General features: G+C 73.8%; 101 protein-coding genes, 4 tRNA genes and 1 pseudogene (2 of these 106 cut by a window edge). 54 read left to right on the forward strand and 52 right to left on the reverse strand.

The features are described from left to right. The 4 genes from ACW14Y_RS20225 to cydC all read left to right on the forward strand — a co-directional run. On the forward strand, window positions 1–340 hold the final stretch of the coding sequence (locus tag ACW14Y_RS20225; RefSeq protein ID WP_456987970.1) for a cytochrome ubiquinol oxidase subunit I. 956 nt of this gene lie to the left of the window's left edge; the window shows 340 of its 1,296 coding nt (coding positions 957–1,296); its start codon lies off the left edge, out of view; the stop codon is at window positions 338–340. Between the two features lie 60 nt (window positions 341–400). Further along, window positions 401–1,471: a cytochrome d ubiquinol oxidase subunit II gene (locus tag ACW14Y_RS20230; RefSeq protein WP_380305793.1), complete on the forward strand. Its 1,071-nt coding sequence runs from the start codon at window positions 401–403 to the stop codon at window positions 1,469–1,471. Window positions 1,472–1,553: 82 nt separating this feature from the next. Further along, window positions 1,554–3,323: a thiol reductant ABC exporter subunit CydD gene (gene cydD, locus ACW14Y_RS20235; protein ID WP_456987973.1), complete on the forward strand. Its 1,770-nt coding sequence runs from the start codon at window positions 1,554–1,556 to the stop codon at window positions 3,321–3,323. An 89-nt stretch (window positions 3,324–3,412) separates the two neighbouring features. Beyond that, window positions 3,413–5,122, forward strand: coding sequence for a thiol reductant ABC exporter subunit CydC (gene cydC, locus ACW14Y_RS20240; RefSeq protein ID WP_456987975.1), 1,710 nt, complete (start codon window positions 3,413–3,415; stop codon window positions 5,120–5,122). 110 nt (window positions 5,123–5,232) lie between these two features. On the opposite strand, the gene ACW14Y_RS20245 is transcribed toward cydC, so the two are convergent. Further along, a complete protein-coding gene (locus ACW14Y_RS20245) occupies window positions 5,233–5,892 on the reverse strand; it encodes a DUF4097 family beta strand repeat-containing protein (protein WP_380388109.1) in 660 nt (219 codons plus the stop codon). Window positions 5,893–6,131: 239 nt separating this feature from the next. Between ACW14Y_RS20245 and ACW14Y_RS20250 the strand changes: the two genes are divergently transcribed. Both ACW14Y_RS20250 and ACW14Y_RS20255 read left to right on the forward strand, forming a co-directional pair. Next, a complete protein-coding gene (locus tag ACW14Y_RS20250) occupies window positions 6,132–6,908 on the forward strand; it encodes a GbsR/MarR family transcriptional regulator (RefSeq protein WP_402723053.1) in 777 nt (258 codons plus the stop codon). 82 nt (window positions 6,909–6,990) lie between these two features. After that, window positions 6,991–10,701: an SdrD B-like domain-containing protein gene (locus ACW14Y_RS20255; protein WP_456987978.1), complete on the forward strand. Its 3,711-nt coding sequence runs from the start codon at window positions 6,991–6,993 to the stop codon at window positions 10,699–10,701. Between the two features lie 289 nt (window positions 10,702–10,990). On the opposite strand, the gene ACW14Y_RS20260 is transcribed toward ACW14Y_RS20255, so the two are convergent. Then, window positions 10,991–12,343, reverse strand: coding sequence for a macro domain-containing protein (locus tag ACW14Y_RS20260; protein ID WP_380305805.1), 1,353 nt, complete (start codon window positions 12,341–12,343; stop codon window positions 10,991–10,993). Window positions 12,344–12,450: 107 nt separating this feature from the next. Between ACW14Y_RS20260 and ACW14Y_RS20265 the strand changes: the two genes are divergently transcribed. After that, on the forward strand, window positions 12,451–13,338 hold the full coding sequence (locus ACW14Y_RS20265) for a macro domain-containing protein (RefSeq protein ID WP_456987980.1): 888 nt from the start codon (window positions 12,451–12,453) through the stop codon (window positions 13,336–13,338). A gap of 87 nt (window positions 13,339–13,425) precedes the next feature. On the opposite strand, the gene ACW14Y_RS20270 is transcribed toward ACW14Y_RS20265, so the two are convergent. The 4 genes from ACW14Y_RS20270 to ACW14Y_RS20285 all read right to left on the reverse strand — a co-directional run bounded on the left by ACW14Y_RS20270 (window position 13,426) and on the right by ACW14Y_RS20285 (window position 17,745). Further along, a complete protein-coding gene (locus ACW14Y_RS20270) occupies window positions 13,426–14,139 on the reverse strand; it encodes a TIR domain-containing protein (protein WP_456987982.1) in 714 nt (237 codons plus the stop codon). Window positions 14,140–14,216: 77 nt separating this feature from the next. Then, window positions 14,217–15,812, reverse strand: a complete 1,596-nt coding sequence (locus ACW14Y_RS20275; RefSeq protein WP_456987984.1) for a hypothetical protein — start codon at window positions 15,810–15,812, stop codon at window positions 14,217–14,219. Between the two features lie 89 nt (window positions 15,813–15,901). Next, entirely contained in the window at window positions 15,902–16,735 is an 834-nt protein-coding gene (locus ACW14Y_RS20280; protein ID WP_456987986.1) for a hypothetical protein, read from the reverse strand. A gap of 296 nt (window positions 16,736–17,031) precedes the next feature. Further along, entirely contained in the window at window positions 17,032–17,745 is a 714-nt protein-coding gene (locus ACW14Y_RS20285; protein ID WP_456987988.1) for a nucleotidyltransferase domain-containing protein, read from the reverse strand. A gap of 104 nt (window positions 17,746–17,849) precedes the next feature. Here ACW14Y_RS20285 and ACW14Y_RS20290 point away from each other — a divergent pair, with 104 nt between their 5' ends. The 3 genes from ACW14Y_RS20290 (at window position 17,850) to ACW14Y_RS20300 (ending at window position 20,807) form a co-directional block, all read left to right on the forward strand. Next, on the forward strand, window positions 17,850–19,154 hold the full coding sequence (locus ACW14Y_RS20290) for a DNA glycosylase AlkZ-like family protein (RefSeq protein WP_456987990.1): 1,305 nt from the start codon (window positions 17,850–17,852) through the stop codon (window positions 19,152–19,154). A 10-nt stretch (window positions 19,155–19,164) separates the two neighbouring features. Continuing rightward, window positions 19,165–19,953, forward strand: a complete 789-nt coding sequence (locus tag ACW14Y_RS20295; RefSeq protein ID WP_380388133.1) for an SDR family oxidoreductase — start codon at window positions 19,165–19,167, stop codon at window positions 19,951–19,953. 125 nt (window positions 19,954–20,078) lie between these two features. Further along, on the forward strand, window positions 20,079–20,807 hold the full coding sequence (locus ACW14Y_RS20300; protein WP_380305821.1) for a tyrosine-protein phosphatase: 729 nt from the start codon (window positions 20,079–20,081) through the stop codon (window positions 20,805–20,807). Between the two features lie 105 nt (window positions 20,808–20,912). On the opposite strand, the gene ACW14Y_RS20305 is transcribed toward ACW14Y_RS20300, so the two are convergent. The 8 genes from ACW14Y_RS20305 to crcB (ACW14Y_RS20340) all read right to left on the reverse strand — a co-directional run bounded on the left by ACW14Y_RS20305 (window position 20,913) and on the right by crcB (ACW14Y_RS20340) (window position 28,675). Further along, complete coding sequence (locus ACW14Y_RS20305; protein WP_380388137.1) at window positions 20,913–21,377, reverse strand: RICIN domain-containing protein; 465 nt, start codon at window positions 21,375–21,377, stop codon at window positions 20,913–20,915. Then, on the reverse strand, window positions 21,374–22,579 hold the full coding sequence (locus ACW14Y_RS20310) for a low temperature requirement protein A (RefSeq protein ID WP_380437446.1): 1,206 nt from the start codon (window positions 22,577–22,579) through the stop codon (window positions 21,374–21,376). The genes ACW14Y_RS20305 and ACW14Y_RS20310 overlap by 4 nt, the downstream gene beginning before the upstream one ends. 169 nt (window positions 22,580–22,748) lie before the next feature. After that, window positions 22,749–23,591, reverse strand: a complete 843-nt coding sequence (locus ACW14Y_RS20315; RefSeq protein ID WP_456987994.1) for a TIGR02452 family protein — start codon at window positions 23,589–23,591, stop codon at window positions 22,749–22,751. A 170-nt stretch (window positions 23,592–23,761) separates the two neighbouring features. Next, entirely contained in the window at window positions 23,762–26,107 is a 2,346-nt protein-coding gene (locus ACW14Y_RS20320) for a DEAD/DEAH box helicase (RefSeq protein WP_456987996.1), read from the reverse strand. A gap of 209 nt (window positions 26,108–26,316) precedes the next feature. Continuing rightward, the gene (locus ACW14Y_RS20325; RefSeq protein ID WP_456987998.1) at window positions 26,317–27,165 is read right to left on the reverse strand and encodes a hypothetical protein; all 849 of its coding nucleotides are present in this window, start codon (window positions 27,163–27,165) and stop codon (window positions 26,317–26,319) included. 228 nt (window positions 27,166–27,393) lie between these two features. Then, on the reverse strand, window positions 27,394–27,768 hold the full coding sequence (crcB, locus tag ACW14Y_RS20330) for a fluoride efflux transporter CrcB (RefSeq protein ID WP_380311591.1): 375 nt from the start codon (window positions 27,766–27,768) through the stop codon (window positions 27,394–27,396). Beyond that, window positions 27,765–28,199, reverse strand: coding sequence for a DUF190 domain-containing protein (locus tag ACW14Y_RS20335; RefSeq protein WP_456988000.1), 435 nt, complete (start codon window positions 28,197–28,199; stop codon window positions 27,765–27,767). The genes crcB (ACW14Y_RS20330) and ACW14Y_RS20335 overlap by 4 nt, the downstream gene beginning before the upstream one ends. After that, window positions 28,196–28,675: a fluoride efflux transporter CrcB gene (crcB, locus tag ACW14Y_RS20340; protein ID WP_380311587.1), complete on the reverse strand. Its 480-nt coding sequence runs from the start codon at window positions 28,673–28,675 to the stop codon at window positions 28,196–28,198. Before crcB (ACW14Y_RS20340) ends, ACW14Y_RS20335 begins: the two co-directional genes overlap by 4 nt. An 80-nt stretch (window positions 28,676–28,755) precedes the next feature. On the opposite strand from crcB (ACW14Y_RS20340), the gene ACW14Y_RS20345 reads away from it, so the two are divergent. The 4 genes from ACW14Y_RS20345 (at window position 28,756) to ACW14Y_RS20360 (ending at window position 29,552) form a co-directional block, all read left to right on the forward strand. Then, window positions 28,756–29,097 (forward strand): metallopeptidase family protein, encoded by a 342-nt coding sequence (locus tag ACW14Y_RS20345; protein WP_380311597.1) that lies wholly within the window; start codon window positions 28,756–28,758, stop codon window positions 29,095–29,097. A 142-nt stretch (window positions 29,098–29,239) separates the two neighbouring features. Then, a tRNA-Glu gene (locus tag ACW14Y_RS20350) sits at window positions 29,240–29,312 on the forward strand. A gap of 65 nt (window positions 29,313–29,377) precedes the next feature. Then, window positions 29,378–29,451, forward strand: a tRNA-Asp gene (locus ACW14Y_RS20355). 27 nt (window positions 29,452–29,478) lie between these two features. Further along, a tRNA-Phe gene (locus ACW14Y_RS20360) sits at window positions 29,479–29,552 on the forward strand. A 229-nt stretch (window positions 29,553–29,781) separates the two neighbouring features. Here ACW14Y_RS20360 and ACW14Y_RS20365 read toward each other — a convergent pair. Next, on the reverse strand, window positions 29,782–29,985 hold the full coding sequence (locus ACW14Y_RS20365; RefSeq protein ID WP_030918248.1) for a cold-shock protein: 204 nt from the start codon (window positions 29,983–29,985) through the stop codon (window positions 29,782–29,784). 375 nt (window positions 29,986–30,360) lie between these two features. Between ACW14Y_RS20365 and ACW14Y_RS20370 the strand changes: the two genes are divergently transcribed. The 3 genes from ACW14Y_RS20370 (at window position 30,361) to ACW14Y_RS20380 (ending at window position 32,081) form a co-directional block, all read left to right on the forward strand. Further along, entirely contained in the window at window positions 30,361–30,585 is a 225-nt protein-coding gene (locus ACW14Y_RS20370; RefSeq protein WP_030392229.1) for a hypothetical protein, read from the forward strand. Window positions 30,586–30,800: 215 nt separating this feature from the next. Continuing rightward, on the forward strand, window positions 30,801–31,346 hold the full coding sequence (locus ACW14Y_RS20375; protein WP_340633790.1) for a Uma2 family endonuclease: 546 nt from the start codon (window positions 30,801–30,803) through the stop codon (window positions 31,344–31,346). Between the two features lie 48 nt (window positions 31,347–31,394). Beyond that, a complete protein-coding gene (locus ACW14Y_RS20380) occupies window positions 31,395–32,081 on the forward strand; it encodes a 2-phosphosulfolactate phosphatase (RefSeq protein ID WP_402723067.1) in 687 nt (228 codons plus the stop codon). Window positions 32,082–32,151: 70 nt separating this feature from the next. Here ACW14Y_RS20380 and ACW14Y_RS20385 read toward each other — a convergent pair whose 3' ends face one another. The 4 genes from ACW14Y_RS20385 to ACW14Y_RS20400 all read right to left on the reverse strand — a co-directional run bounded on the left by ACW14Y_RS20385 (window position 32,152) and on the right by ACW14Y_RS20400 (window position 35,649). Next, window positions 32,152–33,087 carry a hypothetical protein gene (locus ACW14Y_RS20385; RefSeq protein ID WP_456988004.1) on the reverse strand — a complete coding sequence of 312 codons (936 nt, stop codon included), beginning with the start codon at window positions 33,085–33,087 and terminating at the stop codon, window positions 32,152–32,154. Next, the gene (locus ACW14Y_RS20390) at window positions 33,084–33,605 is read right to left on the reverse strand and encodes a SigE family RNA polymerase sigma factor (protein ID WP_360014385.1); all 522 of its coding nucleotides are present in this window, start codon (window positions 33,603–33,605) and stop codon (window positions 33,084–33,086) included. Before ACW14Y_RS20390 ends, ACW14Y_RS20385 begins: the two co-directional genes overlap by 4 nt. A gap of 159 nt (window positions 33,606–33,764) precedes the next feature. Beyond that, window positions 33,765–35,111 (reverse strand): FAD-binding oxidoreductase, encoded by a 1,347-nt coding sequence (locus ACW14Y_RS20395; protein WP_456988006.1) that lies wholly within the window; start codon window positions 35,109–35,111, stop codon window positions 33,765–33,767. A 154-nt stretch (window positions 35,112–35,265) separates the two neighbouring features. Beyond that, complete coding sequence (locus ACW14Y_RS20400; protein ID WP_380304844.1) at window positions 35,266–35,649, reverse strand: VOC family protein; 384 nt, start codon at window positions 35,647–35,649, stop codon at window positions 35,266–35,268. 117 nt (window positions 35,650–35,766) lie between these two features. Between ACW14Y_RS20400 and ACW14Y_RS20405 the strand changes: the two genes are divergently transcribed. The 7 genes from ACW14Y_RS20405 (at window position 35,767) to ACW14Y_RS20435 (ending at window position 44,148) form a co-directional block, all read left to right on the forward strand. After that, window positions 35,767–36,546, forward strand: a complete 780-nt coding sequence (locus tag ACW14Y_RS20405) for a TetR/AcrR family transcriptional regulator (RefSeq protein WP_456988009.1) — start codon at window positions 35,767–35,769, stop codon at window positions 36,544–36,546. Between the two features lie 22 nt (window positions 36,547–36,568). Beyond that, window positions 36,569–37,000 (forward strand): GNAT family N-acetyltransferase, encoded by a 432-nt coding sequence (locus tag ACW14Y_RS20410; RefSeq protein ID WP_380385028.1) that lies wholly within the window; start codon window positions 36,569–36,571, stop codon window positions 36,998–37,000. A 133-nt stretch (window positions 37,001–37,133) separates the two neighbouring features. Then, a complete protein-coding gene (locus tag ACW14Y_RS20415; RefSeq protein ID WP_380440984.1) occupies window positions 37,134–37,691 on the forward strand; it encodes an SRPBCC family protein in 558 nt (185 codons plus the stop codon). Between the two features lie 118 nt (window positions 37,692–37,809). Beyond that, window positions 37,810–39,390, forward strand: coding sequence for a class I adenylate-forming enzyme family protein (locus tag ACW14Y_RS20420; RefSeq protein WP_380304838.1), 1,581 nt, complete (start codon window positions 37,810–37,812; stop codon window positions 39,388–39,390). Further along, window positions 39,387–40,622, forward strand: a complete 1,236-nt coding sequence (locus ACW14Y_RS20425; RefSeq protein ID WP_380304836.1) for an FAD-dependent monooxygenase — start codon at window positions 39,387–39,389, stop codon at window positions 40,620–40,622. Before ACW14Y_RS20420 ends, ACW14Y_RS20425 begins: the two co-directional genes overlap by 4 nt. Beyond that, window positions 40,619–42,736: an FAD/NAD(P)-binding protein gene (locus ACW14Y_RS20430; protein WP_456988012.1), complete on the forward strand. Its 2,118-nt coding sequence runs from the start codon at window positions 40,619–40,621 to the stop codon at window positions 42,734–42,736. Before ACW14Y_RS20425 ends, ACW14Y_RS20430 begins: the two co-directional genes overlap by 4 nt. Beyond that, a complete protein-coding gene (locus ACW14Y_RS20435; RefSeq protein WP_456988014.1) occupies window positions 42,733–44,148 on the forward strand; it encodes a lyase family protein in 1,416 nt (471 codons plus the stop codon). Before ACW14Y_RS20430 ends, ACW14Y_RS20435 begins: the two co-directional genes overlap by 4 nt. 100 nt (window positions 44,149–44,248) lie before the next feature. Here ACW14Y_RS20435 and ACW14Y_RS20440 read toward each other — a convergent pair whose 3' ends face one another. The 8 genes from ACW14Y_RS20440 to ACW14Y_RS20475 all read right to left on the reverse strand — a co-directional run bounded on the left by ACW14Y_RS20440 (window position 44,249) and on the right by ACW14Y_RS20475 (window position 53,013). Next, window positions 44,249–45,610, reverse strand: coding sequence for an aldehyde dehydrogenase family protein (locus ACW14Y_RS20440; RefSeq protein ID WP_380440990.1), 1,362 nt, complete (start codon window positions 45,608–45,610; stop codon window positions 44,249–44,251). Between the two features lie 77 nt (window positions 45,611–45,687). Further along, complete coding sequence (locus tag ACW14Y_RS20445) at window positions 45,688–46,800, reverse strand: phenylacetate--CoA ligase family protein (protein ID WP_340633801.1); 1,113 nt, start codon at window positions 46,798–46,800, stop codon at window positions 45,688–45,690. Window positions 46,801–46,817: 17 nt separating this feature from the next. Then, window positions 46,818–47,225 carry a YybH family protein gene (locus tag ACW14Y_RS20450; RefSeq protein WP_456988017.1) on the reverse strand — a complete coding sequence of 136 codons (408 nt, stop codon included), beginning with the start codon at window positions 47,223–47,225 and terminating at the stop codon, window positions 46,818–46,820. An 8-nt stretch (window positions 47,226–47,233) separates the two neighbouring features. After that, window positions 47,234–48,037: an arylamine N-acetyltransferase family protein gene (locus tag ACW14Y_RS20455; protein WP_380304828.1), complete on the reverse strand. Its 804-nt coding sequence runs from the start codon at window positions 48,035–48,037 to the stop codon at window positions 47,234–47,236. A gap of 200 nt (window positions 48,038–48,237) precedes the next feature. After that, on the reverse strand, window positions 48,238–50,238 hold the full coding sequence (locus tag ACW14Y_RS20460) for an anthranilate synthase family protein (protein ID WP_456988019.1): 2,001 nt from the start codon (window positions 50,236–50,238) through the stop codon (window positions 48,238–48,240). Beyond that, window positions 50,231–51,004: a 2,3-dihydro-2,3-dihydroxybenzoate dehydrogenase gene (locus ACW14Y_RS20465; protein ID WP_380304824.1), complete on the reverse strand. Its 774-nt coding sequence runs from the start codon at window positions 51,002–51,004 to the stop codon at window positions 50,231–50,233. Before ACW14Y_RS20465 ends, ACW14Y_RS20460 begins: the two co-directional genes overlap by 8 nt. Window positions 51,005–51,152: 148 nt before the next feature. Then, a complete protein-coding gene (locus ACW14Y_RS20470) occupies window positions 51,153–52,328 on the reverse strand; it encodes a 3-deoxy-7-phosphoheptulonate synthase (protein WP_456988021.1) in 1,176 nt (391 codons plus the stop codon). Between the two features lie 31 nt (window positions 52,329–52,359). Continuing rightward, on the reverse strand, window positions 52,360–53,013 hold the full coding sequence (locus ACW14Y_RS20475) for a flavodoxin family protein (protein WP_380304820.1): 654 nt from the start codon (window positions 53,011–53,013) through the stop codon (window positions 52,360–52,362). A gap of 268 nt (window positions 53,014–53,281) precedes the next feature. Between ACW14Y_RS20475 and ACW14Y_RS20480 the strand changes: the two genes are divergently transcribed. Then, window positions 53,282–54,445, forward strand: a complete 1,164-nt coding sequence (locus ACW14Y_RS20480; protein WP_266311949.1) for a transaldolase family protein — start codon at window positions 53,282–53,284, stop codon at window positions 54,443–54,445. A 372-nt stretch (window positions 54,446–54,817) separates the two neighbouring features. Continuing rightward, window positions 54,818–56,857 (forward strand): helix-turn-helix domain-containing protein, encoded by a 2,040-nt coding sequence (locus tag ACW14Y_RS20485; protein WP_456988024.1) that lies wholly within the window; start codon window positions 54,818–54,820, stop codon window positions 56,855–56,857. Between the two features lie 73 nt (window positions 56,858–56,930). Here ACW14Y_RS20485 and ACW14Y_RS20490 read toward each other — a convergent pair whose 3' ends face one another. The 3 genes from ACW14Y_RS20490 to ACW14Y_RS20500 all read right to left on the reverse strand — a co-directional run bounded on the left by ACW14Y_RS20490 (window position 56,931) and on the right by ACW14Y_RS20500 (window position 60,401). Continuing rightward, window positions 56,931–58,133, reverse strand: a complete 1,203-nt coding sequence (locus ACW14Y_RS20490; RefSeq protein WP_380304815.1) for an IS701 family transposase — start codon at window positions 58,131–58,133, stop codon at window positions 56,931–56,933. 186 nt (window positions 58,134–58,319) lie between these two features. Beyond that, window positions 58,320–59,168, reverse strand: a complete 849-nt coding sequence (locus tag ACW14Y_RS20495) for an NAD(P)H-binding protein (RefSeq protein WP_380304813.1) — start codon at window positions 59,166–59,168, stop codon at window positions 58,320–58,322. Between the two features lie 42 nt (window positions 59,169–59,210). Beyond that, entirely contained in the window at window positions 59,211–60,401 is a 1,191-nt protein-coding gene (locus ACW14Y_RS20500) for an acyltransferase family protein (RefSeq protein ID WP_456988027.1), read from the reverse strand. Window positions 60,402–60,633: 232 nt separating this feature from the next. On the opposite strand from ACW14Y_RS20500, the gene ACW14Y_RS20505 reads away from it, so the two are divergent. From ACW14Y_RS20505 to ACW14Y_RS20530, 6 genes are all read left to right on the forward strand, one after another. Further along, the gene (locus ACW14Y_RS20505) at window positions 60,634–61,617 is read left to right on the forward strand and encodes an NADPH:quinone reductase (RefSeq protein WP_380304809.1); all 984 of its coding nucleotides are present in this window, start codon (window positions 60,634–60,636) and stop codon (window positions 61,615–61,617) included. A 99-nt stretch (window positions 61,618–61,716) separates the two neighbouring features. Next, complete coding sequence (locus tag ACW14Y_RS20510) at window positions 61,717–63,177, forward strand: MFS transporter (RefSeq protein WP_380304807.1); 1,461 nt, start codon at window positions 61,717–61,719, stop codon at window positions 63,175–63,177. Window positions 63,178–63,227: 50 nt separating this feature from the next. Further along, window positions 63,228–64,013, forward strand: a complete 786-nt coding sequence (locus tag ACW14Y_RS20515; protein ID WP_340633813.1) for an alpha/beta fold hydrolase — start codon at window positions 63,228–63,230, stop codon at window positions 64,011–64,013. A 157-nt stretch (window positions 64,014–64,170) separates the two neighbouring features. Next, window positions 64,171–64,737, forward strand: a complete 567-nt coding sequence (locus tag ACW14Y_RS20520) for a hypothetical protein (protein ID WP_380385054.1) — start codon at window positions 64,171–64,173, stop codon at window positions 64,735–64,737. 161 nt (window positions 64,738–64,898) lie between these two features. Further along, a complete protein-coding gene (gene hrpA / locus ACW14Y_RS20525; protein ID WP_380385057.1) occupies window positions 64,899–68,897 on the forward strand; it encodes an ATP-dependent RNA helicase HrpA in 3,999 nt (1,332 codons plus the stop codon). A gap of 145 nt (window positions 68,898–69,042) precedes the next feature. After that, a tRNA-Asp gene (locus tag ACW14Y_RS20530) sits at window positions 69,043–69,116 on the forward strand. Window positions 69,117–69,524: 408 nt separating this feature from the next. Here the strand turns inward: ACW14Y_RS20530 and bldC are convergent. Further along, on the reverse strand, window positions 69,525–69,731 hold the full coding sequence (gene bldC, locus ACW14Y_RS20535) for a developmental transcriptional regulator BldC (RefSeq protein WP_014137253.1): 207 nt from the start codon (window positions 69,729–69,731) through the stop codon (window positions 69,525–69,527). Between the two features lie 542 nt (window positions 69,732–70,273). Then, entirely contained in the window at window positions 70,274–71,185 is a 912-nt protein-coding gene (locus ACW14Y_RS20540) for a hypothetical protein (protein ID WP_380385059.1), read from the reverse strand. A 278-nt stretch (window positions 71,186–71,463) separates the two neighbouring features. Between ACW14Y_RS20540 and ACW14Y_RS20545 the strand changes: the two genes are divergently transcribed. Continuing rightward, on the forward strand, window positions 71,464–72,579 hold the full coding sequence (locus ACW14Y_RS20545) for a Glu/Leu/Phe/Val dehydrogenase dimerization domain-containing protein (RefSeq protein ID WP_266271765.1): 1,116 nt from the start codon (window positions 71,464–71,466) through the stop codon (window positions 72,577–72,579). A 373-nt stretch (window positions 72,580–72,952) separates the two neighbouring features. After that, window positions 72,953–73,216: a DUF3073 domain-containing protein gene (locus tag ACW14Y_RS20550; RefSeq protein WP_266270437.1), complete on the forward strand. Its 264-nt coding sequence runs from the start codon at window positions 72,953–72,955 to the stop codon at window positions 73,214–73,216. Between the two features lie 223 nt (window positions 73,217–73,439). On the opposite strand, the gene purM is transcribed toward ACW14Y_RS20550, so the two are convergent. The 3 genes from purM to ACW14Y_RS20565 all read right to left on the reverse strand — a co-directional run bounded on the left by purM (window position 73,440) and on the right by ACW14Y_RS20565 (window position 77,262). Then, the gene (gene purM, locus ACW14Y_RS20555) at window positions 73,440–74,525 is read right to left on the reverse strand and encodes a phosphoribosylformylglycinamidine cyclo-ligase (RefSeq protein WP_266270439.1); all 1,086 of its coding nucleotides are present in this window, start codon (window positions 74,523–74,525) and stop codon (window positions 73,440–73,442) included. 80 nt (window positions 74,526–74,605) lie between these two features. After that, on the reverse strand, window positions 74,606–76,189 hold the full coding sequence (gene purF / locus ACW14Y_RS20560) for an amidophosphoribosyltransferase (RefSeq protein ID WP_030306023.1): 1,584 nt from the start codon (window positions 76,187–76,189) through the stop codon (window positions 74,606–74,608). 314 nt (window positions 76,190–76,503) lie between these two features. Then, window positions 76,504–77,262 carry a diacylglycerol kinase gene (locus ACW14Y_RS20565; RefSeq protein ID WP_456982830.1) on the reverse strand — a complete coding sequence of 253 codons (759 nt, stop codon included), beginning with the start codon at window positions 77,260–77,262 and terminating at the stop codon, window positions 76,504–76,506. A 330-nt stretch (window positions 77,263–77,592) separates the two neighbouring features. Here ACW14Y_RS20565 and ACW14Y_RS20570 point away from each other — a divergent pair, with 330 nt between their 5' ends. Next, window positions 77,593–78,876, forward strand: coding sequence for an adenylosuccinate synthase (locus ACW14Y_RS20570; RefSeq protein WP_030392265.1), 1,284 nt, complete (start codon window positions 77,593–77,595; stop codon window positions 78,874–78,876). 123 nt (window positions 78,877–78,999) lie between these two features. After that, the gene (locus ACW14Y_RS20575; RefSeq protein ID WP_380385065.1) at window positions 79,000–79,602 is read left to right on the forward strand and encodes a GNAT family N-acetyltransferase; all 603 of its coding nucleotides are present in this window, start codon (window positions 79,000–79,002) and stop codon (window positions 79,600–79,602) included. A gap of 3 nt (window positions 79,603–79,605) precedes the next feature. Here ACW14Y_RS20575 and ACW14Y_RS20580 read toward each other — a convergent pair whose 3' ends face one another. After that, on the reverse strand, window positions 79,606–79,743 hold the full coding sequence (locus ACW14Y_RS20580) for a hypothetical protein (protein ID WP_380310966.1): 138 nt from the start codon (window positions 79,741–79,743) through the stop codon (window positions 79,606–79,608). After that, a complete protein-coding gene (locus ACW14Y_RS20585) occupies window positions 79,743–80,159 on the reverse strand; it encodes an ATP-binding protein (RefSeq protein ID WP_456982833.1) in 417 nt (138 codons plus the stop codon). The genes ACW14Y_RS20580 and ACW14Y_RS20585 overlap by 1 nt, the downstream gene beginning before the upstream one ends. A 185-nt stretch (window positions 80,160–80,344) precedes the next feature. Here ACW14Y_RS20585 and ACW14Y_RS20590 point away from each other — a divergent pair, with 185 nt between their 5' ends. The 5 genes from ACW14Y_RS20590 to metG all read left to right on the forward strand — a co-directional run bounded on the left by ACW14Y_RS20590 (window position 80,345) and on the right by metG (window position 85,136). After that, the gene (locus tag ACW14Y_RS20590) at window positions 80,345–81,241 is read left to right on the forward strand and encodes a helix-turn-helix domain-containing protein (protein WP_456982835.1); all 897 of its coding nucleotides are present in this window, start codon (window positions 80,345–80,347) and stop codon (window positions 81,239–81,241) included. A gap of 2 nt (window positions 81,242–81,243) precedes the next feature. Further along, a complete protein-coding gene (locus ACW14Y_RS20595) occupies window positions 81,244–81,444 on the forward strand; it encodes a DUF397 domain-containing protein (protein ID WP_030392269.1) in 201 nt (66 codons plus the stop codon). 33 nt (window positions 81,445–81,477) lie between these two features. Continuing rightward, window positions 81,478–81,669, forward strand: coding sequence for a DUF397 domain-containing protein (locus ACW14Y_RS20600; protein WP_030392270.1), 192 nt, complete (start codon window positions 81,478–81,480; stop codon window positions 81,667–81,669). A 91-nt stretch (window positions 81,670–81,760) separates the two neighbouring features. After that, on the forward strand, window positions 81,761–82,663 hold the full coding sequence (locus tag ACW14Y_RS20605) for a phosphotransferase (RefSeq protein WP_456982838.1): 903 nt from the start codon (window positions 81,761–81,763) through the stop codon (window positions 82,661–82,663). Window positions 82,664–83,405: 742 nt separating this feature from the next. After that, the gene (gene metG, locus ACW14Y_RS20610) at window positions 83,406–85,136 is read left to right on the forward strand and encodes a methionine--tRNA ligase (RefSeq protein ID WP_380385073.1); all 1,731 of its coding nucleotides are present in this window, start codon (window positions 83,406–83,408) and stop codon (window positions 85,134–85,136) included. Between the two features lie 126 nt (window positions 85,137–85,262). Here metG and ACW14Y_RS20615 read toward each other — a convergent pair whose 3' ends face one another. Continuing rightward, window positions 85,263–85,730, reverse strand: coding sequence for a MarR family winged helix-turn-helix transcriptional regulator (locus tag ACW14Y_RS20615; RefSeq protein WP_456982840.1), 468 nt, complete (start codon window positions 85,728–85,730; stop codon window positions 85,263–85,265). Window positions 85,731–85,847: 117 nt separating this feature from the next. On the opposite strand from ACW14Y_RS20615, the gene ACW14Y_RS20620 reads away from it, so the two are divergent. The 3 genes from ACW14Y_RS20620 to ACW14Y_RS20630 all read left to right on the forward strand — a co-directional run bounded on the left by ACW14Y_RS20620 (window position 85,848) and on the right by ACW14Y_RS20630 (window position 87,074). Then, complete coding sequence (locus ACW14Y_RS20620) at window positions 85,848–86,231, forward strand: DMT family transporter (protein ID WP_380442952.1); 384 nt, start codon at window positions 85,848–85,850, stop codon at window positions 86,229–86,231. 78 nt (window positions 86,232–86,309) lie between these two features. Then, window positions 86,310–86,630 (forward strand): DMT family transporter, encoded by a 321-nt coding sequence (locus ACW14Y_RS20625; RefSeq protein ID WP_266270456.1) that lies wholly within the window; start codon window positions 86,310–86,312, stop codon window positions 86,628–86,630. 105 nt (window positions 86,631–86,735) lie between these two features. Continuing rightward, entirely contained in the window at window positions 86,736–87,074 is a 339-nt protein-coding gene (locus ACW14Y_RS20630) for a DUF6087 family protein (protein ID WP_380310803.1), read from the forward strand. 81 nt (window positions 87,075–87,155) lie between these two features. On the opposite strand, the gene ACW14Y_RS20635 is transcribed toward ACW14Y_RS20630, so the two are convergent. The 3 genes from ACW14Y_RS20635 to ACW14Y_RS20645 form a co-directional block, all read right to left on the reverse strand. Continuing rightward, the gene (locus ACW14Y_RS20635; protein WP_402723082.1) at window positions 87,156–88,097 is read right to left on the reverse strand and encodes a class I SAM-dependent methyltransferase; all 942 of its coding nucleotides are present in this window, start codon (window positions 88,095–88,097) and stop codon (window positions 87,156–87,158) included. A 29-nt stretch (window positions 88,098–88,126) separates the two neighbouring features. Continuing rightward, on the reverse strand, window positions 88,127–89,161 hold the full coding sequence (locus tag ACW14Y_RS20640) for an NAD(P)/FAD-dependent oxidoreductase (protein ID WP_456982844.1): 1,035 nt from the start codon (window positions 89,159–89,161) through the stop codon (window positions 88,127–88,129). A gap of 90 nt (window positions 89,162–89,251) precedes the next feature. Beyond that, complete coding sequence (locus ACW14Y_RS20645) at window positions 89,252–90,268, reverse strand: hypothetical protein (RefSeq protein ID WP_456982846.1); 1,017 nt, start codon at window positions 90,266–90,268, stop codon at window positions 89,252–89,254. A gap of 189 nt (window positions 90,269–90,457) precedes the next feature. Between ACW14Y_RS20645 and ACW14Y_RS20650 the strand changes: the two genes are divergently transcribed. Then, window positions 90,458–91,516 (forward strand): aldo/keto reductase, encoded by a 1,059-nt coding sequence (locus ACW14Y_RS20650; RefSeq protein WP_456982848.1) that lies wholly within the window; start codon window positions 90,458–90,460, stop codon window positions 91,514–91,516. 53 nt (window positions 91,517–91,569) lie between these two features. Here ACW14Y_RS20650 and ACW14Y_RS20655 read toward each other — a convergent pair whose 3' ends face one another. Further along, the gene (locus ACW14Y_RS20655) at window positions 91,570–92,502 is read right to left on the reverse strand and encodes an NAD(P)-dependent oxidoreductase (RefSeq protein ID WP_456982850.1); all 933 of its coding nucleotides are present in this window, start codon (window positions 92,500–92,502) and stop codon (window positions 91,570–91,572) included. Between the two features lie 107 nt (window positions 92,503–92,609). Between ACW14Y_RS20655 and ACW14Y_RS20660 the strand changes: the two are divergent. After that, a pseudogene (locus tag ACW14Y_RS20660) lies at window positions 92,610–92,942 on the forward strand (winged helix-turn-helix transcriptional regulator); the annotation flags it as partial. A 113-nt stretch (window positions 92,943–93,055) separates the two neighbouring features. Here ACW14Y_RS20660 and ACW14Y_RS20665 read toward each other — a convergent pair. Further along, the gene (locus ACW14Y_RS20665) at window positions 93,056–93,478 is read right to left on the reverse strand and encodes a DUF350 domain-containing protein (RefSeq protein ID WP_266270462.1); all 423 of its coding nucleotides are present in this window, start codon (window positions 93,476–93,478) and stop codon (window positions 93,056–93,058) included. Window positions 93,479–93,654: 176 nt separating this feature from the next. On the opposite strand from ACW14Y_RS20665, the gene ACW14Y_RS20670 reads away from it, so the two are divergent. From ACW14Y_RS20670 to ACW14Y_RS20680, 3 genes are read left to right on the forward strand one after another with little or no spacing between them, the layout of a single operon-like run. After that, window positions 93,655–94,038, forward strand: a complete 384-nt coding sequence (locus ACW14Y_RS20670; RefSeq protein WP_380310816.1) for a hypothetical protein — start codon at window positions 93,655–93,657, stop codon at window positions 94,036–94,038. Window positions 94,039–94,044: 6 nt separating this feature from the next. Further along, a complete protein-coding gene (locus ACW14Y_RS20675; RefSeq protein ID WP_456982853.1) occupies window positions 94,045–95,274 on the forward strand; it encodes a glutathionylspermidine synthase family protein in 1,230 nt (409 codons plus the stop codon). 51 nt (window positions 95,275–95,325) lie between these two features. Continuing rightward, window positions 95,326–97,140 (forward strand): NHL domain-containing thioredoxin family protein, encoded by a 1,815-nt coding sequence (locus tag ACW14Y_RS20680; protein WP_456982855.1) that lies wholly within the window; start codon window positions 95,326–95,328, stop codon window positions 97,138–97,140. Between the two features lie 95 nt (window positions 97,141–97,235). Here the strand turns inward: ACW14Y_RS20680 and ACW14Y_RS20685 are convergent, their stop codons facing one another. Both ACW14Y_RS20685 and ACW14Y_RS20690 read right to left on the reverse strand, forming a co-directional pair. After that, on the reverse strand, window positions 97,236–98,549 hold the full coding sequence (locus tag ACW14Y_RS20685; protein WP_380385101.1) for a M18 family aminopeptidase: 1,314 nt from the start codon (window positions 98,547–98,549) through the stop codon (window positions 97,236–97,238). A 362-nt stretch (window positions 98,550–98,911) separates the two neighbouring features. Further along, entirely contained in the window at window positions 98,912–100,741 is a 1,830-nt protein-coding gene (locus ACW14Y_RS20690; protein ID WP_380310795.1) for an acyl-CoA dehydrogenase, read from the reverse strand. Between the two features lie 227 nt (window positions 100,742–100,968). Here ACW14Y_RS20690 and ACW14Y_RS20695 point away from each other — a divergent pair, with 227 nt between their 5' ends. After that, window positions 100,969–101,469: an SseB family protein gene (locus ACW14Y_RS20695; protein WP_380310793.1), complete on the forward strand. Its 501-nt coding sequence runs from the start codon at window positions 100,969–100,971 to the stop codon at window positions 101,467–101,469. A gap of 199 nt (window positions 101,470–101,668) precedes the next feature. Beyond that, window positions 101,669–102,628 carry a pirin family protein gene (locus tag ACW14Y_RS20700; RefSeq protein WP_380385104.1) on the forward strand — a complete coding sequence of 320 codons (960 nt, stop codon included), beginning with the start codon at window positions 101,669–101,671 and terminating at the stop codon, window positions 102,626–102,628. A 65-nt stretch (window positions 102,629–102,693) separates the two neighbouring features. Here the strand turns inward: ACW14Y_RS20700 and ACW14Y_RS20705 are convergent, their stop codons facing one another. The 3 genes from ACW14Y_RS20705 to ACW14Y_RS20715 all read right to left on the reverse strand — a co-directional run bounded on the left by ACW14Y_RS20705 (window position 102,694) and on the right by ACW14Y_RS20715 (window position 105,432). Beyond that, window positions 102,694–103,515 carry an integrase gene (locus ACW14Y_RS20705; protein ID WP_380310790.1) on the reverse strand — a complete coding sequence of 274 codons (822 nt, stop codon included), beginning with the start codon at window positions 103,513–103,515 and terminating at the stop codon, window positions 102,694–102,696. A gap of 346 nt (window positions 103,516–103,861) precedes the next feature. Then, on the reverse strand, window positions 103,862–104,530 hold the full coding sequence (locus tag ACW14Y_RS20710; RefSeq protein ID WP_456982859.1) for a TIGR03086 family metal-binding protein: 669 nt from the start codon (window positions 104,528–104,530) through the stop codon (window positions 103,862–103,864). Beyond that, entirely contained in the window at window positions 104,527–105,432 is a 906-nt protein-coding gene (locus tag ACW14Y_RS20715) for an alpha/beta hydrolase (protein ID WP_380310786.1), read from the reverse strand. The genes ACW14Y_RS20710 and ACW14Y_RS20715 overlap by 4 nt, the downstream gene beginning before the upstream one ends. A gap of 163 nt (window positions 105,433–105,595) precedes the next feature. Between ACW14Y_RS20715 and ACW14Y_RS20720 the strand changes: the two genes are divergently transcribed. Then, window positions 105,596–106,240 carry a TetR/AcrR family transcriptional regulator gene (locus tag ACW14Y_RS20720; protein ID WP_380310784.1) on the forward strand — a complete coding sequence of 215 codons (645 nt, stop codon included), beginning with the start codon at window positions 105,596–105,598 and terminating at the stop codon, window positions 106,238–106,240. Between the two features lie 39 nt (window positions 106,241–106,279). Here ACW14Y_RS20720 and ACW14Y_RS20725 read toward each other — a convergent pair whose 3' ends face one another. From ACW14Y_RS20725 to ACW14Y_RS20740, 4 genes are all read right to left on the reverse strand, one after another. Further along, the gene (locus ACW14Y_RS20725) at window positions 106,280–107,617 is read right to left on the reverse strand and encodes an amidase (protein WP_380310782.1); all 1,338 of its coding nucleotides are present in this window, start codon (window positions 107,615–107,617) and stop codon (window positions 106,280–106,282) included. A 49-nt stretch (window positions 107,618–107,666) separates the two neighbouring features. Next, the gene (locus ACW14Y_RS20730; RefSeq protein ID WP_380310780.1) at window positions 107,667–107,942 is read right to left on the reverse strand and encodes a hypothetical protein; all 276 of its coding nucleotides are present in this window, start codon (window positions 107,940–107,942) and stop codon (window positions 107,667–107,669) included. Between the two features lie 91 nt (window positions 107,943–108,033). Continuing rightward, window positions 108,034–109,158: an allantoicase gene (gene alc, locus ACW14Y_RS20735; protein WP_456982863.1), complete on the reverse strand. Its 1,125-nt coding sequence runs from the start codon at window positions 109,156–109,158 to the stop codon at window positions 108,034–108,036. Between the two features lie 59 nt (window positions 109,159–109,217). After that, on the reverse strand, window positions 109,218–110,126 hold the full coding sequence (locus tag ACW14Y_RS20740; RefSeq protein WP_456988218.1) for a LysR family transcriptional regulator: 909 nt from the start codon (window positions 110,124–110,126) through the stop codon (window positions 109,218–109,220). Between the two features lie 168 nt (window positions 110,127–110,294). Here ACW14Y_RS20740 and ACW14Y_RS20745 point away from each other — a divergent pair, with 168 nt between their 5' ends. Together ACW14Y_RS20745 and ACW14Y_RS20750 are read left to right on the forward strand one after the other, a co-directional pair. Beyond that, window positions 110,295–111,281, forward strand: a complete 987-nt coding sequence (locus ACW14Y_RS20745) for an LAETG motif-containing sortase-dependent surface protein (RefSeq protein WP_456982865.1) — start codon at window positions 110,295–110,297, stop codon at window positions 111,279–111,281. A 108-nt stretch (window positions 111,282–111,389) separates the two neighbouring features. Then, window positions 111,390–112,440 carry the 5' portion of a hypothetical protein gene (locus tag ACW14Y_RS20750; RefSeq protein WP_380385124.1) on the forward strand. 77 nt of this gene lie beyond the right edge of the window, so 1,051 of the gene's 1,128 nt are visible here — the first part of the coding sequence; the start codon lies at window positions 111,390–111,392; its stop codon lies beyond the right edge, outside the window.

Raw genomic sequence — 112,440 nt, forward strand, 5'->3', positions numbered from 1 at the left:
GCGCTGGCTCGCCTACCTGATGACCGCGATCATCCCGCTGCCCTTCATCGCCTCCGTCGGCGGCTGGGTGGTGCGCGAGGTCGGCCGCCAGCCCTGGCTCGTCTACGGGCAGTTGACCGTCGACGACGCCGTCTCGAACGTGAGCAAGGGCTCCCTGGTCGTGTCCTGCACGGTGTTCGTCGCCATCTTCCTCGCCCTCGCGGTGACCAACTGGACGCTGATCACCCGCTTCGCCCGCCGCGGCCCGGACGGCGCCCAGCTCGGCGCCGGCGACCCGCTGCCCGACGACCTGCCCGGCACGGGCGGCGCCGACGAGAAGCAGCCGGTCCCGGTCTTCTGAACGGGCCGACCGGTCCCGCACCGCGACGAACTCCTCTGATGTGACGGAAGGTTGGGCTAAATGAGCCTGGAGACCCTCTGGCTGGCCCTCCTCGGCCTGCTGCTCGCCGGCTACTTCGTACTGGGCGGCTACGACTACGGCGCCCAGATGCTGTCCCCGTTCCTCGGCTCCGCCGACGCGGGGCCCCGGCCGGACACCGGAGCGGGCGCCGGACCCGGCGCCGGCACGGGCACCGGACCGGACGGGCGGAACGCCGCGCTCGACGCGATCGCGCCGTTCTTCCTCGGCAACGAGGTCTGGCTGGTCGCCTTCGCGGGCGTGATGTTCGGCGCCTTCCCGCACCTGGAGGGCAGCCTGCTGTCCGGCCTCTACCCGCTGATCGTGGCGATCCTGGCCGGCCTGGTGCTCGGCAACGCCGCGATCCAGCTGCGCGGCCGCTCCCGCGGCGCGCGGGCGGTCAAGGTGTGGAACGCCCTGGTGGTGCTCGGCGGCGCGCTGCCCGCCGTGTGCTGGGGCATCGTGGTCGGCCTGCTGCTGCACGGCGTGCCCCGCCGGGCCGACGGCTCCTTCCACGTCGGCGCCGGCGAGGTGTTCGGGCCGTTCGCGCTGACCTGCGGGGTGGCCACCGCCCTGCTCTTCGCCGGGCACGGCGCGGCCTTCGTCGCGCTCCGCTCGGAGCCCGGAACCGCCGCCGCCGCCCGCCGGATCGGCGCCACCCTGCTCGCCGCGGCGGGCGCCGCCGGAGCCCTGGCGCTGCTGCTCTCGGTGTTCGGGGCCGGTGCCTCGATGACCAGGACGTGGACCTCGGTGGTCCTGTTCGCCCTGATCGTGGCGGCCCTCGCGGCCGGGTGGTGGTACCTCGGCAAGGGCCGCGACACGCTCGCCTTCACCGCCACCTGCCTGGCGACCGCGCTGCCGGTGCTGCTGATCGGGGCCGGCCAGTACCCCTACCTGCTGTCGGCCTCCGCCGGCGGCGGGATCACCGTCGACGACGCCGTCGCCGACGGGGCCACGCTGAAGGTGCTGATCGGGTTCGGCGTGGTGATCGTCCCGCTGATCCTGCTCTACCAGGGCTGGAGCTGGTGGGCGTTCCGCGGCCGCACCGGCCGCCGCCACCCCAGCTACTTCTGACCGACCGCCGTCGGCCGGCAGCCCACCGCGGCTGCCGGCCGGCGGCGTCCGACCGCCTGGCGGACCACGGAGGGACCACGGGATGAAGCCGGCCGAACGCCGTCTGCGGCGCGAGATCCCGGCGCTCCGGCGCCACTTGACCATGTCCACCGTCCTCGCCCTGGCGGGCGCCGGGCTCGTGCTCGGCCAGGCCGAGCTGCTGGCCGGCCTGCTCGCCGACGGCTTCGCCGGGCGCGGCCGGTGGACCGGCCCGCTGATCGCGCTCGGCACCGTCCTCGCCCTGCGCGCCCTGCTGGCCTGGGCCCGGGGCGCCCTCGCCCAGCGCGCCGCCGCCGCGACCAAGCGGGACCTGCGCGACCGCCTCACCGCCCACCTGCGGGACACCGGCCCCCGGCGGCTGGCCGCCGGCCGGCACGGCGAGACCGCCACCCTGCTCACCCGGGGCCTCGACGCCCTCGACCCCTACCTCACGGGCTATCTGCCCACCATGGCCGCCACCGCCGTCGTCCCGCTGGTCGTGGTCGTCCGGCTCGGCCTCGCCGACTGGACCTCCGCGCTGATCGTGGTGATCACCCTGCCGCTGATCCCGGTGTTCGGCGCGCTCGTCGGCCTGCACACCGCCCAGCGCACCGCCCGGCAGTGGCGGCTGCTGGCCCGGCTGGGCGGCCACTTCCTGGACGTCGTCGCCGGACTGCCCACCCTGCGCGCGTTCGGCCGCGAGCGGCACCAGACCCGGGTGGTGCGGGAGATGGCCGACGCCCACCGGCGGGCCACCATGCGCACCCTGCGGGTCGCCTTCCTCTCCTCCCTCGTCCTGGAGACGGTCGCCACCCTGTCGGTCGCGCTGGTCGCCGTCCCGGTCGGCCTGCGGCTGCTGGACGGCACGCTCGACCTGCGCACCGCCCTGGTCGTGCTCTTCCTCGCCCCGGAGGCCTATCTGCCGCTGCGCGCGGCGGGCGCGGCCTTCCACGACAGCGCCGAGGGCATCGCGGTGGCCGAGCGGGTCCTCACGCTCCTGGACGACACGGACGGCGCGTCCGGCGCGGACGGCACGGTCGGCCCGGACGACGCCGCCCCCGCCGCCGCACCGACCGCCCGACTCCTGGTCGAGGCCCCCGTCCCGGCCCCCGTGCCCGGGGCCCGCACCGCGCGACTGGTGCTCGACGGCGTCACCGTCCACCACCCCGACCGCGCCGAACCCGCCCTCGCCGGCGTCTCGCTCACCGTCCACCCCGGCGAGCACCTCGCCCTGGTCGGCCCGAGCGGCGCCGGCAAGTCCACCCTGCTCGCCCTCCTCCTCGGCTTCGTCACCCCCGACGCGGGCCGGGTCCTGGTCGACGGCACCGACCTCGCCGCGCTCGACCCCGACGCCTGGCTCGCCCAGGTGGCCTGGGTGCCGCAGCGCCCGCACCTGTTCGCCACCTCCGTCGCCGACAACATCCGCCTCGGCCGCCCGGACGCCACCGACGCCGAGGTCCGGGCCGCCGCCCGGGCCGCCTGCGCCGACGGCTTCATAGCGGCACTGCCGCAGGGGTACGACACCGTCCTCGGCGAGCACGGCGCCGGACTCTCCGCCGGCCAGCGCCAGCGCACCGCCCTGGCCCGCGCCTTCCTCAAGGACGCGCCCGTCCTGCTGCTCGACGAGCCCACCGCCCACCTCGACCCGGAGAGCGAGGCCGCCGTCACCGGGGCCACCGCCGAGCTGATGCGCGGACGCACCGCGATCGTGGTCGCCCACCGGACCGGCCTGCTGCCGCACGCCGACCGGATCCTCACCGTCCGCGCCGGGACCGTCGGCCCCGCCCCGTCCCGCCCGGCCGCCGCCGGGCTCGGCGGGCTGGTCCGCTCATGACCCGCCCGGCCCCCGCGGCCGCCGCACCCACCGGCACCGTCCCCCCGGCCGTCCGCCCCGCGCCCCGACCGCTCGCCCCCGGAGCTCCGATGCCCGACCCCACCGCCTCCCGCTCCCACCCCACCCTCCGTCTGCTGCGTCAGCTGCTGCCGCACTGGCGCCGGCTGCTGCCCGCCGTGCTCGCCGCCGCCGGCAGCGAACTCAGCGGCGCCGCGCTGATGGCCACCGCCGCCTGGCTGATCACCCGCGCCGCCGAACAGCCGCCGATCGCCGCCGTCGCCGTCGCGATCGTCGCCGTCCGGGCCCTCGCCCTCGGCCGCGGCACCCTGCGCTACGCCGACCGCCTGCTCGGGCACGACGGCGTGCTGCGCGCCGTGGCCGACTTCCGCGCCCGGGTGTACGAGTCGCTCGTCCCGCTCGCCCCGGCCGGCACCCCCGCCTTCCGCGGCGGCGACCTGCTGACCCGCCTGGTCGACGACGTCGACGCCGCGCAGGACCTGCTGCTGCGGGTGCTGATCCCGGTCACCGCCGCCGTCCTGGTCGCCGCGGCCGCCGCCGGCACCGCGCTGGTGCTGCTCCCGCCGGCCGGACTGCTGCTCGCCCTGCTGCTGACCCTGGCCGGGCTCGTGGTGCCCGTCCTGGTGCTCGCCCTGTCCCGCCGGGACGGCCGCGCCGAGAAGACCGCGCGCGCCGAACTCGCCGCGCTCACCGTCGACCTGACCCGGGGAGCGGCCGACCTCGCCGCGTACGGCGCCCGGGGCCGCGCCCACGCCCGGACCTCGGCGGCCACCGCCCGGATCGCCGCCCTGGAGGAGCGCCGGGCGCTCACCACCTCGCTCGCCTCCGCCGTGGTCCTGCTGCTCCAGGCGGCGGCCACGGTCGGGGTCACCTGGCTCGGCCTGCGCGCGCACGCGGACGGCCGGCTGTCCGCCGTCTGGCTCACCGTCCTCGTGGTGCTCGCCCTGGTCTCCTTCGACGCCCTCGCCGGCCTGCCCACCGCGGCCCGCCGGCTGGCCGACGTCTGGGCCTCGGCCCGCCGCCTCGCCGACCTGATGGACACCCCGGCCCCGGTCACCGACCCGGCCGACCCGGCCCCGCTCCCCCTGGACGGACCGCTCGGCGTGGAGATCACCGGCCTGCGGGTGCGTCACCGCCCGGACGGTCCGGCCGTCCTGGACGGGGTGAGCCTGCGGCTGCCGCCCGGCCACCGGGTCGCGCTGGTCGGCGCCAGCGGCTCCGGCAAGTCCACCCTGATCGCGGCGCTGATGCGGTTCCTCCCTTACGAGGGCGGCAGCATCCGCGTCGGCGGGCGGGAACTGCGGGACTGCGCGGGCGCCGACGTCCGCCGGGCGATCACCGGCATGACCCAGGACGCCCATGTCTTCCACACCAGCATCCGGGCCAATCTGCGGCTGGCCCGGCCCGACGCCACCGACGAGGAGCTCCGCGACGCGGCCCGCCGGGCCCGGCTGCTCGACTGGATCGACTCCCTCCCCGAGGGCTGGGAGACCATGCTCGGCGGGGACGGCGCCACCGTCTCCGGGGGTCAGCGCCGGCGGCTGCTGCTCGCCCGCGCCCTGCTCGCGGACCCGCCGGTGCTGGTCCTGGACGAGCCGACCGAGGGCCTCGACCCGGACACCGCCGCCGCCGTCCTCGCCGACGTGCTCGACGCGACCCGCGGCCGCACCACGCTGCTGGTCACCCACGACCACGCCGCCCTGGACGCGGTCGACGAGGTGCTGACCCTCTGCGCCGGCCGGCTCGTGCCGGGCGCCGCACCGGCCGCGGCCGCGATCTGACCCGCCCCGCCCGCCGGGGGGCGGGTGGGGCGCTGTCGGGGGTGTCCGGCTCCCGCGCGAGCCGGTGGTGTCCGGCTCCCGCGCGCCCGGGACGCTCGCACCCGGGCCGGTCACAGGCTCCGGGCGGCGATGTCGCCGTAGGAGGTGGTGGCGCGGATGTCGAGCACCGTGGCGCCGTCGTTGCGCAGGCTGTTGCTGATCCGGCCGTGGCCGGTGCCGGCGTCCAGGGCGGCGGAGGCCCCGGCCGCGGCGGCCACCTCGATGTCGCCGGACTCGGTACGGAGCACCACCGCGCCGCGCACCGCCTCGGCGATCCGGATGGCGCCCCGGGAGGTGCTGATCTCGGCCGGGCCGTTGAGCCGGCCGACCTCGACGTCGCCGTCGACGGCGGTCAGCCGCACGCTGTCGGCCTCGTCGATCTTGATCCGGCGGTAGGCGCCCTCGACGACGACGTCACCGAGGCGGCCGACGGCCCGGAGCTCGGTGCTCTCGGAGGTCACCTCGATCCGGGAGCCGACGGGCACCTGGAGGGTGACCTCCACGGCGCCGGCGCCGATCAGCCGGCCGCCGGGCACGGTGTCGATCCGCAGCACGCCGTCCTGGAAGACGACGGCGGTCTGCTCGGCGGTGCGGACGTCGCGGCCCCGGCCGGACTCGGCGGGCAGGACCTCGACGGTGGCGTCGGCGCGGTCGGCGGCGATCACCTGGACCCGGCCGGCCGGCAGGTTGACGACGGCGGTGACGGGGGTGGCGGTGGCGAACTTCTCCATGGTGCTGCTCTCCTGTGCTCTCTGGCGTCCTGCTGCTTTCTGACATCACGAACGCTACGTTGCGTTCGTGATTCCATCAATAGCCTTGTTGCGCAGAACTGCCATTTCCGCAGGCCAGAGAGTGAATATCGTTGCAACAAATCCCGTTTCAACGCAACGTCGCCAGGATGGATCGTTGCATTGATGGTGGATGAACGCTATGCTTCGGCAGGCCGGGGACCAGACGAAGGGAGACCGCCGTGCCGGGAGGCAGACTCACCCAGCAGGAACGCCAGCAGATCGCGCTCGGGGTGGCCGACGGGCTCGCCTACGCGGAGATCGCCCGGCGCCTCGACCGCCCCACCTCGACGGTCACCCGCGAGGTGATGCGCAACGGCGGCCCCGCCGCCTACCGCGCCGACGCCGCCCACCGCGCCACCGAGCGCCGCGCCCACCGCAGCCGGCAAGCCGCCCCCCGCGGGCCGCAGCCGCCCGAGCCGACCGCCCACGGGCGCGACCCGGAGGCCGTGCGCGCGTACGAGGAGGTGTTCACCACCCTGGTGATGCAGCAGGGCCTGCCCAGGATGATGGCCCGGGTGCTGACCTGCGTGTTCACCACCGACGAGGGCAGCGTCACCGCGGCCGAACTCGTCCGGCGCCTCCAGGTGAGCCCGGCGTCCGTCTCCAAGGCGGTCGCCTTCCTGGAGGCCCACGGCCTGATCCGCCGCGAACGCGACGAGCGGCGCCGCGAGCGCTACGCCGTCGACGGCGACGTCTGGTACCAGTCGATGATCTCCGCCGCCCAGGCCCACGCCCGGTTCGCCGAGACCGCCCGGGAGGGCGTCGGCGTCCTCGGCACCGGCACCCCGGCGGCCGTCCGTCTGGAGAACATCGCGCGCTTCATGGACTTCGTCGGCGAGAGCATCAGCCGCTCCGCCGAACAGGCCCGCGACGTCCTCCACACCGGCGCACTCCCGGGCCCGGCACCGGCCCCGAACCCGGCCTCCGCCCCGACCCGCCCGGGTGATGGGATTTGACGCTCGTCTGACAAGGTGAAACGCCGTCAGCTGCGCTCGCGTCGCCCGGGCGTGTGACGAACGGTCGGATCAACTGTCCGGTATGCGTATTCCCTTCCGGACCGGGCGGATCGCCTCGGTTCTCGCCCTCCTAGGAGGAACCCTCCTGGGCAGCGGCCTGATCGCCCCACCGGCGCAGGCCGCGATCTCCTTCACCAAGAGCGTGGACAAGGCGACCGCCTCCCCGGGGGAGAACGTCACCTACACCCTCCGGTACACCTGCTCCATCAACGAGTGCACCGGCGGTCGGATCCTCGACACCCTGCCCTCGAACATGCAGTTCGTCGGCTGGACCCCCGACCCCTCCTCGGTCGACCAGGCCGCCTCCACCGTGCCCGCGACGGGCGCGATGGGCGGCACGATGGACATCAAGCTGCAGAACCTCAGCCCCGGCACCACCGCCACCGTCACGGTGGTCATGAAGTACCCCAACTTCTCCACCCCCAACGGCGCCACCTCCACCAACACGGCCACCATGAGCGCCACCGGTGAGACCTCGCAGAACGCGAGCGCCGACACCAAGGCCGAGGTCCAGCCGCAGTACACGGTGACCAAGGGCATCCAGACCAGCAGCCAGGACGGGCGCACCGTCACCTACCAGTTCAGCCCCTGCGCCACCGACAACGTGCCCAACGTCGACCTGGACGCCAGCCGCCTGCTCGACACCCTGCCGCCCGGCGCGGTGGTCGACACCGGCCGCTCGCCCGGCTGGACCCAGGTCGCCCCCGGCCCCAACACCTGGGGCTACGACATCGGCCCGTTCGTCTCCGGCAACGGCCGCGGCGGCTGCCGCAACCCCGGCGCGCTGGTCGTGTACTACCCGGAGGCCGACTTCCCCAGCGGCACCACCTCCACCAACACCGTGGACCTGCTGGGCGACCCGCTCGGCGCCGACGCCGAGACCACGCTGGACTCCGCCTCCGCCACCACCGGCCAGTTCCAGCCCCCGGCCACCGGCGTGGCGGTGACCGCCAGCAAGGTGTGGCGCGACACCGTCGTCTCCGGCGACCTCAACAGCTTCAGCCTGTCGGCCACCAACACCTCGGGCCCGGCCACCAGCCTGACCATCACCGACCCGGGCGCCGGCACCACCGAGGGCCTCTACAACTGGATCTACCCCCAGTCATTGCAGCTGGAGCCGTGGAACCCCACCAGCATCCAGCTGACCTTCCAGTACCGGCTCAACGGTGACCCGACCTGGCTGACCTTCACCCCCGGCACCGCGTTCAACGGCGCCACCAACCGCCGGATCACCTTCGCGGAGGGTGCCGGCGACCCCGCCAACGACGTCCTCGGCATCCCCGCCGGCCGCTGGCTGGACGGCCTCCGGTTCGTCTGGAACGGCCCCATCCCCACCGGCTGGAGCCCCGGCAACGCGGTGCAGCTGGTCACCCAGGTCGCCACCCCCGGCCACGACGGGCGCGCCGCCCCCGTCCCGCTGACCAACTGCGTCGACACCTCCGCGACCGACGGCACCAACAACGCCGCCGCGAACTCCTGTGCCAGCACCACCATCACCCGGGCCACCAACCTCGGCGCGGCCAAGACCACCGTCGCCGGCGAGCTGTCCGCTCCCGGCGGCATGGCCACCTTCCAGGTCATCCCCTACAACCGCAGCGCCCGTGACCTGGACCGCCCGCTCGTCCTGTTCGACCTGCTGCCGCCCGGCGTCGTCTACATCGACGGCTCCGCCCGGCCGGACCCGAACTACCCGGACGCCAAGGCCCCCGAGTCGATCACCGTCACCCCCGGCCCCGACGGGCGCCAGCTGCTGAAGATGCAGTGGCCGGCCGGCGCGCCCGACTCGACCTACCTGCACGACGCGCTGGCCTACCGGATGCTCTTCGACGTCCAGGTCGCCAGCAGCATCCGCTCCGGTGAGCTGACCAACGACGTCTACGTCACCGTCGACCAGCCGACCGAACCGGTCGCCTGCATGTTCTCCGGCTCCGACAGCGGCAGCACCCCGGACGTGCTCGACCTCAACGGCAACGGCAACACCACCGAGCTGCTCTGCCACGCCTCCTCCAAGATCCAGGTGGACGTGCCGAGCGTGCTGCGCTCGTTCAAGGAGGTGAAGGGCGACCTCGACTCCGACTACGTGAGCATCGGCAGCACCACCCCCGGCGGTCGCATCTCCTACCGGATGACCGTCCGCAACGACTCGCCGGACCCGGTCACCGACTTCATCGCCTACGACCGGCTGCCCACCCCCGGCGACAACTACGTCCTCACCCAGGACGCCCAGCGCGGCAGCACCTGGGCACCGTCGCTGAGCGAGCCGATCGTCAGCAGCGACCCGACCGTGGTGGTCGAGTACACCACCGACCCCAACCCCTGTGTCGAGAGCGTGCTCGTCGACCGGACCGGCTGCAACACGAACGCGGTCTGGAGCACCACCTTCCCCGCCCCGGGGACGGCGACCTGGTTCCGCATCCACCGCGCCGGCGCCATGGCCTCGGGGGAGTCGTTCACCCTGACCTGGCCGATGGTCGCCCCGTTCGACGCGCCGGACACCGAGTACGCGTGGAACAGCTTCGCCTTCACCGCCACCGACAACGAGGGCCGGCAGCTGCTGCCCGCCGAGCCGGCCAAGGTCGGCGTCGCGGTGAAGCGGGTCACCGAGCCGAACAACGCGCTCGGTGACTTCGTCTGGGTCGACAAGGACGGCTCCGGCATCCAGAAGCCCGGCGACACCGGCGTCCCCGGCGTGAAGGTCAACCTGCTCGACGGCAACGGCCAGCCGGTGCGTGACAAGGACGGCCGGCCGGTCACCACCACGACCGACGCCAACGGCCTCTACCTCTTCGACAACCTGCCCGACGGCACCTACCAGGTCCAGTTCGACCTGACCACGCTCCCCCCGGGCGCCAAGGTCACCACCCGCGGCGCCGGGACCGACCCGACGAAGGACTCCGACGCCGACCCGACGACGGGTCTGACCCAGTCGGTCACCCTCTCCGGCGGACAGCGCTACCTCGACCTCGACATGGGCGTCGTCCTGCCCCCGCCGCCGGCCAACAACGCGCTCGGTGACTTCGTCTGGGTCGACAAGGACGGCTCCGGCATCCAGAAGCCCGGCGACACCGGCGTCCCCGGCGTGAAGGTCAACCTGCTCGACGGCAACGGCCGGCCGGTCGTCGACGCCAACGGCCGCCCCGTCACCACGACCACCGACGCCAACGGCCTCTACCTCTTCGACAACCTGCCCGACGGCACCTACCAGGTCCAGTTCGACCTGACCACGCTCCCCCCGGGCGCCAAGGTCACCACCCGCGGCGCCGGCACCGACCCGACCAAGGACTCGGACGCCGACCCCACCACCGGACTGACCCAGTCCGTCACCCTCTCCGGCGGACAGCGCTACCTCGACCTCGACATGGGCGTCGTCCTCCAGACCTCGTCCCCGTCCCCGTCCCCGTCGCCGTCGCCGTCCCCGACGTCCTCGCCCTCGCCCACCTCGTCGCCGTCCCCGACCGCCTCGCCGTCGCCCACCTCGTCGCCGAGCCCGACCGCCTCGCCGTCGCCGACCGCGTCCCCGACGTCCTCGTCCCCCTCCGCCACGACCACGACTACCGCGTCCACGGTCCCGACCCCGACCCACCGGCCGACCCACAAGCCGACCGGCGAGCCGCTGCCGAACACCGGCAGCTCGGCCGCCGACGGCCTGATCGCGGCACTCGGAGGCCTCGCCGTCCTCGGCGGACTGCTCCTGTGCCTGGTCGCCTACCGCCGCCCGGGACGGCACAGCTGATCCACCGGTGAACAACTGAAGAGCAGGGACCACCACCAGTGGCGTCGCCCCCGGGCGGCGCCACTGGCGCGTCCGCCCGGGCCCGGCACGGTGGCGGGGCACCGGTCGGAAGCGGGCCGGAAGCGGCGGCGTCTTTCCCCGGAAGCGACCGGACTGGTGTGCTGTTGTCCGGAGGCGGGGCGGACCGGGCGCACGGGGGACGGCAAGGTCCGCTCCCGCCCGCCACCGCGGCGGGAGGAGCAGCATGCGAAGGCGCGGGCCGCGGAACGCCGCCGTACCGGCCCGGTCGTCAGCCCCGCCCGTACGGGTCCCGCAGGAAGCGCTCCAGCTCCAGCAGGTCCGTGCGGCGCAGATCGTCCGGGTGCACGACGAGCCGCAGCTCGGGCGCGACCGGGGTGCCGTCCGCACAGGCCCGGACGAAGGACTCCACGATCATCCTGGCGAGCCGGCCCCGGTCCAGGTCCACGATCCGCGCCAGGCCGGAGCCGAGCATCGGCACCGCGACCGGGCGGTACCGCCCGTGCAGGGCGACCGCCTCCCAGAGCCGCTCCAGGGCCGACGCGAGGTGCTCCGGGCGCGACCGGGCCACCATGTCGTTGCCCAGCCGCGAGTACGCGGTCGCGAAGACCTGGCGGCGACCGTGCGGCACCGCCACCGTCGTCCCGATCGGATAGCGCAGCCGGCGCCCCCGGGGCTTGTCCCGGCTCCGCTCCCGCTCGACCACCGACACCGGCCGCAGCGCCCGTTCCAGCTCGGCGTCCAGCTGCTCGCTGCGGCCGCCGAACAGCCGTTCCACGAGCTGCCCCTGGATGCTCGACCGGCTGATCACGACGTCCTGGTCGATCTCGGTGTCGAAGGTGTCGGTGAAGCCCGCGACCAGGTTGGCGTCCTCCTGGTCGAAGAGGTCGCCGCAGACCACCACGACCTCGACCGCCCGGTCGGGCAGCGCGGCGCGCAGCAGTTCGTCGTCCCAGCGGCCGCGCAGCCTGGTGCGCAGCCGGCCGAGTTCGGAGGCCCAGGACGGGTCGTCCGGACGTTCCCGGACCGCCGCCTCGGCGACCGGGAGGGCGAGCTCCGGTCGGCCGAGTCTGACCCGGCAGGAGATCAGCTCCCGGCGGGCGGTGTCCTGGAGGCCGGTCAGCCGGCGGATCAGCGGTTCGGCGAACTCCTCGCCGGCGGCCTCCGCCAGCGGTCTGCCCCGGACCAGGCCCAGCGCCTCCTCCAGTCGCCAGGCCGCCATCGCCGGTCCGACCCGGAAGGACTCGTTGACCAGTTCGGTGAAGCGGGCGCAGTCGAGCTCCGCCGACGCGAGGCTGAGCCGGTAGGCGGTCTCCGAGCCTCGGGCGGTCGACAGCTGCTCGGTGTGCAGGAGCCGCGCGCCGGAGACCGGGTCGCCCCCGCCGAACGCGCGCCGCAGTTCGACCACCCGTTTGTGCACCTCGTTGCGGCCCCGGGCGCCCTGCCCCGGGAGGTCGGCCTGCCGGCCCCAGACGTCCCGGCGCAATCGGTGGACCGGTACCGCCTCGCCGTCCGCCGCCACCAGCCGGACCAGCAACCGCCTGGTCAGCGGGGTGAGCCGGACCGGCACCCCGTCGGACTCCACCCGCACCGGTCCCAGCACGCTCACCCGGACACCCGTCATCGGAACCCCCAGCTGCCTCGGCCCCGGTCGGAAGACGCCTCCCCCGGAGCACCGAGCAGGATAGCAACCGCCTTGCCGCGCAAGCCGGTTGATGATCGGTGTGTCGTATGATCCGACGGCTTCCGGGCACCGCGTGGGTGCCCCGGCGCACCACGGGCGCATTCCTGCGCCACACCGCGACCGCCTTCGGCGGGGTGGCGGTGGCGGGCCAGCTCGCCGGGCCGCTCTTCCCCCACGGCCTGCCCGCGCCCGGCTGGGTGACCGCGGGCTCGGCCGGGGTCTGCGTGCTCTGGGGCGCGTACCGGGCGCGCCCGGTCCCGGTGGTGCGCCAGGAGTTCCGGCGCCCCGACACCACCGTGGTGGTGGAGGCCGGTGACCTGTTCGCCGCTCCGGGTCACCTCGTGGTCGGCTTCTGCGACACCTTCGACACAGCTCCGGCGGACGGGCGGCTGATCCACGAGGACAGTGTGCAGGCCCAGTTGCTGCGGCGGCGCTACGGTGGGGACCTCGACCGGCTGGACGCCGAACTCGCCGCCGCGCTGGCCCCGGTCGTCCCGGAGTCCCGCGAGCTCAGGGCGGACAAGCCGCTCGGCAAGCTCGACCGCTACCCGCTCGGCACCGTGGCCGTCCTCGGCGCCCCGCCCCGGCTGGTCTTCGCCACCGCCTACAGCCGGCTCGGCCGCGACCTGGTGGCGTCCTCCGGCGTGGAGGACCTCTGGTTCGGCCTCAACCGGCTCTGGGACGCCGTCGACCGGCGGGCCCGGACCGACTCGGTGGCGATGCCGCTGGTGGGGTCCGGGCTGGCGAGGATGGACTACCTGGACCAGGACAACCTGCTGCGGCTGATCCTGATGTCGTTCGTCGCCCGGTCCCGGGAGGGCGCGATCTGCCGGGAGCTGCGGATCGTCCTGCGTCCGGCGGACCTGGCGAACGTCTCCGTGCCGGAAGTCCGGGCGTTCCTGCGGAGCATGGCCGAGGGCCTGGCCGAACGGTGACAACGCCGGCGCCGGTGGGAAGGGCGACGGGCCCGTCCGCGGTGTCGCACCGCGGCCGGGCCCGTCGCCCGTCCCTCCCCCGCCGGGTCAGCCCCGACGGCGGTAGGCCCCGAGGTCCCGGAACGGGTCGGTGTCCAGCCAGTCGTTGCCCCGGTCGTCCACGGGGCAGCCCGCCACCTGCAACCGCTGCGCCACCTTCCGCAGCGCGAAGACGGGGTTCCCGTCCGCGCTGAACCGGATCACATTGCGGCCCGCCAGGTCGGAGGCCGGCCGGACGTCCCCGAACTCGACGATCACGGTCCGCTCCGGATACGCCATCAGCACCATGCCCAGCTCGATCAGCACGTTCTGGCGCGGCTGGCCGAAGGGGCTCCGCTCGTGCGGCGGCTCGGCGGGCCCCTTCAGGTCGTCGTGGAGCACGGCGACGTCGTCCGGGGTGAGCAGGACGAGCGCGGCCCCGGCCACCGAGGGCGCGTGGGCCACCACCTCGCCGATGAACGGGGAGGCCAGGCCGGTCGCCCCGACCAGGTGCTCCCACTCCAGGGGGTTCAGTCCCAGTCTGCGCAGCAGCCCGAACATCTCACGCCGGACCTGCTCGTCGCGGCCGTGGACCACGAACACGTTGCGGCTCAGTTCGGGCGCGACCGTCGCCCGCGCACCCGTCGTCCGCGCGCCTGTCGCCCCCTCGGCCTGGCGGGCACCGCCCCGGTTGACGGTCTTGCCGGTGGAGTTGTCGATGGTCCCGTTGCCGAAGATGTTGCCGTGGACGGCCGCGTCGCGGCCTGTTCCCTGATCCGTCATGGGTCGGTTGTCCTTGTCCTCGGTGTGTTCGTGCGGCAGCCGTCGTCGCGGCCGGCCCGGTGGCGGTGGTGCGGGGATCAGTTGGGGTTGACCTGCTTGTTGCGCGAGTTGTCGATGGTCCCGTTGCCGAAGATGTTGCCGGTCAGGACGTTGGTCTGGTTGCGCCGGTGGTCCGCCAGGTCGACCTGGTGCTCGCGCAGGAAGCGCTCGACGAGGTGCAGGAAGCGGCGCTCCACGATCCGGGTGTACTTGTCGGCGTCCGACTCCTGGAAGTAGTGGTGGTAGTCGTTGCTGCAGGCCAGTTCACGGATGCTGGTGCGCGCGCCGCGGTTCACCGCGAGCGTCGCGTACCGGCCGAGGCGGAACTCGCTGCTGTCCGCTACCCCGACCAGCTCGACCTCGAAGCGGCGGCCCTCCCGGTAGTGCCGCCGCAGCCGGGCGAACCCCGAGAGCAGCGGGCCCAGGGGCAGCAGGACCTGCCAGGACCGGCCCAGCACGTGGCGCAGGGAGTCCCAGGCCGCCCGCAGCAGCAGCCGCCCGTCCAGCCGCTCCGGCAGCCGGTCGACCAGGTGGAACTCGGAGATCACCGGGGTCAGCACATGGCTGTGGAACTCGGTGTGCAGGGTGTTGCCGCGGATGTCGAACCCCACGAACAGCGAGGTGACCAACTCCTCGTCCCAGGGGCCGATCCGGGCGCAGAGGTACTCGCGGGACGCGCCGTAGCCCTCCGCCCAGTGCTCGCCCCCGGCCGCGCCGATCGCGGGCAGCGCGGTCCAGCCCTCCCCCGCGGACCGGTCGTGCACGGTGACCGCCTTCGCGTAGCTGCGGCGTTCCACGGTGAGCGTCGCGATCCGCTCGGACTCCCGTGCCTCGTCGCGCAGTTCGGCGGCGAGGTGGTGCTGGACGAAGGCGGCCAGGTCCGCGACGTCGAACGGTACGACGGGCCGGCGCCTGGTGACGACCGGAGCGAGGGGCTCCTTGGGCCCGACCGGGTCCGTCCGGCCGGCGAGCCTGGCGACCAGGTCCGCCAGGTCCTCCCCGTCCTCCGGGGCGCCGAGCAGCAACTGCGCGTTCGACCACCGGCGCAGCGGCGCACCCGCCCCGACGAACGGCCGGTAGCCACCGAAGTAGGCGAGGCCGTCCCGGGCCGACTGCTCGCGGTCGATCTTCGCGACGAGTTCGTCGTCGAGGAGGGCGGCCGACGGGCGGCCGCCCTGGAACCCGCCCGGCCCGCCGCCCGGCCCGCGCTCCTTGAGCCGGGTGACCAGGGTGTGCAGGGTGGCCACCCGCCGCAGGTAGTCGGCCGACCACCACAGCCAGAGGACGAGCAGGAGGAAGGAGAAGAAGCCGATCACGCCGGTGCCGGCGAGGACGAACAGGAACACGACCCCGACACCGAGGTACACCCAGGCGTTGCGCTGCAGCGCGCGGGCCGCCAGCGCGTGCGCGAGCACCGGAACGGCGTCGTAGCCGAACGAGGGGGCGACCGCCCTGGCCCGGTTGGTCAGCAGTTCCCGGATCACCGCGCGGCGGTAGTCCGGGGAGAGGTAGGTGCCCGCCGCGAGCAGCCGGGTGGCCCGGCTGCGGGCGTCCACCCCCGGAGGTCCGGCGGGCCCGTCCTGGCCCGGGGAGGGGGGTGGCGGCGCGGCGAGGGAGGCGCCGTGGATGGTCATCCGTCGTTCAGAGCTCCTGTCGTGGAGGGTCCGGTCCTGCCCCGGCGGTCGGGCGGCCGGGGCGTCTTCGCGCCCGTGCCGACCCACCGTCATCCCGTCCGGTTGACGGTCGCCCTGGCGATGGCACCGTCGGTGACGGTGTAGACGCCGCGGAAACGCCGGACCGTGCCGTCCGTCTGCCGGGCCTCCAGCGTCGCGGTGACGGCGGCACCGTCGACCGAGAGCACGGTCACGGTGGTGGAGGTGGTCTCGTCGAAGCCGGCGACGAAGGTGTCGTAGTCGCCGGCGAGGTTGCGCCCGCCGAGCTGCCAGGCCGTCCGGAAGGCACCGGTGTTGACCGCCGCGAAGTAGGCGGTCAGCACCGCGTCGGGCCGGGCGTCCCCGGTCGCCGTGGCGGTGGCCGTCGTTGTCGCTGTCGTTGTCGTCGTCGTAGCTGCCGTTGTCGCTGTCGCCGTCGCCGAACCGGACCGCGAGGGTGACGGCGACCCGCCGGACCAGGACGACGACGGCGAGACCGAGGCCGAAGGCGAGAAGGAGAAGGAGAAGGAGGGCGAGGGTGTGCGGGTGCGGGTGGCGGTGGGAACCGTCCGCGTGGGCGACGGCGGCGGCTCGTCCCAACCCCCGGACCCCCCGCTCAGGCCACCCCCGCTCAGGCCGCCCCCGGTCAGGCCACTGCCCAGGCCGCCGGTGAGCCGGCTCGCGTCGGTGCCGCCCCCGTCGTCCGTCCCGAACGAGATGCCGCCGCCCAGCCCGAGCAGCAGCACGAGCACCGCCAGCGAACCTCCCGCGACGGCCAGCACCCCCGTGCGGACGGTCCCGGGCGGGGGCAGCAGCGACGGCGGCGGGTGAACGGGCCGGGCCGCTCCCGGTCCCCGGATCTGTCCGTCCGCCGGGAGCGGCGGCTCCGGGATCTTGTCGTTCAACGCGGACCTCCTGTGCGGTCACCGAGGGAGCGGGTGCGGCACCCGGCACGTCCGGCCGCGCGCCCCGGTCCTGCCATCGGCCCCGGGCCCGCGGACCCGCCGGTCACCGCCCCCTGGGTCGATCCGACCAGCCCCCCTGCTTCCGCGGCCACAACCGGAGCTCTTCCGATCCGCTTCCGATGCGCTGGTGGCCCCGGTGACGGGTGCGGCGCCGGACTCCCCCGGCGGCACCCGGGCACGACGGAGGGGCCCGCGCCGGCCGGTGCCGGCCCGGGCCCCTCGGGGCCTGCGCGGTACTACGCGACGGAGGCCGGGGCGGGGCTCCAGTGGGCGGCACGGACGCGGCGGAGCCAGGCTTCGGCGGGACGCTCGTCGGGGTGGTCGGGGAGGACGCCGTGGAGGTCCAGGCGGTCGGTGGCGGCGGCGAGCAGGCGTTCGGCGTGGGCGGGGTCGTCGGCGATCCGCTCACCGAGCGCGCGGACGCGCTCCGGATCGGGCAGCCGGACCAGGTTGTGGCCGGTCTCGTGCAGGTGGACGGCCTGTTCGAGCAGCCGGACCAGGTGCCGGGCGTGCTTGGCGGCCCGGGCCCGGGTGACCGGGTCGGAGGTGTCGCGGGTCAGCAGCTTGCGGAACTGCTGGGTGGCGTAGCCGAGATAGGCGTTGCGGACACCCCGGGCGCTCAGGAAGGAGCGGCGGATCGCTATCAGCTCCTCGCCGAGCGGGCCGCGCACCTCGTAGAGCTCGTCGGGCAGCCAGACCAGCTCGGTGGCGGTCGGATTGCAGCCGAGCGCGAGGCGGCACCACTTGGCGGCCTCGTGCAGGGTGCGGTCCGGCTTGCTGGAGACGTGCGACTCGGCGGGGCGGTGCAGGCCGTGGAAGCCCTCGGTCGGCGCGGCGAACAGACCGAGCCGGTCGATGTCGGAACCGGCGTGCGCCAGGCCGTACGCGGTCGAGCCGACGATGCCGGACAGCAGGACGCTCCCAGGTGGGGAGGCGGGCACGGTGGTCATCGGGGCTCCTCTCGTCGGCCGGTCCGCAGGAGTCTGCCGGGTCGGGCCGCGCCGGGCCAGCGAATTCCGGGGCCGGGGAAGCCCTCGGGCCGATACTGGGCCGCATGGCGAGGGCGAACGGCGACGGCGGTGCGACGGCGGGGACGGGAACGGGCCCGGGGACGGGCACAGGGACGGGGACGGGAACGGGCACGGGCATCGGCACGGCGAAGCTGCGGGCCTGGTGGTCGCACCGGCAGTGGCTGGACGGCGCGAACCCGGAGGCGTCGGCCGGCGAGGTACTGGCGGCCACCGGGTGGGCCAGGTCGGTGGGCGGGGCGGCGCCCTACCTCGGCCTGTTCGCCCGGGCCGGGCTGGACCGGGCGGCCGTGGACGCGGCGGTGGCCCGGCTGGAGGTCCACGAGCTGCCCGCCGCGCGCGGCTGCACCTACATCGTCCCGGCCGAGGACTTCGCGCTCGCCCTGGCGGCCGGCGCGGCGGTGCCCGAGGGCGAGGTGGCGGCGGCCGCGAAGCACCTGGGGGTGACCTCGGGCGAGGTCGAGCGGCTCTGTCTGGCGGTGGACCGCGCGCTCGCCGGGGCACCGGGGCCGCTGGACCCGGCCGCGATCCGGGTGGCGGTCGGCGAGGCCGTCCGGTCGCTGGGCGAACCGGGGCGCAAACGCGGTCTTTCCACCACCCTGCCGCTGGCCCTCGGGCTGATGCAGTCGCGCGGACAGCTGCGCCGGGTCCCGGCCAACGGCCGCCTGGACCAGCAGCGGTACGGCTACGCGCGGTGGGACCAACCGGTCGGCGGCGGTACGGCGGACCTGGCCCGGCGCTACCTGGCCTGGGCCGGTCCGGCCTCGCTGAAGCACTTCCGGTGGTTCTCCGGTTTCGGCGCCGCCACCGCCCGACAGGCGTTCGCCGAGGCGGGCGCGGTGCCGGTGGTGCCCGGTTCGGAGCTGCTGATGCTGCCGGAACTCGTGGACGCCTTCGCCGCGTTCACGGTGCCGTCCGAACCGCACTACACGCTGCTGGCCGGGATCGACGGCATCCATCTGCTGCACCGCGAGCTGGCCCGGCTGGTCGACCCGGCCGACGCGGCGCGTCCGCTGCCGGCCGGCCGGGCCGGGCGGAGCTTCGGCTCCGAGGCCGACCCGCAGACGCACCTCGTGCTGGACCGGGGGCGGATCGTCGGCTTCTGGGAGTACGACACCGAGCGCGCCGAGATCGTCCACCTGTCCTTCGTGCCGTCGAACGCCGAGCTGCGGTCGGCGGTGGCCCGGACCGAGGAGTTCGTCCGGACGGAGCTGGGGGACGCGCGCGGCTTCGGCCTCGACTCGCCGAGGAGCCGGGCGCCCAAGATCGAGGCCTTGCGGGCGAGTTCGGGCGAACAGGCGGCCCGGCCGGACCGCCGGGGGTCGGCATAGAGTACGAACCATGTCGACTTCGAACGAGTTCGCCCAGCCGCACCGGTCCGACCCGTCCGGCGTGCTGCTGATCACCGGCGCCGGTCGCGGCATCGGCGCCGCGACCGCCCTGCTGGCCGGGCGGCGGGGCTACCGGGTCTGCGTCAACTACCGCTCGGACGAGGCCGCGGCGGCCTCGGTGGTGGACGCCGTCCGGGCCGGGGGCGGGGACGCGCTCGCCGTCCGCGCCGACGTCACCCGCAGTGCCGAGGTGGCCCGGCTGTTCGCCACCGTCGACGCCGAACTGGGGCCGCTCACCGGGCTGGTGAACAACGCCGGGACGCTGGAGCGGCAGGGCCGGCTGGAGGACATCGACGAGGAGCGGCTCAACCGGATCTGGGCCGCCAACATCACCGGGCCGTTCCTGTGCGCCGCGCAGGCCGTCCGCCGGATGTCCACCCGGCACGGCGGGCAGGGCGGCGCGATCGTCAACGTCTCCTCCGCCGCCTCCCGGCTGGGCTCGCCCAACGAGTACGTGGACTACGCGGCGGCGAAGGGGGCCGTCGACTCGATGACCCGGGGGCTGGCGCTGGAGGTCGCCGACGAGGGCATCCGGGTCAACGCCGTCCGCCCCGGCCTGATCCACACCGGCATCCACGCCCTGGGCGGGGAGCCCGGGCGGGTCGACCGGGTCGCGCCGAACCTGCCGATGAAGCGCGGCGGGCAGCCGGAGGAGGTCGCGGAGGCGATCCTCTTCCTGCTGTCGCCGGCCTCCTCGTACACCACGGGCGCTTTCCTGGACATCGCCGGCGGGCGCTGACGCGGGCGGGTCGGTGGCGCGGTCGGTGGCGCCGACGCGGGCGGGTCGGTGGCGCCGACGGTCGCGGGTCGGGCGGAATGCGGGATTCCTTCCCCTGGCGCGGCCCGCGACCTTACGGTGGGGCCATGACCGACGACCTGCCGGACCGTGAAGCCGACCTGCCGTCCTCTTTCATCGACATCCCCGGAGTGCGCAACTTCCGCGACGCCGGGGGCGTCGGCGCGCTCCGCCGGGGCGTGCTGTTCCGCTCCGGCTCCTTCCACACGCTCGCCCCGGAGGGCGCCCAGCGGCTGAAGGCCCTGGGCCTGCGCACCGTGATCGACCTGCGCAGCCCGGTCGAGATCGAGGTCTGGCCGGACCTGCGGCACGGCCTCGACCACGAGACGCTCAGCCTTCCCACCCTGCCCGCCGACCGGGAGGACACCGACCGGCCGTGGCCCGCGGGCCAGGAGGAGCTGTACCCGTTCATGGCCTCCACGGCCGGCCCGTCGCTGGTCGCCGCGATCCGCCGGCTCGGCACCCCGGGCGCCCTGCCGGCCGTCGTCCACTGCGCCGTCGGCAAGGACCGCACCGGTCTCACCATCGCCGTCGTGCAGACCCTGCTGGGCGCCTCCGAGGACGACATCACCGCCGACTACCTGCTCTCCAACGCCGGCCTGGGCCTGCTGGACGGCCCGGCCCCGTACATCGACGAGACCGGTGCCGAGCGGATCTCCCGCCCGATCTCGGAGGAACTGCTCGCCTCCTCCCTCGCCTGGATCCGGGACCACCACGGCACCGTCCCGGCCTATCTGCTCGCCCACGGCAGCACCGAGGAGGACCTCGCCGCCCTCCGGGCCAACCTCTCCGCGTAGGGCGGGACCCCCGGCCCGCTCGGCCCTCTCGGCCCCGGACGGCACGCGGCGACGCGGCCGGCCGGGGCAACGGCGAGCGGCCGGGGCAACGGCGAGCGGCGGCGCCTACTGGCGTTCCAGGCGCCACCACTGGGTCGGGGAGTCGGTGTCCTCCCACTGGTGGACGGGCTCCGGCGGGGCGGCCGGGTCGGACGGGGCCGCCGGGGCGGTGAGGGCCTTGCCGCTGACGAAGCTGGTGAGGGTGCAGGTGCCCGGGGCGTCGAGGTGGTGCTCGACCAGCCACTCCTGCGCGCCGAAGGCGTTGGCGGACCACTGCTGGACGGGCACGCCGTTGTCGGTCGCGGCGCCGGTGACGTCCAGCCGCTTGCCGCCCGCGACGTTCTCGACGTGGAACAGCGCGCCGCCCGGGTGGACGGCGGTCAGCCGCCACAGCTGGGCGTCCGAACCGTCCTCGGGGGCGAGCAGGACCTTGACGCCGCTGCGGCGGCTGCCGCCGGGGACCTCCAGCAGCAGGCCGGTCGCGACGTTCCGGATCCGGTAGTTGCCGTCGGTGATCTTGTGCTCGGTCACCCGTGGAGTGTCCCACCGGGCACCGACAGTCCCGCCCGCCGCGCCGAGGTCCGCTGCTCCCAGCCGAAGGCCGCGGCCAGGGCCAGCACCACCGCGGCGACCTCCGCCAGGGCCGAGACCGCGGTGCCGAGCAGCGTGCCGGCCGCGACCGCGGCGGCGGCCAGCAGCCGCGGCAGATTGGGCCCGAGGGCGAAGGTCCGGCGGACGGCGGTGTTGACGACCAGGAAGACCGCCACTCCGCCGGCCAGCGCGGCCGCCTGGGCGGCGGTGATCGGCGCCGCCGGGTGCGCGACCGCCGACTTCACCCCGGCGGCGAACAGCAGCACCCCGAGCAGCAGCCCGTAGTGGCCCAGGTTGTAGACGCTGACGGCGAGCCGGTTGCGGCGGTCGGAGGGCAGCGCGGCCATGTGGTGCTCGGCCCGGGCGTCGTCGTCGTGCCCGAAGTACGCCCACCAGAGCCCCACGCAGACGGCCAGGCTCAGCAGGGCGACGCCGACCAGCGGGGCGGAGGGCTCCGCGGTGCCCGCGCCGATGCCGATCGCGATCACCGACTCGCCGAACGCGATGATCACCACCAGGCCGTGCCGCTCGACGAAGTGGTCCGCGCGCAGCTGGAAGCTGGGCAGGTCGACCAGTCGGGGTATCGCGAACTGCAGGGCGAAGGCGGCCGCCCAGAAGGTCAGCTGGACCGAGCCGGTGAGGTAGCCGCCGGCCACCACCAGCCCGGTGTTGAGCAGGTTCAGCCCGCCCATCCGGAGCACCGGGCCCAGGGCCACCCCCGACATCGCGAACATGCCCGTGTGCACGGCCACCACCAGCAGGTACGCCCAGCCGAAGGCGACGCCGCTGCCCTCGAAGGCGTGCGGCACGGAGAGCGAGATCACCAGGAAGCCGGCCATCGCGAGCATCAGCAGGCCGCGTCGGCCGTGGGTGCTCGGCGGCATGGCGTTGGTCAGCCAGATGAAGGCGTCGTACATCCACCAGATCACCGCCAGCATCACCACCACCTGGGTGAAGCCGCCCGGGGTGAGGTGGTGGGCCAGACTGCCGGTCAACTGGGTGACGGTGAAGACGAAGACGAGATCGAGGAAGAGCTCCAGCGGCGCCGCCCGGAGCGAGGGCTCGGCGGCGGCGTCGAGAAGAGCGGGGGCGGGAACGGGGGCGGTTGCTCCACCGGCGGCGGAGGTACTGGTCGCGATCACCCGCGCGAGTATGGGGGACGACGGCCCCGTCCCGCCGGGGTTTCCGTCAGTCGGGCGGCGGTCCGACGCCCGGCCGACACCGGCCGGACGCGGGCCGGCCACCGGGGTGGTCACCCCCGGCCGGGGCCCGCTCCGCTCCCCTCACCCAGCCCCCCTCACCCCGCTCCGCTCACCCCGCTCCCCCGCCGCCGAACCGGGCCTCGAACGCGGCCCGGTTCGGCGAGACCGGCGTCCGGTCCCAGACCGCGAAGACCACCCGGTCGAAGGCCGCCCCGTACCGGGCCAGCGCCAGCTCGAAGGCCTCCGCGACCTCGGCCGGGTCGTTGCGGAACACCCCGCAGCCCCACGCTCCCAACACCAGCGCGCGGATCCCGTGCCGGGCCGCCGCCGCGAGCACCCGCTCGGCCCGCTCGGCGAGCACGCCCCGGACGTCCACCCCGCCGCCCTCGGCCCGCAGGGCGAGCTGGCCGGCGTTCGGCGCGGGCGAGGTCAGGAACGTCACCGGGTACGGCCGGGCCAGCAGCCCGCCGTCCTCGCCCCGGATCACCGGCACCCCGGGCGAGACGATCACCCGGTGGCTGTACCGGAGGTCGCCGGAGGCGCGGTGCGCCTCGTAGTAGTCCGGCGCCTCCACCAGGCTGGTGTAGAGGAGGGCGCTGCGGCAGAGGTCCTCCTCCTGGGCGCGGGCTCCGCGCAGATAGCCGCCGCCCGGATTCCGCGCGGACGCGAAGTTCAGCACCCCGACCGGCCCCGCCCCCGCCTCGAACAGCCGGTGGGCCGCCCGGACGCTGCCCTCGGCCGTGACCTCGACGGTGCCGGACCCCGCCGTCGGCCCCGGGCCGCCCGCCGCGACCAGCTCGTCGAGACCGGCCGGGTCGTACGACACCGTCCCGGCCCTGGCCGCCGCCAACCGCTCGGCCAGATCCACGGCCTCGCCCCCGGACGTGCGGTAGCTCCCCCGCTCGGCGATGCCCTCGTTCACCGACGCCACATCACGCAGTCTGCTGCTCATGCGACCGACCGTAGGTGACGGGGCGGGCGCCGCGCCACTGGTTATTCTCAGCAGTAGAACAACGGTCGCGGGGGGCCGCGACGCCCGGGAACGCCGAACGGCCACGGGCCCGCTCCGGTGGTGCGGAGCGGGCCCGTGGCCGTGGTGCGATGCGCGGGTACTAGCCGGCGTCAGTTCTTCCAGCGCGGCTTGCGGTCGTCGCGGTTGAAGCCGGCGTTGTAGCCACCGGAGGAGCGGCCACCGCGCTCGTCGCCGCGGTCGCGGTTGAAGCCACCGCCGGCCTGCGGGCGGCCACCGGAGCGGTGGTCGTCGCGGCGGGCGAACGGACGGTTGTTGCTGCCGCCGCGCTCGTCACGGTCACGGTTGAAGCCGCCACCCTGGCCGCGGTCACGGTCACCGAAGGAACGGGCCGGACGGTCGTCACGGTTGAAGCCACCGCCACGGTTGAAGCCGCCACCCTGACCGCGGTCGCGGTCACCGAAGGAACGGCCGCCGCGGTCGTCACGGTCGCGGTTGAAGCCGCCACCCTGGCCACGGTCGCGGTCACCGAAGGAACGGGCCGGACGGTCGTCACGGTTGAAGCCACCGCCACGGTTGAAGCCGCCACCCTGACCGCGGTCGCGGTCACCGAAGGAACGGCCGCCGCGGTCGTCACGGTCACGGTTGAAGCCGCCACCCTGGCCACGGTCACGGTCACCGAAGGAACGGCCACCACGGTCGTCACGGTCACGGTTGAAGCCGCCACCCTGACCGCGGTCACGGTCACCGAAGGAACGGCCACCGCGGTCGTCACGGTCACGGTTGAAGCCGCCACCCTGACCGCGGTCACGGTCACCGAAGGAACGGGCCGGACGCTCGGTGCGCGCCTCGCGGTACGACGGCGTGCGCTCCTCGGTCGGCTCGGCGGCGACGGCCGGCTCGGTCACGGTCGCGGCAGCGGTCTCCTCGCCCTCGGCGGCCGGGGCCTCGTCCACGATGCCCAGCTCGGCCCGCTCGCGCGCGGCCCGCGAGGCGAGCCGGTCGGCCTCCTCGCGCAGCTCGGTGGCGCGGCGCTGCGCGCGCTCCAGCTGACGGGTCATGTCCGCGATCTCGCGCTCGGCGGCGCCGGCGATGTTCGCCGCGCTCTCCGCCTGGACCTCGACCAGCGAGCGGGCACCGGTGATCCGGGCCACCTCGGGGTCGAAGGCGTGGTCGAGGATGTGGCGGCCGGCGTCGACGCCCGCGTCCTCCATCAGGCGGAAGACGCCGCGGCGCTGGTGCGGCAGCACCAGGGTGACGACGGTGCCGGAACGGCCGGCCCGGGCGGTGCGGCCGGAGCGGTGCAGGTAGTCCTTGTGGTCGCCGGCCGGGTCGACGTTCAGCACCAGGTCGATGCCGTCGACGTGGATGCCTCGGGCGGCGACGTCGGTCGCGACGACGACGTTGACGTAGCCGTCCTTGAAGTCGCCGAGCACCCGGGTACGGGCGCCCTGGGTCATGCCGCCGTGCAGCGCGTCGGCCTTCACACCGGCCTCGAGCAGCTGCTCGGCGACGCGGTCGGCGCCCATCTGGGTGCGGACGAAGATGATCGTGCGGCCCTTGCGGGCGGCGATCGCGTTGGTGATCGGCGCCTTGTCCTTGGGCTTCACCACGAGGATGTGGTGGGTCATCGTGGTCACGGCGCCGGCCGACGGGTCGACCTCGTGGGTGACCGGGTTGTTCAGGTAGCGCTTGACCAGGGTGTCGATCTCGTTCTCCAGGGTGGCGGAGAACAGCAGGCGCTGGCCGCCGGCCGGGACCTGGTCGAGGATCTCGGTGACCTCGGGCAGGAAGCCCATGTCGGCCATCTGGTCGGCCTCGTCGAGCACGGCGACCTGGACGTCGTCGAGCTTGGCGGAACCGCGGTTGATCAGGTCGCGCAGACGGCCGGGGGTGGCCACCAGGACGTCGACGCCGCGCTCCAGCGCGTAGATCTGGTTCGACATCGAGGTACCGCCGCAGACGACCTTGAGGCGCAGGCCGAGCACCGAGCCGAAGGGCTCCAGGGCGTCGGCGACCTGCATCGCCAGCTCGCGGGTCGGGACCAGGATCAGACCGCGCGGGGACTTGGCGCGGGTGCGCTCGCCGGCGGCGAGGCGGGTCAGCAGCGGCAGGCCGAAGCTGAGGGTCTTGCCGGAGCCGGTACGGCCGCGGCCCAGCACGTCCTTGCCGGCCAGGGCGTCCGGGATGGTCGCGGCCTGGATCGGGAACGGGGTGGTGACGTCGCGCTTGGCGAGGGCGCGGACGATGTCGTCCGGCAGGCCCAGGTCGCCGAAGGTGAGGGTCGGCTCGGCCGCGGCGGCCTCGTCGTCGCCCTCGGCGGCGTCGGTGGTGTCGTCGGCCTCGGCGGCGTCGTCCGCGACGGCCTCGGCGGTGGCGTCCTCGACGGCGTCGACGGCGGCGATCAGCTCGGCGTCGGCCTCGGGGGCGGTGGTGGTGACATCGGCGGCGGACTCGCTCGCGGGCATGGCGAAGCGGGCGTCGTCAACGAGAGACATGCAAAACCTTCCGGAAGTGGCACGCGCCAAAGTCCGGGGTTCTGTTTCACAACCGCCTCTATGCGGTCAGCCACGGATCGCCGGAACGCGCCAAGGGCGCCAGATGGGTGTAGGGCGCCAGACAAATGAATCAAACGAACGATCTACCACCATAGACGAGCCTGGGGATCGGAGGCAAATGCCGAGGCCAGGCTGTGATTCAAGTCCCTTCAGTGTGCGCCCGGTCCGGCGCTGGGAGCCGCCGTGGTACTGGGGGCGGCCGTGGGCTCCGGGGCCGGGGTGGCGGTCGGGGCGGGTGTGGTGTGGCCGGGCTCCGGCGTGGTCGGGTGGCCGGACGGGCTGGCCGCCGGGGCGGAGGCCGTGGCTCCGCCGGAGCGGCCGTCGCCGGTGCCGGTGCCCGTGGTGGCCCCCGTGCCACCCGTGGGGTGGCCGGTGCCGCCGGCGGCGGAACCCGTGCCGGCGCTGCCCCCGGCCGCCCCGCCCGGGGCGGCGGCACCGCCCGGACGAGGTGCGGGACTGGCGCTCGCGCCCCCGGCGGTGCCGCTCGCGCCGGGCGCGGGCTCGCCGGGGGCCGCCACCGGTACGGGGTCCGCGACGGCGGGCGCGCCGTTGACACCGCCCGCTCCGCTTCCGCCCCCGGTGCCCGCCGCGCCGTTCGCGCCGACGGCCGGCTCCCCGGGGGCCGCGTTCATGCCGCCGGCCGAGGCGCTCTGGGCCTGGGCGCCTCCGGCCCGCTCCGACCGCCCGACGGCGCCGCCCTGGTGGCCGCCGCCGCTGGGCGAGGCCGAGGCGGTCGGCCCTGGCTTGGTCGGCGTCCCGGCCTGGCCGACCGGCGCCGTGCGGTGCTTGTCCTCCGCGCCCGGCCCGACCGACATGCACCCGGTCAGCCCCAGCCCGGCCACCGCCAGGGCCGCCACCGCCCGGACCGCCCCGGTCCGCACCGCTCGCGTCCGCACCTCCCGCGTCCGCACCGCTCCGGCTTGTACCGCTCCGGTCCGCTCCGGTCCGTCCCGGTCCACCGCCGTCTCCCGCTCCGCCACCGCACGCATCGCACGCATCGCCGCCACCGAGCTCCCTCTCCCGCCCCGCCCGGGCCGCCCACCACGCGCGCACGGCCACCCTTGCGGGTGCCCAACGCGCGCCCCCGGCGCACGGACACGGGTGGACGCACCGGGAGCACTCGAACGAGCGCCGGGCGGGCCCCCTTCGTTCGGGGGTTCGACCGGCCGGGGGGGTCGACCGGCCGGGGGTTCTGCCGGGGTCCGGCGCGCCGGACCGGGTGCGGGTCAGCCCCAGAGCGCCCCGGCCAGCCCGGCGCCCGCGTACACCGCCGCCAGACCCGCCGCCACGCTGCCGAGGACGTTCGCCAGGGCGTACCGCCCGGCCCCGCCCTCGACCAGCCGCAGCGTCTCGTACGAGAACGTCGAGTACGTGGTCAGCGCGCCGCACAGCCCCGTCCCCAGCAGCAGTTGGACCTGCGAGGAGGCCGCGCCGGCCGCCACCGCCCCGGTCACCAGCCCGAGGACCAGGCAGCCGACCACGTTCACGGCGAAGGTCCCCCAGGGGAAGACCGAGTCGTGCCGGGACTGCACGGCCCGGTCGGTCAGGTACCGCAGCGGCGCGCCGACCGTCGCACCGAGGACCACCAGCAGCCAGTTCACGCCCCGCCCTCCCGCGTGCCTTGCCGGTCGGCACCGTCGGCACCGTCGGGCCCCGCGTACCGGAGCACCTCGCACCGCTCCAGGGTGACCAGCCCGGCCGGCCGCAGCCCGTCCAGCTCGGGCAGGAAGGCCCGCACCCGCTCCTCGGTGTCCACGATCACCACCGCCACCGGCAGGTCCTCGCTCAGCGACAGCAGCCGCGCCGTGTGCACCAGCGAGGACGCGCCGAAGCCCTCGATCCCCCGGAACACGCTCGCCCCGGCCAGCCCGGCGGCCCGCGCCCGGTGCACGATCTCGCTGTACAGCGGGCGGTGGTGGTGCCGGTCGTTCTCGCCGACCAGGACGGTCAGCCGCAGCGCGGGCCCGCCCAGCCGGGCGCCCTTCCCGCTCTCCTCGACCGCCCCGCCCTCCCCGGGCACCGCGGCCGTCATGCCCGCACCCCGGTCAGCCGCAGCAGCGCCCGCGTCGCCGCGGCCGCCGCCCAGACCGCCGCCAGCGCCGCCAGCAGCGTCAGCGCGAGGTACCCCGCGGCCGGGCCCGGCCGCCCCTCCGCCACCAGCCGGCGGAAGTCCACCGCGTACGTCGAGAAGGTCGTGAACCCGCCCAGCACGCCGGTCCCGAAGAACGGCCGCACCAGCGGATGGGCCGGACGCCCCTCGGTGATCACCACCAGGAAGACCCCGATCACGGCGCACCCCACCACGTTCACCAGCAGGGTCGTCCACGGGAAGGCCGACGGGCCGGTCGGCCAGAGCAGTCCCGCCCCGTACCTGGCCACCGCCCCCAGCGCCCCGCCGACCGCGACCACCGCCACCGCCGGCCCCTGCCCGCGCAGCACCGGCGGGCGCCGCCGCGCCGCCGGGCCGGGCGCGGCACCGTCCGCCACCAAGTCCTCCGAAGTCGCCACAGCCCCATCAAACACCGGCGAACGACGCCGCCGACCGCCTGGCACACCGTCACCGCAGACCCGACAATGATCCGGTGGAGATGACCCCGGAAGACTTCGAGGTACTGGTCGCGGACGCGCTCGACCTGATCCCGCCGAAGCTCGCCGCGATGATGGACAACGTCGCCGTCTTCGTCGAGGACGAACCCGACCCGGCCGACCCGGAACTCCTCGGCCTCTACGAGGGCACCCCGCTCACCGAGCGCGGCGAGTGGTACGCGGGCGTCCTCCCCGACCGGATCACCGTCTACCGGGGCCCGACCCTGCGCCTGTGCGAGGACCGCGAGCAGGTCGTCGAGGAGGTCCGCACCACGGTGATCCACGAGGTCGCCCACCACTTCGGCTTCGACGACCACGAGCTCGACGAGCTCGGCTGGTCCTGAGCCCCCACCCCCGGACCGGCCCCGCCGACCCGCCCGGAGGACCCGCCCGCCCACCTGGCCCAAACCCGTTTTGGCGATCGGCCCGACATCCCATATGCTTCTCGACGTCCCCGAACGCCGGAAACGGCGGGACAGGCCGCAAGCCCTCATCGTCTAGTGGCCCAGGACGCCGCCCTTTCAAGGCGGTAGCACGGGTTCGAATCCCGTTGGGGGCACGCAGTACCGTAGTACAGTGCAGTGAAGCAAGACCCAGTAAGACCTGGGTGGTTCGCCACCTCTAGGTCCCGTGGAGCAGTTGGTTAGCTCGCCACCCTGTCAAGGTGGAGGTCGCGGGTTCAAGTCCCGTCGGGATCGCTCGTCTCGCAAGAGACGGTGCAGTACGGCCAGGTAGCTCAGTTGGTACGAGCGTCCGCCTGAAAAGCGGAAGGTCGCCGGTTCGACCCCGGCCCTGGCCACAACCAGGAGGCCCCCGCAGCGAATTCGCTGCGGGGGCCTTTTCGTGTTGCTGGATTCGATCGAGGCCAGTGGGTGCGACGGACGGTCAGTTGCCCGCCCCGCGCACCGAAGGGCCCGTACCGACGCCCCCTGAGCCCGGGCCGGCCTCCGGGAAAGCCGAAAGGGCCCGCACCGCGCGTGCGCGGTGCGGGCCCTGGGCCGACCGGCGGGGCCGGGCGGCGGGAAGTACTAGAGCGGACGAATGTTCTCCGCCTGCGGGCCCTTCTGGCCCTGCGTGACGTCGAACTCGACCTTCTGGCCCTCGAGCAGCTCGCGGAAGCCGTTGGCGTTGATGTTCGAGTAGTGGGCGAACACGTCCGGACCGCCACCCTCCTGCTCGATGAAGCCGAAGCCCTTTTCCGCGTTGAACCACTTCACGGTGCCGTTAGCCATTTAAAAATATCCTTCGAATGGGACGTCCGAAACTCACAGGTCGCGAGTTTCGCGTCGCCGCGATGATGACCCACCCGGGGAATGGCCGGGTAACAAAATACGCCTGCGGTCAGAACCAGCAGGCGCACACAAAGTTCATGGGAACCACAACTGCAACTATCACGACTGTAGCAGGGTCCGCACCCCAACGGGGTGGTTCTCCTTGGCCAGTTCGTCGGCGTGGCTCCGACCGGCGGTGACGCCGGGCGGCCGCCCCCGCCGGCGGTCCCCGCGCACCGGGGGGTGCCCGCCGTCGCCCGCGCCCGCGGTCAAGATCCAAAATATCCCGCGGATCAAGCCACCCGCTCCGCCGAAATCAAGCGCATACTGGCCATGATGACGAATTCAGCCGCGCCCCGGCGCCACCTCCCCACCAGCCCCTTCCGTCGGGCTCCGGCCCCGCCGCCGCCCAAGGTATTCGCTGTCGGAGACCGGGTGACGCACGACGAGTACGGCCTCGGCCGCGCCATCGGTGTCGAGGGCGAACTCGCCGTCCTGGTCGACTTCGGCTCACGAACGGAGCGGATCACTGCACCTTTCGCCAAGCTCTTCCGGCTGTGACCCCTGGCGCCCGGTCGACTCCCACGCCGACCGGCGCGAGGGCGGACAGCCACGGACTCCGTCCATCAGAAGTGTGAGGACGTGCGGCGCCGGTTGACGCCGGTGCCGACGCCGACCCGCCCCGGAGAGCCCGCTCTCCGGGCCTTCCGCATGTCCGGGCCCGGTGGCGGACTACGCTCAGGGGTGTTGCCCGGCAGACCCAGGAGACCGCGCGCATGAACCCGGAGCACTTCGCCCTTCTCGACGAAGCCCGCCGGAGCCTGCCCGACGGCTTCAAGGTGGAGATCTCGGGCGACACCATCGTGATGATGGTCAGCCCCTCGGGCATCCACCAGCGGAACCTGCTGCTGGTGCGCCGCCAGTTCGACCGGCACGCCCCCGCCGAACTGCTGCCGAGCGAGAACACCGATCTGGTCTCGCCCTCGGTCGGCAAGAGCCGCAACCCCGACCTGACCTACCTGCCCGGGGAAGCCCTGGAGACCACGGCCAACCAGGTCCCGGCCGAGTTCGCCGCCGTCGCCGTCGAGCTGGTCTCGCCCTCGAACCCGGAGAACGACTGGGTGGGGAAGGTCCGCGACTACCCGCTGATGGGCATCCCGCTCTACTTGCTGGTCGACGCCCGACAGAAGACGGTCACCCTGTTCAGCCGGCCCGACGGGACCAGGTACCACCGCCGCGAGGACATCGAGTTCGGCGAGACCCTGCACATCCCCGAGCCGTTCGGCTTCGACCTGGTCACGGCCGACCTGCTGCCGTACTGACCCGAAAAGGGGTGGGTGACGGGGGCGGGCTCCGCGATCATGGCGGGCATGGACTCCAGATTTCTCGGGATCGACGAGGTGGCCGGGGTTCCGGCGGTCGCGGTCGTGGTCGATGTGATGCGTGCGTTCACCGTGGCCGCGTGGGCCTTCGAGCGGGGGGCCGAGAAGATCGTTCTCGCCGGGTCGCTGGACGAGGCGTTGGCGCTCAAGGCCCGACGGCCGGGGTGGGTGGCGCTCAAGGACGGGGCGGCGGCGCCCGGGTTCGACGCCGTCAACTCGCCCGGGCTGCTGCGGGACGTGGACCTCGGTGGGCGGACGGTGGTGCAGAAGACCACGGCCGGGACGGTCGGCGCGCTCGCGGTGAAGGACGCCCCGCTGGTGCTGTGCGCCGGTTTCGTGGTGGCGGGGGCGACGGCGCGGCTGCTGCGGGACCGGGGGTGCGGGAGCGTCACCTATGTGGTCACCGGCGAGGACGGGCGGGCCGAGGAGGACCTGGCGTGCGCCCAGTACATCGCCGGGAGGGCCGCCGGGGACGGCACGGACGCGGACCCGTACCTCCGCCGGGCCGCCGGGTCGCGGGCCGCCGCCGAGTTGGCGCAGGGGGTGCGCGAGGGGGCCCATCCGGACGACGTCGCGCTCTGCCTCGAACTCGACCGGTTCCCCTTCGCCATGGTGGCGTCCCAGGAGGACGCGCTGACGGTGCTGCGGCCGGTCGCCGTGCCCGCAGCGACCTGAGGCCGGCGCGGCGGGGCCCCGGGGAGGACTCCCCGGGGCCCCGCCGCGCCGGACCGGGGTCAGCGGGCGGTCAGTTCTCCGCCCAGCCCTTCTTGGCGCCGATCAGCGAGCCGTCGGCCGCGTAGAGGCGGAGTTCGGCGGGGATGCCGCGCTTGGCGGCGCCGATCCAGCGGGCCTCGGAGTCACCGAGGGACAGGATGGCGGGCTCGGCGGTGACACCGTCGGCCCACTCGATCACGGCCCGGGCGACACCCGGGGGCACCAGGCCGATGTCCACCTTGGGGACGGTGTACAGCGGGTCCTCGGTGCCGTTCTTGGCCTGGGCGCCGAGCCAGAAGTGGCCGAAGTCCTCCACCGGCGCGTGGTCCACGCGGTAGAAGCCCACCGGGCTCCCGGGCGGCGCCACGAAGGTCTCGTTGGAGCGGGCGAGCCGCTTGCCGTCCTGGAGGTAGTAGAAGACCACGTGGTCGGCGTCCGGCGTCCCGTACCGGGTGATGAACTCCTCGGTGGGCGCGGGCCAGGGGGAGCCGGCGTCGGCGTCCTCCTGCCAGATCAGCCGGGCCTGCTCGCGGATCGCGTCCTTGCCGGGGGCCGGCCACAGGGCCGCCCAGACGCTCCAGGGCTTGCCGTCCTTGGTGCCGGCGAGCACCTGGATCCGGGTCGGGACGAGCGGGTCGCGGGGGGCGCCCGGGGTCACCGCGGGCCCTCCGGCGGCCGGGGTCAGCACGGTCGACACGTCGACGCTCGCCGCCACGACCCTCGTGCCGCCGCCCAGTCCGCCGGCCCCGCCGTTCACCGCCGCCACGCCGCCGAGCGCGGCGACCAGGGCCAGCGCCAGCGCCCCGCCCAGGGACGTCCGCCGCCGGACCACCCGTCGCCGGCCGCCGGCCAGCACCGCCTGGTACGGCGCCGGGCCGGTCTCCATCGTCTCCACCAGCCCGGCCAGGGCCCGGGCCACCTCCTCGTCGCCCGCCACCCCGGTCGCCTGCGCCTCGTCGCGGTTCATGCCGCACCTCCGATGCTCGTCATGGTGATGAGTGAGGAGAGCTCGCGAAGCTTGGCGATGCCCTTCGACGCCTGGCTCTTGACCGTGCCCACCGAACAGCCCATGGCGGCGGCCGCCTGGGACTCGCTCAGGTCCTCCCAGTAGCGCAGCACCACCGCCTGCCGCTGGCCCGGCGGCAGGGTGCCGAGCGCCTCCAGCAGCGCGGCCCGTTCGTCCAGGCGGGCGAAGCCGTCCGGGCCGGACCGCTCCGGCACCGCGTTGACCAACTGCTCCGGGACCCGGCGCCGGAAGCGGCGGGCGTGCTCGTTGACGACGATCCGGCGCACGTAGGCGTACGGCTCGTCGGCCTTGGTGACCCTCCCCCAGGCGGCGTAGGTCCGCTCCAGTGCGGTCTGCACCACGTCCTCCGCGAGGTAGCGCTCCCCGGTCAGCAGGAACGCCGTTCGCATCAGACGTGGCCAGGCACCGGTCACGAACGCGTTGAACTCGGCGTCCCGCTCGGCCTTCTTGGCTCCCATGAGTACCTCCTCGTCCACCCAGAGCCCGTACCGGCCGCGAACCGTTGCCGGGGTGGTTCGCGGAGTGGTCCGCGAGGGCAGTCCGAACGGGCAGACGAGGAGGTCAGGAGCCTGGAGGTCAGAAGGCTAGAAGGTCGGACGACCGGAGGAGCGGGCGGGTCAGCCGGCGGGCGGGATGTTGAAGTTCAGCCGGAAGAGGTTCCCCGGGTCGTACACCGCCTTGAGCTCGGTGAGCCGCCGGTGCACGGGCTCCGGGTAGGCGGTGCGCACCACGGCCGGGTCGGCGTCGTCCAGGCCGAAGAAGTTGGCGAGCGCTCCGCCGGTGGACCACGGGCGCAGCCGCTCGTGCAGGGCGGCGTGCGCGGTGCGCAGCCCGTCCAGCGGGACGGGGCCGATCATGCTGGTGGAGAAGGCCAGGTAGCCGGCGTCCCGGCCGCCGACGGCGTTCGGGACGGCGGGCTCGCGCGAGTAGGCGCCGCCCTGGAGCCGGAACTCGACGATCAGCGGGCTGTCGGCGTCCGGTCCGGCGAGTTCCAGGACGGCGTCGACCGTGGCGGCGGTGAACTCGCGCAGGGCGGTGTTGCGGTCGTAGGCGGGGTGCGCGAACGGCGGCTCGTGGTGGATGGTGCCGGCCTCGGTGAAGGGCAGCTCGCGGACGGTGTCGAGGAGCGGGGTGCCGAAGGCGCGCAGCGGCCGGACCCAGTCCTCGCCCTGCTCGGCCGGGCCGCTCCAGGCGACCCGCAGCACGACGGCGTAGCGGCCGCGGATGGGCTCCGGCACGGCGTCGATGTCGGGGTAGCCGATCAGCTGGGCGGAGGTGGCGAGCTCCTCGGGGACGGTCCGGCTCCACTCGGCCCAGCCGTGCAGCGCGGCGGCGGCGGATTCGGCGGGGTAGTAGAGGCCGCCGCCGTAGAGGCCGGTGCAGGGGACGAGGTCGATCTCCATCGCGGTGACGACGCCGAAGTTGTCCTTGCCGCCGCGCAGGGCCCAGAACAGGTCGGGTTCGGTCCCGGGGCCGGTCTCGACCAGGCGGCCGTCGGCGGTGACGACCTCCAGCCGGCGGACGTGGTCGGCGGCGAAGCCGTGGCGGCGGCCGAGCAGGCCGATGCCGCCGCCGAGGGTGTAGCCGACGGCGCCGACGTCGGGGTTGGAGCCGCTCAGTGGGGCGAGGCCGTGCGGGGCGGCGGCGTCGAGCACCTGGCGCCAGCGGACGCCGGCGCCGACGGTGGCGGTCCGGGCGACCGGGTCGACGGTGACCTCGTCCAGGGCGGCGGTGTCGATCACCAGCTGGCCGTCGGTGGGGACGGAGATGCCGTGGCCGGTGGCGCGGACGGCGACGGCGAGGCCGTGCTCGGCGGCGTACCGGACGGCGGCGATCACATCGGCGGTGTCGGCGGCGGACACCACCAGCGCCGGGCGGTGGTCCAGCGCGAGGTTGTAGCCGGTCCGTCGGGCGTCGTACTCGTCGTCTCCCGGCCGGTGCACCGGCCCCTTGGTCTCGATCATGCCGGGAGGCTAACCCGCGCGGGGGCGGAGCAATCCCGTCCGTATCCGATCTCTGTCAGGTCGCCGGCGAACGGGTCCTGACGGACGGTCACGGGTGCGGGACCCGGCCGCGGCCTCCCCCCGGGGCCGCGGCCGGGCAGTCGAAGGACCCGCCCTAGCGGCTGTCGCCGGAGGCGCGGGTCATGATCTCCAGGTTGTGGCCGTTCGGGTCCTCGAAGTAGGCGCCCCGGCCGCCGAACCAGTCGTTGACGCGACCGGCGTGGCGGTGGAACGGGTCGGCCCAGTAGGTGATTCCCCGCTCCTGGACCCGGCCGAGGATCTCGTCGAACTCCGCGTCCCCGACCAGGAAGGCGTAGTGCCCGGTGGGGACCGGTCCGTCGATCCGCATCACGTCCATCGCGACGTCGTTGGCGAGCCGGACGACGAGGAAGGGCTCGCTGCGCACGGGGGCGGCCAGACCGAGGATCTCGGTCAGGAAGCGGGCGGTCTCCTCGTCGTCCCGCGCCGGGACGATCGTGTGGTTGAGCTGAACGGCCATGGAACGCTTCCCTCCTGGGACTTCCGGACGTACCGACGAGGGTAGGACTTGAAGTCCGCTTCACGTCAAGCATGTCGTAAACTACACGATGTAGTGCACTGCAAGGAGGATTTCCCCGTGACCGAACAGACCGCCCCGGACGCGAGACCCGCCGACCCGGCCGCCGACCCGGCCACCGCCCCGGACGCGACCCCGGCCGTCGCGGCCGCCCCGGCCGTCGCGGCCGCCCCGGCCGTCGCGGCCGCCCCGGCCGCCGCGGCCGCCCCGGCCGCCGCGCGCCGCGGCATGCCGGAGAAGCGGGTGGCGATCGCCCGCGCGGCGCGCACCGTGTTCGGCCGCGAGGGCTACACCCGCACCAGCGTGGACGCCATCGCCGCCGAAGCCGGCGTCTCCAAGCGGACCATCTACAACCACTTCGCCGACAAGGAGCAGCTGTTCCGGTCGGTGATCCTGGAGGGCGCCACCACGGTGGCCGCCACCCAGGCGAAGATCGCCGACCGCCATCTGCGGAAGATCGTCGACCTGCGCACCGACCTGGTCGACTTCGGCCTGGAGCGGGTCGACTCGCTCACCACCTTCGCCGAGCACTGGGCGCTGGTCCGCACCATCGAGGCCGAGGCGCTGCACATCCGCCCGGCGGTGCTGGAGGCCTGGCAGGACGCCGGGCCCCGGGAGACCCACCGGGTGCTGACGCACTGGATGGCCGAGTTCGCCGAGCGCGGGCTGCTGGTGGTGCCGGACCCGGCCGAGGCCGCCCGGATGCTCAACCTGCTGACCTTCCTCGCCGTCGCCCAGCCCACCTTCTACGGCGCGCTGCCGATGCCGGCCGAGCGGATCGCCGAGGTCGTGGAGCACGGTGTGGCGGCGTTCCTCGCGGTGTACGGCACACCGGGCTAGCCGGAGTCCGGGGGCGCGGGAGATGGAACTCACCTTCGTGGACGTCGGGCCGGACGGGCCCGCGCTGCTGCGGGACGTCGCACCGCTGGTACTGGCGCTGCGTCCGGCGCTCGGGGCGGACGGCTTCGCCGCCTTCGCCGCCGAGGCGCACACCCAGGGGCTGGTGTTCACCGCCGCGTACGACGGGCGGGGGCGCTGCCTGGCGGTGGCCGCCCACCGGGTGCTGGCCACCAGCCGGGGGCGGTTGTTCTTCGTCGACGACCTGGTGACCGCGCCGTCGGCCCGCTCGGCCGGGGTCGGCGGGCGGCTGTTCGCGGTGCTCAGGGAGCGGGCCTCGGCAGCCGGCTGCGACCGGATCGAACTGGACTCGGGGACGGCCAACCACGGCGCGCACCGGTTCTACCACGCGCACCGGATGGCGGTCACCGCACTGCACTTCGGCCTCGACCTCTGAGATCCGTCCCTAGCACCCGGCCGGTGGCCCCCGAACCGGTTCCGGGTGCGATGTGTCAGGTCCACGGCCGGACTTGACGGACCCGTCGGTACGCCTTTGACCCTCCCGCGGGCCGCCGCCCAGGATTCCGGCCATGGGAGAAAACACCGCAGAAAACGCCCCGCTTTTCCGTTCCCGGGCCGAGATCCGGATTTCCGCCACCCCCGACGAGATCTATTCGGTGATCAGCGACCTCCCGCGCTGCGGCGAGTGGAGCCCGGAATGCCAGGGCGGCAGCTGGGTCTCCGGCGCGCCGGCCGAGGTCGGTTCGGTGTTCCGCGGCGAGAACCTGCGCAGCCCGGACGTGGTCGCCTGGGCGCCGGTGGTCCGCGGCGTCTGGTACACCCACGCCGAGGTGGTCGCGGCCGAGCCCGGCCGGACCTTCCGCTGGGCCATGCGGGACACCGGCGGCCGGGCCCAGGACAGCGTCTGGGCCTTCGACGTCGCCCCCGGCCCGGGCCCCGACGCGGAGCACAGCGTGCTGGTGCACCACTTCCGGATGGGCTCCGCCACCGAGGGGATCCGGGGCATCACCGCCGACATGGACGAGGACGCCAAGCGCCGCTTCTTCGCCGAGTGGGGCGAGAAGGTCGCCACCGACCTCGGCGTGACCCTGGAACGGATCAAGCGGGTCGTCGAGAAGGAAAGCTGAATCCGCCCCCCCTGGAAGAGATTCCGGACAAGGCTCCTGGCACGAAGTCCCGGCGGCGCACCCCCGGGACGAAACCCCTGAAAGCACAGCGACCCTAATCCCACGAGAGGGCGGAACGGTGCTCCTTCAGCGCATTGCCAACCGGGGAATCCGACTGGGCACACTCTTCGAGCGGGCCGCCGTCCGGAACGGCGCGAACGTGGTGATCCTCGACCACGACCTCGACATCGCCCCCGAGCTGGGCCGGCGGTCCACCGTCGCCGAGCTCGCCGACCTGGTCGACGACCACGCCTCCCGGCTGTGGGCCGCCGGGGTCCGGCCGGGCCGCCGGGTGGTGGTCCACAAGTCGAACAGCTTCGACATCACCCTGCTCGCCTGCGCCGCGGCCCGGATCGGCGCCGTCCCGGTGCTGCTCTCGCCGTATCTGGACGGCCCGACCGTCGCCGAGCTGGTCCGCCGCACCGACGAGCCGTTCCTGGTCACCGACGCGGTCAAGCTCGCCAAGGAGCTGCCGGCCGAGGTCTTCGACCTGGCCGCCACCGTCCTGCTGGCCTCCGGCAGCCACCCCGAGGCGGTCGAGCTGGCCGCCCTGGCCGGCTCGCCCCGGGTCGCGCCGGTCACCGCGCCGCCGGACCACCCGACCCTGATCACCCACACCTCCGGCACCACCGGCACGCCCAAGCTGGCCGTGCACACCGGCCGCACCCTGGAGGCCCGCTACCGGCCGCAGGCGCTCGTGCTGCGCCCGGTGGTCCCGGGCCGGGAGACCATCGCCATCCATGTCTCCTTCGTCCACTCCCGGCTGATCACCGCGCTGGCGATCTCGCTGTTCCGCGGCTTCCCGATCCTGGTGCTGGCCCACTCGGAGCCCGGGCACGTGGCCGACCTGTTCGCCCGGCTGCGCCCCGGCATCCTGGAGGCCCACCCCAACTCCTTCATGGAGTGGGAGGAGCTCGCCGGGGACCCGCGCCGCCCACTGGCCAACGTCAAGCTGTTCTCCTCGACCTTCGACGCGATCCACCCCCGCACGGTGCGGACCATGCTCGCCGCCTCCGCCCGCACCGCGCCGGTCTTCGGCCAGCTGTACGGGCAGAGCGAGGTCGGCCCGGCGGTGGTGCGCTCGTTCTCCCGGCGGCGCGGCGCGGACGCGGACGGCCGCTGCGTGGGCATGCCCTTCCCCGGCTTCACCGACGTCCGGGTGGTGAGCCGCAACGGCCGGCCGCCGTCGGCGGAGAACCCCGGGTACATCGAGGTCCGCAGCGACGGCCGGATCGTCACCTACCTCGGCGAGCAGGCCCGGTACGACCAGCAGGTCGAGGACGGCTGGTGGCGGATGGGCGACGTCGGCTACCGCACCCGCTGGGGCTGTGTGCACCTGCTGGACCGCGAGGTCGACCTGATCGAGGGCTTCGGCTCCACCCTGGCCGCCGAGGACGCGCTGTTCGCCCGCCTCCCCCAGCTCGCCGAGGTGGTGATCGTCCCCGGCGCGGACGGCCGGGCGGTGCCGGTGATCTGCACCAAGGACGACCAACCGGTCGAGCCGGCCGCCTGGCGGGCCGCCACGGCGGGCCTGCCGCCGATGGCCGATCCGGTGCAGTGGCGGCTGGGCGAGCTCCCGGCCACCGCCACCACCAAGATCAAGCGACTCGAACTGGCCCGCCGGCTGGCGGCCGGCGAGGACGGGGGGCCGGTCCGGTGACGGCGCGCCACGACAGCCCGGCCACCGTCCTGGTGGCCGGCGGCGGGATCGGCGGGCTGGCCGCCGCACTGGCCCTCGCCCGGGCCGGCCACCGGGCGGTGGTCCTGGAGCGGGCGCCGGAGTTCGCCGAGATCGGGGCGGGCATCCAGATCGCGCCGAACGGCATCCTCGCGCTGGAGCGGCTGGGCCTCGGCGACGCCGTCCGGGCGGCCGGGGTGCACATGGCCGAACTGCGCTTCATGGACGGCGTCACCGGCGAGCACGTCACCAGCCTGACCCTCACCGAGCGCTACCGGCAGCGGTTCGGCAACCCGTACGTGGTGGTGCACCGGGCCGAGCTGCACGGGCTGCTGCTGCGCGCCTGCCGGGACGAGCCCCGGATCGAGCTGCGCGCCGCGACCGCCGTCACCGGCTACCGGCAGGACGCCGGGGGCGCCGTCGCGCTGCTGGCCGACGGCGGCTCGGTGCGCGGCGACGTGCTGGTCGGGGCGGACGGCATCCATTCGGCGGTCCGCGCCCAGCTGGTCGGCGACGGCGAGCCGCGGATCTCCGGGATCACCGTCTACCGGGCGGTGGTCCCGATGGAGCTGGTCCCCGAGGAGCTGCGCCTGCCCACCTCGGTGACCTGGTGGACCGGCCCGCACTGCCACTTCGTCCACTACCCGATCGCCGGCGGGGCGTTCCTCAACCTGGCCGCCTCCCGGGACAACGGCGCCACCGAGGCGCTCGCCGGGGTGGCGGTGGACGAGGAGCTGGTCGGGGAGCAGCTGGCCGGTCTGACCGCGCCGAACGCCCAGCGGCTGCTGGCGCTCGGCGAGGGCTGGCGCTCCTGGGTGCTGGTGGACCGGGATCCGGTGCGGCGCTGGACGGACGGCCGGGTGGTGCTGCTCGGCGACGCCGCGCACCCGATGCTGCACTACGCGGCGCAGGGTGCCTGCCAGGCCCTGGAGGATGCCGTGCTGCTGGGCGAGTTGATGGTCCAGACCACCGAAATCACCGGCGCCCTGGCCCGGTTCGCCTCCGAACGGCAGGCGCGGACGGCCGCGGTGCAGCGCGCCGCGCGGGAATCCATCCGGCTCTGGCACCCGGCCGGCGAGGCCGCGCGGACCAGGAACCGCCTGCTCAAAGCACTTTCCGAGGGCGAGTTGCACGAGCGGGTGGCCTGGATGCACGGAGTCAAGACCTTTTCATCATCCGATGATCACAACTACGATTTCGAGCCGTGGGCATGATCGACAGTCACCTCCAGATCTGTGTCATCGGCGCCGGTCCGCGCGGCCTCTCGGTGCTGGAACGACTCTGCGCGAACGAACGGTCCAGCCCCTCCGGGGCCACCGTCACCGTGCACGTGGTCGACCCGGCACCCCCCGGCGCGGGCCGGGTCTGGCGCACCGACCAGTCCCGACACCTCCTGATGAACACGGTGGCCTCCCAGATCACCGTGTACACCGACGACAGCGTCCGGATCGACGGACCCGTCGAACCCGGGCCCAGCCTGTACGAATGGGCGAAGTCGCTTGCCCCCGAGGGCAGCCCCGACGCGGCCCCGGACCGGGAACCGGACCGGCCGCCGGGCCGGATCCCGGTCCACGCCGGGCCCGGACCGGACGGCCCCGACCCGGCGGCCCTGGCCGAGGCCGCCGCGCTCGGGCCCAACACCTACCCGACCCGCGCCTTCTACGGCCACTACCTGCACGCGGCCTTCCGCGCCGTGGTCGCCGCCGCCCCGCCGACCGTGACCGTCCGGGTGCACCGCTCCCGGGCGGTCGCGATGGCCGACGCGCACGGCTTCCCCGGCGGCCCGCAGGGCGTCCGGCTGGAGGACGGCACCCGGCTGAACCGGCTGGACGCCATCGTGCTCGCCCAGGGCCACCTCCCCGCCCGGCCCACCCCGCGCGAGGCCCGCACCGCCAGCCTGGCCAGGATCCACCACCTCGACTACATCACCCCCGCCAACCCGGCCGACGTCCACGTCACCGCGCGCCCGGGCCAGACCGTCCTGCTGCGCGGCCTCGGCCTCAACTTCTTCGACCACATGGCCCTGTTCACGCTCGGCCGGGGCGGCCGGTTCGAGCCGACGGACGGCGGCCTGGTCTACCGGCCCTCCGGCGCCGAACCCCGGCTGTACGCCACCTCGCGGCGCGGCATCCCGTACCACGCGCGCGGCGAGAACGAGAAGGGCGCGTACGGCCGCCACCTGCCCCGGCTGCTCACCACCGAGGTGGTCGCCGAACTGCGGGAACGCACCCGCACCGGCGGGCCGGTGCGGTTCGCCACCGACCTCTGGCCGCTGGTCTCCCGCGAGGTGGAGGCCGTCTACTACGGCGCGCTGCTCACCGCCCGGGCCCGCGGCGCCGAGCGCGAGGCGTTCACCGACCGCTTCCTGACCGCCGACGACCCGGCCGCCGTGCTCGACCGGCACGGCATCCCCGAGGCCGACCGCTGGAGCTGGGACCGGCTCTCCCGCCCCTACGCCGGGCGGGAGTTCACCGACCGCGCGGACTTCCGCGGCTGGCTGCTCGACCATCTGCGCCAGGACGTCGCCGAGGCCAGGGCCGGGAACCTCAGCGGCCCGCTCAAGGCCGCCCTGGACGTCCTGCGCGACCTGCGCAACGAGATCCGGATGGCGGTCGACCACAGCGGCATCGCGGGCGACTCCTACCGGGACGACCTCGACGGCTGGTACACCCCGCTGAACGCCTTCCTCTCCATCGGACCGCCGGTGGAGCGGATCGAGCAGCTGATCGCGCTGATCGAGGCCGGGGTGGTGGAACTCCTCGGCCCCGGAACCGAGATCCGGATCGACCCCGTCGACCCGGCCTTCGCCGCGCACTCGACCGCCGTGCCCGGCCCGACGGTCCGGGCCTCGGTCCTGGTCGAGGCCCGGCTGCCGGAACCCGACCTGCGGCGCACCGACGACCCCCTGCTGCGGCACCTGCTGGACACCGAGCAGTGCGCCACCTACCGGATCCCCGGCCCCGCCGGGACGGGCTACCCGACCGGCGGCCTCTCCGTCACCGAGCGGCCCTACCGGCTGCTGGACGCCCGGGGCCGGGCGCACCCGCGCCGCTTCGCGTACGGGGTGCCGACCGAGTCCGTGCACTGGGTCACCGCGGCGGGCATCCGGCCCGGCGTCGACTCGGTGACCCTCGGCGACTCCGACGCCATCGCCCGCGCGGTGCTGGCGCTCGCCCCCGCCCCCGAGTGGCCGACCGCCGCCCCCGGCCCGGCCGGCACCGCACTGTCGTCCACCGGGTCCACCGGATCCACCGGATCGGGGCGGTCCGGCGGCTCCGTAGAGTCCGCCGGGTCAGCCGAGTCCGAACCGAGAGGCGTCGTCGTATGACCGCACACCCCAGCCCGCCGGCCCCGGCGGAGCCCGACACCGGACTGCTCTCCCCCGTCCGGGCCGGCACCCCGGTCGAGGCGGCCGTGACCGACCGCGCCTGGCTCCAGGCCATGCTGGACGCCGAAGCGGCACTGGCCCGCGCCCAGGCCGCGCTGGGCACCGTGCCGCCCGCCGCGGCCGCCGCCATCACCCGGACCGCCCGGGCCGAGCGGTTCGACGTCCGGGCGCTGGCCCTCGCCTGCCGGGAGACCGCCAACCCGGTCGTCGGCCTGGTCCAGGCCCTGACCCTGGCGGTGGCCGCCGAGGACCCGGCCGCCGCCGAGTACGTGCACCGCGGCTCGACCAGCCAGGACATCCTGGACACCGGCGCCATGCTGGTCGCCGCCCGGGCCCTGGCCCTGATCCGCGCCGACCTCGGCCGCACCGCCCACGCGCTGGCCGGTCTCGCCGCCGAGCACCGGGACACCGTGCTCGCCGGACGCACCCTCGCCCTGCACGCCGTCCCCACCACCTTCGGCCTCAAGGCGGCCGGCTGGCGCCGACTGGTGCTCGACGCCGACCGCCGGCTCGCCGCCGTCCTCGCCGACGGGCTGCCGGTCGCGCTGGGCGGCGCCGCCGGCACCCTGGCCGGCTACCTGGAGTACGCCCGGCTGGACGGCCCGGACCCGGAGGTGGACGCCGGCGCCTACCTGGACCGGCTGCTGGACGCCTTCGCCGCCGAGACCGGGCTCGCCCGGCCGGAGCTGCCCTGGCACGCGCTGCGCACCCCGATGGCCGACCTCGCCGCCGCGCTGGCCTTCACCGCCGGCGCGCTCGGCAAGATCGCGGTGGACGTGCAGTCGCTGACCCGCACCGAGGTCGGCGAGGTGGTCGAACCGGCGGCGGCCGGACGCGGCGCCTCCTCCGCGATGCCGCACAAGCGCAACCCCGTCCTGGCCACCCTGCTGCGCAGCGCCGCCCTCCAGGTCCCGGTGCTCGCCGCCGGACTGACCCAGTGCCTGGTCACCGAGGACGAGCGCTCCGGCGGCGCCTGGCACGCCGAGTGGCTGCTGCTGCGCGAGTGCCTGCGGCTGGCCGGCGGCGCCGCGTTCACCTCGGTGGAACTGGCCGAGGGGCTGCTGGTCCGGCCGGAGCGGATGCGGGCCAATCTGGGGCTCACCGGCGGACAGCTGGTCTCCGAGCGGATCGCCGCCCGGCTGGCGCCGAAGCTCGGCAAGGCGGTGGCCCGGCAGTTGCTCACCGAGGCCTCGCTGACCGCCGACCGGGAGGGCCGGCCGCTGGCCGAGGTGCTGGCCGAACAGGACGGGCTGGAGGGGCACTTCAGCTCCGCGGAGATCGCGGAGCTGTGCGACCCGGCCGGGTACACCGGCATGGCCGGCGCCCTGGTGGACCGGGCGCTGCGCCACTGAGCGGGCGGGCACCGGCAGAACGGCGCGGGGACCCCGCGGGCACCGGCCCGCGAGGTCCCCGTCCGGTTCGGCCCCGGTTCGGCCCCGGTTCGGTCCCCGTTCAGTCCCGGATGACGGTCTTGGTCCGCATCAGGAACTCCCCCAGGTAGGCGTCGTGCGGCACCCCGGGCCGGATCCAGTACGTCGGGTGGTCGCCCCGGTAGACGTTGCTGATGCTCGGCTCCCGGAGCAGCCGGTCGAACAGCGCGTCGTCCCCGGTGAGCGCGGTCAGCACCAGCGAGTTCCGCAACGGCGCCACCCCCGCCTCCGGCGTCCACGGCGCCACCCAGACGCAGGGGAAGGCGAGTTCGACGCCGGTCTGGTCGGCGTCCGGCCGGTCCAGCTGGTGCACGGCCGGACGCAGCACCGCGCTGCCGTCGCCGAGTTCGGCCACCACGCCGTCCCCGCCGAGCCAGGCCCTGGTGCCGGCCGCCCGACGCAGCAGGTACGCCTCGATCGCCCGGGCCTCGGCCACCGGCTGGACCGAGAGCACCGCCTTCTCGTCCTCCGGCGGCAGGCTCGGGATCCCGGCCAGCCGCTCCGCGATCGCCCGGGCCAGCGGCGCCGGGTCGCCCTCGACCAGGACGGCGGTGGCGTTGATGCAGGCCACGCCGCCCTGGTGGGCGATCGAGTCGACGATGGTGTCCAGGTGCTCGCGCCAGTCGGTGTCCGCGGTGACCAGGATCTTGGACCGGCCGGGGCCCTGCGGCAGCACGGTGCTGCCCGCGTACTTGCGGACCACCTCGTCGCCGCCGTAGACCATGCCCAGGTCGGCGCCGGCCAGGATCTCGTCCGCGGCCTCGTGGTCGGTGGGCAGCAGCATCACCTGGTCGGCGGCGAAGCCCGCCAGCCGCAGCGCGGTGACCAGCCGGTGCGGGGTGAGCGGCTCGCGGCGGGAGGGGCGGACGGCGACCCGGTAGCCGAGTGCCAGCGCCTCCAGCCAGAGCCCGTGCGGGCCGGGGTGGTTGCCGGCCGCGTGGACGGCGAAGACCTCGCCGCGCCTGGTCCAGACGGCGCTGCCGTCGAGGGTGGCGCCGTCCCGCCAGTCGCTCACCGCGCCCACCGGGCGGGCCCGGTAGGCGGACCAGCCGGCCTTCTCGGCCGAGTCGGCGATGGCCCGGGTGGCGTCCCGGACGACCGTGATCGGCACCCCGGAGACCCGGGCGACGGCGCGCTCGTAGGACGGGAAGTCCAGGCCGTCGATGGTCTCCGAGGTGAAGATCCGGCCGGCCCGGGCCAGCGCGGCGAAGCGCTCCTCGGCCGGCAGCGACTCGGCCGCGTGCAGGGCGCGCATCGCCCGGGTGACGAACAGCTTCGGGACGAGGCTGAGTTCGGCGAACGGCGCGCCGGTGACGTCGGCCACCTCGGTGCGGCGCCGGGCCCGGAACGGCTCGCCGGGGCCGAGCGCGTCCAGTTGGAGCAGCGGCTGCGACCGCGACTCGGACTGCGCGGGCTGGGCGGGCTGTACGGGCTGTGCGGGCTGCTGTACGGGCTGCGTCATCAGTACACCCCCTCGATCACGGTCTCGTTGTCGAACTCCTGGACCGGGGCGATGTCCGCCACCGCGTCGCCGAGGTGTCCGGGCAGCGCGGCGATCCGGGTGCCGTGGTCGCGCTCCAGGTTGTTGGGCATCAGCAGGCTCTTGGACACGTGGTGCATGACCACCTGCCCGCGCTCGCCGTACTCCACCGTCCGCCCGCTCTCCGGGTCGATCACGCCGAAGCTCATGTACGGCGAGTAGGGGTCGTAGACGCAGGGGTCGTCGTCGGTCAGCCCGTGCCGTTCGCTGGCGTTGCCGAGGATCATGGTCGAGCCGTAGCCGCTGTAGAGCACGGCGTTCGGGAAGACCTCGGTGCGGTAGAGGTGGCGGGTGTCCGGGTCCATCTGGGTGCCGACCCAGTTGATCGCCCGGATCTTCTCGCCGACCAGCTTCGCCAGGTTGTCGCGGCGGGCGATCCGCTCCAGCACCGGCGGGGTGCACATCAGCACGCCGATGTCCTGGGTCTCCAGCAGGTACGCGACCTGGTCGACGATGTGCTCGGCGTACGCGCCGGCCTCGGCGCCCTTGCCGTCGGAGATCAGCCGCTTCACCCAGCGCGGGTCGAGGTCGACGGTGAAGGCCAGGCCGCCCCGGTAGGCGGTCTGGGCCTTGATCACGTCGCCGACCATGTGCGGGCCGGTGGGGGCGACCACCAGCCAGTTGACGCCCTGCGGCACGCCGTGGCCGTCCAGTTGGGCGCTCGACCAACCGAGCAGCCGGTCCAGCCAGTCGCGCAGCAGCACGATCCGCTTGGGGGCGCCGGTGGTGCCGCCGCTCTCGTAGACGCCGACCACCTCGGGGCGGTCGCCGTAGCCGCGCGGGACCAGGTCCTCGACCCGGGCGGTGCGCAGCTCGCCGGCGAGGTTGGGAAACTTGACGAGGTCGGCGTGGGTGCGGACCTCGGTGAGCGGGTCGAAGCCGAGGCCCGCGGCCCGGGCCAGCCAGAACGGCGAGCCGGTCTCCGGCGAGAAGTGCCAGCGCATCGCGGCGCGCAGGTACTCGTCGGGGTCCGGCACGGCGTCGAACGGCAGGTCCAGCAGCGGGTCGGCGGCGGGGTTGGCTGCAGCAGGCACAGCGGTCCTTCCTCGGGTCAGCGGGCGGTGCCGGGCGGGTTGTCGATCGCGTAGCGCCAGCGGCCGTCGGCGCCGCGCCGGGCGACGTCGGTGGCCGTGCCCTCGTCGCGGAGCGGACCGTCCGGGCCCTCGCCCTCGATCAGGTAGTCCCCGATCAGCAGCGCGAGGTCGCCGGCCACGTAGCACTGCCGGACCTCGATCCGGATCGGCAGGCCGAAGGCGAGGAACCGGCCGGTGGCGGCGCGCCGCTCGTCACCGGTCACCGCCTCGCCGGGCTTGTTGACGAAGACCGCGCCGGGCTCGAACAGCCGCTCCACGGCCTGCGCGTCGCCGGCGTTGAAGGCCTCGGCGAAGACCAGCGGCAGCCGGGCCGGATCGGTGGGCGGGAGGCCGGCCTCCGGGCCGGGTCCGGTGGTGGGGGTCATGTCGGGGCTCATCCCGTCTGGACGGCGGCGGTGACCCCGCCGGACGGCTGGTCGGGCAACCGGTCGAGGCTGAACCCGAAGTGGGTCTTGTACGCCTCCAGGACGGCGGCGTCGGTGCCGAACTCCTGGCTGCCGCGCTCGCCGCCGGCCACCGTGGAGAGCTGGTTGCCCTTGAGGGTGATCCGGCCGTCCTCGGTCCGCAGCGAGCAGAACACGTCCTGCAGGAAGGGGGACTCGGGCGCGGTGCGGTACCACCAGAGGGTCGGGCGGAAGTCCTCGATCCGGACCGGGCGGTCCTCCAGCCGGTACAGCGGCTTGCCGTTGAGGAAGACGTCGAAGCCGCCGCCCTCGACGTCGGCCAGCCGGTACTCGCCGTCCGGGTCCTGCTGGACCTCGCGCGAGTCCAGCCGCAGCGGGTGCCGGCTGTTGCGGCCGAAGCCGGTGTCGACCAGCCACTGCTCGCCGTCGACGGTGACCCGCAGGGCGAGGTGGCACAGGGCCGCGCCGAGGGTGCCGCCGGGGCGGTGCACCCGGCCGGGGAGGATCTCCACCTGGTAGCCGAGGGCGGTGAGCAGGAACGAGAGGGCCGGGTTGACCTCGTAGCAGCCGCCGCCCCGGCGCTGCCGGACGATCTTGTCGAGGACCTGCTCGTCCATGTGGATGGGCTCGTCGAGGTGGTAGCCGAGGTTCTCGAACGGCACGGACAGCACCTGCCGTTCCTGGAGGTGGGTGAGCGCGGCGAGGTCGGCCCGCTCGGGCCGTTCGGCGCCGATCCGGGCGAGGTACGCGTCCACCATGGCGTCGTCCAGCACGGTGATCTCCTCTGGTCGGTGTTCCGGTGATCGGTGGTCCGGTGATCGGTGGTTCGGTGGTTCGGCGGTTCGGTGCTCCGGTGCTCCGGTGCTCCGGTGATCGGTGGTCCGCTGCTCCGGTGGTTCGGTGCTCCGGGCGGGGTTTTCCGGCTCCGGTAATGCTGTTCCGGATGGAACGGTTGTGTGACGTGTACAACCTGTCAGGGGAATTCGGGAGCTTCGGGCGATATTCGAACGGAGTCCGGCAATCCGAGCGCGTGAGCGATCAGATCACCGGTGATCCGGACGCCGCCGAGGGTGAGCACCGACTCGGCGTGGAACTGCACCGAGGCGAAGCCGGGCCCGCGCAGCGCGTGCACCTCGCCGGTCGCCGCGTCCCCGGCCACCCGGACCGCGCCGCCGCCGGGGGCCTCGAACTCCCCCGGCCCGCCCGGGCAGGCGTCCCAGACCGCAGCGAAGGTGTTGTAGAAGCCGACCCGCTCGGTGGCGCCGAACAGGTCGACGGCGCGCTGCACCCCCTGGTTGGGCACCGCGCGGCGGACCAGCGGCAGGCCCAGTTCGGCGGAGAGCACCTGGTGGCTCAGGCAGACCGCCAGGAACGGCTGCCGCCCGGCCAGCAACTCCCGGGCCGCCGAACGGAGATGGGCGATCTTCGGATGGGAGGTGTCGCGCGGGTCGCCGGGCCCGGGCCCGAGCACCACCAGGTCGGCCCCCTCGCGCGAGTACGGCTCGTCGAACCGGCGCACCCCGACCTCCAGGCCGAGCGCCCGCAGCTGGTGGCCGATCATCGCGGTGAAGGTGTCCTCGGCGTCCACCACCAGCACCCGCAGGCCGGCCAGTTCGGGGCGCGGACGGGCCCGTCCGTCCACCTCGGCGAGCCAGAATCCGGACAGGTCCCGGTTGCGTCCGGCCAGGGCGGCCCGCACCTCGGGGTGCGCGGCGAACCCGCCCCGGCGGCCGTCCGCCGGGGCGAGCGGCCCGCCGGGCCCGGCCCCGCTCGCGGCGAGCAGCCCGGCCGCCTTGGCGCCCGTCTCGGCCACCTCGGAGCGCGGGTCCGAGTGCCGCACCAGGGTCGCCCCGACGCCGATCCCCAGCCGGCCGGTGGCCGGGTCGATGTCGGCGGTGCGGATCAGGATCCCGGAGTCCAGGGAGCGCCCGCCGGCCGTGTCCCGGCCGATCAGCGCGGCCACCCCGCTGTAGTAACCCCGGCCCCCGGGCTCGTACTTGGCGATCACGCGGGCGGCGGACTCCAGCGGGCTGCCGGTGACCGTGGGCGCGAACAGCGTCTCGCGCAGCACCTCGCGCGGGTCCCGGTCGGTCCGGCCCTCGATGAAGTACTCGGTGTGCGCGAGCCGGGCCATCTCCTTGAGGTACGGGCCGACCACCCGGCCGCCGCCCGGGCAGATCCGGGCCATCATCTTGAGTTCCTCGTCGAGCACCATGCAGAGCTCGTCGGTCTCCTTGCGGTCCGCCAGGAACTCCAGCAGCCCGTCCAGCTCCGGGCCCTGCTCCGGGTAGCGGTAGGTGCCGCTGATCGGGTTCATCACCGCCCGCCCGCCGTGCACGCTGATGTGCCGCTCGGGCGTGGCACCGACCAGGGTCCGTTCCCCGGTGTGCACCAGGAAGGTCCAGTGGGCGCCGGTCTCCCGCTGGAGCAGCCGGCGGAACAGGGTGAGCGCGGCGGTGGTGGTGTCCCCGCCGACGGCGGCGACGAAGGAGCGCCTGAGCACGAAGTTGGCGCCGGTGCCCTCCCCGATCTCCTCGGCGAGCACCCGGCGGACGGTCTGCGCGTACTCCTCGTCGCCGATGTCGAAGGCGCCGCCGGTCAGGTCGACCGGGCCGTCGGGGAGGCGGTCGAGCAGCTCGGCGAGCGGCAGTTCGGACTGCTCGGTGACGGTCAGCGCGAGCAGCGGGGTGCCGTCGTCCGGCGCCTCGAAGCCGCGTTCGGCGATCTGCCGGTAGGGGACCAGGACGAGCAGCTCGTGCCGCTCGCCGCCGGGCCCCGGGAGGTCGGAGGGCAGCTCGGCCAGCGGCAGGTCGGCCAGCGTGGCCGGCGCCGACACCTCGCCCAGCAGCAGCTCCACCACCCCCGGGCCGGTGGCCTCGGGCCGGTGCAGCAGCGCGAACGCCGGCGGCCGGGCGGCCAGCACCCGGTCCAGCGGGTCCGGCGGCTCCAGCGCGGCAGGGGTCTCGTCACGCACCGAGCCCGGCACCCCCGTCCACCGTGAGGTCGTGCAGGGTGATGTGGCCCGCCTCGTCCGACAGCAGGAAGGCGACGGCGTACGCGACGTCCTCCGGCCGGGCCAGCTTGCCGAGCGGGATGCCGACCTTGAAGGCCGACGGCACCCCGGCGACTGTGGCGGCCCGGCCGTCGACGCCGTCGGCCCACATCGCGCTGAGCATCGGGGTGTCGGTGGAACCGGGCGCGACCACGTTGCAGCGGATCCCGTAGCGGGCGACCTCCAGGCCGAGGCTCTTGGTGAAGTGGGTGGCCGCCGCCTTGGAGGCCGCGTAGGCGGCCATCTCGGCGCGCGGGGTGAGGCCCGCGTTGGAGGCGACCGTGACGATCGCGCCGCGGCGGCGCGGGATCATCCGGTGCACCACCGCCCGGGAGACCCGGAAGACGCCCTCCGCGTTGATCGCGAAGGTGGTCCGCCAGTCCTCGTCGGTGAGGTCGCGGACCTCGCCGAGCCGCAGCACCCCGGCGTTGTTGACCAGGTGGTCGATCGGGCCGAGCTCCCGCTCGGCGGTGTCGACGGCGGCCTCGACCGAGGCGCTGTCGGTGACGTCGGCGGGGACGGCCGCGACCGTGAGGCCCTCGGCGGCCAGCTTGCCGGTGAGTTCGGCGAGGCGGTCGGCGTCCCGGTCCACGGCCGCGACCAGCGCGCCGCGAGCGGCCAGCAGCCGGACCACGGCGGCGCCGATGCCGCCCGCCGCGCCGGTGACCAGTGTCACCTTGTTTCTCATGTGCGGACCTCCCTGGGGGACGCGGACCAACAGCTCGGGCCGCGGGTGGGTTGGGGGTGGTGCACGGGTCGGAACGGGATGGTGCGGGCAGTGCGAGCGGTGCAGGCGGTGCGGGGAGTTCGGGGGTGCGCGGCCGCGCGCCCGGCGCTCAGGCGCGCCAGGCGGACACCACCGCGACCGCCTGGCGCGGGTTGAGCCGCGGATCGCACAGGCTCGTGTACTTGTCGCCGACCCGGGCCAGCCCGGCCGTGTCGTCGGCGCACTCGGTCACGTCGTCGGGGGTGGTCTCCAGGTGCAGGCCCCCGGCGGCCGCGCCCTCCGCCCGGACCGCCCGCTGGAACGCCTCGACCTCCCGGACCAGGTCCGGCACCAGCCGGGTCTTGAGCCCGTGCGGCCCGGCGACGGTGTTGCCGTGCATCGGGTCGGCGAGCCAGACCACCGGGTGGCCGGCCGCGTGCACCGCCCTGACCAGCCCCGGGAGGACCTCGGCGACGCGGTCGGCGCCGAGCCGGGCGATCAGGGTGAGCCGGCCGGGCTCCCGGCCGGGGTCGAGCAGGGCGCACAGCCGCAGCAGTTCCGCCCGGGTGGTGCTCGGACCGACCTTGCAGCCGACCGGGTTGACCACCGAGGCCAGCAGGGCGACGTGCGCGCCGTCCGGGTCCCTGGTCCGCTCGCCGATCCACGGGAAGTGCGTGGAGGCGAGCAGCGGGCGGCCCCGCGCGTCCCGGCGCAGCAGCGGCAGCTCGTAGTCCAGCAGCAGCGCCTCGTGGCTGGCCCACACCGGCGGACAGGCGACGGACGGGTCGCCGGGGGCGAGCCGGTACAGGTGGTCCAGCACCCGGCGGGACGCCTCGTAGCCCGCCGCCAGCCGGCGCGGATCGGGAGTGCGGCGGACCAGGTCGGGCTCCGGGCCGTTGACCAGGTGCCCCCGGTAGACCGGGAGTTCGACGCCGTCGCAGAGCTCGGTGGGGCTGGAGCGGGGCTTGGCGAACTGGCCGGCGATCCGGCCGATCCGGAGCACCGGGCGGTGGGTGGTGAGCTTCAGCCGCCCGGCCAGCAGGTCGAGCAGCGCGGCCTTGCGGGCGGTGTCGCCGGCGGTGCACTCCTGCGGGTCCTCGGCGCAGTCGCCGGCCTGGAGGACATGCGCCTCCCCCCGCGCGACCCGGCCGAGCAGGGCCCGCAGCCGGTGCACGTCGGCGGCCGCGACCAGCGCCGGACGGTCGGCCAACTCCTTCTTGGCGGCGGCGAGTTCGAACGGATCGGGCCAGTCCGGCTGCTGCCCGGCGGGGCGGTCGGCGAGCTGTCCCAGGAGCAGGTGGTCCACTGACGTCTCCCTCCCGGACCGGCGGGGCCCGCTACTGGTCGGCGAGGCCGCCGAGCAGTCCGGCCACCCGGACCACCCGGCGGGCCTGGAACTCCACGGCGGCGATGTTCTCCTCGTGCACCTGGCCCGGCACGTTCCGGGACACCGCGCTGGCCCCGTACGGGTTGCCGTTCTGCGGGCGGAACAGCACCGGGTCGGTGGAGCCGGTGGCCAGGATCAGCGAACCCCAGTGGCAGAACGCGTTGTGCAGCGCGAGGATCGCCGTCTCGTGGCCGCCGTGCGGCGCGGAGCCCGAGGTGAACGCGGACACCGCCTTGTCGGCCAGCCCGCCGGGGATCGACAGCGGCGCCGTCGCGTCGACGAACCGCAGCACCGGCGCGGCCGGCAGGCCGAACCGCACCGGGGTGCCGATCAGGATGCCGTCCGCCCAGGCCAGGTCGTCGATCGTGGCCACCGGGACGTCCGCGGTGCGGTCCCGCAGCTCCCGCGCGGCCTCCTCGGTGCCCGGTACGTAGGTGTCGTCCGGCAGGTCGGCGATCCGGCGCAGCCGCACCTCGGCGCCCGCCTTCCCGGCGGCGTCGGCCGCCGCCCCGGCCAGCCTGGCGACATTTCCGGTGGAGGACCAATAGATGACGGCAATGGTGGTCACAGCGGTGAACTCCTCGGTGACGTGGTCGCGTTCCACCGATCGTTGACCGTGGACGGCCGACCGGCCAACGGAGTTCCCGGCACTACGTCAGGTGGGGCCGCACTCCATCAAATACTCGGCGGACACTTCTCCGGGCGCCCCGCAATGACCATGCCCGGCATTGACCCCCGCCCGGCCCGGCATTGACCCGGGGCCGACCTGACATTGACCGGGGCACTCACTTTTCCGGGCACGAATTGCTGCCTATCCTCGGCCACGGCACCGTTTTCGGTCCGTCACAGAGCCGAGGAGCAGTGATCCCGCAGTGAAGAAACCGCCGGCCGCCGAACCCCGAACCGGAGACCTGCGGCCGCTGATCGCCGAGGGCGTCTCGCCCTGGCTGGACGGGATCAACCGCGGCCTCGTCACCTCGGGCCTGCTCGGCCGGCTGATCGACCGCACCGGTCTGCGCGGCGCCACCACCAACCCCGCCCTGCTGACCGGGCCGATGCGCCACGACCCCGTCTACGCGGAGCAGTTGGCCCGGCTGGCGGAGCACCACGTCTCCCCGGAGGGCTCGGTCTGGGCCGCCACCGTGCACGACCTGCGGCTGGTCTGCGAGGAGTTCCTCGGCGTCCACCGCGCCACCCACGGCCACGACGGCCTGGTCTCGGCCGACCTGGACCCCCGGCTGGCGCACGACGCCGCCGCGACCGTCGCGGAGGCCGTCGAACTGGCCCGCGCCGTGGACCGGCCCAATCTGCTGGTGAAGATCCCGGCCACCGCCGCCGGACTCACCGCGATCCGCGACTGCGTCGGCCGCGGACTCGGCGTGCACGCCACCGGCCTGTACTCGGTGCGGCGCTACGGGCAGGTGGTGGACGCCTACTTCGACGGCCTGGAGCAGGCGCTCGCGGCCGGCCTCCCGCTGGCCGCGATCGCCTCGGTGGCCTCGCTCCCGGTCGGCCGGGTGGACCGGGAGATCGACCGGCGGCTGGCCGCGATCGCCGGCCCGGACGCCGCCGCGCTGCGCGGCCTCACCGCCCAGGCGGCGGCCCGGCTGATGTACCGGGCGTACGAGGAACGGCTCGGCGACGGCCGCTGGCGCACCCTGCGCGCCTCCGGGGCCCGCCCGCAGCGGCTGCTGTGGACCGACTCGGCGCTGGGCGGGGCCGCCGCCCAGGCCCGGTACGTGGCCGGGCTGGTCTCCTGGGGCACCGCGCACGCGATGACCAGGCCGGTACTGGACGAGGCGGTCCGCAAGCTCCGGCTGGAGGGCGACACCCTGCTCGGCCAGTACGAGGCGGCCCGGGTGGTGCTGGACCGGCTGGGCCGGCTCGGCATCGACTACTGCGCGGTCGCCCGGCGGCTGGAGGAGCAGAGCGTCCCGCTGCTGGTCGACCACTGGCTGCGCCTGCACGCCGCCGTCGAGGGACGCCCGGCCGCCCGGCCCGACGATCAGGAACCCGCCCGACTTCCCTTCCGCTGAATCATCCTGATGATCCGTCACTGAGGCACCACGGGCCCCGCCCGGACGGCCCGGACCTGTTCTTGACGGGAACAACCGCCCCCGCATACCTTCCGGATTGCAGGCCGTCACGCACTCCTTCCGTTCACGGGGTCCGGGCGCGTCTTGTGGATCAGCCCGGACGAGGCCGCGGCGTCGGGGTGCGTGCACCGCAAGGCGGAGGTAGCGGCACCTCCCGGCCACCGTGCTGGGGGCGGAGCCGCTGCGATGGGGGCACCTCCCGGCCGCAGGGCCGGGGCGCGCGTGCCCTGGGGGTACCTCCCGGCCGACGGCCGGGGGAGCGTCGCGGACCAGGGCCGATCCACACGACACGCCCCAGGGGGAGGGAAGGTCATGACGCGACGGTCCGCCGACTCAATCGCGTTCAACGTCCTGGAACTGCTGGCCAGCGAGGCTCCGGCCGCCCAACTGGCGGAACTGGTCGAGCAGGCCCGACGGAGCTGCGAGTCCGCCCCGGAGCGGGAGGCGATCTGCCGGATCGAGCAGCTCGGCCTGTCCATCCGCTCCCGGTCCCAGCAGCGGCGCCGCCGCGAGGCCGGACTGGCCGCGCTCGCCGACACCGCCCGGGACCTGGCCCTGCCCTACGAACTGGACAGCCTGCTGCGGGTGATCACCCGCCGGGCCCGACTGCTGCTGGGCGCCGACGTCTCCTGCCTCACCACCTCCGAACCGGCCGGCGGCGACAGCGCCCCCGGCCCGGTCCGGATCCGCACCACCGACGGCCCGAGCGGCTCGCTGCGGGTCGGCCTGGCCGTCCCCGACGGCTTCGGCCTGGGCGGCGGCGTACCGGCCGACCCGGGACCGTTCTGGACCCCGGACTTCCTCGTGGACGAGCGGATCCGGCGCAGCCCGGCGGTCGACGGGGCGATCCGCGCCGAGGGGCTGCGCGCCGTGATGGCCGTCCCGCTCGGCCACCGCGCCCGCCCGTTCGGCACCCTGTACGTCGCCGAGCGCGCCGTGCGCTACTTCACCACCGACGAGATCTCGCTGATGGCCGCGCTCGGCGACCTCGCCGGGGTGGCGATCGAGAAGGCCCGGCTGCTGGAGCGCGCCGCCCGAACGCCCCCCGCGGCAGCCCCGGCCGGCGCCGCCGACCCGGCCGGTGAACTCGCCGAGGCCCACCGCGCCCTGGTCGACCTGGCGCTCTCCGGCCGCGACCCGCACGCCCTGGTCCGCGACGCCGGCCGCCGGCTCGACCTCGGCCTGCGGGTGTACGCGAGCGACGGCACCGTCCTGGCCTCGACCGGCGAACTGCCCGAACTCGACGGGCCGACCGTGGTCGCCACCGCCGTCGACACCCACGCGGCCGGCCGCCCGGTCCGACTGGCCGGACCGCTCTGGGCGGCCCCGGTCCGGGCCGGCTCCACCGATCTGGGTACCCTGCTCGCCCGGCCGACCGGCCGCCGCGCGGACCTCGCCGCGGAGTTCTGCCAGAGCATCGCCCAAGCCGTCGCCGTCGCCCTGCTGCTGGAGGGCCAGCGCTCGGCCGCCCCGGTCCGCCACGTCGGCGACGAACTGCTCGACGAACTGCTGAGCAGTCCGCAGCGCCCGCCCCGCCAGCTCGACGTCCGGGCCCGCCGGCTCGGCATCGACCTGTCCGCCGCGCACGTCCTGGTGGTCGCCCGGCCCGAGGGCGAGGCCCAGGGCAGGACCGCGACCTGGGCCGGGCTGTACGCCCACCGGATGAGCGGCCTCAAACGCGTCCACAACGGCCGGGCGGTGCTGCTGCTGCCCGGCAGCGACCCGGGCCGGGCCGCCCGCGCGGTCGCCGAGGAGCTCACCCCGCTGCTCGGCCTACCGGTGACGGTCGGCGCGGCGGGGCCGGTCAGCGATCCGACCTCGGTCTTCCACGGCTACCAGGAGGCGCTGCGCTGCCTGGACGCGATGACCTCGCTGGGCGCGGTCGGCCGGGCCGCCTCGGCCCGCGAACTCGGCTTCGTCGGCGTCCTGCTGGCCGACAACCACGACGTCGAGGGGTTCATCGAGTCGGCGGTCGGCCCGGTGCTCGACTACGACCGGCAGCGGCTGACCGAGCTGACCCGCACCCTCCAGGCCTGGTTCGACACCGGCAACAGCCCGACCCACGCCGCCCAGCGGCTGCACGTCCACCCCAACACGGTGGCGCGGCGGCTGGAGCGGATCGGCGAACTGCTCGGCCCGGACTGGCTGAAGCCCGAGCGCTCCTTCGAGATCCAGCTCGCGCTGAGGCTCAGCCGGGTGCGCCGCACCCTGCTCGCCCGCGCCGATCCCGGCCGTCCCGGCGACGCGGCGGGCGGTGCGGCGGGCGGCGCCGCGGGCGACCGGTCGGGCGGTCCGACCGGCAGCCCGACCGACCGGCCGGACCGGACCGACCGGACCGGCCCCGCCAACTGACCCCGCCGCCCCGGTACAGCCGGACGTCACCCCGGTACAGCCGGTCCTCACCGCGGTACAGCCGGACGTCACCTCAGTACAGCCGGTCGTCGCCGCGGGCCAGCACCGCGACCGCGTGCGCCGCCGAGGCCAGGGTGATGTGCCGGTGCCAGCCGCCGAACGAGCGGCCCGCGAAGTCCCGCACCCCGACCCGGTCGGCGGTCCTGGTGAAGTCCAGGTCCACCCGGTCGCCCAGCCGCGCCAGCCGCACCAGCGCGGCCACCGGCAGGTCCACCAGGTCGGTGAGCCACAGCTCGGCCGGCCAGCGCCCGCCGGCCGCGCCCGTCCCGAGCAGCAGCAGCTCCCCGCCGCCGCGCCGGCCCCGGCCCTGCCGGGCACCCCCGGGCCCGGCCGGACGCACACGGACGGCGGCGACCAGCCCGCCGCGCAGCTCCCCGGACGGATCGGACCAGACCACCGGCCGGCGCAGTTCCCGCGCCGCGGTGAGCAGTTGGCAGGCGGGCCCGGGGCCGGCCGGGTGGCCGGGCAGCGGCGCGACCGGCCGCAGCGGGAACGAGCCGGAGATCCGGGCCAGCATCGGCAGCCGCTCGGCCCGCATCCGGCGCACCAGCCGCAGCCCGTCGGCGTCCCTGGCGTCCGCGACCACCGGGCGCACCGGCAGCCCCCAGCGGGCCGGCAGTCCGAGCACCGCCTCCAGGGCGCAGTCGCCGAGGCTCTCCGCGTCGACCTCGTCGGGGATCAGCGCCTGGCTGCGCCGGGGGGCGTCCTCCAGCCAGGTCCGCGGCAGGTGCAGCCGCCAGTTGACCGGCCCGCTGAAGCTCTCCGAGGCGGCCCAGACCCCCACCGCCTGCTGGGCGTTGAGCACCTGGCCGAGGGCCGGGATGAAGCGGCGGTCCACCCCCACCGAGTGGTCGCCGGCCTTGGGGACGACCATCGGCCGCAGCACGTAGGCCTGCGGCGGGGCGATCCGGGCGAGGTGCTGCGCCAGGGCCTGGCGGACCGGGCTCCAGTCCCAGGTGGAGCTGGTGATGAAGTGGTGCAGGCTCTGCTCGGCGGCCGGGCCGCCGACCACCGTGGCGATGTTGCGGATCGACTTGCGTCCGCGGGCGCCCAGCAGCCCGCGCAGGTACTGGGCGCCCTTGCGCCGCTGGTCGCTGCGCGGCAGCGAGGCGAACAGCACGCCGCACAGCTCCTTGAGCAGCACCTCGTGCGAGGCGTCGAGCAACTGCGCGTCCTCCGGCGGAGCCTGGGGGTCCGTCGGCAGGGTTCGGATCATGGCCGGGCCGCTCATCGGTCCCCCTCGAATGGCGGATGACTGCGCCGTGCTCACGCTAGGGCGCGCACCCCGCTCCGCTAAGGTGCGCGGCCCACCCGTCCGGCGCGGACGGTGGTGGCCCGGCCACCGGGGTCCCGCCCGCCGGTGCGGCGGGTCCGGATTCCGGTGGCCGGGCCCGGTGGCCGGTCAGGCGGTGAAGTCGGCCGCGTGGTCGCGGGCCCACTCGGCGAAGGTCCGGGCGGGGCGGCCGGTGAGCCGCTCCACCGTGTCGGACACCTCGGTCGGGACGCCGTCAGAGTTGGCCCAGTAGCCGACCACCGCGTCCATCACCCAGATCGGGACGATCGGGGCGAGCGCCTCGCGCGCCTCGGCGTCGGTCAGCTCCTCGAACTCCAGCGGCCGCCCGAGCGCCTCGGCCAGGTCGGCCAGCTGCTCGCGCTGGGTGATCGACCGGGGGCCGCTGATGAAGTACGCCCGGTTCTCGTGGCCCTCGCCGGTGAGCGCCGCCACCGCGACCGCGGCGATGTCCTTCTCGTGGATCGCGTCGCTGTGCGACTCGGGGTACGGGAAGCGGATCCGCCCCTCGGCCCGGATCGACTCCGGCCAGCCCCACATCAGGATGTTGGTGGCGAAGTTGTGCGGCCGCAGGAAGGTGTACGCGATCCCGGAGGCGAGGACGGCGTCCTCGACCGCGCGGTGCATCTCCACGATCGGCTTCTGCACCGGGAAGGCGTCCACCACGGTCTGCGAGGAGAGCACCACGACGTGCCGCACGCCGGCCTCCCGCGCCGCGGCGAGGAAGTCGGCCGTGCCCTGCGGCACCGCGTAGAGGAACACCTTGTCGACACCGGCCAGCGCCGGGCCGTAGGTGTCCGGGTCGGTGAGGTCGAGCGCCGCGGTGTCGACCGGGGCGGGCGGCGCCAGCTTCTCCGGGGTCCGGGCGCCGGCCCGGACGTCGGCGCCGGCCGCCAGCAGCTGCGCCAGCACCTCGGCGCCGACCTGGCCGGTCGCCCCGGTGACGAGGATCTTGCCCATGGGTACGGCTCGCTTTCGAAGGTGGGAGGGGGGAAGCGGGAGTCAGGACGTGCGGGCGGGACCGGCCGGCTTGCGGCGCGGTGACGAGAACCGCTTGGTGATCGGTGCCTCGACCAGCCGGTACAGGATCCAGGAGAGCAGCACGGTGACCCCGATCGCGAGCAGCAGCAGGCCGATGCCCTCGGGGGTCGAGTACAGCTTGGTGCCGAGCAGGTCGCGCATCTCGGTCAGCACGATGAAGTGCAGCAGGTAGAAGGCGAAGGAGATCTCCCCGAGCCAGGTCATCGCCCGGTTGCGGAAGGGCGTGAACCAGCCGTCCCGGTCGGCGATCGCGGCGGAGGCGACCAGCAGCGCGATCGGCACCACGGTGGTCACCCGCTGGGCGTACAGGTAGGGCACCCAGCGGGTGGCGACGTAGCCGGCCACCAGGAGCACGCCGGACCACACCATGCCGATGTCGCGCCAGCGGCCGGAGCGCACCGCGAGGGCGACCAGGATGCCGAGCGCGAAGTCCAGCAGCCGCACCGGCGGGAGGACGTAGGAGAACCAGTACTGCACCACCGAGGAGTCGTAGCCGCCGGGGACGCCCGGGGTGTCGGGCAGCACCAGGTAGGCCAGCGCCGGGGTCGCGACGACGGCGGCGACGGTGCCGCCGATCCAGTAGAGCAGCCGCTCCGGCCGGATCCGCCGCAGCGCCCGGTGCAGCAGCGGGAAGGAGAGGTAGAAGACCAGCTCGGCGCCGAGCGACCAGCTGGGCGGGTCGACGCTGAAGTAGGTGTTGAAGTCGGGTATCCAGACCTGCAGCATCAGCAGGTTGAGGACGGCCGTGCGGACCGGGGTGTAGGAGCCCGCGAAGAAGATCATGGCCAGCGCCCAGGCGACCACGTAGTTCGGGACGATCTTGACCATCCGGCGGCGCCAGAAGCCGGTGGCGGTGTCGCCCGGGCGGGCCGACCAGGTGAGCACGAAGCCGCTGAGCACGAAGAAGAAGGCCACACCGAGGCCGCCGGCCTGGTCGGCGAGGTCGACGAAGCGGAACTCGGTGCTGTCGTCGGCGAAGAACCGCAGGGTCGGGATCGGCAGGGCGGCGTGGTACGCGAAGACCGCAAGGGCGGCGGGGAAGCGCAGGCCGGTCAGGGACGGCAGACGACTGGCGGAGGGCTGCGTCGTCCGCGCTCCGCTCCCGCCGGCGGGTCTCGGTCCCGGCTGGGCGAGGAGTCGGTCGGTGGCCATGTGGTTCCGTCCTTGGGTGTCGAGCGGTGGGTCGGACCGGTAGCAGGCCGTCCCGACCCGGAGGCCAAGTAAACTACTCCGTGCAGATGAGAGATTGCACCGATCGGTGTAGCATCTATGTCAGGTCGGGGGACACCCCGTCCCCGTCCGGCTTTCCGCCCGAGACCAGGGAGTTGACGAACGATGCCGCGATCCGCCGCCGCCCGTCCGCGCCTCCCGCAGGATCGGCCCCATGCGTGCAGCGTTCATCCCGAGGCTCGGACCGGCGTCGGACATCCGCTACGGCGAGGTGCCCGAGCCGGTCCCCGGGCCCACCGATGTCCTGGTCGACGTGGCCGCCGTCTCGGTCAACCCGGTCGACACCTTCGTCCGCTCGGGGCTCTTCCGGACCCCCCTGCCCTTCCCGTTCGTGATCGGCCGGGACCTCGTGGGCACGGTGGCCCGGGTCGGCCCCGGCGCCCCCCGCTTCGCCCCCGGTGACCGCGTCTGGACCAACAGCCTCGGCCACGACGGCCGGCAGGGCGCGGCCGCCGAACGGGCCGCCGTCCCGGCCGACCGGCTCTACCACCTGCCCCCCGGCGTGGACCCGACGACGGCCGTCGCCGTGGTCCACCCCGCCGCCACCGCGTACCTCGCCCTGTTCACCCACGGCGGGCTGCGCACCGGCGAGACCGTGCTGGTCGCGGGCGGCGGCGGCAACGTCGGCGGCGCCCTGATCGTGCTGGCCGCCGAGGCCGGCGCCCGGGTGGTCGCCACCGCGCGGCCCGCCGACGCGGAGCACTGCCGGGCCCTCGGCGCCACCGAGGTCCTCGACTACCGCGCCCCCGACCTGCCCGACCTGGTCCGCGCCGCCTGCCCCGGCGGCGTCGACCTCCACCTCGACACCTCCGGCACCAACGACCTCACCACCGCCGTCGACCTGCTCGCCCCGCGCGGCCGGATCGTGCTGCTCGCCGGCGCCCGCTCCCGCCCCGAACTGCCCGCCGGACAGCTCTACATGAAGGACGGCTCGATCCGCGGGTTCGTCATATCGCACGCCACCGGCGCCGAACTCGCGGACGCGGCGGCCACCGTCAACCGGCTGCTCGCGGCCGGCCGGCTGCGGCCCCGCGCCCTGGAGGTCCGGCCGCTGAGCGCCGCCGCCGAGACCCACCAGCGGCTGGAGAAGGGCGAGTTGAACGGCCGCCGGGTGGTCCTGACCACGCCGGGACGGTAACCGCCGACCGCCACCGCTCCGCCGTCCCCCCGTCCTTCGTTCCGCCGTCCGCCGTCCGCCGTCCCCCGTCCGCTCCCCGACGCCCCCGAAAGGCTCCCCATGTCCCCGTCCGCCGGTGCCGAGCAGGCCGCCGGGCCACGCCGTTCGGGCCTCCTGCTGGCCCTGCTGGCGTTCGCCCAGTTGATCGTCTCGATCGACTACAACATCGTCTACGTGGCGCTCCCGGAGATCGGCAGCGGCCTCGACTTCTCCGCCCAGAACCTGCAGTGGGTGGTCAGCGCCTACGCGGTCGCCTTCGGAGGCTTCCTGCTCTTCGGCGGCCGCGCCTCCGACCTGTTCGGCCGCCGCCGGATGTTCGTCCTCGGCCTGCTGCTGTACGCCGGCTCCTCGCTGCTCGGCGGCCTGGCCAACACACCCGGCCTGCTGATCGCGGCCCGCGCCCTCCAGGGCCTCGGCGGCGCCTTCCTCTTCCCCGCCACCCTCGCCCTGGTGGTCCTCAGCTTCACCGAGGGCCGCGAACGCAACCGGGCGCTCTCGGTCTGGGCCGCGGCCGGCGCCAGCGGCATGATCATCGGCTCGCTGGCCGGCGGGGTGCTCACCCAGGCCTTCGGCTGGGAGGCGGTGTTCTACGTCAACGTGCCGCTGGCCGGCGGCGCCGCCCTGCTCGCCCCCCGGCTGATCGGCGCCGACGGACCGCGCGACGCCTCCCGCTCGTTCGACCTGCCCGGCGCGCTGACCGCCACCGCCGGGGCCACCCTGGTGGTCTTCACCCTCGTGCAGGGCCCGGCCTCCGGCTGGACCTCGCCGACGGTGCTCACCACCGCCGTGCTCGGCCTCGGCCTGCTCGGCGCCTTCGTCGCGATCGAGTCCCGGACCGCCGACCCGCTGATGCCGCTGCGGCTGTTCCGCAACCGCAACCTGTCCACCGGCGTGCTGACCACCTTCCTGTTCATGGCCAGCTTCGGCACCCTGCTGTACTTCCTGACCGTCTACTTCCAGACCGTGCACGAGTACAGCGCGCTGCGCACCGGCGTCGCCTTCCTGATCCCGATGGTCTGCGGCTTCGTCGGCTCGATGCTGGGCGGCCGGCTCGCCACCCGGTTCGGCGCCCGCAACACCCTGATCGCCTCCTACCTGCTCGGCGCGGTCGGCACCACCGCGACCGCGCTGACCATGGCCCCGGACGGCAGCTACGTCGCGCTGCTGCCCGGCCTGATCGTGCTGAGCCTCTGCCAGGGCGTCATCTTCACCACGATGTTCTCCGCCTCCGCGACCGGCGTGCACCCCTACGAGCAGGGCATCTCCTCCGGCATCGTCTCCACCGGCCAGCAGGTCGGCAGCGCGGTGGGCCTCGGCATCCTGGTCGCGATCGCCAACGCCGGCACCGACGGACTGACCGGTGAGGCGCTCCGCTCCGCCACCAGCGACGGCCTGCGCACCGCCGTCCTGGTCGCCACCGGCGGCATCGTCGCACTCGTCCTGGTCGCGCTCGGCTTCGAGCGCGCCCCCGGCCGGACGGCGGCCGCCGCCGAGAACGCCTCCGCCAAGAGCCTCGCCTGACCCCGAACCCCCCGACCCGACCCTTCCCCACTCCCGAGGAGAACCACGTCATGCCCTTCGCCGCCAGCCCCAGCGCCCGCGTCTCCTACACCGTGGAGGGCTCCGGCCACCCGCCCCTGGTCTTCGTGCACGGCACCGGCTTCGGCGCCGGGGGCACCTTCGGCCACCTCACCGGTGACTTCACCGACTCCCGCACCGTCCTGCTGCCGGACTTCGCCGGCTGCGGGGACACCGAGGACGACGGCCGCGAACTGACCCCCGAGCTGCTGGCCGAGCAGATCGCCGCCGTGATCGAGGCGGCCGGCGACGGCCCGGCCGACGTGGTCGGCTTCTCGCTCGGCTCGGTGGTCGCCGCGACCCTCGCGGCGCTCCGCCCGGAGCTGGTGCGCAGCCTGGTGCTCACCGCCGGCTGGAGCCGCCCGGACGACGCCTACCTGCGCAACCACATGACCACCTGGCGGGCCATCAGCGGCGACGCCGAGGCCTTCGGCCGGTTCGGGACCCTGACCGCGTTCAGCCGCGACCACCTGAACTCGCTGGAGCCCGACGCGCTCGAGGGCATCATCAAGGGCAACGAGCCCACCGAGGGCGCGCTGCGCCACATCGACCTCAACCTGAGCGCCGACATCCGCCCGCTGCTGCCCCGGATCACCGCCCGCACCCTGGTGATCGGCTGCACCCAGGACGCCACCGTCCCGGTCGGGCTCTCCCGCGAGCTGGCCGACGCCATCGCCGGCAGCACCTACGCGGAGATCGACAGCGGCCACGTGGTCGTCTACGAGCAGGGCGCCGAGTGGTCCCGGCTGGTCCGCGAGTTCGTCCTCCAGGAGGGCTGAGCCCGCCCGGGGCGACTTTGCAAAGTGCACTTTGCAAAGTCCTGGCGCACTTTGCAAAGTCACCTCAGGACTTTGCAAAGTGCGCCTCGGCACACCCCGAGTCCCCCTCCCGCCCCGGGTGCTGACACGTCATCACCTGGGGCGTAGGGTGCCGGCCGTGGACGAACTGATATTCCGGGGGCGTGACCGCTACCGCCCGTCCTGGTCGCAGCTGCTGATCCTGCTCGTACTGCTGGTCGCCCAGGGCTTCGCCGCCGCGCACGGGCTCGGCACGACGGGCTTCCTCTGGCTCGCCGGCGGCACGCTGGCGCTCTGCGGCCTGGGCCTGTGGACCACGGTCCGCTGCTGGAGCAGAGTCGGCCCCGAGGGCATCACCATCTGCTGGGGCTTCGGGCCCGGCCGCACCTACCCCTGGGACCGGATCCGCTGGATCGACGTCCGCACGCTCGACACCCAGGGCGGCACCAGCTCCCAGGTCAGGATGTTCCTCGCCGGCGGACGGCGCCGGGCGCTGCCGGGACTGGTCCACAGCGACCTGTACCCGTCCCCGGACTTCGACGAGCAGTACCACCGGATCCGCAACTGGTGGGAGCTGAACACCGAGGCCCCGGCCCGGGTCGAGCCCGTCCGGCGGTTCCGGGACCGGATCACGCCGACTGTGGCCGCCGTCCTCGTCACCCTGGTCATCGCCGCCGTCGCCGCCGCCGTGATCCTCCTCGGGTAGCCGCGCCGACCGGGCCCCCTCACCCACCGCGACCGCCCCGTTCCGGACGGTTCCCACGGCGTGCCGGACCGCCGTTGGCAGCGGACGGGCGTCCCCTGTGACACTGGAGGCGCTCGAAAACCGAGGTGCGCTCCGCCGCCCCTCCTTGCGAACCTAGAGGGATGCCCGCCGTGAGTTCTCCCGCAGTCCAGTCCGCCGCCGAGCCCGCCCGGAGCGAGGCGCCCGGCATCGGCGAGCTGGCCGCGCGCCTGCCCGAGCTGACCCTGCGCGACCAGGTCCGGATCGGCCGCCGACTGGACGGCGCCCGCCGGGTCCGCAAGGACGAGGCCCGCGCGCAGATCGCGGCCGAGATCGCCTCCGACATCGACAAGGCCGAGCTGGTGGTCGAGCGGCGGCGCGCCGCGGTGCCGGTGATCCGGTACCCCGCCGAGCTCCCGGTCAGCCAGAAGAAGGACGAGATCCTCGCCGCCGTCCGCGACCACCAGGTGGTGATCGTGGCCGGTGAGACCGGCTCCGGCAAGACCACCCAGATCCCCAAGATCTGCCTGGAGCTGGGCCGCGGCGTCCGCGGTCTGATCGGCCACACCCAGCCCCGCCGGATCGCCGCCCGCACGGTGGCCGAGCGGGTCGCCGAGGAGCTGGACAGCCCGCTGGGCGAGGCGGTCGGCTGGAAGGTCAGGTTCACCGACCAGGTCGGCCCGGACACCCTGGTCAAGCTGATGACCGACGGCATCCTGCTCGCGGAGGTCCAGACCGACCGCGAGCTGCGCCAGTACGACACCCTGATCATCGACGAGGCGCACGAGCGCAGCCTCAACATCGACTTCCTGCTCGGCTACCTGAAGCAGCTGCTGCCCCGCCGCCCCGACCTCAAGGTGATCATCACCTCGGCGACCATCGACCCCGAGCGGTTCGCCCGGCACTTCGGGGACGCCCCGATCGTCGAGGTCTCCGGCCGCACCTACCCGGTCGAGGTCCGCTACCGCCCGATCGTGGACGAGGACGAGGACGGCGACACCGACGAGGTCGACCGCGACCGCGACCAGATCCAGGCGATCTGCGACGCCGCCGAGGAGCTCCAGGCCGAGGGGCCCGGCGACATCCTGGTCTTCCTCTCCGGCGAGCGCGAGATCCGGGACACCGCGGACGCGCTCGACAAACTCAGGCTGAAGCACACCGAGGTCCTGCCGCTCTACGCCCGGCTGAGCTCGGCCGAGCAGCACAAGGTGTTCCAGCGCTCCTCCTCCCGCCGGATCGTGCTGGCCACCAATGTCGCCGAGACCAGCCTCACCGTCCCCGGCATCAAGTACGTGATCGACCCGGGCAGCGCCCGGATCTCCCGCTACAGCCACCGCACCAAGGTCCAGCGGCTGCCGATCGAGGCGATCAGCCAGGCCAGCGCCAACCAGCGCAAGGGCCGCTGCGGCCGCACCTCGGACGGCATCTGCATCCGGCTCTACTCGGAGGAGGACTTCCTCTCCCGCCCCGAGTTCACGGACGCCGAGATCCTGCGCACCAACCTGGCCTCGGTCATCCTCCAGATGACCGCCGCGGGCCTCGGCGACATCGCCGCCTTCCCGTTCCTGGACCCGCCGGACTCGCGCAACATCAAGGACGGCATCAGCCTGCTGCACGAGCTGGGCGCGCTCGACCCGGCCGAGAAGGACCTCCGCAAGCGGCTCACCCCGCTCGGCCGCAAGCTGGCCCAGCTCCCGGTGGACCCGCGGATGGCCCGGATGGTGCTGGAGGCGGACCGCAACGGCTGTGTCCGGGACGTCATGGTGATCGCTGCCGCGCTCTCCATCCAGGACCCGCGCGAGCGCCCCGCCGAGAAGCGCCAGGCCGCCGACGAGCGGCACCGCCGGTTCAGCTCGGAGACTTCCGACTTCCTCTCCTTCCTCGCCATGTGGCGCTACGTGCGCGAGCAGCAGCGCGAGCTCTCCTCCTCCGCGTTCCGCCGGATGTGCAAGGCCGAGTTCCTCAACTACCTGCGGATACGGGAGTGGCAGGACATCTACTCCCAGCTGCGCACGGTCGCCAAGCAGCTCGGCGTCACCATCGAGGAGGCGCACGAGGACGCCGAGCCGGACGCGGACCGGATCCACCAGTCCCTGCTGGCCGGCCTGCTGTCGCACATCGGCCTGTTCGACGTGGAGAAGCGGGAGTACGGCGGCGCCCGGGGCGCCCGGTTCGCGGTGTTCCCCGGCTCCGGCCTGTTCAAGAAGCCGCCGCGCTGGGTGATGTCGGCGGAGCTGGTGGAGACCTCCCGGCTCTGGGCCCGGATCAACGCGAAGATCGAGCCCGAGTGGGTCGAGCCGCTGGCGGCGCACCTGGTGAAGCGCAGCTACAGCGAGCCGCACTGGGAGAAGAAGTCCGGGGCCGTCCTGGCGTTCGAGAAGGTCACCCTCTACGGGGTGCCGGTGGTCGCGGCGCGGAAGGTCAACTACGGCCGGATCGACCCGGAGCTCTGCCGCGAGCTGTTCATCCGCAACGCCCTGGTCGAGGGCGACTGGGAGACCCACCACCGCTTCTTCGCGGAGAACCGCAAGCTGCTCGGCGAGGTCGAGGAGCTGGAGAACCGGGCCCGCCGCCGGGACATCATGGTCGACGACCAGACCCTGTTCGAGTTCTACGACGGCCGGCTGCCCGAGGACATCGTCTCCACCCGGCACTTCGACGCCTGGTGGAAGAAGGCCCGGCACGAGCAGCCCGACCTGCTCAACTTCGAGAAGTCGATGCTGATCAACGACGCCGCGGGCGGCGTCGCCGAGGCCGACTACCCGGACCACTGGGTGCAGGGCAAGCTGCGGTTCGTCCTCACCTACCAGTTCGAGCCGGGCAGCGACGCGGACGGCGTGACCGTCCACATCCCGCTGCCGGTGCTCAACCAGGTCACCGCGGAGGGCTTCGACTGGCAGATCCCGGGCCTGCGCGAGGAGCTGGTGACGGCCTGGATCAAGTCGCTGCCGAAGGCGGTGCGGCGCAACTTCGTGCCCGCCCCGGACTTCGCCCGGGCGGCGCTGCGCGAGCTGAGGAACCACCAGGAGCGCCAGGAGCCCCTGCTGCCGGCCCTGGAGCACATCCTGAAGCGCCTGACGGCGGTCACCGTGCCTCCGGAGGCCTGGGACGAGGAGCGGGTCCCGGAGCACCTCAAGGTGACCTTCCGGGTGGTGGACGGCCGCAAGAAGCTCGCCGAGTCCAAGGACCTGGAGGAGCTGCGGCTGCGGATGAAGCCCAAGCTGAAGGAGACGCTGTCCTCGGCGGCCTCCGGCCGGGGCATCGAGCAGTCCGGGCTGACCGCCTGGCCGGCCGGGCTGCCGGTGCTGCAGCGGACCTTCGAGCAGCGTTCCCGGGGCCACGCGCTGCGGGCCTACCCGGCGCTGGTGGACGAGGGCGAGTCGGTCGGCGTGAAGCTGTTCGACACCCCGGAGGCGCAGCAGCAGGCGATGTGGGAGGGCAGCCGGCGGCTGCTGATGCTCTCCACCACCTCGCCCGCGAAGGCGATCCAGGGCCGGCTGGGCAACCAGGCCAAGCTGGCGCTGTCGTACAACCCGCACGGCTCGGTCCCGGCGCTGTTCGAGGACGTGGTGGCCTGTGCGGCGGACCGGTTGATGGCCCGGGCCGGCGGACCGGCCTGGGACGAGGCGGCGTTCGCGGCGCTGCGGGACAAGGTGCGGGCGGACCTGTACGACCTCTCGGCGGACACGACGCTGAAGACGGCGACGGCGCTGATCGCCTTCCACAAGGCGACGACCCGGCTGAAGTCGGTGAGCAGCCCGGTGCTGCTGAACGCGGTGAACGACATCCGGTTGCACCTGGCCTCGCTGGTGCACCCGGGCTTCGTGACGGCGACCGGCTGGCAGCGGCTGCCGGACCTCAAGCGCTATCTGCTGGCGGTGGACCGCCGGCTGGAGGCGCTGCCCAACCATCCGCAGCGGGACGCCCAGCAGCTGCTGAAGGTCCAGGAGGTGCAGCAGGCCTACGGGGAGCTGCTGGCGGCGGTGCCGGCCGGGCGGCAGCCCACGGCGGAGGTGCTGGCGGTCCGCTGGATGATCGAGGAGCTGCGGGTCAGTTTCTTCGCCCAGTCGCTGGGCACCCCGTCACCCGTCTCCGAGAAGCGGATCCTGAAGGCCATGGAGGCGGCCAGGGCGACGTTCTGACCCCTCGGCCTCCCTCCGGCCCGCCTGAGCTGCGGACGGGCCGGAGGGGGCGCCCGGGAGCCGGTTCGACCTGGGGGCCCCGCATGGGCTACAGTCTGTCTTGTTCGCAGCGCGGCAAACGAAGCGAACGGATCGGAAACACTCTGGTCCTGTGGAGCAGTTGGTTAGCTCGCCACCCTGTCAAGGTGGAGGTCGCGGGTTCAAGTCCCGTCAGGATCGCCGTAGTCGAGAGGCCCGGAACCGCTTGGTTCCGGGCCTCTCGCGTTTCACCGGCCACTCCTCTATCCCGGAGTCGGCACGGATCACAAGTGAACGTCCGCGTGACGGTCGTCACGTACCCCTTCCGGGAACCGACCGTTCGGACACCCTTCCCCGAACCCGCTAATTTAATATGTAAAATTGTACTGTTATTCACAGTAAATCCCCCCCGCCTCCCCACCATCGAATCGTTATCCGGAGTTCAACATTCCGGTGGATCGCGCGAGGACGACAGCCGATCCGGCGACCGGCGCGGCCGGTACGACAGAGCTGTAGAAGAAGTGCGCGGGCACAGAAAAAGGGGCTGCTTACCGGACCCGGCGGAGTCCGGTAAGCAGCCCCTTTCGAAGAGCCTTGAGCGAGGCTCTGTCAGGCCTCGGTTCGCTGGGCCGGAATACCGGCCAGCAGGGCGCGCACCTCCGCCTCACGGTATCGGCGGTGCCCGCCCAGCGTGCGGATGGACGTGAGCTTGCCGGCCTTGGCCCAGCGCGTCACGGTCTTGGGATCCACACGGAACATGGTGGCGACCTCTGCCGGCGTCAGCAGAGGTTCGGCATCGGGGGTACGAGCGGTCATGAGCGGCCTCCTCGGGAGAACCGAACCAGGGCGGTTCTATCCTTCAAATTCTGCACCTTGGCCCGCGATGCCCGAAATGGCATAGACGGGCCGAGTCGGTTATAGGACGAACGGCTTGTCCTGGTGTCTACAACTACACCATCCGTCCAGCCCTATCGACCAAACCGCCAAAATTGACCCCTCACGGGTTCAAGGCCGACGGATGGCAATGGACCACCCCATAACGGGCAGTCACCTTATAGTGACATTCGGTTACGAGCGGACCAGACCCGCCGTTTTCCCGCAAAGCGCACATCGACTCCAGAACCACCCAAAAGTGGGCACGCTCACGTGAAGTTGGGCTGGTTGTCCCATTTTTGCACATAGGGGTAAGTTCGCGTCAACGGTGAGTAGTGTCACGTTCGGTAGGTATTGACCCGAACCAGGACCTTGGTCATGCGGCTCGGGCCGTAGGACTCTTACAGTCTTACAAGTACCACCGACACCCCCACCGGCCAGCGACGACGCCGCCCAGGACCGGCCCTCCCGCCGGCTCCGGCCGCTCAGTTCGCGTGGCGCAGCGCCAGCACCCGCCGCCAGCGCACGGTCAGCGCCTCGTACGCGCGCAGCGCCTCCGCCTCGTCCCCCGCCCGCAGCGCCCGCAGCCCGTCCTCCAGCTCTCCCGCCGAACGGTCCGCCAACAGCCGCTCCGGCCCCAGCAGATGCACCAGCCCCCCGTAGTCCAGCTCCACCAGCGACCGCGGATGGAACTCCTCCAGCCACCGCCCGACCTGCTCCGCCCCCCGCACCAGCTCCCCTTCCGGCACCGCCTCGCGCAGCGCCCGGTACGCCCGGGCCACTCGGCGGCGCGCCTGCGCCATGGGCGTCAGATAGAACAGTGACGCCCCGTCCCCCCGTTCCCCTTCCTCCCCCTTCTCCCCCCTCTCTGCGGGAACGAAGCATCGATCCTCGTCCCCGAACGGGAGGAACCACCGCACCGGCACCTCCCAGCGGTTGGTGAGGATCCACGGCCGGGCGTCCGGGTGCTCGGCCCGCCAGCGCTCCCGGTCCGTCTCCGCCACCTCCCGGGTGGCCGGCGGCAGCGCGGTGTCCAGCAGCGCCACCGGGGCCCCCGCCCGCAGCTCCTCCAGCGCCTGCCACGTGCGCAGCCTGGTCGCCCAGGGGCAGACGTACAGCACCCCGTCCACGAGCCGGACGAAGGCCCGCTCGGCCTCCCGGTCCGGCAGCGCCCGCGGGGTCCGGCCGATCAGCTCGGCCAGGGCCGAGCGCTGCTCCGCGAGGGCCGCCGCGGCCACCGAGCGGCCCGCCTCGGGCGCGTCGGGACCGTGCTCCGCCGCGTAGGCCTGCCAGCGCGCCCGTTCGGGTTCGGGGTAGGCGGCCAGCGGCTCGTAGACCCGCAGGTGCGCGGCGTAGGGCGGCAGCACGGAGGTACGGACGACGGTCACGTCCCGCATCGTCCCACGCACCCCCCGTCGCCCGGGAGTGGCCGGTCGGACCGGTCCTGCGGCGGCCCGTTCGCGGACGCACCCGAAGTGCGCGAACGGGCTGATGGCGGCCCTGCCGTCCCAGCATTCGGACAGTGGTACCGAGCTTCGCCAAGGGGGCCGACCGGCGCGGCCCGCGCGACTACGCTTCGCCTTAGGCGCCCGCACCACAGCAGCGGGCCTCGAATACTGGAGTCACCACAGTGACCGACGTACAGACCGCCGCCACCACGCACCCCGCACCCGGCGTGCTCGGCAGGATCTTCGGCAACTCCCAGGACGGCGCCACCGGCGACGGCCACGAGCAGGTCGTGCTCTGCCACGACCGCTCCTCCGGACTGAAGGCGATCATCGCCGTCCACTCCACCGCCCTCGGCCCGGCCCTCGGCGGCACCCGGTTCTTCCCGTACGCCTCCGAGGAGGCGGCGCTGGAGGACGCGCTCAACCTCTCCCGCGGCATGTCCTACAAGAACGCGCTCGCCGGCCTCGACCTCGGCGGCGGCAAGGCCGTCATCATCGGCGACCCGAACAAGGACAAGAACGAGGCGATGCTCCGCGCCTACGGCCGCTTCGTCGAGTCGCTGCGCGGCCGCTACATCACCGCCTGCGACGTGGGCACCTACGTCCAGGACATGGACGTCGTGGCGCGCGAGACCGAGTTCGTCACCGGCCGCTCGCCCGAGAACGGCGGCGCCGGCGACTCCTCGATCCTGACCGCCTTCGGCGTCTTCCAGGGCATGCGCGCCTCCGCCCAGGCCCGCTGGGGCCAGCCGACCCTGCGCGGCAAGCGGGTCGGCGTCGCCGGCGTCGGCAAGGTCGGCCACTACCTCGTCGGCCACCTGGTCGCGGACGGCGCCGTCGTGGTCGTCACCGACCCCTTCGAGGCCGCCGTCAACCGCGTGCGGGCCGCTCACCCGGAGGTGGAGGTCGTCGCCGACACCGCCGCGCTGCTCCAGGCCAAGCTGGACGTCTACGCCCCCTGCGCGCTCGGTGGCGCCCTGACCGACGACACCGTGGCCGCGCTGGGCGAGTTCGGCACCTCCGTGGTCTGCGGCGCCGCGAACAACCAGCTGGCCCACCCGGGCGTCGAGAAGGACCTCGCCGACCGCGGCCTGCTCTACGCCCCGGACTACCTGGTGAACTCCGGCGGTGTCATCCAGGTCGCCGACGAGATCGACGGCTTCAACTTCGAGCGCGCCAAGAACAAGGCGACGAAGATCTTCGACACCACCCTGGAGATCTTCACCCGGGCCGCCGCCGACGGCGTGCCGCCGGCCGTCGCGGCCGACCGTCTCGCGGAGAAGCGGATGCGCGAGATCAGCGCGCTGCGTTCGGTGCTGCTGCCGGGCGCCCGCCGGGCCTGATCCGGACCGGGGTGCGCGGGGGACGGCCGGGCGCCGTCCCCCGCGCATCACGATGTGGAACCGGATTCTCGATTCTGCCTCCGATCGGGTGATCCGAAGCCCCCCTAGGGGGGATAATCGATCCGGGAACAACGGACCCGAGACACCTCCGGACAGCGTGCAGAAAGCCGCAAAACCTCCCTTGACCTGGGACGACCTGGTCGCGGGTGCGGCCGGTGCGCGCCACGTCACACCGACGACGTACCGTCCAGCGGCAGAAACAGGTACCGTTAATGCTCCAAGGGACGGTCCTCCCCATTCGGGCAGGCCGCTCTTGATCATGAACACGTGTCAGACTCGGGGCCGTGAGCCCCATCGTTGAGGGGGTCGACCCATGGGGCGCGGCCGGGCCAAGGCCAAGCAGACGAAGGTCGCCCGCGAGCTGAAGTACAACAGCGGCGGGTTCGACGCCAATCGTCTCTCCAGCGAGCTGGGCGTATCGCCCTCCACCTCCCCGATCGAGCCGGAGCCGATCGAGGAGGACGAGGAGGACGATGACGACCCGTACGCGGAGTACGCGGCTCGTTACGCCGATGACGACGAGGACGACGACGCGGAATCGGGTACCGGGCCTTCCCAGGCCCGCCGTCGCGCGTAGTCTCCCAGTCTGACCCGGACCGGCCAGGTGCCCAGCGCACCAGGCCGGTCTTCGGCGTTCCCGCACTCTGCGGAGCACCCCTCCGGAGGCCCCGGCGGCCCCACCCGGGCCCTGCCCGAGGAGCCCGCCAGGGCCCTGCCCGAGGACCCCGCGCGAAGACCCTGCACGAAGGCCCCGCCGGCGCGCTGCCGACGGGGCCTCCTCGCGTTCGCGTTCCCGTGCCTCAGCCGGCCACGAAGCCCTCGTAGGCGTTGTAGAGGGCCGCGCCGTCCGCGTGCTCGGCGGTCCGGTCGACGATGTCGCCCAGCACCCAGGACTCCACGCCGCGGTCCTCCAGGACCGACAGCACGGTGTCCACCGAGTGCGCCGGGACGACCGCGACCATGCCGACGCCCATGTTGAGCGTCTTCTCGATCTCCAGGGTCGCCACCTTGCCGACCTCGGCGACGGTCCGGAAGACCGGCAGCGGGGTCCAGGTGCCGCGGTCCAGGCGGGCGTGCAGCCCGGCCGGGATCACCCGGGCCAGGTTGGCCGCCAGGCCGCCACCGGTGACGTGCGAGAAGGCGTGCACCTCGGTGGCCCGGATCAGCGCCAGGCAGTCCAGCGAGTAGATCCGGGTCGGCTCCAGCAGCTCCTCGCCGAGGGTGCGGCCGAACTCCTCGACCTTGCGGTCGAGCTTCCAGCCGGCCTGGTTCAGCAGCACGTGGCGGACCAGCGAGTAGCCGTTGGAGTGCAGGCCGGAGGCGGCCATCGCGATGACCACGTCACCGGCCCGGACGCGCTCGGCGCCCAGCAGCGCGTCCGCCTCGACCACACCGGTGCCGGCGCCCGCGACGTCGTACTCGTCCGGCCCGAGCAGGCCCGGGTGCTCGGCGGTCTCGCCGCCGACCAGGGCGCAGCCGGCCAGGGCGCAGCCCTCGGCGATGCCCTTGACGATCGCGGCGACCCGCTCCGGGACGACCTTGCCGACGCAGATGTAGTCGGTCATGAACAGCGGCTCGGCGCCGCAGACCACGATGTCGTCGACGACCATGCCGACCAGGTCGTGGCCGATCGTGTCGTGCTTGTCCATGGCGGCCGCGATGGCGACCTTGGTGCCCACCCCGTCGGTGGCCGAGGCCAGCAGCGGCCGCTCGTAGTTCTTGAAGGCGGAGACGTCGAAGAGGCCGGCGAAGCCGCCGAGACCGCCGACCACCTCGGGGCGGTTGGCCTTCTTCACCCACTGCTTCATGAGCTCGACGGCGCGGTCGCCCGCCTCGATGTCGACGCCGGCGGCGGCGTAGGTGGCACCGTTCTGGTCGGTAGTCACTGCTGTGCGGCCCTTTCGGGTCTGTGGTGGGGGACGGAACAGCGGTGGGGTCCCGGATCGCGGGACCCCACCGAGGGTTCTTACGGGCGGCGCAGCGCGTCGGCCGCGCCCGCCCCGCCGAGCAGCGACTGGACGCCGTCCAGGTCGCTGCCGCTGGTCGGCTTGCCGCGGACCGCGGGGGCCTGCTGGCCGCCCTTGATCTCGGCCTCCAGCAGGAGCTTGCCGAGCAGCGCCGGGTCGGGCAGCTCCATCGGGTACTCGCCGTCGAAGCAGGCCCGGCAGAGCCGGTCCTTCGGCTGCTTGGTGGCCTCGATCATGCCGTCGATCGAGATGTAGGAGAGCGAGTCCGCGCCGAGGGTGCGGCCGATCTCCTCGATGGTCATGCCGTTGGCGATCAGCTCCGCGCGGGTCGCGAAGTCGATGCCGAAGAAGCAGGGCCACTTGACCGGCGGGGAGGAGATCCGGATGTGGACCTCGGCCGCGCCCGCCTCGCGGAGCATCTTCACCAGGGCGCGCTGGGTGTTGCCGCGGACGATGGAGTCGTCCACGACGACCAGGCGCTTGCCCTGGATGACCTCGCGCAGCGGGTTCAGCTTCAGCCGGATGCCGAGCTGGCGGATGGTCTGGCTGGGCTGGATGAAGGTGCGGCCCACGTAGGCGTTCTTCACCAGGCCGGAGCCGTAGGGGATCCCGCTGGCCTCGGCGTAGCCGATCGCGGCCGGGGTCCCGGACTCGGGCGTCGCTATCACCAGGTCGGCCTCGACCGGGGCCTCCTTGGCCAGGCGACGGCCCATCTCCACGCGGGAGAGGTGCACGTTGCGGCCGGCGATGGAGGTGTCGGGGCGGGCGAGGTAGACGTACTCGAAGACGCAGCCCTTGGGCTTGGCCTCGGCGAACCGGGAGGTCCGCATGCCGTTCTCGTCGATGGCGATGAGCTCGCCGGGCTCGACCTCGCGGATGAAGGAGGCGCCGCAGATGTCCAGCGCCGCCGTCTCGGAGGCGACGACCCAGCCGCGCTCCAGCCGGCCCAGGACCAGCGGGCGGATGCCCTGCGGGTCGCGGGCGGCGTAGAGCGTGTTCTCGTCCATGAAGACGAGCGAGAACGCGCCCTTGACCTTGGGCAGGACGACCTTGGCCGTCTCCTCGATGGAGAGGTCCGGGTGGCCGGCGAGCAGCGCGGTCACCAGGTCGGTGTCGTTGGTCGCGGCCGAGCGCCCGGAGCGGGAGACGTGCTCCTCGCCGGGGAGTTCGGCGACCATGGCCGCCAGTTCGGCGGTGTTCACCAGGTTTCCGTTGTGCCCGAGGGCCAGCGAACCGTGGACGGTCGCCCGGAAGGTCGGCTGGGCGTTCTCCCAGACCGAGGAACCGGTGGTCGAGTAGCGGGCGTGTCCGACGGCGATATGCCCGTGCAACGACCCCAGGGAGGCCTCGTCGAAGACCTGGGAGACAAGTCCCATGTCCTTGAAGACGAGAATCTGGGAGCCGTTGCTCACTGCGATGCCCGCGGATTCCTGACCGCGGTGCTGCAGGGCGTAAAGGCCGAAGAACGTGAGCTTGGCGACCTCCTCGCCGGGAGCCCAGACACCGAAGACGCCGCAAGCGTCCTGGGGGCCTTTCTCACCGGGAAGAAGATCGTGGTTGAGTCTTCCGTCACCACGTGGCACGCCTTCGAGTCTAGGACAGTCGGCCCGGCCTCACGGACCCCGGGCGGGCGCTGTCGTGCGGGCCGCTCCGGGTAACGCGCGTAGACAAAACCCCTTACCCGGCGCGGATTTCGGCGGTCCCGGATTCGGCGGCGACGCGGTTGCCCTTGCGGTTCGCGCCCGTTGGCGTGTTCCCCGGGCGGCGGGCGCTTCGCCCGGCGTTGGTCCGCCGTTCGCCCAACGTGAGCCTGCTCACCCGGGGCCGCGCGCCGCGCGGACGGCCCAGGGGCGGGGCCGGGACGCTCCTCGGCGGGCCGGAGGTGACTCAGGGCCAGCTAGTCGGCGTCCTGGGTGACCGGCAGCAGCAGGCCCCAGCACCCGGCGTGGACCGTCCAGGTGCGGGCCCGCACCGGGCCGACCGGGCGGCCGTCCGCCTCGTAGCCGAAGCCCCGGCCCGCCACCGAGATGCTGGCCGCCCGGGCGCGCAGCAGGGCGCCGGGGGCGCGGACCACGATCTCCATCACGCCCTCGCCCGCGGCCGCGCCGGAGGGCAGGGTCACCTGGACCACCCGGACCGGCCGGTGGACGTCGGCGAGCAGCCGGCCGTCGGCCTCGACCCGGAGCCGGGCGCTGTGCTCGCCCCTGGCCGACTCTCCGCGCTCCGGTCGGCCGGTCGTGCCGGTCCGCCCCGTCCGGACGCTCCCGCCGGGCCCGTCGGCGCCGTCCGGTCCCGCGCCCGGCCCGGTCCGGTCCGGGACGAGTGCGGTCGCCTGCTCGGCCGCAGCCAGTTTCGCCCATAGCGAACGCCAGCCGCCGGGACGGCCCCCCGGACGCCGCGTCCCGCCGCCCGAGATCCGCACCCCGCCGAGCGCCACCCCACCGCCGTCGTCCACCAACAGGTCCAGCTTCCGGGCCGTCCCGGTCAGCACGGCGCGCGCCGCGGCGACGGGCGCGCCCGGCACCCCGAGCGCCCGGGCCGCCACCAGCTCCTCCGGCCGGCCGACCGGCACCAGGCCCACCGGGTCGGCGCCCAGCTCCCGTTGGCGGTACAGCGCCTGGAGCACCCGTTGCAGCGCGAGGTCGGAACCGATCACCACCGGTCGCCTCCGACCCCGGTGCGAAAGCACCCGATCGAGCTCGGAAGGGGTCTCCGGACAGGCCACCTTGACGTCCGTCCCACCGGAGAGAACGTCCTTCGCGATCCGCACCGACTCCCCGTCGGACTGCCGGGCCGCCGGGTCGAGGAGCAGGAGAAGCGGCTCCGGGCCGCCGGTTGCGGGCGTGGACAGGGACGACACAACCGGTCCTTCCTCAGGTAATCTCTCGGTGCAAGAGCCCCTTGCGCTATTGCGCCAGGGGCTTCGTCTATCTCGGGGCAGACTGCGGCCTACGCAGGATGCCCCAACCGGAAGGGGTGTACGCCTGTGCCGGCACTCGTGCTCGTTGGCGCTCAGTGGGGAGACGAGGGCAAGGGGAAGGCGACCGACCTGCTCGGCGGCTCCGTCGACTACGTCGTCCGCTACCAGGGCGGCAACAACGCCGGTCACACGGTGGTCATCGGCGACCAGAAGTACGCGCTGCACCTCCTGCCTTCCGGCATTCTCAGCCCGAACGTCACGCCGGTCATCGGCAACGGCGTCGTGATCGACCCGGGCGTGCTGCTCTCCGAGCTCAGCGGGCTCGACGAGCGCGGCATCGACACCTCCAAGCTGCTGATCTCGGGCAACGCCCACCTGATCACGCCGTACCACCGCACCCTGGACAAGGTCACCGAGCGCTTCCTCGGCAAGCGCCGGATCGGCACCACCGGCCGCGGCATCGGCCCGACCTACGCGGACAAGATCAACCGCGTCGGCATCCGGGTGCAGGACCTCTTCGACGAGTCGATCCTGATCCAGAAGGTCGAAGCGGCGCTGCACGACAAGAACCAGCTGCTGGTCAAGCTCTACAACCGCCGCGCCATCCCGGCCGACCTGGTGGTCCAGGAGTACCTCGGCTACGCCGAGAAGCTCCGCCCGTTCCTGGCCGACACCACGCTCGTCCTGGACGAGGCGCTGAAGGCGAACAAGGTCGTCCTGCTGGAGGGCGGCCAGGGCACCCTGCTGGACGTCGACCACGGCACGTACCCGTTCGTCACCTCGTCGAACCCGACCGCCGGCGGTGCCTGCACCGGTGCCGGCATCGGCCCGACGAAGATCGACCGGGTCATCGGCATCCTGAAGGCGTACACCACCCGCGTCGGCTCGGGCCCGTTCCCGACCGAGCTGCTCGACGCGGACGGCGAGGCGCTGCGCCGGATCGGTGGCGAGCGCGGTGTCACCACCGGCCGCGACCGCCGCTGCGGCTGGTTCGACGCGGTGATCGCCCGCTACGCGACCCGGGTCAACGGCCTCACCGACTTCTTCCTCACCAAGCTGGACGTGCTGACCGGCTGGGAGCAGATCCCGGTCTGCGTCGCGTACGAGATCGACGGCAAGCGCGTCGAGGAGCTGCCGTACAACCAGTCGGACTTCCACCACGCGAAGCCGATCTACGAGAACCTCCCCGGCTGGACCGAGGACATCAGCGGGGCGAAGACCTTCGCCGAGCTGCCGAAGAACGCCCAGGCGTACGTGAAGGCGCTGGAGGAGATGTCGGGCGCGCCGATCTCTGCCATCGGCGTCGGCCCGGGCCGGTACGAGACGATCCAGATCAACTCGTTCGTCTAGGCCTCACGGCTTCCTGAGCAGGGCCCCGCGGGTTTTCCCGTGGGGCCCTGCCTTTGCCCGCACCCTTTTGCACTAAGGCAATAATCCGTTGCATCTAGTGCAGTCACGCGTTACCTTTCGATCATGACCGCGAAGCTTCCTTCCCCCACCACCCTCACCGGCCGCCACGTCCGACTGGAGCCGCTGGACCGCCGCCACCTGTCCGACCTGTGGGCCACCGTCGGCCCGGACCCCGAGGTGTGGCGCTGGGTCCCGTTCAGCGCGCCCACGTCGGAGGAGGAGTTGGGCGCGATGCTGGACGTCCGCCTCGGCGAGGTGGCGGCCGGGAGCGCGGTGAAGTTCGCCGTGATCGAGCTCGCGAGCGGGCGGGCGATCGGCGTCACCGGCTACTACGCGTTCCACGCGGAGGACGAGCTCGTCGAGATCGGCGGCACCTGGTACGCGCGGTCCGTGTGGCGCACCGCCGTCAACACCGAGTCGAAGCTGCTGCTGCTCACCCACGCCTTCGACGACCTGGGCATGGGCCGGGTGTTCTGGAAGACCGACGCGCTCAACGACCGCTCGCGCAACGCGATCCAGCGGCTCGGCGCGCAGTTCGAGGGCGTCCACCGGCGCGAGAAGCGGCGCGCCACCGGCGTGTGGCGGGACACCGCGTACTTCTCGATGCTGCGCGAGGAGTGGCCGGCCGCGAAGGGGCGGCTGGAGCAGCGGCTCGCGGCGGGCTGAGCGCTAGGTGGTGTCCTTCCGCGGCGCCAAGTCCCCTCCGCCGGTGCGTCGTTCCCTCGGCTGACGGGTCGCGATGATCTGCGCCACCACCCCGACGAAGACCACCGACACCAACAGGCCGGTCAGCAACACCACGGCCATCAGCGATCGACCGCCGCCACGGCCCAGACCGCCTTGCCACACACCCCGATGAGTTCCACACCCCAGTCATCGGCCAAAGCGGCGACGAGGTCAAGCCCCCGACCGCACGTTCGAGCCACATCCGGCTCTGGTCTGGCGGGCGGGGCGGTCGACCCGTCGGTGACGGCGATGTAGAGGCGTCCGCAACGGAGTACGAGCGCGACGCTGGGTGCCCCGTCGCCGTGGAGCAGGGCATTCGCAAGGAGTTCGGAGAGGATCAGACAAGGTCCGTCCGGATCGGCGCCGGTCGCCGTCAGCATGTCCCGCAACAGCCGCCGCACCACCCCCACCATGTCGAGGCTCGCGGGCGGGAAGAGGTCGACCCGAAATTCGCGGTCGGCGTCGGCGTCGAGGGGGCGCAGGAGCGGAAGCAACATCGACTGTCTCCAGTCCAGTTGAGGGAAACTGATCAACCATCAGTGAGCGTTGCGCTACTCAAGGTAGGCTCGGGCCTTCATTAATGCAACCACTCGAATGGGTGATCCTGCGGATCCGCCCTCAGCGGCTGGCGCGGACCCACCCGTGCGCGCAACACTGCCGGTGCCACGGGAAGGGATGGACTTTGGCTCTGCGAGCGCACATCAGCGAGCGGCAGCGACGGTACGGCACCGAGATCCGCCGACTCCGACTGGACGCCGATGTGCCGGTCCAGGTCGCGGCAGCCCACATCGGTATCCGTGGTCCCCAGCTGAACCACATCGAAGCCGCCCGCACCGGTCTCGACGAGGAACGCCTGCGATCACTGGCTGCCTTCTACGGCTGCACGGATGAAGAGTTTCTCCGCACACTCGCCGCCATCGGAGCCAGCGATGGCAAGGGCTGGTGGAGTCGGCACAAGCGGAAGGTCCCCGACTTCGCCCTCGATCTGGCCGAGCTGGAGCACTGGACCACGGCGGCCTACCTCAACTACGAGACCTTCCTCATTCCGGGCATGCTCCAGACCGAGGACTACATGCGCCAGCTGTTCGGGACCGGCGAGACTCCGCTCTCGCACGATGAGATCGCCGACACGGTCCGTTTCCGCCTCGAACGCCAACAGATCCTCGACACGTCGACCACGTTCCACTTCGTGGTCCACGAGGCCGCGCTACTGATGACGTTCGCCGGGCGCCACATCATGCGGAACCAGTTGGCCCACCTCCTGGCCCTCGCGGAGAAACCCAACGTCACGGTCCAGATCTTCCCGTTCAGCGTCAGGGCGACACCGCCGTACAGCGGCCCCTTCCTCCTCACCGAACCGGCCTCACGTGCCCTCTCGACCGTGGTCATCGACACGCCAGGAGTTCCGATCTCCTACGCCCACCCCGAGACGGTCAACACGTTCCGAGGCCGCTTCGAAGCCCTCAGCCGACTCGCACTGGGTCCCGGGAGCGCGGGCACGTCCGCGCTCCCGGACTCCGAACGGGATTCCTGGGGAGTGATCCAACACATCAAGCACGGACTGGAATTGGAAAGGTAGTCATGCCGCGCACCTGGCAGAAGTCGACCAGCAGCTCGCAGGACGGCGGGAACTCGGTAGAGGTGTCCACCAACGCCGAAGGGCTCGTCGAGATCCGCGAGTCCGACGCCCCCGAATCGATCGTCACCACCACCCCCACGAAGTTCGCGCTCTGGCTCGAAGGCGTCAAGCGCGGCGAGTTCGACCACTTCACCCACGCCTGACCCACCGACCGCACCCCGAAGGAGCCCAACCCCATGGACACCACCTGGCAGAAGGCCGCCCCCGGCGGCGAGGGCGAGGACGCCCTCGAAATCCGCACCGTCAACGGCATGGTCGAACTCCGCGACCCCAAGAACGACGCCATCATCGTCCGCACCACCCCCCGCAAGTGGGCCGCCTTCGTCCTCGGCGTGAAGGCCGGCGAGTTCGACCACTTCGTCGCCTAGCCACAACTCGTCCCGTTGCCCCCTCGCACCTCGCGAGGGGGCAACGGAGCTTTCGGCCCCGGCTCCAGGCCCTGCCCGGGAGGACGACCGAATGAGTAACTGGAAGTTCGTGAAGCACCGAACCGCCACCGCGGGCACGGTATGGCGGTCCGCCGACGGCCTGTTCTACAAGCGGACCGGCGGCGAGGACCTCCGCTCGGAGGCCGAATTCCAGCGGCTGGCCGCCGGCCTCGGCTACCCGGTGCCGGAGATCGTCGACAGCGGCTCGGAGGACGGGCGCTGCTTCGTCGTCGAGCGCGCGATCGGCGAGACCTCGCTGCACCAGGAGGCGCTGGCCGACGCCGGGCGGGACGGCCGGGTCGGCCACCGGGTGATCAGCACGGCGGCTGCCGTCGCATCGGAGCTCCTTCGGGCCCAGGCGAGGCACCCCCTCCCCGCCACGCCGTGGTTCGAGAAAGCGGCCTTCGCGGCAGAGGTCTTCGAGGAGAACCCGGACTTCGACACCCCACGCGTCCACGAGGCGGTCGAGCACGCGCTCGACCGGCTGGCCCGGCTTCCGATAGTGCACGGGCATCTCGACTACGGCCTGCCCAACATCCTGCGGGCCGGGATCATCGACTGGCAGCACCACGGGCCCGTCCCGCTGGGCTACGACGTCTACCCCGCGCTCGACATCGTGGCGTTCAAGGGCGGCGGCAAGGGCTACACGATCACCCCGGAACAGCGCGCCGCCTACATCACCGCACTCGACGAGACCACCGCGTCCCTGATCGGCCAGCGGGTGAGCGAACACCTCGGCGACTTCCTGCTCGCCAAGTGCTTCTTCTTCCTCGCCCTGATGCGGCCCGCCGACCCCACGCGGCAGGACAAGCACCTCAAGTGGCAGTACCGGCGCACGCTCTTCGCGATGGGACTCGATCAGTACGAGTCGACCGGCACCATCGACACCGGCACCTTCCCCACCCTGGGACGGTTCGCCAGCGAGCACCGGTAGGCCGGTGCCCCCCGTTCGCGACCACCTGACGGGCGGCATCGCAGAGCCGCCCGGAAAGTCGGACCCCAAAGAGCCTGCCGTCACCTGGTCCAAGGTGCTCCTGGGCGCCCGGTTCGACGACGTTCCTCTTCCGAAGGCCCTCTGGCCGAACCGTGGGGACAGGCAGTCGCCGGGCCCGCGTGTGAACGGGCCCGGCGGCTGCATTCGGCTCTGGTCGGTGGTCCTGATATCCCCTGGAGATCCCTTCCACCGTGACCTCGGGCCGACCCGTGCGGGGCGGCCCGAACAGACGACCAGACACTGCGCAGGAAGTCGGCCCGTCCGACTTCCTGCGCACCACGACCTTTCGGCAGTCGGGAACTGCTCTGGCGCAGCCAAGTCCCCAAGAGCCACCTCGCCCTGGGCGATGCGGATCACACATGTGGCGGGCCACTCCTCCCGACGACGGCCCGACCGGCGGCCTCTTCCACGACCGGGAGCCGCTGCCCTGGTAGTTGTCGGCCGCGCAGGAAGTCGGGTGGGCCGACTTCCTGCGCGGGCGGGGGTGCTTGGGGCCCGAGAAATGGGAGCGAAGGGACGGGGTCGGCGTGGATAGGATTGCGCAGCCCACAGTGGAACGTCGCTCTGGCCGGCCGACCGGGAGTCGGCGACTGTGCCCGGTTCCCGCCGCCGTCCCAGAGCCTGCGCCTGTCACGGCACTCCGGGACAGGGGTGCGTGCGGGAGAAATCGGAGCATCCGAGGATGGCTCGGCACCTGATCACCAGCGCCCTTCCGTACATCAACGGGATCAAGCACCTGGGCAACATGGTCGGGTCCATGCTGCCTGCGGACGTCTACTCGCGGTATCTGCGGCAGCGCGGCCACGACGTGCTCTACATCTGCGCGACCGACGAGCACGGCACGCCGGCCGAGCTGGCCGCGCAGGAGGCCGGGCTGCCGGTGGCCGAGTTCTGCGCGCGGGCGCACGAGCAGCAGAAGGCGGTGTACGACGGCTTCCGGCTGTCGTTCGACTACTTCGGCCGCAGCTCCTCCCCGCAGAACCGGGAGATCACCCAGGAGATCGCGCGCGAGCTGCACGCCAACGGCTTCATCGAGGAGCGGGCGATCCGCCAGGTGTACTCCAACACCGACGGCCGCTTCCTGCCGGACCGCTACATCGTCGGCACCTGCCCGCACTGCGGCTACGACAAGGCGCGCGGCGACCAGTGCGAGAACTGCACCCGGGTGCTCGACCCCACCGACCTGCTGGAGCCGCGCTCGGCGATCAGCGGCAGCGCCGACCTGGAGGTGCGGGAGACCACGCACCTGTTCCTGCTCCAGTCGAAGCTGACCGCGCAGGTGGAGGACTGGGTCGCCGCGCACGCCGACGAGTGGCCGGTGCTCGCCTCCTCCATCGCCCGCAAGTGGCTGACCGAGGGCCTCCAGGACCGGGCGATCACCCGCGACCTGGAGTGGGGCGTGCCGGTGCCGGCCGACGTGTGGCCGGAGCTGGCGGCCTCGGGCAAGGTCTTCTACGTCTGGTTCGACGCCCCGATCGAGTACATCGGCGCGACCAAGGAGTGGTCGGACGCGGCTCCGGCCGGCGAGCTGCGGGACTGGAAGTCCTGGTGGTACGAGGCCGACGAGACCGTCCGCTACACCGAGTTCATGGCCAAGGACAACGTCCCGTTCCACACCGTGATGTTCCCGGCGACGATCCTCGGCTCGCGCCGCCCCTGGAAGAAGGTCGACTACGTCAAGGCCTTCAACTGGCTGACGTACTACGGCGGGAAGTTCTCCACCAGCCAGAAGCGGGGCATCTTCACGGACGTCGCGCTGGAGCTGCTGCCGGCCGACTACTGGCGCTACTTCCTGATGGCGCACGCGCCCGAGTCGGACGACTCCAGCTTCACCTGGGACCTCTTCGCCTCCGTGGTCAACAAGGACCTCGCCGACACCCTCGGCAACTTCGTCAACCGGGTGCTGACGTTCAGCCGCAAGCGGTTCGGCGACGAGGTGCCCGCCGGGCACGCGGCAGGCGAGGCCGAGGAGCGGCTGGGCGCGCAGATCGCGGAGCTGCTGGCCGACTACGAGACCCAGCTGGAGGCGCTCAACTTCCGCAAGGCGACGCAGAGTCTGCGCGCGCTGTGGAGCGCGGGCAACGCCTACCTGGACGAGAAGGCGCCCTGGCTCCAGGTGAAGACCGACCCGGAGGCGGCGGCGCTGACGCTGCGCACCGCGATGAACCTGATCCACCTGTACGCGGTGGTGTCCGAGCCGTTCGTCCCGACGGCGGCGCGGGCGATGCGCGAGGCGTTCGCGCTGCCGGCCGACGCTCCGGCGCGCACCCTCGACTGGGTGGACGCGGCCGGGGCCCGGGCGCTGGACGCGGTGCCGGCGGGGACGCCGTTCACCGTGCCGCCGGTGCTGTTCGCGAAGATCACGGACGAGGACCTGGCCGCCTGGTCCGCCCGCTTCGGCGGCGGGGAGTAGGCGGGCAGCAGGCGGGCAGCAGGCACGGAGCAGTAGCGCAGGGCACGACCGCTCGGCCGCCCCTCCCGTTCGCGGGAGGGGCGGCCGAGCCGCGTCCGGGGGGCGACCGACGCGACCGACGCGGGTTCAGCCCAGCGCGCCGCGCGCGGCGCCGAGCAGCGGGGCCAGCTCAGGGGACCCGACAGCGGCCTCGTCGAGAGCGCCGGTGAGGGCCTCCTCGTAGGTGGCGCGGGCCTCCCGGTGGCGGGTCCGGCCGGCGTCGGTGAGCACGGTGTAGACGCCGCGCTTGTCGTCCGGGCAGAGGTCCCGGTAGGTGAAGTCGGCGGCACCGAGGCGCGCGACCAGCCGGGTCACGGAGCTCTGGTTGAGGCCGAGGCCGGTGGCGAGCTCCTGCATCCGCAGCTCGGACTTGGGCGCCTCGGCGAGCAGGCCGAGGGCCCGGTACTCGGAGAGCCCGAGGCCGTGCCGCCGTTGCAGGACGGTGGCGAGCCGGCCCTCGACCTGGGCGTGCAGCGCGGTGAGCCGGTTCCACATCCGGGCGTCGGCCGCGCCGTCGGGGACGTCAGGGGTGGGGACGTCGGGGGTGGTGGGCACGGGGGTTCCTCCCTGACCGGGCTGGGTGGTTGACACAAGCTTACTTGTACATGCATGCTCTTGCCCAGCAGAAAGTGCTTGCACATACATGCAACAACTACTCGGGGGGCTCGTCCCATGGCCTGGATCCACCTGCTCGTCGCCGCCGTCTTCGAGGTCGTCTTCGCCCTCGCCACCAACGCCACCCACGGCTTCACCGAACTGGGCCCGTCCCTGCTGACGGCCGCCGCGGCCGCCGGCGGGATCTTCTTCCTCAGCCTCGCGTTGCGCACCCTCGACGTCGGCGTCGGCTACACCGTGTGGACCGGGATCGGCTCGGTCGGCACGGTCGTCCTCGGCACGGTGATCTTCGACGAGGAGATGAACGCCGGGAAGGCCCTCGCCTTCGTCCTCATCATCGGCGGGGTGCTCGGCCTCAAGCTCGCCGACCGGCTGAGCAGCCGCGGCGCCTCCGCACCGAACGCCGCGCCCGTGACCGCGCCCGCGTCCGCGTCCGCCTGAATCCCCTCCGACCCTCCGACCCTCCGACCCTCCGACCCTCCGCACCGGCAAGCGTCCCCACCAAGGAGTTGAACCGTCATGGCCTGGGCCTACCTGGCAGTCGCCGTCGTCTTCGAGATCGTCTTCGCACTCGGTACCAACGCCACCAAGGGCTTCACCCGCCTCTGGCCCTCCGTACTCACCCTGGCCGCCGCCGCGGGCGGCATCTACACCCTGAGCCTCGCCCTGCGCACCCTGGACGTGGGCGTCGGCTACACGATCTGGACGGGGCTCGGTTCGATCGGCACGGTGGTGTTCGGCGCGCTGATCTTCAAGGAGCGGATCACCCTGCCCAAGCTGGTCTCCTTCGCCGCGATCATCGCCGGCGCGGTCACCCTCAAGCTCTCCTCAGGACTCTGAACCCCCTTCGCCGGAGGCGTTTTCACCCGATCGTGGAATCGCCCGGCCGGGGACGGATCGGGAAGACTGGCCGTCCCCGACCGATACCCGAGGGAGGCGCGGACGATGGACGCCGAGGAGGGGCCACCGGCCGACCAACCGCTGGCCGAGTGGTACGCCGAGCGGGCGCGCCGCCGCCGGGCACCGGGGACCAGGGACGCGATCACCCTCGCCCCCGGCCCCCGGCGCGCGGCGCACCTCTTCCAGGACGTGCCGCGCCTCGTGGTCGAGTGGGACGGCCACGCCTGGCAGCCGGTCGCGGTGGCCGAGAACTACGCCGAGGCCTACCCGCTGATCGTCCGCCAGGGGTCGGACGCCGCGCCGGGGCCGGTGTTCCCGCAGGCGGACACCCCGGTGTCGCTGCTGCGCAAGGGCACCGGACGGCACCGCAAGCCGGACCGGTGAGCCGCTGACCGGTCAGCCCCGGACCGGTCAGCCTTGGACCGGTGAGCCCCGGACCGGCGGTCCCGCCGAGGAACCGAACCGCTAGCGGTCGGCGGCCGCCCGAGCGGTGTGGACGGTGATCGCGGTGAGGTAGAAGGCGTCCGGCCGGGCCAGGATGCCGGCGGGCGCCTCCCGGTCCAGCAGGGCGTCCAGGACCGCCCGGTCGTCCGCGTCCAGCTGGGTGTCCAACTGCTCCCGCCGACGGGAGAGTTGGACGTGCAGGAACTCGCGGGCCGCGGTGTCCAGCGGGGCCGGACGGTCGACCAGGAAGGTGCGGGTGCCGCTCGGTACGAGCCCGGCCTCCGCCAGCATGGCCGGCCAGTCCTCCACGACCGCGACCGCGCCGGGCGTGGCCTCGCGCATCTGCGCGAACACCTCCTCGTGCGCCGCGTCCAGCCGGGCCTGGAGGCCGGGACGGCCGAGACCGAGGTCGCGCGGGAGGTAGCGGGCGGGCAGGCCGCGCTCGGCGACGGCCAGCAGACCGCCGGGGCGCAGCGTCCCGGCCAGGGCGGTCAACGCGGCCTGCTGGTCGCCGAGATGGTGGATCGCGTTGCCGGACCAGATCAGCTCGGCGCTGCCCAGGGTGCCGAAGTCCTCCGGCAGGTCGGCCTGTCGGGTGCCGACGCGGCCGACCGAACGGATCCGGGCCCGCTCCAGCAGGGCGGCCGACTGGTCGACCGCCACCACCTCGGCGGCCGGGAAGGCGTCCGCGAGCAGTCCGGCGATCACTCCGGGCCCGCTGCCCACGTCGAGCACCCGCTGGACGGGGGTGCCGTCCAGCAGACCGCGCAGCCAGTGCGCGGCCTCGGTGACGGCCGGGGACTGGAGGTCGGCCTCGCGCTCCAGGTGGACGGCGAGGGCGTCCCAGTCGAAGTCGCCGTCGTGGCCGTGCTGGTGGCCGTGCTGGTGGCCGTGGTCGTGACCGTGCTGCTGGGTGTTCTGGTGCCCGTGCTGGTGGCCGTGCTGGTGGGTGTGCCCGGTCATCGGGTACTCCGTTCCTTCGGGGTGGGTGGTCACCGCGCCGGTGCGGCGGCGGGGACGGCGGGGACGGCGGTGGCGAGCGGGGTGGTGACGGCGGCGAGCGCGCGCTCGGTGTCCTCGTCGACCAGGTCGTGGTTGAGCGCGACGGCGGCCGCGGACCCGGCCCCGGCGGCGGTGATCACCTGGGCGCGCGGGTCGGTGAGGTTGCCCACCGCCCACACGCCGGGCACACCGGTGCGACCCGTCCGGTCGGTGGCGATCCAGCCCTGCGCGTCCCGGTCGCAGTCCAGGCCGAACAGCGGGGCGTCCCGGGCCTCCAAGCGCGGCACGAGGAACAGCGCCTCGCGCGGCACGACCGCGCCGTCCGCCAGTTCGATGCCGTGCAGCCGGTCGTCCACGACGGCCACCCGTGCGGCCTCGCCCTCGACCACCCGGACGTCGCGGGCGGCGAGCCGGGCCCGGTCGTCCGCGGAGAGCTCCAGGGTGTGCGCGAACAGGACCACGTCCGCCGACCACTGGCGCAGCAGCAGCGCCTGCCCGACCGAGGCCGGGTCGGTGCCCAGCACGCCGAGCGGCCGGTCGCGCACCTCGTAGCCGTGGCAGTACGGGCAGTGCAGCACGTCGCGGCCCCAGCGCGCGGCGAGGCCGGGCAGCTCGGGGAGCCCGTCGCGCAGACCGGTGGCGACCACCACCCGGCGGGCCCGCAGGGCCGGGCCGTCGGCCGGGTGGACGTCGAAGGTCGGGCCGTCGAAGGCGGGGGCACCGGCGCCCGGCACCGGCACGATCCGGTCCACCCGGCCGTCGAGCAGATCCACTCCGTAGCCCCTCAGCTCGGCCCGGCCCGCCGCCAGCAGCTCTCCCGGCGGCATGCCGTCGCGGGTGAGGAAGCCCCGCAGGTGCGCGGCGGGGGCGTTGCGCGGCTGTCCGGCGTCGATCACGGCCACCCGGCGGCAGGCCCGGGCCAGGACCAGGGCCGCGCTCAGCCCGGCGGCGCCACCGCCGACCACCACCACGTCGTAGCCGCCGTCGGCGGCCCGGACGCGCACGTCGCTGTGTGTGTCGCTCATCGCGATCACCTCCACCGCCAGGCTGCGCCGACCACCGCCCGGGAGGCAACTTTCGTTGCTGTTTCGGCAACGACCCGGTCGGACGCGGGTTCAGGCCGTGCGGCGCCAGTACGAACGGGCCGCCACCGCCAGCGCCACCCCGTACAGCGCGAACGCGCCCAGTCCGATCCGGGCGACCAGCAGGGTGTCCGCCGGGGTCGGGAAGTCACCGCGCGGCACCTCCACCACCCCGGCCGTGGCCAGCAGCGTCCAGCCGAGACCCACCACCCCGTACGGCGCGAGGGTGGCCGCTCCCAGGACGGCCGGGGCCAGCGGGAGCCAGCGCGGGACCGGGCGGCCGGCCAGCCACTGGGTCCAGCCCGGGAAGACCAGCCCCCAGGGGCGGACCAGGCCCTGGAGCAGGAGAACGCCGAGCAGCGCCAGCAGCGCGGTCGGGTCCAGCCCCCAGGAGTCCAGGGTGAGCCACAGTCCGGAAGCGCCGTTGCGCTCGGCGGCGGCGCGCAGGTCGGCCCCGCTCAGCCCGGCGAAGGTGCCGCCGGACGCCCAGAACAGCTTCATCGCGATGTACGGGACGAAGGCCGAACTCCCGGCGACGGCGGCGAGTCGGACCGCCCGCGAGGCTCCCGCCGGACCCGCCGTCCGGTCCGATGCCGCCGCCCCCACCTCCCGGTCCGATGCCGCCGCCGATGCCCGCGCCGGCACTCGCGCCGGCGCCCCGGAGCGCGCCGCGACCGCGAGCAGTCCGGCGCCGAGGGCCGCGAGCGCGTGCTGCGCCGCCACCGGTCCGCTGTCCACGCCCTGCGCGAGGAGCAGCGTGATCACGTCCATCAGCAGGCCGAACGCGCCCGCCCCGGCCAGCCCGCAGAGCAGCCAGAGCGCTCTCCGCAGCACCGGCCGCGGCCGACCGGGTCCCGCCGCCGCCCCGGCCGCCGCAGCCGCGGAACCCACCACCACGAGCGCCCAGTCCGGCCCGACGGCGGTGCCGAACAGCGGAGTCCCGCTCAGCGCGCAGGCCGCGCCGAACACCGCGTACCCGACGCCCCAGGCGACCACCGCCCGGCCTGCCGTCCCCGGCGACCCACTCGTCCACCCGCCCGACCTCGTCATGCGCCAACGCTCGCAGTGCCCTGCCGCACCTCGCCTCGCCCGCCGGGACGAGCCGTCTCCCCCGGCCGGGGGACGCGCCCCTTGCGTTCGAGCGCACTCCAACTCCTAAGGTCGGCACGGCCGACTCGGCACCCCGGACCTCGGCGCGGGCACCCCGCGACCGCGACCGCTGAACCAGGAGGAACCACCATGCGCTACCGCGTCCTCGGCGGCACCGGCATCGAGGTCAGTACCTACTGCCTCGGCACCATGATGTTCGGCGCCATCGGCAACCCCGACCACGACGACTGCGCCCGGATCGTCCACGCCGCGCTCGACGCCGGCATCAACTTCGTCGACACCGCCGACATGTACTCGGGGGGCGAGTCCGAGGAGATCGTCGGCAAGGCCCTGGAGGCCCGCGGCGACCGCGACGACGTCGTGCTCGCCACCAAGGTGCACTTCCCGATGGGCGAGGGCCGCAACCGGAGCGGCAACTCCCGCCGGTGGATCGTCCGCGAGGTCGAGGAGAGCCTGCGGCGGCTGCGCACCGACCGGATCGACCTCTACCAGGTGCACCGGCCCGACCCCGGCACGGACATCGAGGAGACCCTCGCCGTGCTCGGCGACCTGGTGCGGGCCGGAAAGATCCTCGCCTTCGGCTGCTCGACCTTCCCCGCCGAGGATCTGGTCGAGGCCCACCACGTCGCGGAGCGGCGCGGGCTGCCGCGCTTCCGGACCGAGCAGCCGCCGTACTCGCTGCTCGCGCGCGGCATCGAGCGGGACGTCCTGCCGACCGTGCGACGGCTCGGCATGGGGGCGCTGACCTGGTCGCCGCTGGCCTCCGGCTTCCTCACCGGCCGCTACCGCAAGAACCGGCCGATCGACATGGGCACCGGTCGCGCCGCCCTGATGCCGGCCAGGTTCGACCCGGCGCTGCCGGTGAACCAGGCCAAGCTGGACGCCGTCGAGGAGCTGACCGCCGTCGCCGAGGACCTCGGCCGCACCCTGCCCGAACTCGCCCTGGCCTTCCCGCTCGCGCACCCGGCGGTGACCTCGGTGATCATCGGCCCGCGCACCCTGCCCCAGCTGGAGGCGGCCCTCAAGGGCGCCGACCTCGTGCTCGACGACGCGACCCTGGACCGGATCGACGCGATCGTCCCGCCCGGCACCAACGTCTACCACCCGGACGGGGTCTGGCAGCCGCGCGCGCTCACCGAACCGGCGCTCCGCCGGAGGCCGGAGGCCGACCGCCGGGCGGCCGACTGAGCGGGCGGGCGGCTGAGCGGGCCGCCGGCTGAGCGTCGGAGGACCGGCCCCGGTCACCCGCGCAGCAGGTCGACCACGCCGGTGAGGTCCTCGGCCCCGTGGCGCGGGTCGGCCGCCAGCCGGCGCCCCATCAGGTCGAACCAGGGCGTGAGCAGTTCGGCACTCACGCCCTGCTCCTCGGCGGTGCGCAGGAAGGTCGGCACACCGGCGACCTGCATGGCCAGATCGGAGACGACACCCTCGGTGTAGTCCCCCGTCGCCAGCCGCCGCGCCGTGGTCTCGACCGATCCGGTCATCGCGGTGAGCCAGGAGGAGAGCAGCGGCGCCAGCGCGACCGGGTCGACGGACTCCTCCCGCACCAGCGCGAAGGCGTGCGCGACGCCCGCGAACATCCCGTACATCGCGCTCAGCAGGGCCACGTCGTGCAGCGCGGCGAAGCCGGCGTCCTCACCGACCCAGCGGGTGCCGGCCGGGACGGCGAGGACCTCCCGGTGCTCCTCGAAGAGCTCCCGCGAGCCGCTGTAGAAGACGTACGGGCCGGCCTGCGGGACGCCGATCATCGGCGGGACGGCCATGATGCCGCCGTCCAGGTAGCGGGCGCCCCGGTCGGCGGCCCAGGCGGCCCGGGCGCGGGCCGTGCCCGGGGTGCCGGTCACCAGGTCGACGAGGTCCTTGCCGGTCAGGTCGACCCCGGCCAGGGCCTCCCCGACCGACTCGTCGTCCAGCAGGCAGACCACCACCAGCCGGTTGGCGGCGACCGCCTCGGCCGGGGTCGCGGCGACCGCGGCGCCCTTCGCGGCGAGCGGTTCGGCGCGGGCGGCGGTGCGGTTCCAGACCGTGAGCGGGTGCCCGGCGGACAGCCAGGCCTCGGCCAGCGCGGTGCCCATCGCGCCGAGTCCGAGCAGGGTGAGCGGGGTGAGCGGGGCCGGGCCGGTGGCTGCGGGGTCGGTGGCTGCGGGGCGGGTGCCGGTGTTGTTGGTCGTCATGCCGACCAGGCTCGTCGCAGGCCCCGGAAGTGCTCAAGTACGCACTTGGGAGTGGGTGGTTACCCTGAGGTGAGCGAGCAGGTCGGCGGAGGGGGCGGGGGCAGGACATGGCGACCAGACCGAGGCCAGGCGCCTACGTGTGCGGGATCGACGCCGCGATGGACGTGATCGGCGGCAAGTGGAAGGTGCTCATCCTCTGGGCCCTCGGCGAGCGGCCGAGCCTGCGCTTCGGCGCGCTGCGCCGCCACGTCCCCGGGATCACCGAGAAGGTGCTCGCCGCCCATCTGCGCGAGCTGGAGGCGGACGGCATCGTGCACCGCGCCTCGTTCGACGAGGTGCCGCCGCGGGTCGAGTACTCCCTCACGGCGGCCGGGCGGCGGCTCAACGAGGCGCTGGCCCCGCTGGGCGCCTGGGGCAGGGCGCACGTGCTGGACGGCTCCTCCGGAACGCACGGCCACGCCACCGAGCCGTCCGCCACGGAGCCGTCCGCCGCCGGGCCGTCCGCCCTCGCGGAAGCGTCCGGTCCCGCCGGGCCGTCCGCCCCCGCGGCAGGTCAGGCGATCGAGGCCGACACGATCGCCGCCACCGCGAGGTTGCAGCTGGCGGTCACCCAGACCGCCGGGTGCGGCTCCGGGTCGACCAGGATCGCGCCCAGCTTGCCCGGCGTCAGCACGTCCACCACCCAGAACGCGACGGCCATCAGCACCAGGCCGAGCACCCCGAAGCAGACCGTGGAGACCAGGCCCTTCCCGAAGTCCTCGTAGGTGTAGAGGATCGCGGTGAAGACGATGCCGCCGATGCCCAGCAGCGCCGAGCTGAGCAGCAGGGCGGCGTTGCGGTTGCGCTCCACCCAGATCTGGTGGCCCAGCCGCCCCGGCGTGAGGGCGTCCACCAGCAGGATGCCGAGCAGCAGCAGGACGACGCCGACGCCGCCGAAGGCCGCCGCCGCGCCGAGTCCGTGCAGGATGTCGTTCATGGGTTGTCCAGCCCCCCGGGTCCGTGTCTCAGGTCGCTCCTCGTGGGCCGGGCCGCCCGCGTGGGGGCCGGTCCCGCGGTCAAGGATCGGCAAAAGATAACGCATCGGGGCCGGATCGGGCCGGGGAACCGGGGTCCCTCCCGTACCATCCCGGCCCACGCGTACCATCTGACGCCATGACGCAGCCGCCGCCCGACCGCCCCGCCCCGAGACCGGACGCCGCGGAGCCCGCCGCGCCCGGCACCCCGGCCGGTCCCGGCACCCGCCGCCGCTCCGGCTTCGTCGCCCTGGGCATGGTCGGCACCCTCGCGCTCGCGCTCTCCGGCTGCTCGTCCTCCTCCGGCGGCAACCCGCCGAGCCGCTGCGTCGACCCGACCACCCTCAAGGTCCTCGACAGCCACTCCTGCTCCGGCGGCAAGGCCGCCGGAGCCACCGCCGGCCGCTGGTACTACTGCGGTTCCGGGGCCACCGACGCCGTCGGCGGCACCTTCGACAAGGCCGCCACCAAACGCGGCGGCTTCGGCTGCCCGGCCGGCTCCAGCGGCTCCGGCGGGGGCTGATCCGCCGTGCGCCGCCGTACCGTCGAACCCCGCCCGGACTGGCTGACGACCGTCGAGGGCCAGGGCCTGATCTACGCGATGTGCTCGGACCCCTGCAACCAGGGCGGCCCGCACGCCTACTGGGACGAGTCCGCGTACTACGAGTTCTCGCTGCCCGAGGTGGAGGCGCTGGAGGAGGTGGTCGAGGAGCTGCACACGATGTCGCTGGCCGCCGCCGCCCACGTGGTGCGCACCGGCCGGTTCGCCGAGTACGGCATCACCGACCCCCGGCTGGTCGCCGCCGTCACCGAGTCCTGGCACCGCCGCGAGGAGCAGCCCTCCCTCTACGGGCGGTTCGACCTCGCGTACGACGGCACCGGCCCGGCGAAGCTGTTCGAGTACAACGCCGACACCCCGACCTCGCTGATCGAGGCGGCCGGCCCGCAGTGGTTCTGGATGGAGGAGCGGTTCCCGCAGGCCGACCAGTGGAACTCGCTGCACGAGCGGCTGGTGGCCGCCTGGGCCCGGCAGAAGCACCTGCTGCCGCCCGGTCCGGTGCACTTCGCGCACTCGCGCGGCGACACCGAGGGCGAGGACTGGATGACCACCCTCTACCTCCAGGAGTGCGCCGAGCAGGCGGGCCTCGAAACGGTCGGCATCGCCATGGAGGACATCGGCTGGGACGGCCTGTCCGGCCGCTTCGTCGACCTGGAGCACCGCTTCGTCCGCTCCGCGTTCAAGCTCTACCCGTGGGAGTGGCTGGTCTCCGACGAGTTCGGCGAGCAGCTGCTGGACGTCGTCGACCTCGGCGGCTCCACCGGCTCCACGCTGTGGATCGAGCCGGCCTGGAAGATGCTGCTCTCCAACAAGGCGCTGCTGGCCGTGCTCTGGGAGCTGTACCCGGGGCACCCCAACCTGCTGCCCGCCTACCTGGACGGCCCGCGCGAGCTCGCGGACCCGGACGGGCCCGGTTACGCCGCCAAGCCGCTGCTCGGCCGGGAGGGCGCGGGCGTGCGGATCGTCGAACCGGGCGGCCAGGAGACCAGGCTCGCCGACTGGGCCGGCGACCCGGACCGCTACGGCGCCGAGGGCCACTGCTACCAGCAGCTGCACCCGCTGCCCGACTTCGACGGCAACCGCCCGGTGCTCGGCACCTGGGTCGTCGACGGCGAGGCCGCCGGCCTCGGCATCCGCGAGACCGACGACAGCCCGATCACCCACCAGGGCGCCCGCTTCCTCCCGCACCTCATCGTCTGAATCCCCGGACGCACCGGAATGCGGACGGCGGCGGTGCTGTTTGATTGGCTCATGGCATCCCGTGCACGTGTACGCGCCCCCGAGCTGGTCGGGGCAGGCGGTTGGCTCAACACCGGCGGCAAGGAGCTCACGCTCGCCGACTTCCGGGGCAAGATCACCGTCCTGGACTTCTGGACCTTCTGCTGCATCAACTGTCTGCACGTCCTCGACGAGTTGCGGGAGCTGGAGGAGAAGCACCGCGACACCGTGGTGATCGTCGGCGTGCACTCCCCCAAGTTCGTGCACGAGGCCGACCACCGGGCCGTGGTGGACGCGGTCGAGCGGTACGAGGTGCACCACCCCGTGCTGGACGACCCGGAGCTCGTCACCTGGAAGCAGTACGCGGTGCGGGCCTGGCCGACGCTGGTGGTGATCGACCCCGAGGGGTACGTGGTCGCCCAGCACGCCGGCGAGGGGCACGCGCACGCGATCGCCCGGCTGGTCGAGGAGCTGGAGGCGGAGCACGCCGCGAAGGGGACGCTGCGGCGCGGCGACGGCCCGTACGTGGCGCCCGAGCCGACCGCCGGGGACCTGAAGTTCCCGGGCAAGGCGGTCCGGCTGCCGAACGGCCACTTCCTGGTGGCCGACTCCGGGCACCACTCGCTGGTCGAGCTGGAGGCGGACGGCGAGACCGTGGTCCGCCGGATCGGCGACGGCGTGCGCGGCCTGGTGGACGGCACCAGCCCGCGGTTCAGCGAGCCGCAGGGGCTCGCGCTGCTCCCGGCCGGCTCCGCGTACGACGTGGTCGTCGCCGACACCGTCAACCACGCGCTGCGCGGCGTCCGACTCGCGGACGGCGAGGTGACCACCCTGGCCGGCACCGGCCGGCAGTGGTGGCAGGGCTCGGCGACCGAGGGCGCGGCCCGCGAGGTCGACCTCTCCTCGCCGTGGGACGTCGCCTGGTTCGACGGCCGGGTCTGGATCGCGATGGCCGGCGTGCACCAGCTGTGGGCGTACGACCCGGCCGCCGGCACGGTCGGCGTCGCGGCCGGCACCACCAACGAGGGCCTGGTCGACGGCCCCGCCGCCGAGGCCTGGTTCGCCCAGCCCTCCGGCCTGGCGGTGTCGGCGGACGGCGAGCGGCTCTGGGTCGCGGACTCCGAGACCTCCTCGCTGCGCTGGGTTTCACGTGAAACCAAGGAGGTGCGCAGCGCCGTCGGCACCGGCCTGTTCGACTTCGGGCACCGGGACGGCGCGGCCGAGCAGGCCCTGCTCCAGCACCCGCTGGGCGTCACCGTGCTGCCGGACGGCTCGGTGGCCGTCAGCGACACCTACAACCACGCGCTGCGCCGCTACGACCCGGCGACGGGCGAGGTCAGCACGCTGGCCACCGATCTGCGCGAGCCCTCCGGCGCGGTGCTGGTGGACCAGGACATCGTGGTGGTCGAGTCGGCCCGGCACCGGCTGACCAGGCTGCGGCTGCCCGAGGAGGCGGTCCGGGTGGAGGCGGTGGCGCACCGCACCCGGCGGGCCGCGACCGAGGTGGCGCCGGGCGTCCTCCAGCTGGACGTGGTGTTCCGGGCGCCGACCGGTCAGAAGCTGGACGAGCGCTACGGCCCGTCCACCCGGCTGCTGGTCAGCTCCACCCCGCCCGAGCTGCTGGTCTCCGGGGCGGGCGCGGACTCCGCGCTCTCCCGTGAGCTGGTGCTCTCCGCCGAGGTGACCGAGGGCGTGCTGCACGTCTCGGCGATGGCCGCGTCCTGCGACGACGATCCGGCGATCGAGTACCCGGCCTGCCACGTCCACCAGCAGGACTGGGGCGTGCCGGTACGGCTCACCGCCGACGGCGCGCGCCGGCTGCCGCTGGTACTGGCGGGCATGGAGTGACCCGCGCGTCATAACCCGCGCCACGACCCGCGCGGAAGCGGAAGGGCCCGGCGAGCACTCGCTCGCCGGGCCCTTCCGTGTCCTGTCCCGGGGCCTCAGCCCTCCAGGAACGCCTTGATCGCGCTCGCCAGCAGGTACGGGTCCTCCGCGCCGCACAGCTCGCGCGCCGAGTGCATGGACAGCGCGGCGATGCCGCAGTCCACGGTCTGGATGCCGAGGCGGGCCGCGGTGATCGGGCCGATCGTCGTCCCGCAGGGCATGGCGTTGTTGGAGACGAAGGTCTGCCACGGCACGCCGGCCTTCTCGCAGGCCGCGGTGAACACCGCCCGGCCGACGCCGTCGGTGGCGTACCGGTTGTTGACGTTGACCTTGAGGATCGGCCCGGCGTTCGGCAGCGGGTGGTGGCCCGGCTCGTGCCGCTCGCTGTAGTTCGGGTGGACGGCGTGGCCCATGTCGGAGGACAGGCACACGGTGCCGGCCAGCGCCCGGGCCCGGTCCTCCAGGCCGCCTCCGCGGGCGTACACGCTGCGCTCCAGGACGTTGCCGAGCAGCGGGCTCTGCGCGCCGGTGTCCGACTCGCTGCCGGTCTCCTCGTGGTCGAAGGCGGCCAGCACCGGGATGTACGGCAGGGCCGCGCCCTCCGTCTCGGCCGCGGTGGCGACGGCGGCGAGCGCGGCGGTGGCGGCGTGCACGGAGAGCAGGTTGTCCAGTCGCGGACCGGCCAGCAGCTCGCGGTCCCGGCCCAGGTAGGAGGCGGGCTGGACGTCGTGGGTCATGAGGTCCCAGCCGCTGATGTCGGCCGGGTCGACCCCGGCGCGCTCGGCGACGTACTCGATCAGCGCGCCCTCGTCGACCGGCCCGAGGCCCCAGATGGGCGTCAGGTGGCGCTGCTTGTCGAGCTTCATGCCCTCGTTGACCTGGCGGTCCAGGTGGATCGCCAGCTGCGGCACGCGCAGCAGCGGCTCGTCCAGCTGGACCAGCCGCCGGCTGCCGTCGCGCAGGGTGATCCGCCCGGAGAGGCCGAGGTCCCGGTCGAGCCAGGTGTTGAGCGGCACGCCGCCGTAGATCTCCACCGCGACCTGCCGCCAGCCCGCCGTCCCCGTGTCGGGGATCGGCTTGACCCTCAGGTTGGGCGAGTCGGTATGGGTGCCCACCACGCGGAACGGTGTCTCCGGGCCCGCGCCGGCCGGCACGTACCAGGCGATCAGCGCGCCGCCGCGGACGACGTAACGGCCGCCGGCGACCCCGTCCCAGGCGTCCGTTTCCAGTACCTGCCGGAAACCGGCTTTCTCCAGCCGCTCGGCGGCGCTCGCGACCGCGTGGTAGGGCGATGGCGAGGTGCCGAGGAAGGCGATCAGGTCATCGGTGTGCGTCCGGTCGAAGAAGGCCTGGCGGGCGGCGGTCGACATGCTGCTCCTGGGTCGAGGGAGGGCCGAGGCCGAATGGGAATCGGCTTCGCACCTTGAGCATATGCCCGTACACGGACATGACACTCGGAGCATCCCAACGGATGCAGAACGCAGACAGAAACGTGAACTGACGGGATCTGACGGCCCGCCGGGCCCTCCCCGGGCGCCGCGCGGGGCTCCTCGGACCGCCCCGACGGTGCCCGGTCGGGCACCGACGGACCGCACCGCGGGACGGCCGCGGGACGGCCGCGCCGGTCCGCCCCGGGCCGCCGAAGGGCCCGGTCGCGGGGTACACCGAAGGGCCCGGTCGAGGACCGGGCCCTTCGGTGCGAGGGTGGGTCAGGCAGTCGGTGCGGGCGGCGTCAGAACGCCCCCTCCGCCAGGTCCATGATCTCGTTGTCGATGCCCTCGGCGATCAGGCGCTGCGAGGCGACGGTCGGCAGGACGTTCTTGGCGAAGAAGCGGGCGGCCGCGACCTTGCCCTGGTAGAACGGCACGTCCTTCTCGGAGGCGCCGGCCTCCAGCTTGGCCAGGGCCACCGCGGCCTGGCGCAGCAGCAGCCAGCCGACCACGACGTCGCCGGAGATCATCAGCAGGCGGGTGGTGTTGAGGCCCACCTTGTACATGTTCTTGACGTCCTGCTCGACCGAGGAGAGGTCGGCGAGCAGCTTGCCGACGACGGCCTCCAGGTCGCCGGCGGCCTTGGCGAGCAGCTCGCGCTCGGTGGCCAGGGCGTCGCCGCCCTCGGCGGAGCCCAGGAACTTCTGGATCTGCTCGGACAGCGCGGTGAGCGCCTGGCCGCCGTCCTTGACGATCTTGCGGAAGAAGAAGTCCTGGCCCTGGATGGCCGTGGTGCCCTCGTAGAGGGTGTCGATCTTGGCGTCCCGGATGTACTGCTCGATCGGGTACTCCTGCAGGTAGCCGGAGCCACCGAAGGTCTGCAGGGACTGGGCGAGCTGCTCGTAGGACTTCTCCGAGCCGTAGCCCTTGACGATCGGCAGGAGCAGGTCGTTGAGGCGCTCGGCGGCACCGTCGTGCTCGCCGCGCAGCTTGGCGGCCATCATGTCGTCCTGGACGGAGGCGGTGTACAGCACCAGGGCGCGCATGCCCTCGGCGTACGCCTTCTGGGTCAGCAGCGAGCGGCGGACGTCCGGGTGGTGGGTGATGGTGACGCGCGGGGCGGTCTTGTCCAGGAACTGCGAGATGTCGGCGCCCTGCACGCGCTCCTTGGCGTACTCCAGCGCGTTCAGGTAGCCGGTGGAGAGGGTGGCGATGGCCTTCGTGCCGACCATCATCCGGGCGAACTCGATGATCTTGAACATCTGGCGGATGCCGTCGACCTTCTCGCCCAGCAGCCAGCCCTTGGCCGGGTGCTTGGCGCCGAAGGTCATCTCGCAGGTGTTCGAGGCCTTGAGGCCCATCTTGTGCTCGACGTTGGTGGCGTAGGCGCCGTTGCGCTCGCCCAGCTCGCCGGTCTCCCAGTCGAAGTCGTACTTGGGGACGATGAACAGGCCCAGGCCCTTGGTGCCCGGCTTGCCGCCCTCGGGGCGGGCCAGCACCAGGTGGATGATGTTCTCGGACATGTCGTGCTCGCCCGAGGTGATGAAGCGCTTCACACCCTCGATGTGCCAGGAGCCGTCCTCCTGCTTGATCGCCTTGGTGCGGCCGGCGCCCACGTCCGAGCCGGCGTCCGGCTCGGTCAGGACCATGGTGGAGCCCCACAGCCGGTCGGTCATCCGCTGGGCGACCTGCAGCTGCTCCTCGGTGCCCTCCTCGGCGACGACGCCGGCGAAGGCCGGGCCGGAGGAGTACATCCAGATGGCCGGGTTGGAGCCGAGGATCTGCTCCGCGAAGGCCCAGATCAGCGAGCTCGGGGTGACCTGGCCGCCGATCGACTCCGGGATGCCCAGACGCCACCACTCGGCGTCCATGTACGCCTGGTAGCTCTTCTTGAAGGTGGCCGGGACCGGCGCGGTGTTGGTCTCGGGGTCGAACACCGGCGGGTTGCGGTCGGTGTCGGTGAAGGACGCGGCGAGGTCGTTCTCGGCCAGGCGCGCGATCTCGCTCAGGATGTTCTTCGCGGTCTCGACGTCCATGTCCGCGAACGGTCCGGTGCCGTACACCTGCTCGCGGCCGAACACCTCGAAGAGGTTGAACTCCACGTCCCGCAGGTTGGACTTGTAGTGACCCATGGCCGTTTTCTCCGGTTCGTCGCTTCCGGGAGACCGCCGCGTTCGGGCGCCCCGTACCCACCAGTAGGCCTCATGATGCTACCCAGCGGTAACTTGTTTCAAGCCCCAGTCGGTGAATCCCTCGTGGATTCCGCTATGAACGTGGTCACGTCCCACAAGCCGGGACGGCCACTCCTTGTCAGGATCGACGCCCGCACGGGTGGCCGCGCTCCCGATAGCCTGTCCGTGTGTACGGCTATGACCAGAACGCATACCCGGGCGATCCCTACCAGCAGGCGGGGCCGCAGCCGGGCATGAACGGCATGCCCGGCCCCGGCCCGTACGGCGAGCAGCCACCGGGAGCGCAGCAGTCCCTCTACCCGGAGCCCTCGCCGCCGTCCCTGGCGGACGCCGTCCGGGCCTTCACCACCGGCTCGATGGCGGTGGAGGACTTCCAGGCCATCTTCATCACCTCCAAGGTGCACTGCCCGCGCGGCGAGCGGCCGGGCTTCCTGGCGCTGCACAACACGCCGACGCCGGTGATCCCGATGTTCAGCTCGCTCAAGGAGCTGCGGCGGTACGCGGGCAAGGAGTCCAAGTACTTCACCGTCTCCGGCGCCGAGGTCCTCGACCTGCTGCCGACCGGCTACGGCTTCGCGCTGGACATGGAGGGCGAGCACCGGATGGTGTTCGACGCCAAGGCGGTCGAGCAGATGGTCGACTTCACCATGCGCCGGATGTACGGCTGACCGACGATGGGCCGGGGGCCGCCCGGCCCCGCCGCCCGACCGCCCACGGCACGGCCGCCCGATCGCCCGACCACGGCACGGCCGCCCGCCCCCGGGCGACCCGGACCCACTTGGTTCAAAATTCAACTTGCTTCTAGTTGAGGATTGAACTAATCTCGTGGACGTAGGCCAGAGGAACATCCCCCCGAAGGAGGCCGACATGCCCGCCGTGACCGTCGACAACCCGCTGACCCTCCCGCGCGTCACCACCCCCGACCCCGCCGTCACGGGCGCCCGGCCGGTCCTCACGGTGGCCACCGCTCCCGAGGGCTTCGAGGGCGAGGGCTTCCCGGTCCGCCGCGCCTTCGCCAAGATCAACCAGAAGTACCTCGACCCGTTCATCATGATGGACCAGATGGGCGAGGTGGACTACGCGGCCGGCGAGCCCAAGGGCACCCCCTGGCACCCGCACCGCGGCTTCGAGACGGTCACCTACATCATCGACGGGACCTTCATCCACCGGGACTCGCACGGCGGCGGCGGCACCATCACCGACGGCGACACCCAGTGGATGACGGCCGGCTCCGGCCTGCTGCACATCGAGACCCCGCCCGAGTCGCTGGTCCGCTCCGGCGGCCTGTTCCACGGCCTCCAGCTGTGGGTGAACCTGCCCGCCTCGGACAAGATGATCGCCCCCAAGTACCAGGACATCCGCGGCGGCAGCGTCAAGCTCCTCAGCACCGAGGACGGCGGCGCCCTGCTCCGCGTCATCGCCGGCGAGCTGGACGGCCACCAGGGCCCCGGCAGCACCCACACCCCGATCACCATGGTCCACGCCTCGATCAGCCCCGGCGCCCAGCTCACCCTGCCCTGGCGTGCCGACTTCAACGCCCTCGCCTACGGCCTCGCCGGCAGCGGCACGGCCGGCACCGAGCACCGCCCCTTCCACCGGGGCCAGGCCGTCGTCTTCGGCGACGGCGGCTCGATCACCCTGCGCGCCGACGAGAAGCAGGACTCCCGCGACAACAACTTCGAGGTCGTCCTGCTCGGCGGCCTCCCGATCCGCGAGCCCGTCGCCCACTACGGCCCGTTCGTCATGAACAGCCACCGCGAACTCCAGCAGGCCATGGAGGACTTCCAGGCCGGCCGCCTCGGCACCATCCCCGCCGACGGCCACTGAGCACGAGTGCAAGGGGGGGTGCGGAGCGGGTTACCGGCTCCGCACCCCCCTTCGCACGTCGGCCCCTACAACAGCGCGTAGAGGGCCGAGGCGTCGTCGTGGGCCTTGCCGCGGGGCCAGCGTTCGCAGGTGGCGTCGGCGCGTTCGACGGCGCGGACCTGGGCGATCAGTTCGGCCGGGCCGGACTCGCCGAGCAGGCGCAGCGCGTCGCCCCAGCTGCCGAGGCCGAAGCGGTCGGTGAAGCGGGCCGCGCCGTCGGAGAGGGCGGCCACCGCGCGCAGTCCGGCCAGCGGGGCGAAGCCGGTCTCGGCGTGGGCGGCGGCCTTGGGGCTGGCGGCGGCGATCCAGGGGCCGGTGCCGGAGTTCCGGGCGGCGCGGACGGCCAGGGTGTACTCCAGGTGCAGGGCGGCCCGTTCCGCGGAGCCCGGCACCGTCGACCAGACCTGCCGGCGCAGTTCCTCCCCGCCGGGGAAGCGCTGGTTGTCGCCGATCACCCGGGGTGGGCCGTCGGCCGGTTCCAGCACCAGCAGCGAGTCGCCGAGCACCAGGTACTCCAGCGAGGCGCCGTGCCGTCGGGCGGCGACCACCATCGCGGCGGGCGTGTTGGGGTGGGCGAGGTCGCAGCGGCCGCCGTGCAGGGCGGCCGTCTCCGCGATGGCGTCGGCCAGGCACTCGGCGATCGAACGGTCCGGCCGGTCGGTGAGCCGGGCCAGCAGGTGGACCCCGAGTCTGCGGACGTACCAGGCGGTGCCGTGGCGGCACCCGGACTCCAGGCCGGTCGGTGAACTCGAACCGTCGAGGAGGACGAGTGCCTCGGAGGTGGCCGCCGCGAAGTCCTCGCTCTCGCGGTCGGGCCGCCGTGCTTCCCCTGCGAGCTGTACCTGCATCCCGACAGTGTGCGCGCCGGGTGCGGCGCGCGCCCAGACCCGTGCACGCGCCGCGCCGCGCGCTCCCGGTGGCAGCGCCGGTGATCCGGCCATACCGTCGGATCACGAGTGGACATTTCGGCCAATCAGGGCCGTCCGGGTTTGGGACCACCTTCGGGGGATCCTCGCCCCCGGCGCTGACGAGGGCGAGGAGCGAGAGATGTTCTGGCAGTTCATCGTGCTGGTGGTGGCGACGATCGGCTTTCCGACCGCCACCCTGCTGTTCCTGATCGGCGGACCGCGCTTCCCGGACGAGAAGCGCGGCGACTGACGGCCACTCTTGGCAAAGTGGCCACTTTGCAAAGTCCTAGCGGGACTTTGCAAAGTCCCGCCGAGCAGTACCGGCCGGAGCCGGCCCGGCGGGCGCGGACCAGGACGGGTCGCGGCCCAGCAGGGCGAGCGCGCGGTCGAACGGCCCGGTCCCGTCCGGTACCGCCCGGACGGCCGCGAACGCCTGCCCGGGCCCCCGTGCCCCGGCGGCGGCCGGGACCGCCCCGGCCACCGCGAGCAGTTCCCCGGCCAGCGGCGGTTCGGCCTCGACCGCCGCCACCAGCCGGGCCGGCGAGCCCAGCGCGGCCGCCACGTCCCAGGCGTGCACCAGGGTGTCCAGCAGGTGGAAGCCGACCGTCCGGTCGAGCGGGAACGGCCCGCCGTCGCCGATCTCCGGCAGGTGGAGCGGGGCGGGCTCCGCCGCCGCGCCGGCGGTGGCGAACGCGGTGGTCAGCCGCTCCGCCGACCGCCGGAACGCGCCCGCCGGGTCGCCGTGCACCGGGACGTCGCGCCAGTGCGCGCGGTCCGCCCCGGCGCCGAGGGCGGCCGCGGCGAAGCCCCGGTGCTGCCCGACCGCGTGCTCCAGCAGCCGCCGCAGCGGCCAGTCGGCGCACGGCGTCGCCAGCACCAGTTGCTCCGGCTGCACGGTGTCCACCACGGCGGCCGCCAACTCCAGCGCACGGGTGTGCAGTTCGAGGAGTCTCATACCGCGCCCACCGCCGTTCCCGGTCCGTCGACGGTGCGGGGGCCGGGGTCCGTCCCGGCGGCCAGGAAGCCCGTCACCTGGTCCAGCACGGTCGACTCGATGAGGATCCGGCGGTGGCCGAGACCCCGGGTGGCCAGCAGTTCCAGCCGCTCCCCGTACGCCGCCCGCAGCCGGTGGGCGTGCGAGAACGGGACCACGTCGTCGTCCTCGTCGTGCGCGACCAGGATCGGGAGCGCGATCTCCCCGGGGTCGCGGGCGGCGTCGAAGTGGGTGCGGATGTCCGCCACCCCGGGGAACATCGCGCCGCTCGCCTCCCGGCGGCGCAACTCCCGCTCCACGGTGGCGTTCAGGCCCAACCGGTCGCAGAACGCGGTCGGCAGCCAGGAGAGCTCGGAGGCGCCGGAGAAGGCGACCAGCCGCTCCGCCCGCAGGCCCTCGCGCAGCGCCAGGAAGGCCGCGTTGACGCCCAGCGAGTGGGCGACCACCGCCTCGAAGTCGCCGTACTGCTCCTGGAGCCGCAGGGCGACGGTGCGGTGGTCCAGCACGGTGGCGGTGCGCCCGCCGGAGTCGCCGTGCCCGGGGGCGTCGTAGCCGACCGCGGTCAGGCCGAGCGCGCGCAGCCGGGGCACCAGGTACGCGAAGCGGGAGGCCCGGGAGCGCCAGCCGTGCATCAGCAGGACGGGCCGGGCTCCGTCGCCCCAGCGGTGGACGACGACCCGCACGTCCCCGTGCCGGAGCGTCCCGGTGACGGCCCGGTCGTGGACCTCGCGCTCGCCGGGGCGGAGCCGGCTGCGGCGGAAGGGGTGGCGGTAGAGCTCGAAGGCGGCCCGGCCGGCGAGCCCGGGGGCGGCCTTCGAGGCGGTGTTCAGGGTGGTGCGGATCAGTGCGACGGCCGGGTCCATGCGGAACTCCTGTGGGTGCCGAGGGTGCCGAGGGGCAAGAGAGCCGAACTCGCCGAGATATTAGCACGACCGTTCGTGCTTTTTTCAGGTCGGAGGACGCTCCCCGCTACCCTGGCCACACGGACGGAGAGGCCGGGGAACGGCCGGAGGACTGGGGTGAGCGGTGGCCGGATCGACCACGGACGGACGGGTCCTGCGCGGCGAGGAGACCCGGCGGACGGTGCTGCGCCGGGCCGTCGGGATCGCCTCGGTCGAGGGGCTGGACGCGCTGTCGATCGGCCGGCTCGCCACCGACCTCGGCCTCAGCAAGAGCGGGGTCTTCGCCGGCTTCGGCTCCAAGGAGGAGCTCCAGCTCGCCACCGTGCGGGCCGCCCGGCGGATCTTCGCCGACGCGGTGCTCGCGCCGGTCCTCGACGAGCCCCCCGGCCTGCGCAAGGTCCGGCTGCTCTGCGAGTCCTGGCTGGCCTACTCGCGCGCCCGGGTCTTCCCCGGCGGCTGCTTCTTCTACGAGGTCAACGCCGAGTACGACGCCCGGCCCGGCCCGCTGCGCGACGTCCTCGCCGCCAACTGGCGGGAGTGGCACGCCACCGTGCTCGGCCTGGTCACCGAGGCGATCGACACCGGTGAGCTGCGGCCCGACGCCGACCCGGAGGACATCGCCTTCACCCTGATCGCCCTGCTGGAGAACGCCAACCCGCAGGCCCTGCTGTTCGACGACGACACCCCGTACGACCGGGCCCACCGCGCCGTGCTGCGCCGGCTGCGCTCGGACGCCACCGACCCGGACGGGCCCGCGTTCACGGCCTGAGGCCCGGCACCCGGGAACCCCGGGGCCCGGGAGCCCGGCTCAGCCGCCGTCCAGCACCCGCTCCAGGACGGCCGCCAGCGCCAGCAGCCGTTCGTCCGCCCCGGCCTCGCCGACCACCTGGAGGCCGAGCGGCAGGCCCGCCGCCGTCACCCCGGCCGGCAGGCTGAGCGCGGGCAGGCCCGCGAAGCTCCAGGGCAGCGACATCACCGCGCTGCCGGTGCTGTCCAGCCCGAGCGGGGCCGGGCCGGTCGCCGAGGGCGCCAGCAGCAGGTCCACCCCGGCCCGCTGCCGCCGCTCGGCCAGCCGCTCCCGGAAGGCCGTCCGGGCGCGCAGCGCGGCCGCGCGGTCGGCCGGGTCGACGGTCCGCCCGTGCCGGATGCTCGCCGCCGTCTCCGGCCGGTAGAGCTCGCCGAAGCGGGCGAACCAGTCCTTGTGGCTGGCCGCCATCTCGAAGCGGTTGACCGTCTGCGCCTGCCGCTCCCACTCGTCGAAGTCCGGCAGCAGGTCGAGCCTGCGGACCGTCAGCCCGCGCGCGGCCAGCAGGGCCAGCTGCCGGTCGAAGGCCTGCCGCGCCTCCGGCCCGGCCCGGTCCAGGTACGGGCCCACCGGGACGCCCAGCACGGGCGCCCCGTCCGACCACGCCCCGCCGTTCTCCCCGTCGTCCGGCCCGACCGCGTGGTCCCAGTCGTCGCACAGCAGCGGGGCGGCCAGCGCGACGCCCGCCAGATCGGCGGTGAACAGGCCGACGGTGTCGAAGCTCGGCGCGTTCGGGATCACTCCCGCCGTCGGGATCCGCCCGAAGGTCGGCCGGAAGCCCACCACCCCGCAGTAGGCGGCCGGGCGGACCACGGAGCCGATGGTCTGGGTGCCGATCGCCAGCGGCACCAGTCCGGCCGCGACCGCCGCCGCCGAACCGCTGCTGGAGCCGCCCGGGGTGTGTTCGGGACGGTGCGGATTGCGGGTCCGGCCGGGCGCGCTGCCCGCGAACTCGGCGGTCACCGTCTTGCCGGCGACCAGCGCGCCGGCCGCCCGCAGCCGGTCCACCACGGTGGCCTGCGGCCCGGCCAGGACGCCCGGGGGCAGCAGCGAACCGGCGTGCGTGGGCAGGCCGTCGACGTGCAGGATGTCCTTGATCCCGACGGCCACCCCGTACAGCGGCGCCTGCGCCGGGTCGGGACGGCGGGCGGCCAGCGCCCGGGCCTCGGCCTGCAGCCGGTCGGCCCGGCCGGGTTCGGGGACGAAGGCGTGGATCAGCGGGTCCACCTGCTCGATCCGGGCGCAGAGCCGGTCGACGTGGACGGCCGGGGTCGGCACACCGGCCCGCAGCGAGGCGGCCTCACGGACGAGCGAGCGGGGCCGGACCAGGGACTTGTCCATGGCGCCCACGGTAGACCCGGGCCGTCCCGGACCGCGCCGCCGCCCCGGGTCAGCCCGTCGGCCAGCCGGCGTCCGGCTGCTCGCCGGGAGGTCCCGGCCGGTGCTCGTCCCCCAGGTAGGGGGACTCGCGCAGGACATAGGCGCCGCAGGTGTGGCAGCAGAGCTCGGGGGTGTTCCCCCAGTCCGTCGGCTCCCGGGCGGGTGCCGCCGCGTCGATCTCCCGGCCGCACATCGCGGCGTCCTCGCCGCCCCGGACCATGTGCCACAGCCGCACCCCGGCGGACGCGCCGCCGGCGCCGAACTCGGCCCGCATCTGGTGCATCATGCCCCCATCGTCCGGCGGGCCGCCGGACCCGGCAAACGGAGCGGGAACCGCCGGGCGGGCCGGTGGCACCGGCCCGCCCGGCGGCGCCGGGTCAGACCAGTCCGCCGTACAGCCGCAGCCGGGCGATCCCGCCGTCCGGGAAGACGTCCAGCCGGACGTGGGTGGCCGGGCGCGGGGTGTCGACCACCAGCCGGTGCACGGCGTCCGGCTGGAGCCGGGTGCGCGGCACCAGTTCGAACCACGCCTCGGGGTCGGCGCTCCGCTCGTCCCGGCCCGACAGCGCCGCCCAGCCGGCCGCGTTGCCGACGTAGTAGCCGGTGTCGATCTCGACCGCCCGGACCGCGCCCCGCCCGGCCAGCCGCAGCCGGACCCAGTCGTGGCCGTCGTCCCGGCGCCGGCGGTTCTCCCAACCGTCGCCCATGGCACCGGACTTGCCGGGCAGGGCGAGGTTGACCGGGGAGGAGAAGAAGCGGTCCGAGGCGTCCTCGACGGCGCCGCCGTTCTCGACCGCGGCCAGGTCGAAGGTGCCGAGCGCGGCCAGCCAGGCCGGATCCGGACGGGCCTCGCCGTGCACCCGGAAGCGGGCTATGCCGCCGTCCGGGAACTGACTGAGCCTCAGATGCGTGAAGCGGCGGCGGTCTTCGACGGCGAAGCCGTTGGCGGCGTGGCCGCGCACCGGCGAGCGCGGGACCAGCGGATGCCACTCGGTCTCCGGGGCCAGCAGCTCCTCCGGGCCCGGGGTGCCCGGGAGTTCGGCGCCCTCGACGGCGATCTGCAACGGGAAGTTGCCGCGGAAGTGCGCGGTGTCGACGACCACGCCGTGCACGACTCCCGGCACGCCCAGGCGGATCAGCGCCCAGTCGTGGTCCCCGGCGGTCGGGTGCGGGTGTCCGGCGCCGGTGCCGCGCCGCCGCCTGGTCTCCCAACCGTCCATGATCTGGCCCTTGTTGCCGAAGGTGTGCGGGCGGAACTCGGCCGCGCCCGGCAGCAGCAGGTTCTCCCGTTCGGCGAACAGCTCGTCGTTGGCGGCGAGGACCGCGCCGCCCAGCCGGCGGTCGGCGAGGTCCACCAGGCCGGTGAAGGGGAACTCGGCGGCGCGGTAGTCGGCGTAGGGGTTGCCGCCCCCGTACGGCGGGGCGTCGGCGTCGGACAGCCGGTCGGGACGGGGGTCGGACAGCTGGTCCGGACGGGGCTCTGGGTTCCGGTCGGTGGTCATGGCTCCACCCTCGGGCCGGGCGACCCATCAGGTCCATCACAAAGAACTGAGCAAACCGTTCAGTCCGACTGAAGAGTCCCGGCGACGGCCTCCAGCTCCGCCAGCACCCGGCGCAGCGGGGGCGTCCGCTCCGTACCGGCCCGGACCGCCGCCACCACCCGGCGGGTCGGCAGGTCCGCCGGCAGGGCCCGGACGACCGCCGCTCCGCCGCGCCCGGTCGAGGCCAGTCGCGGCACCAGCGCCACCCCCAGCCCGGCCGCCACCATCGCCAGGATCGCCGTCCAGTCCGCGGCGGTGTGCGCCCGCTCCGGGGTGAAGCCGGCCCGGGCGCAGGCCGTCGCGGTGATCTCCCGCCAGGGCCCGGCCGCGCCGTAGATCCACGGCTCCGCCGCGAGGTCCGCCAGCCGCAGCCCCGGCGTGCCGGCCAGCGGGTGGTGCGGTGGCAGCGCGACGTCCAACGGGTCGCTGAGCAGGGCCGTTTCGACGAATCCGGGGCCGAGGCCGACCGGTCCGACGGCCAGCGACAGCGCCAGGTCGACGTCCCCCGCCGCCAGCAGCCGGACCGCCTCGTCCGCCTCGGCCTCGACCACCCGCACGGTCAGTCCCGGCGCGGCCCCGCGCAGCCGGGCCACCGCCGGGACGAGCAGCCCGGTGATCGCGGTGGCGAAGGACCCCACCCTGACCTCGCCCGCCTCGCCGTGCAGATAGCCCGCCAGTTCGGCCTCGGCCCGCTCCAGCTGTCCGAAGACCACCGCCGCGTGACGCAGCACCAGCCGGGCCGCCGGGGTCAGCCGCACCCGTCGGCCGTAGGGCTCCAGCATCGGCGCGCCCACCTGCCGGGCCAGCGCCGAGATCTGCTGCGAGACCGCCGAGGGCGACAGATGGAGCCGCTCGGCCGCCGCCGTCACCGTCCCGCACTCGTCGACCGCCCGCAGCACCCGCAGCCGCCTCAGGTCCCACTCGCCCACCGCACCCATCGCGCCAGGGTAGGCGGTCGCCGACCGCCTTCCGGGCCCCCGGGCCGGACGCTTCGCCCACCCTCCGATATGGTGCCGCTCCTGCGACGCGCCGGTGATCACACCAAGGCGCCAAGTCGCCCATATTCGGACAGATTTCATCAAGCTGGAGCCAAGACCGTGCGCACTTCCCGCCTTCTGGCCGCGTCCACGCTGATCGCGCTCTCCTTCGGCGCGACGGTCGGCACGGCCACCGCCGGCGCCGCCGCCGTCTCCCCCGCCCCGTCCACGGCGGCTCCGACCACGGCCGCCCCGACGACCGCGGCCCCGACCGGCTCCCCCAGCGGTACGCCGACTCCGACCGGCACCCCCAGCAGCACCGGTACACCCTCGGCGAGCACCTCGCCCAGCGCCACCGGCACCCCCGGCGCCACCACCGCGCCGAAGCCGACCTCGCTCCCCACGCCCCCGGCGCCCACGTTCCCGAACCGCTGCCAGGGCGGCGTGCACGGAGGCGACATCAAGACCACCGGCAGCGGCCTCTGGGGAACCACCCTGGTCAAGGGCGGACCGGCCCAGGAGGTCCAGGTGACCTTCGAGAACACCACCGGCGTGGACCTCGCCGACTTCTCGACCAGCATCTACATCACCGACAACGAGGAGCGTCCGCTGGACTGGCGGACCGACTTCTTCACCGTCCAGCTCCGGCTGCCCGGCTCGGACTGGAAGCCCGCCGAGCTGGTCGACCGGGCCATCCGCACCGGATCCCACAAGATCGCCAAGGGCGAGAAGCTCACCATCCAGTTCCGGATCGCCGTCGGCACCGCCCCAGTCGGCGACTACGGCGGCACCGTGGGCGGTGGCTCCGAGGCCTTCGACAACACGCCGAACCTCCCCAAGCCCGGCTCCACCCTGCCGAACAGCTGCACCCAGTACAGCAGCTACTACGAGGGTGGCTTCAAGGTGGCCGACAAGTCCTCCTCCACCACCGCCGCCACCCCCCTCAAGGCAACGGCCTCGCCGTCCGCGGTGAGCGGCCCGCACCTGGCCGACACCGGCTCCAGCTCCAACACGCTGCCGATCGCCGTCGGCGGTGCCGCCGTGCTCGCGGCCGGTGCCGGGACGCTCCTCGTGCTGCGCCGCCGCCGGACCGGTTCGCACAGCTGACGCCCTGACGGAAGAACAGTGCGAGGCATGCGCACAACCGTTCGCATGCCTCGCCCGTCCATACATCGCAAGCCATCCCGCCGACGCCCCACCATCGGAGCCGTAATCTTGCGCACCTCCCGTCTGACCACCACCGCCGCTCTGCTGGTCCTGAGCGGTGCCGCGACGCTCGCGGGCACCGCCGGGGCCTTCGCCGCCGATCCGACGACCAGCGCCTCGGTCGCCGCCGCGACGACCGGACCGTCCACGGCCGCGAGCACCGAGCCGACCACGGCCGCCCCGTCCACCGCCGCCCCCACGTCGGCCGCCCCGACCTCGGCCGCCCCCACGTCGGCCGCGCCGACCTCGGCCGCCCCCACCACGACGGCCCCGAGCGGCTCCCCGAGCGCCACCACCACGCCCTCGGCGACCGCCACGCCGACCGGGACCCCGTCCGCCACCCCGACCCTCCCGTCCGGCTGCCAGTACCAGCGCGACGTCAAGATGCCGGTGCACAACACCGACCCGGCGATCACCCTGGTCAAGGGCGGATCGTCGAAGGAGGTGGCCATCTCGTTCCAGAACACCAGCCAGGCCACGCTGACGGACTTCCGGATCAACGTCCTGCTGGACGGCGTGAAGGGCATCTTGCTGCCCAAGGCCCTCACCAAGGTCCAGAACGGCGCCTGGACCCCGCTGCCCCAGGCCACCACCGACCACGGCTCGGTCTCCCTCGGCTCCTTCCAGGTCAAGCCGAACGAGATGATCACCGTGTCGGTCCAGCTCTCCGCCATCGGCCGCTACAGCCCGAACTACAGCCTCACCGTCTCCGGCGGCTCCGAGGTGCTGCCGCCCGGCGCCGGCCCGGAGCACGTCAAGTACGCCTGCAACCGGCTGATCGGCTCCTCCACGACCGGGATCACCGTCGTCGACCCGGCCCCGAGCACCTCGGCCACGGCGACCGGCACCTCCTCCCCGACCGTCCCGTCGACCGGCACCGGGACGCCCACCACCAGCGCCTCGCCGACCGCCTCGGTCTCGGTCTCGCCCTCCGCCTCGCCCTCCGCCGGCCGCCCGGCCGGCACCACCGGAGGCACCGGCTCGACCGGCGGCGGCGCGACCGGTACCAGCCTCGCCAGCACCGGCGCGAGTTCCAGCACCGTGCCGCTCGCCGTCACCG

It is taken from the genome of Kitasatospora sp. cg17-2, from assembly GCF_054031055.1.

Coding starts and splice junctions, on each gene's coding strand:
- ACW14Y_RS20230 (WP_380305793.1), top strand. CDS start 401: ATGAGCCTGGAGACCCTCTGGCTGGCCCTCCTCGGCCTGCTGCTCGCC.
- cydD (WP_456987973.1), top strand. CDS start 1,554: ATGAAGCCGGCCGAACGCCGTCTGCGGCGCGAGATCCCGGCGCTCCGG.
- cydC (WP_456987975.1), top strand. CDS start 3,413: ATGCCCGACCCCACCGCCTCCCGCTCCCACCCCACCCTCCGTCTGCTG.
- ACW14Y_RS20245 (WP_380388109.1), bottom strand. CDS start 5,892: ATGGAGAAGTTCGCCACCGCCACCCCCGTCACCGCCGTCGTCAACCTG.
- ACW14Y_RS20255 (WP_456987978.1), top strand. CDS start 6,991: ATGCGTATTCCCTTCCGGACCGGGCGGATCGCCTCGGTTCTCGCCCTC.
- ACW14Y_RS20260 (WP_380305805.1), bottom strand. CDS start 12,343: ATGACGGGTGTCCGGGTGAGCGTGCTGGGACCGGTGCGGGTGGAGTCC.
- ACW14Y_RS20265 (WP_456987980.1), top strand. CDS start 12,451: ATGATCCGACGGCTTCCGGGCACCGCGTGGGTGCCCCGGCGCACCACG.
- ACW14Y_RS20270 (WP_456987982.1), bottom strand. CDS start 14,139: ATGACGGATCAGGGAACAGGCCGCGACGCGGCCGTCCACGGCAACATC.
- ACW14Y_RS20275 (WP_456987984.1), bottom strand. CDS start 15,812: ATGACCATCCACGGCGCCTCCCTCGCCGCGCCGCCACCCCCCTCCCCG.
- ACW14Y_RS20285 (WP_456987988.1), bottom strand. CDS start 17,745: ATGACCACCGTGCCCGCCTCCCCACCTGGGAGCGTCCTGCTGTCCGGC.
- ACW14Y_RS20290 (WP_456987990.1), top strand. CDS start 17,850: ATGGCGAGGGCGAACGGCGACGGCGGTGCGACGGCGGGGACGGGAACG.
- ACW14Y_RS20295 (WP_380388133.1), top strand. CDS start 19,165: ATGTCGACTTCGAACGAGTTCGCCCAGCCGCACCGGTCCGACCCGTCC.
- ACW14Y_RS20300 (WP_380305821.1), top strand. CDS start 20,079: ATGACCGACGACCTGCCGGACCGTGAAGCCGACCTGCCGTCCTCTTTC.
- ACW14Y_RS20315 (WP_456987994.1), bottom strand. CDS start 23,591: ATGAGCAGCAGACTGCGTGATGTGGCGTCGGTGAACGAGGGCATCGCC.
- ACW14Y_RS20320 (WP_456987996.1), bottom strand. CDS start 26,107: ATGTCTCTCGTTGACGACGCCCGCTTCGCCATGCCCGCGAGCGAGTCC.
- ACW14Y_RS20325 (WP_456987998.1), bottom strand. CDS start 27,165: ATGCGTGCGATGCGTGCGGTGGCGGAGCGGGAGACGGCGGTGGACCGG.
- ACW14Y_RS20335 (WP_456988000.1), bottom strand. CDS start 28,199: ATGACGGCCGCGGTGCCCGGGGAGGGCGGGGCGGTCGAGGAGAGCGGG.
- ACW14Y_RS20345 (WP_380311597.1), top strand. CDS start 28,756: ATGACCCCGGAAGACTTCGAGGTACTGGTCGCGGACGCGCTCGACCTG.
- ACW14Y_RS20365 (WP_030918248.1), bottom strand. CDS start 29,985: ATGGCTAACGGCACCGTGAAGTGGTTCAACGCGGAAAAGGGCTTCGGC.
- ACW14Y_RS20370 (WP_030392229.1), top strand. CDS start 30,361: ATGACGAATTCAGCCGCGCCCCGGCGCCACCTCCCCACCAGCCCCTTC.
- ACW14Y_RS20375 (WP_340633790.1), top strand. CDS start 30,801: ATGAACCCGGAGCACTTCGCCCTTCTCGACGAAGCCCGCCGGAGCCTG.
- ACW14Y_RS20380 (WP_402723067.1), top strand. CDS start 31,395: ATGGACTCCAGATTTCTCGGGATCGACGAGGTGGCCGGGGTTCCGGCG.
- ACW14Y_RS20385 (WP_456988004.1), bottom strand. CDS start 33,087: ATGAACCGCGACGAGGCGCAGGCGACCGGGGTGGCGGGCGACGAGGAG.
- ACW14Y_RS20390 (WP_360014385.1), bottom strand. CDS start 33,605: ATGGGAGCCAAGAAGGCCGAGCGGGACGCCGAGTTCAACGCGTTCGTG.
- ACW14Y_RS20395 (WP_456988006.1), bottom strand. CDS start 35,111: ATGATCGAGACCAAGGGGCCGGTGCACCGGCCGGGAGACGACGAGTAC.
- ACW14Y_RS20400 (WP_380304844.1), bottom strand. CDS start 35,649: ATGGCCGTTCAGCTCAACCACACGATCGTCCCGGCGCGGGACGACGAG.
- ACW14Y_RS20410 (WP_380385028.1), top strand. CDS start 36,569: ATGGAACTCACCTTCGTGGACGTCGGGCCGGACGGGCCCGCGCTGCTG.
- ACW14Y_RS20415 (WP_380440984.1), top strand. CDS start 37,134: ATGGGAGAAAACACCGCAGAAAACGCCCCGCTTTTCCGTTCCCGGGCC.
- ACW14Y_RS20430 (WP_456988012.1), top strand. CDS start 40,619: ATGATCGACAGTCACCTCCAGATCTGTGTCATCGGCGCCGGTCCGCGC.
- ACW14Y_RS20435 (WP_456988014.1), top strand. CDS start 42,733: ATGACCGCACACCCCAGCCCGCCGGCCCCGGCGGAGCCCGACACCGGA.
- ACW14Y_RS20450 (WP_456988017.1), bottom strand. CDS start 47,225: ATGACCCCCACCACCGGACCCGGCCCGGAGGCCGGCCTCCCGCCCACC.
- ACW14Y_RS20465 (WP_380304824.1), bottom strand. CDS start 51,004: ATGAGAAACAAGGTGACACTGGTCACCGGCGCGGCGGGCGGCATCGGC.
- ACW14Y_RS20485 (WP_456988024.1), top strand. CDS start 54,818: ATGACGCGACGGTCCGCCGACTCAATCGCGTTCAACGTCCTGGAACTG.
- ACW14Y_RS20490 (WP_380304815.1), bottom strand. CDS start 58,133: ATGATCCGAACCCTGCCGACGGACCCCCAGGCTCCGCCGGAGGACGCG.
- ACW14Y_RS20495 (WP_380304813.1), bottom strand. CDS start 59,168: ATGGGCAAGATCCTCGTCACCGGGGCGACCGGCCAGGTCGGCGCCGAG.
- ACW14Y_RS20500 (WP_456988027.1), bottom strand. CDS start 60,401: ATGGCCACCGACCGACTCCTCGCCCAGCCGGGACCGAGACCCGCCGGC.
- ACW14Y_RS20505 (WP_380304809.1), top strand. CDS start 60,634: ATGCGTGCAGCGTTCATCCCGAGGCTCGGACCGGCGTCGGACATCCGC.
- ACW14Y_RS20510 (WP_380304807.1), top strand. CDS start 61,717: ATGTCCCCGTCCGCCGGTGCCGAGCAGGCCGCCGGGCCACGCCGTTCG.
- ACW14Y_RS20515 (WP_340633813.1), top strand. CDS start 63,228: ATGCCCTTCGCCGCCAGCCCCAGCGCCCGCGTCTCCTACACCGTGGAG.
- hrpA (WP_380385057.1), top strand. CDS start 64,899: ATGCCCGCCGTGAGTTCTCCCGCAGTCCAGTCCGCCGCCGAGCCCGCC.
- bldC (WP_014137253.1), bottom strand. CDS start 69,731: ATGACCGCTCGTACCCCCGATGCCGAACCTCTGCTGACGCCGGCAGAG.
- ACW14Y_RS20540 (WP_380385059.1), bottom strand. CDS start 71,185: ATGCGGGACGTGACCGTCGTCCGTACCTCCGTGCTGCCGCCCTACGCC.
- ACW14Y_RS20550 (WP_266270437.1), top strand. CDS start 72,953: ATGGGGCGCGGCCGGGCCAAGGCCAAGCAGACGAAGGTCGCCCGCGAG.
- ACW14Y_RS20575 (WP_380385065.1), top strand. CDS start 79,000: ATGACCGCGAAGCTTCCTTCCCCCACCACCCTCACCGGCCGCCACGTC.
- ACW14Y_RS20580 (WP_380310966.1), bottom strand. CDS start 79,743: ATGGCCGTGGTGTTGCTGACCGGCCTGTTGGTGTCGGTGGTCTTCGTC.
- ACW14Y_RS20585 (WP_456982833.1), bottom strand. CDS start 80,159: ATGTTGCTTCCGCTCCTGCGCCCCCTCGACGCCGACGCCGACCGCGAA.
- ACW14Y_RS20595 (WP_030392269.1), top strand. CDS start 81,244: ATGCCGCGCACCTGGCAGAAGTCGACCAGCAGCTCGCAGGACGGCGGG.
- ACW14Y_RS20600 (WP_030392270.1), top strand. CDS start 81,478: ATGGACACCACCTGGCAGAAGGCCGCCCCCGGCGGCGAGGGCGAGGAC.
- ACW14Y_RS20605 (WP_456982838.1), top strand. CDS start 81,761: ATGAGTAACTGGAAGTTCGTGAAGCACCGAACCGCCACCGCGGGCACG.
- metG (WP_380385073.1), top strand. CDS start 83,406: ATGGCTCGGCACCTGATCACCAGCGCCCTTCCGTACATCAACGGGATC.
- ACW14Y_RS20620 (WP_380442952.1), top strand. CDS start 85,848: ATGGCCTGGATCCACCTGCTCGTCGCCGCCGTCTTCGAGGTCGTCTTC.
- ACW14Y_RS20625 (WP_266270456.1), top strand. CDS start 86,310: ATGGCCTGGGCCTACCTGGCAGTCGCCGTCGTCTTCGAGATCGTCTTC.
- ACW14Y_RS20630 (WP_380310803.1), top strand. CDS start 86,736: ATGGACGCCGAGGAGGGGCCACCGGCCGACCAACCGCTGGCCGAGTGG.
- ACW14Y_RS20635 (WP_402723082.1), bottom strand. CDS start 88,097: ATGACCGGGCACACCCACCAGCACGGCCACCAGCACGGGCACCAGAAC.
- ACW14Y_RS20640 (WP_456982844.1), bottom strand. CDS start 89,161: ATGAGCGACACACACAGCGACGTGCGCGTCCGGGCCGCCGACGGCGGC.
- ACW14Y_RS20645 (WP_456982846.1), bottom strand. CDS start 90,268: ATGACGAGGTCGGGCGGGTGGACGAGTGGGTCGCCGGGGACGGCAGGC.
- ACW14Y_RS20650 (WP_456982848.1), top strand. CDS start 90,458: ATGCGCTACCGCGTCCTCGGCGGCACCGGCATCGAGGTCAGTACCTAC.
- ACW14Y_RS20655 (WP_456982850.1), bottom strand. CDS start 92,502: ATGACGACCAACAACACCGGCACCCGCCCCGCAGCCACCGACCCCGCA.
- ACW14Y_RS20665 (WP_266270462.1), bottom strand. CDS start 93,478: ATGAACGACATCCTGCACGGACTCGGCGCGGCGGCGGCCTTCGGCGGC.
- ACW14Y_RS20670 (WP_380310816.1), top strand. CDS start 93,655: ATGACGCAGCCGCCGCCCGACCGCCCCGCCCCGAGACCGGACGCCGCG.
- ACW14Y_RS20680 (WP_456982855.1), top strand. CDS start 95,326: ATGGCATCCCGTGCACGTGTACGCGCCCCCGAGCTGGTCGGGGCAGGC.
- ACW14Y_RS20685 (WP_380385101.1), bottom strand. CDS start 98,549: ATGTCGACCGCCGCCCGCCAGGCCTTCTTCGACCGGACGCACACCGAT.
- ACW14Y_RS20690 (WP_380310795.1), bottom strand. CDS start 100,741: ATGGGTCACTACAAGTCCAACCTGCGGGACGTGGAGTTCAACCTCTTC.
- ACW14Y_RS20700 (WP_380385104.1), top strand. CDS start 101,669: ATGCCCGCCGTGACCGTCGACAACCCGCTGACCCTCCCGCGCGTCACC.
- ACW14Y_RS20705 (WP_380310790.1), bottom strand. CDS start 103,515: ATGCAGGTACAGCTCGCAGGGGAAGCACGGCGGCCCGACCGCGAGAGC.
- ACW14Y_RS20710 (WP_456982859.1), bottom strand. CDS start 104,530: ATGAGACTCCTCGAACTGCACACCCGTGCGCTGGAGTTGGCGGCCGCC.
- ACW14Y_RS20715 (WP_380310786.1), bottom strand. CDS start 105,432: ATGGACCCGGCCGTCGCACTGATCCGCACCACCCTGAACACCGCCTCG.
- ACW14Y_RS20725 (WP_380310782.1), bottom strand. CDS start 107,617: ATGGACAAGTCCCTGGTCCGGCCCCGCTCGCTCGTCCGTGAGGCCGCC.
- ACW14Y_RS20730 (WP_380310780.1), bottom strand. CDS start 107,942: ATGATGCACCAGATGCGGGCCGAGTTCGGCGCCGGCGGCGCGTCCGCC.
- alc (WP_456982863.1), bottom strand. CDS start 109,158: ATGACCACCGACCGGAACCCAGAGCCCCGTCCGGACCAGCTGTCCGAC.